We start from the raw sequence: 115,343 nt of genomic DNA, 5'->3' as shown, positions 1-115,343 counted from the left end.
TCTATTTGGTATATTTATCATACCTATAATGATAATGTCTATAATAGGAATATTGAGTATGAACAATGAAAATAATTCTAGGGACAGAACAAACATATTAATATTTGGAATTGATGGACTAGAGACATCTAATGGAAAAGGAACGAGAGCTGATTCTATTATGCTTTTCAGCGTTGATCATAATGGAGGTCATCCTGTTCTAATATCTATTCCAAGAGATACAAGAGTTATAATACCTGGAAGAAAATCTCTTGATAAAATTAATCATGCTCACGCATATGGAGAGACAGAATTACTAATAGATACAGTTGAAGAATTATTCAAAATGCCAATACATTATTACACAAAAATAAGCTATAAAGCCGTAGAAGAACTAGTAGATACATTAGGGGGAATAGAGCTGAATGTACCAATAGATATGAAATATAAAGATCCATATGCCAACCCGCCACTAGTCATTGATATTAACAAGGGAACACAAACACTTAAGGGTACTGAAGCCTTACATTTTCTGAGATTTAGAAGTGGATATCCTAATCAAGACTTGGGCAGAATAGCAGCCCAACAGCAATTTGTTAATGCATTGGTAGAAGAAATAATATCACCTACGAATTTACTCAGAGCACCAACTATAGCAAAAACCTTTTTAAACAACGTAGATACTAACATTTCCAAAGGAAATATACTTTATTTAGCATATAAAGGTTTTATATCAAAGCCTAATGAGCTATTAAGAGTAACCATACCTGGTTCTTCTAAAATGATTCATGGTATCTCTTATTATATCGTAGAGGATGAAGATATAGCTAATGTTAAGAAGCAGTACCTTAATCCATCTAAGGCATTAGCAACAAATATTAAAATAGAAGTGCTGAATGGATGCGGTGTTAATGGAGTTGCAGCTAGAGTTGCTGAAAAGCTAGAGGATCACAGCATAGCAGTCTCAGAAATAGGAAACTATGAAGTAAACAATTTACAGCAGTCATTTATAGAGTATGAGAGTAAGCATAAAAAAGATGCAAAAAAAATTAGCAAACTTTTAAGTATAAAAAAGTTAATAGAACGAGAGGATGAAGCAAGTACATCAAATATCACAATCATAATTGGAAGAGATTTGGAATTTTGATATTTCAACTAAAACCTGTTTCCAAGCTAGAAATTGACATATATTTTAAGAATATAAATATATTATAACGATGTATATTTATCTATTTAATTATTGTTATGCCTTTGACATAACAATATCTAGCTGGATATTAGGGGGGACACTATGGAAAATCTGAGTGTATTTATACTTTTTCTTTTAGGCGTTTATATTATTATTAAAGGTGGAGATTGGTTTGTTGAATCAGCCGTATGGGTAGCAAAAATAACAGGACTACCTAATGTAGTAATTGGTGCTACTATTGTAAGTGTAGCAACAACTCTACCTGAATTGGTAGTTTCTTCAATAGCCACGTATCAAGAGTACTATGATGTTGCAATAGGAAATATTGTGGGCTCAATAATTTGCAATTTAGGTCTAATCCTAGGGTTATCTGCCTTATTGTCTCCTATCAAAATTAATATTAATAAGTTTGCAATGAAGGGCTTTTTTATGCTTATCTGTGGAGTTGTGTTATTATTTTTAACAAAGGATAGAATCATAACACCATGGGAAGGAAACTTATTTATCCTATTATTTTTATTATACATTACAATGAATATCTTTGAATTTAGAAATAATGGGAAAAATAGTGTTGAAAAATATTTGTTAACTAAAAAAGATAGAAATAGCATCAAACTATATATTAGTAAATTTATATTGGGAGCCCTATTTATTACCATAGGAGCCAGACTGCTTGTAAATAATGGTGTCGCTATTGCTAAATATGTAGGGGTACCGGAGCAAGTAATAAGTTTAACATTAATTGCATTAGGGACGTCTTTACCTGAGCTCACAACAGCTATAACATCTGCTATAAAAGGTCATAAAGAAATATCTATAGGTAATATTTTAGGTGCCAATATTCTTAATATCGCTATGGTTCTTGGTGTATCCTCTAAGATCGGAGGAAAAGGAATTGTAATTAGTTATCAAAATATTATGTTAGGTGCGACTATTTACAATGTCCCTCAAGCTTTATACTTAGATATACCGGTAGCATTAGTAATGATGCTTATCCTTGTTTTAGGAGGATTATTTAAAAGAATAATAAGTCGAGGTATAGGGTTTAGTATATTTTTAATCTATGTAGTATATTTAGGAGTACTAGCAAAATTATTTATATGAATAAACTAAAATAAGGAGGAACTAAATGGAAAATACAATACTGACATCGGTTAATAAAATAGTAAAGTATATTGATGACAAATTAGGGCAGGATACAACCGTATTAGATCTAAAAAATGTATCTACATTATGTGACTATTTTGTTATCACTAGTGCATCTTCAGTAAGACAAACAAAAGCAATCGCTGATGAAATACAGGATAAGCTGAATTCTGAAGATATAAGCATTTTGCATAAAGAAGGGTATGACACAGGGACATGGATATTGTTGGATTATGGCGACCTTGTTATTCATGTGTTTCAAAAAGAAGAAAGAGAGTTCTACAATATTGAAGGAATCTGGAAGGATGCAACAATTTTAAATATTGACAAAATAATTGAAAACAATATATAATATACTATTATATATAAATTTTTATTTTTTAAGTAATTAAACTGCATTGTTTAATAATAGTTGAGGAGTAGTAAACGTCAATATGCTTTTTTAGAGAGTTGATGGTAGGTGTAAATCAACAAAGCATACCGTTGAACTTGCCTTATATTGATACTATACTATTGAGGATGGGATCCTTTAAAAACCAAAGAAGAGGACTTTCTGTCAATTAGGGTGGTACCGCGGATGTAGATCCGTCCCTAAGGAGACATGAAAGTTTTTGTTTTTTCAGAATAATTTTAAGACCAAACAAGGAGGAAAAAAGATATGACTGTTTATGATTTTAAAAAAATTGAAGCAAAATGGCAACAGCAGTGGATGGAAAAGGAGATATTTTCAGTATATGATGAAGATAAACCTAAATACTATGTTTTAGAAATGTTCCCATATCCTTCTGGGAAAATACATATGGGACATGTAAGAAATTATGCCATAGGAGATGTTGTAGCTAGATATAAAAAAATGAGAGGCTTTAATGTCCTACATCCAATGGGATGGGACGCTTTTGGGCTTCCAGCAGAAAATGCTGCTATCAAAAACAAAATAGATCCTGATATATGGACAGAGGAAAACATTAAAGATATGAAGGAGCAGCTAAATGCTTTAGGACTGAGTTACGATTGGAATCGTGAAGTAGCCACTTGTAATCAGGATTATTATAAATGGACTCAATGGATTTTTCTACAACTATATCATAAAGGCTTAGCTTATAAAAAAGAATCTAGAGTAAACTGGTGTCCTTCCTGTGAAACAGTACTTGCCAATGAACAAGTTATCAATGGAAAATGTGAAAGATGCGATAACAATGTAGGGAAAAAAATGTTGAACCAATGGTATTTTAAAATAACTGAATACGCAGAGAAACTTTTAGAAGATATAAAATTACTAGAAGGATGGCCAAATAAGGTAAAAATAATGCAGGAAAATTGGATAGGGAAAAGTACGGGAGCTGAGATTGATTTTCCTATTGAAGACTTCCCTCATACCTTGAAAGTTTTTACTACTCGACCAGATACAGTATACGGAGCCACATATATGGTAGTAGCACCTGAGCATCCCTACGTAGATGAATTAATCAAAGGGACAGAATACCAAGAACCTGTAAATAACTTTGTAAAAGAATTACAACATATGTCTGATATTGAGAGAACTTCAACTGATGCTGAAAAAGAGGGATTATTTATTGGGCGTTACTGTATTCACCCTTTAACAGGCAAAAAAATACCCATATATATTGCTAACTATGTCTTAGTGGATTATGGTACAGGGGCCATTATGGCGGTACCAGCACATGATCAAAGAGACTTAGACTTTGCTAATAAATACAATATTGAAGTGTTGCCAGTCATCAAGCCAGAAAATGAAAGCGTGGATTTTAAAGTTAGAACTGAAGCTTATGTTGAAGATGGTGTGATGATCAATTCAGGTGATTTTGATGGATTAGACTGTCATGAAGCTTTTAATAAAATATGTGATCTACTTGAGAAACATAAAAGTGGTAAGAAAACAGTCAGCTATCGCTTAAGAGATTGGCTATTGTCTAGACAAAGATACTGGGGAACTCCTATTCCGATAGTCTACTGTGATACCTGTGGAATCGTGCCAGTAAGAGAAGAAAATCTACCAGTAGTACTTCCATTAGATGTTGAGTTTACGGGAGCAGGTCTTTCTCCTTTAACCACCAGTGAGTCCTTTATTTATACAGATTGTCCCACTTGTGGTAAAAAAGCTAAAAGAGAAACCGATACAATGGATACTTTTGTTGACTCATCCTGGTATTTCTTAAGATATACTGACGTCAATAATGAGCAGTTACCCTTTGGAAAAGATTCGGTAAATTATTGGATGCAAGTTGATCAATATATTGGTGGAGTAGAGCATGCGATTCTACACCTATTATACTCTAGATTTTTTACCAAAGTGCTGAAGGATCTCAATTTTTTAGATGTAGATGAACCCTTTCAAAATTTACTGACACAAGGAATGGTCCTAAAAGATGGAGCTAAGATGTCTAAATCAAAAGGCAACACTGTCAGTCCTGAAGAAATCATTAATAAGTATGGAGCGGACACTGCAAGGTTATTTGTATTATTTGCTGCACCTCCAGAAAGAGATCTAGAGTGGAGTGATCAAGGAGTAGAAGGTTGTTCAAGATTTTTAAATCGTGTATGGCGCCTGGTTGAAGAAACGATAAACAATGATATGCTAAAGGAGGTACCTAAACCCCTTACCAAAGAGGATAAAGACCTTCAATATATGATCCATAAAACTATAAAAAGAGTTACAGAAGATATAGAAGGAAGATTTAACTTTAACACGGCTGTTAGTGGTATTATGGAGCTAGTAAATGATTTATATAAATACAAAGAAATTGGAAAAAATAACATTAATAATGCTTTATTAAAGCAAGGGATAGAATCAACAATCCTATTATTAGCACCTTTTGCTCCCCACTTTACTGAGGAGCTATGGGAAAAGATTGGGCATAAAGATAGCTTATATTCAGCAGCGTGGCCTAAATATGATGAGCGAGCTATTGTAAAAGAAGAAGATGAAATAGTAATACAGATCAATGGGAAAGTTAAAGAAAAAATAATGATACCTGCCAATACATCAAAGGAAGATATGGAAGCAATAGCAGTAGAAAATGATAAAATTAAGCAGTTTATTGAAGGCAAAGAGATAAAAAAAGTAATAGCGGTACCTAAAAAGCTTGTAAATATTGTTGTAAAGTAGTGTAAAAAAGGAGGGGGAGATTATGGATAAAAATTTACATCCTATTTTAAAAAGCATGCTTCCCATAGTGGAAGGGATATCAAAAACTTTTGGGAAAAATTGTGAAGTTGTTTTACACGAACTGAAGAATTCGAAAAAGTCTATTGTAGCAATCTATAATGGACATGTAACAGGCAGATCAATAGGCAGCACTATGCTAGATGTGGGAATCGAAGCTATTCGAAAAGGAAATGACGCCGATAACATACTAAATTATAGGAATAAGAGTTCAGATGGCAGAGTATTAAAATCATCTACTATGTTTATTCGAGATGAAAATGATGAAATAATAGGTTGTATATGTATCAATAATGACATTTCAGAGTTTGTAGTAGCACAAAAATCATTAGAGGAATATCTAAAAACAGAGACAAAAGAAGAAGTAAGCTTAGGAGACGTTCCAAATAATAATGTAAACGATGTTTTAATAAATATTGTATCAGAGACATTAGAAAATTTTGGAAAACCAGTTTCTTACATGAACAAAGAAGAAAAGGTAAACATAGTAAAAAGACTAGATGAACAAGGAGCTTTTCTAATCAAGGGGGCAATTGATTATGTTGCCAAAATTCTTTGTGTATCAAGATATACCATCTATAATTATCTTGACGAAATTAGAGTTAACGGATAAATAAATACTGCTTAGGAGGAATTTTTATGAAAAAGGTAATTAATACATCAAAGGCACCTGCAGCTATTGGTCCATATTCCCAAGCAATACAGGCAAATGATTTCTTGTTTATTTCTGGCCAAATACCTATGAATCCAGATACAATGGAAATTATAGAGGGTGATATCCAAGATCAAACAAAACAAGTACTAGAGAATCTAAAGGCTATTTTAGAAGAAGCAGGACTTGACTTTAATAATGTTGTAAAAACAACAGTATATATTAAGGATATGAATGACTTTGCTAGCATTAATGAAGTATATGCTACTTATTTTAGCCATCATAAGCCTGCTAGAGCTTGTATTGAAGTGGCAAGACTGCCAAAAGACGTTGGTGTAGAAATAGATGCAATTGCGGTTGCTGAATAATTTTTGAATTATATAAAAAAATAGTGGTATAGATATATGACCACTATTTTTTTGGTTTTTGAAAATGAATACTACATGATAGGAATTCATCTAATGTAGAGTAAGAAAAAAAGGAGGTAGTTGATGTGAAGGATTATAGCATGTTTGAAATTTTAGGACCTAATATGATTGGACCATCTAGTTCTCATACTGCAGGAGCATGCAGGTTGGGTAAAGTGGCTTATAAAATTGCAGAAGAAAGTATTAAAGAGGTTACTTTTTTACTACACGGATCCTTTGGAAAAACTTATAAAGGACATGGAACAGATAAAGCATTGTTAGGAGGAATATTAGGTTTTGACCCCGATGATGAAAGAATTTCTTCATCTTTTGAAATTGCAAAAAAGGAAGGAATAACTTATTCTTTTATTGAAAAAGATTTAGGAGAAGTTCATGCAAATACTGTTAAAATAATTATTAAGAAAAAAGACGGAAATACTATTGATATATTAGGTTCTTCTGTAGGAGGTGGAAATATAGTAGTAACAGAAATTAATGGGCTAGAGCTGGAATTCACAGGAGAGTATACAACATTAATCATTGCCCATATTGACAAACCTGGTATTATAGCTAAAGTTTCTGCAATCCTAGCTGAACATAACATAAATATCGCATTTATGAGAGTCTATAGACATGGTAAAGGACAAAAGGCATTTATGATTATAGAAACTGATGATCATATTAAAGAGGAAGTAATAGAAGACATAAAAAATGCAGAGAATGTTATTAACGGATATTTAGTCAGTATAAATAATTAAAAGGTTGGTGAAAAAAATGAATTTCACAAAAGGATATGAGTTATTAAAGCTATGTCAACAACATAATAAAAAAATTAGTAGGATTATGATAGAAAGAGAACAAAATATTGCAGGTGTAAATGAATCGGAGATAGTTAGTAAGATGAAAATAAGCTTAGATATTATGAAAGAATCAGTGGAGAAAGGATTAAGTGAAGATATTAAGTCTGTTAGTGGACTTATTGGAGGAGACGCTAAAAGAGTTAAGGAAAGAAGTGAAAATAAAGAATCAGTATGTGGCTTAACTATGAGCAAAGCAATAAGTCGAGCTATGGCTGCTTTAGAAGTAAATGCTGCTATGGGTAAGATTGTTGCTGCGCCAACAGCTGGCTCCTGTGGAATAATACCAGGAACATTTATCACTATGTCTGAAGTTTTTAATTTTAAGGATGATACCCTTATAGAAGGTTTAATGGCAGCTAGTGCTATAGGGATGCTTATTTCAAGAAATGCTACCGTTGCAGGGGCTGAGGGAGGTTGTCAGGCAGAAACAGGTGCAGCTGCAGCGATGGCAGCTGCAGGCATCGTAGAAATGATGGGAGGTTCACCAGAAATGTCTCTCCATGCCGCATCTATATGTATAAAAAATATTCTTGGATTAGTATGTGATCCTATTGCAGGTTTGGTTGAAGCGCCTTGTGAAAAGAGAAATGCTATTGGAGCAGCCAATGCATTAATTTCTGCTGAAATGGCATTAGCAGGGGTAAAAAGTATCATTCCATTTGATGAAGTTGTTGATACAATGTATCGGGTAGGAAAGTGTATGCCTGCTGAGCTTAGAGAAACAGCCTTAGGAGGCTTAGCAGCAACACCTACTGGTATAAGACTACAGCAGCAGATTTTTAAATAATAAAAAGAAATAGAGCTTAAAACTACTATTTCTTTTTATAGATATTGGTTTTTAATAAGTTTTTGTTGAAGGTATAGGAAGTGGAAGTTCCTCCCCAGTAAGTGCTTTTCTTTCTTCGTTTTTTTATTCTTAAAGAAATAATAAAAGCTTGCCATAAAAGGAATAAAATAATGAGTGTTAAAAATAAGTTGGAGGGTACTATCAATTTTCTCAACAACGGCTTAGTATCAATATTATTTTTTGCTACCAGCTGCACCTCACCGATTAGTTCCTCATCAACAGAGTAAACAATTTTACCTAAAGTATCTCCTGATAGTATTGGTGCTTCTAGATTTTCGTTGATGATAATTTCATCATTAATCTCAGAGATATTTATATCCCTAGAAATCACAACATCTAACTGATTACCTACATACAGGGGAACACTATCCTCTATACCATTCTTTAAGGGGATAGTGGTTATTAAATCATCATACTGAGATAATTGAACAAATTGATAGTTATTGTAGCCATAATCAATTAATGATCTTGAATCAGTATAGACATTTAATCCCTGCGCACCTAAAACCACAGAAATAAGCTGATGATCCTCCTTAGTAGCTGAGCTAATTAGACAGTTTTGTGCTGCAGGTGTATAACCTGTCTTCACACCATCAATAATGTCATATTGAATATTTGTGTAGGCACCATTATAAAGAATTTGATTTCCAGCGCCAGTACCCCATAAAAAACGATTAGTATTTCTAAAGTATCTTGTTTCAGGAGTAAACTCAGTAGGCTCAAAAATTAGCATAGTTGTGGTTACAATCTCTCTAAAAACATCGAAAGTCATAGCATGTCTTGTAATCATTGCTAAGTCATATGCAGTAGTAACATGGTTTTCATCAGGCAGTCCATGGGGATTAGTAAAATGGGTATTTAAAGCGCCTAGTTCTTTAGCTCTACTGTTCATTAATAAAGCAAAGTCCTCTACTGAGCCTGAAATATGAATAGCAAGCAGTTCTGCCGCATCATTAGCAGAACGAATCATTAATGACTGTAACAATTCCTCAACTGTAAAGGACTCACCTTCCAGTAAGTACATGCTAGAACCTATCACATAATTATTATCCGTTTTTGTAATAACTTCATCTAAATCAACATTTTCTAAAACCAATATAGCAGTCATAACCTTTGTAGTGCTAGCTGGATAGGTTATAGTATGGGCATTATGATCAAATAAAACCTTTCCAGTAATAGAATCTATTAAAACTGCATTAGGTGCTGATAGGGTAGGTGAGGCATAAACTACAATATTACTGACAGCTAGTATAATTAATACAAATATCATCGTGAAAATTGAATTTTTTTTTGTCATATATTTCACCAGCCTCTTATAAATATACAATTGTTCAACTTCTTTATTATAGCAGAAAAAGGGAGAAATTTTAAGGGAAATTTATAGAATATAAAGGAAATAAATGCAAATATATAGAACTAGAATAATTAGGTATAGCTACTCGAACACAAAAACACTAAAAATAGTTCAAGATATGTTTTATAGAAACATCCTATGATATATGGTTATGAGGGGAGAGATTAAAAGATGATGTTAAATTTGACGAAAAAGCAAAAACTGATTATTATTGTATTTATCATTAGTTTTTTAGCAGTCATTTCTTTTCGAAATCATCTCAAAGAAAAAAAGGAGATTTATATATTGAGTGAATCAAATCAAGATCAAGGGATACAATATGAAGACCATAAATTAGATATTCAAGAGTTTAAATCAACCATTATAGTACATATTGAAGGAGAAATCTTAAATCCAGGTATCTACCAATTGCAAAATGATGCAAGAGTATTTGATGTAGTAGAAAAAGCCGGCGGACTAAAAAATACAGCAGATAGGAAGATGATAAACCTAGCGAAAAAAGTTATTGATGAGGAATTCATTTACATACCTTCTTATGAAGACACTTATGATTCTATACAAATAAATACCCATATATTGCAACAAGACGATGGACGAATCAATATCAATCAAGCGGATAAAATACAATTAGAAACTTTACCGGGTATTGGAAGTGCTTTGGCTGAAAGAATAATTCAATACAGAAATGAAGTAGGAGCTTTTCAAAACATCGAAGAAATACAGAATGTTAGTGGAATTGGGGAAAAGAAATATAATGATATTAAAAGTATAATAAAAGTTAAATGATAGACAAAAGTCAAAAATACTAAAATTTTAATGAATAGATTAGATAGGGGGAAGGAATCGTGAACACTGAAAAAAGACTGACTGAATTAACAAAAAGTGGAGGATGAGCAGGGAAAATAGGACCTGATGTCCTGGCACAGGTGCTGTGCCATTTACCTAAGATGCAAAATGAAAATTTATTGGTTACATTAGATACTTCAGATGATGCTGCTATCTATCAATTAAATAAAGAAATGGCCCTTGTTCAAACACTAGATTTCTTTACTCCAGTTGTTGATGATCCTTATATTTATGGACAGATTGCAGCAGCAAATTCTCTAAGTGATGTTTATGCTATGGGTGGTGAGCCAATTACAGCAATGAATATTGTTTGCTTCCCTAGCTGTCTATCAAAAGAAATTTTAAAAGAAATACTAAAAGGTGGAGCGGATAAAATTATTGAATCAGGTGCAATATTGGTGGGAGGTCATACCGTAGAGGATGAAGAGCCGAAATATGGACTTTCTGTTACAGGTATCATACATCCAAGTAAAATTTGGACAAATAGTAATGCAAGAGTAGGAGATTACCTAATTTTAACAAAGCCTATTGGAACGGGTATACTAAATACTGCTATAAAAGCTGGCTTAGCTACTTCAAAAGAATATGACATAGCTATTAACACTATGAAAACACTAAATAAATATGCATTTGAAGCAGTAAAAAATTTAGATGTGTCTGCCTGCACTGATATTACAGGTTTTGGATTATTAGGTCATGCCTATGAAATGGCAAAGGGTAGTGATGTCTCCTTAGAGATTTTTAGTGAAAAAATACCTATGATTGAAGGAGCAGATGGATATGCCGAAATGGGGATAATACCTGCAGGGATGTATGCTAATAGAAATTATATAGAAGAGAAAATAAAAATTGAAAAACAAATAAAAGAAGTAACTATAGATTTATTATATGACCCTCAAACATCTGGAGGGCTGCTACTGGCAATTTCTCAAGATGATGTTGGGAAAGCTATGGATAATTTAAAAATGATTAATAAGAATGAATTTGCTATTGTAGGAAAGGTTATAGACAAAAGCCAGTATACAATTTTTATAAAATAATTAGCTTTAAAAAGCCAGGGAAACATTAGATTCCCTGGCTTTAATATAGACTAATATAAGATTATTTTATCTACCTAGTTTTTCTGTAAAAAACTCTTTAGTTAATTTAATTACAACACCACTTAATCCCAATAGACCTATTAAGTTTGGTACAGCCATTAAACCATTTAATGTATCAGCTATATCCCAAATAAGGTCTAAGCTTCCTACTGCACCAACTATGATTAATGGTAGCCATAAAATTCTATAAAACTTGTTAATGCCAGAACCTAAAATATGTTCTGCACATTTTTCTCCATAATACGCCCAGCTTAATATTGTAGAGAAAGCAAAGAATAAAATACCAATTGCAACAATAACTCCACCTGGACCAGGTAGACCTTTATTAAATGCAGAGGTTGTTAATGCAGCACCAGTTACCCCGCTGCTCCATACGCCTGTTGAGATAATGGCTAATGCTGTTAAAGTACAAATTACTATTGTATCTGCGAATACTTCAAATATTCCCCAAAGACCTTGTCTTACAGGATGATCTGTTCTTGCTGCCGCATGGGCAATAGGAGCACTACCTAAACCAGCTTCATTAGAGAATACACCACGAGCGACCCCGAAACGCATTGCTTGCATTACTACAGCTCCAGTAAATCCACCAACTGCAGAAGCTGGTGTAAAAGCATGCTTAAAGATTAATCCAAAAGCTGCTGGAATCTGCCCGATATGAGTAATTAATATGATTACAGCACCAATTATATAAAACACAGCCATAACTGGTACAATTCTTTCAGTTACAGAAGCGATACGCTTTAAACCACCAAGAATAACTGCACCAGCTGCTACTGCTAATGCAATTCCAGTAACTAATGGTGGGACATTGTACTCACCTAAAGCTGCAGCAACAGAGTTTGATTGAACCATATTTCCTATACCAAATGCTGCTAACGCACCAAATATAGAGAATATAACCGCTAACCATTTTAATCCAAGACCTTTTTCTATGTAGTACATAGGTCCACCAACAAAACTGCCTTCAGCATTCTTTTCACGATACTTTATCGCAAGTACAACTTCTGCGAATTTAGTCATCATACCAAAGAAAGCAGAAACCCACATCCAGAAAATTGCACCTGGTCCACCGATGGCGATAGCAGTTGCAACACCAGCGATATTACCAGTACCAATAGTAGCTGCCAATGCAGTAGCTAGTGCCTGGAATGGTGTGATATCTCCTTCTTGAGAATCCTCTGGCTTATCAAAAATTTTCATTAAGGTTTCCTTCATAGTAAATCCAAATTCTCTAATTTGAAGGAAATTTGTTTTAAAAGAGAAAAATACTCCAGTACCAACAAGAAGAATTAACATATAAGGACCCCAAACAAGACCATTAATTGTGCTATTAAGACTTTCGATTGTATTAACAAAACCCAACATAAAAAACCTCCTCTTTTATAAACTATTTTAGAAAAAAAGTAAAAAATAAAACATTTTTTTGCGCAACTACCACCCCCCCAAAATATAAATATATATTGGTGTGAAGCATTAATAAGGAAAACATAAATAGAAAGCATAAAACAGCCTACTTATATCCTCCTTAAACTTGATAAGCTTTATATTTAAAATATAGCCAATGAAAAAAATTTAATTCATCTAAAATAATAATAACACAATTTTTCCATATTGACAAAATAAATGATAGAAATCTTTAGATAATTTAAAATATTGTGCATTATTTAACAATCTTGATGTAATTAATGATAGTATAATATAATAATAAATATGTTATACTTTAATAAATTTCTATGTTAAGGAGAGCGTTTAATATGAATAAACAAGATATATTATGTAAGTTACCCTCAGTAGATGAACTTATAAATAATGAAAGAATAGTAGGTGTATTAAGGGAGACACCAAGAAATGTTGTAGTAAAATTTATTCGTAAATCCCTTGAATACAATAGAAATAAGATATTGAAAATGAAAGAAGATGAACTAAATCAATATCAATTTCAATTAGAATCATTTATAGATGACATTATAAGCAACAGCAAGGCTTTCTTAGAGATGAACCTTAAAGAAGTAATAAATGGAACTGGTGTTGTATTACATACAAACTTAGGTAGAGCACTGCTCAGTGATGAGATAAAAGAAAAGGTATGGGCTGTGGCTGCAGGTTATTCAAATCTAGAATTAAATATCGAAACTGGGAAAAGGGGTAGCAGATATAGCCATGTAATTGATATAATAAAATATTTAACTGGAGCAGAAGATGCTTTAGTTGTCAATAACAATGCTGCAGCTGTCCTATTAGTTCTAGGTACTATGGCTAAGGAGAAAGAAGTAGTAGTTTCTAGAGGCGAACTTGTAGAAATCGGGGGTTCCTTTCGGGTACCAGATGTAATGGAGCAAAGTGGCGCTAAATTAGTGGATGTAGGGACTACCAATAAAACCCATCTATGGGACTATGATAATGCCATTAGTGAGAATACAGCTGCTTTATTAAAAGTACATACTAGTAATTATAAAATATTAGGATTTACAGAGGAAGTGGGATTAAAGGACTTAGTAGCATTAGGTAGAAAAAATAATATACCGGTAATAGAGGATCTAGGAAGTGGGGTTTTAGTAGACTTACAAAAATTTGGATTAACCTACGAACCTACAGTGCAGGAAAGTGTAGCTCTTGGTGTGGATATCGTTACCTTCAGTGGAGATAAACTTTTAGGGGGTCCTCAGGCAGGTATCATCGTAGGGAACAAAAAGTGGATTGAAAGAATGAAAAAAAATCCATTCACTAGAGCCTTTAGAATTGATAAGCTTACTATGGCAGCATTAGAAGCAACCTTAAAATTGTATTTAGATGAAAAAGAAATGATCAATAGTATTCCAACTTTAAGAATGCTAACTGAACCTATAATATCAATAGCAGAAAGAGCTCAGCAATTGCATAATATTTTGATTGCTAGTGGGTTAAAGGTATCAATAGAAATAAAAGATGACTATTCTCAGGTGGGTGGAGGGTCTTTGCCATTAGAAAAATTACCTACAAAAGTAATAAAGATTAAACCTAAAACTATTTCTGCAGCAAAACTTGAAGAAAGCTTGAGGAACTACACTATCCCTATTATAACAAGGATTCAAGAGGATCAAATCATTATTGATTTACGAACAGTTAGAGAGAAAGACTTTTATAACATAAGTGATGCTTTAAACAAAATCTTAATGTAGTAAAGGAGAGACGAAATTGAAAAATATAGTTATTGGTACAGCTGGACATATTGATCATGGTAAAACTACATTGATAAAAGCTTTAACTGGGCGGGAAACAGATAGGTTGAAGGAAGAGAAGAAAAGGGGAATATCTATTGAACTAGGATTCACTTACTTTGATTTGCCTAGTGGTAAAAGAGCTGGCATTATAGATGTACCAGGACATGAAAAGTTTATAAGACATATGCTAGCAGGAGCAGGAGGAATGGATATTGTTATGCTGGTAATCGCAGCTGATGAAGGAGTAATGCCTCAAACCAAAGAGCATTTAGATATACTATCTTTATTAAAAATAGAAAAAGGGATTATCATAATAACAAAAGCCAACTTGGTAGAAAATGATTGGATTGAACTAGTTAAAGAAGATATTCGAGAGAAAGTAAAAGGTACTTTTTTGGAGAAAGTCGAAATTTTAGCTGTTGATTCCATTGATGGAACGGGTATAGAAGAGTTAATTGATCTTATTGATAAATTAACAGATGAAACAGATAGTAGAGACATAAATGCACCTGCTAGGATGCCAATAGACAGAGTATTTACAATAACAGGGTTTGGAACCGTGGTAACAGGGACTTTATTAGAAGGAAAAATATCAGTAGAAGATACATTAGAAATTTTGCCCCAAAATGTGAAAGTCCGAATTAGAAATATACAGGTTCATGGGAAATCAGTAGCTACAGCATTTGCTGGACAAAGGGTAGCCATTAATTTAGCTAATATAAAAACCGAAGATATTGAACGAGGCTATGTTTTAGCACAACTTAACTCTATGGAAACTACTATGATGATTGATGCTAGGTTCAAAATGTTGAATGAACTCTCTAGAAATCTTGAAAACAGAACAAGAGTTAGACTATATCATGGTTCAACAGAAATTTTTGCGCGAGTTGTATTACTAGAAAAAGAAGAATTAGCACCAGGTGAAAGTAGTTTTGTTCAATTTAGACTTGAGGAATCTATTGCTGTTAAAAAAGGTGATCATATTGTTGTAAGATTTTATTCTCCATTAGAAACAATTGGTGGAGCTATAGTAATCGACAGTAACCCTAAGAAAAATAAAAGATTTGATGATAATCTTATAAAAGAATTAGCTGTAAAGGAAAAAGGTGCTCCTGAAGATATTTTAGCAAAACTTATTGAAAGATATAGTCAAGATTTCCCAGATATTAACTTTTTAGCTAAATCTACAGCACAACAGGTAGGTGATATACATACTTTACTTCAGAAGCTAAAAGAGAAAGAAGTAATAATAGTATTAAACGATACCATTGTATTACATAGAAATTACTATGAGGGATTAAAAGAAAAAGCAATAGATTTGTTGCATAGTTATCATCAATCTAACTCATTAAGATTAGGCATGATAAAAGAAGAATTTAAATCTAGATTATTACCTAAGAATAGCGGTAAAATAGGAGATGCTTTTTTAGATGTATTAGTAAGAGATAGAAACATTAAAATACTAGGAAAGTATGTAGCGTTAAATGATTTTGAGATAACTTTTAATAAAACTCAGCTAGAGATTAAAAAAATAATAGAAAATGCATATTTAAAAGACCCTTTTATTACACCCAAAATTGAGGATGTAATTGCAAATGCAGCACATAAGAAACAAGATGTAGAACAAGTCATTGAAGCTCTATTAGGGAAAGAGTTAATTAGGATCAATTCAGATATTATCTTACATGAAAAATCATATATAAAGGCTAGGAACTTGATAATTGAGTACATTAATAAAAATGGAAGTATATCCTTGTCGGAATTTAGAGATTTATTATGTACTAGCAGAAAGTATGCTGTTGCATTAATAGAGCATTTTGATAATATTAGGTTAACTAAAAGAGTAGAAGATAAAAGAACTTTGGCGTAAGAGCTAAAGGACTAAACATTATCTTCTGCGTATCTACCTATTAAAGAATTACCATTTATAGTATTTGTTTATTTTTAAGAGATACCTTGCTATAAAAAAATATCTATGCTATAATACATTAGTCTGATTAAGATATTATTTTTATTCAGCAATGGGAGTAGATGGGTGCTGGTGTGCCCTCTGGTCTTCAAAACCAGCGCGAGGGGTTAGTAGCCTCTTGGGTGGGTTCGATTCCCACGTACTCCCGCCATTTTAGGAGATGGTTAGAATGAAGGATGACTTGTATACTTTACTTAAGAAAAAAGGTTATAAAATTACTAACCAAAGAAAAGCAATAATAAACGCTTTCCTTCATTCAGAAAAGCATTTATTAACTGCCGCAGAAGTACATAATACTGTAAAGATAAATAATGAAGATGTTAATTTTTCTACTATTTACAGAAATTTAGAAATGCTTTTAGAAATAGGTATATTAAACAGAGTGAATCTAGATAATGGTATAAATAGTTATGAATTAAATATAGATAGTCATCATCATCACTTAATATGTTTGAAATGTGGAGAGGCTGAGATGATTGCCTACTGTCCGATGGAAGAAATAAATAGCAACATAAGAAAATTATCAAAATTCACACCAATTGATCATAAACTAGAGATTTATGGACATTGTGATAAATGCAAATAATAAGCGTAGCCTTAAGGCTACGCTTATTATAAAATCTATAAACCTCTATTTTATTCTTTTGTAGCAGTTCTTTCTCTAAATAATAGACTTATACAATATACACCAGCAATACCTACTAGTGTATACACCGCGCGACTTAACAAGGAAGCTTGTCCACCAAATAAAGAAGCCACCAAGTCAAATTGGAATAAACCTATTAATCCCCAATTTAATGCACCTACAATAACTAGAATAAGAGCCAATCTGTCCATACTACCAACTCCTCATAAAAAATTAACTTAAATTACTTTTATAATTAATTTACTTCAATAACTAGTATGCTTTATAATAATTATAATCATACATTTTAGTTTGCAATCAATTAATCCATAAATTGGCAATTATAAAACAACCATAGTAATTATAAGGAATTAGACAAAGAGAGTTCTGTGCAAGTATAATTTTCTAATATTTGGATAAAATAATCCTCTAGATAGATTAAGGAGGTTATTTTATGTTTAGAAAAAGAAAAAGGTTTCCTTACAAAATTCTTTTCTTTATTATAGCTTGCAGTTTTATTATTACGGGTTTTTTAATTGGATATTATCGAACAACATCTCCTAGAGAACATGAAATACCATATACAGAACGATATAGTGAAAGAACTGAAATAAATTATGAGGCCATTACGGAGAATCAAGAGAATAACTTAGAAGCCAATGAAGAAGACGAAGGTGCTTATACAGATGAAGAAAGAGCTGTAACACAATATGAGGCTAGTATTCGAGAAGAAACAACGATTATATATAAAACACAATATACTATATGCCAAAATACACTAGAAGAAAGAATAAGCCCAATGAATGCTATGATTGGATTAACTCAGGAAGGATTACAGGAATACTTACAAAGAAATAATTTATTATTTCATGTGGAAAGCTTTTCTAATGAAGAGGTAGTATTATTCCAAAAGAAGAACGCAGTTTGTCCTATGCATTATGAGCAATACTTTGTAACACAGCAAGACGGATACATAACTATTTTTTATTTTGATGAAACTGGAGGTAGAAAAATTATAGAAAAAACTACAATATCTATTTCGGTTTTACCATATATAGATCAACAAAAATTAACACTAGGGATTTTTAGAAAAACGAAAGAAGAAGCCTATCAACTTTTGGAAGATTATAGTAGTTAAAAGATGAAAAATTATAGATATAAATAGATATAAATAGATATAACCATGTATCACTATGGCTATATCTATTTTAGTTTGTAGAGAAAATGTACTATATACATGCCAAATCATAGTTTATATAATTGGAAATATCGATTTTTACAAGATAATATGTTACACTATGAAATAATAGAGGCAAAATATTGGAGGAAAAAAAATGATTATTCTAGGAATTGACCCAGGAATTGCTATAATGGGTTATGGTATCATAGATTATACTGGAAATCATTTCCGAGTAATCACATATGGTGCTATTACCACTACAAATAGAAATACTACTGCTGAACGCTTAAAAACTATATATCAGAAATTAGATGAATTAATTCAAGAATATGCTCCAGAAGCAGTCGTTGTCGAGGAGTTATTTTTTAACACGAATGCAAAAACAGCTCTATTAGTTGGTCAAGCTAGAGGAGTGGCAGTTCTGGCTGCAGCTAATAATAATAAAGAATTATATGAGTATACACCTCTACAGGTAAAACAAGGTGTAGTAGGATATGGAAGAGCAGATAAAAAACAGGTTCAAATAATGATAAAAACAATATTAAACCTTGAAAAAATTCCAAAACCTGATGATGTAGCAGATGCTTTAGCAGTGGCAGTTTGTCATGCCCACTCTGGTAATTTTAAAGATCTATTTAAAATAAAATGAGATTTTATACAGAGGGATATTTTGCAATTGGATTGCAGCTTAAGTTACTTCAGTGTGTTGTGTTTAAGCTATCATGGGCATAAGAGGAGGATTTAGTAATACACAGAAGGACATAAAAAATTAGAAGATGGAGGGGTTCTTTTGTTTGAGTACATTAAGGGAAAAGTAAGTGATGTGATTATAGACAAGATTATTATAGAAGTTGGAGGTATAGGATATCGTATTTTTAGTAGTATTAATAGTGCAGCCAATATAAAACAAGGCGATAATGTAACTGTTTTCACACATTTTGTTTTAAAAGAGGATGAGATATCTTTATATGGATTTATCACAAGGAAGGAACTAGACATGTTTCAGAAATTAATATCTGTGTCTAAGGTTGGGCCAAAGGTAGCCATATCTATATTATCTACCTACTCACCAGAAAGCTTAGCAAACAATATTATGAACAACAATATTGCCAACATCTCAAAAGCACCAGGAGTAGGGAAAAAAACAGCAGAGAGAATCATTCTAGAATTAAAGGATAAAGTTAAACATTATGGTTTAGAGTTAGATTATGACAGTGGATTAGATTATTCTTCATCTAATGATGAAGTAGTAGATGCTTTGATATCTTTGGGATACCATAGACAGGAAGCTGAAAGAATACTTTCCTCTATTAAAGATAACAATCTAACTACTGAAGAGATGATAAAAGAAGCCTTGAAATTATTAATGAAATAGGTGTGGGGGTAGCAAGATGCTGATGGAAGATAATGAAAGAATTATTACAAGCAATATTCGAGAGGAAGACAATCAGATAGAAAATGGGTTGAGACCTAAGTACTTAAAGAATTATATTGGTCAAGATAAAATAAAAGAGAAGTTAAAGATTTTTATAGAAGCAGCCAGCGCAAGAAAAGAAGCTCTAGACCATGTGTTATTATATGGACCTCCTGGACTAGGTAAAACAACCTTATCCAATATCATAGCTAATGAGATGAACGTCAATATACGTATAACCTCTGGACCTGCCATAGAAAGACCAGGGGACTTAGCAGCTATATTAACCAATCTATCAGAGAATGATGTGCTTTTTATTGACGAAATTCATAGGCTTAACCGAAGTGTTGAAGAAATACTTTATCCAGCAATGGAGGATTTTGCCTTAGATATCATTATCGGAAAAGGTCCAAGTGCTAGATCGATCCGACTTGACTTAAGTAAATTCACTTTAATAGGCGCTACCACAAGAGCTGGTTTATTAACTTCGCCATTAAGAGATAGATTTGGTGTAATTTGCAAGCTTGATCTATATACTGTACAAGAATTAACAACGATTGTAAAAAGGTCAGCAACTATATTAGGTGTGCAAATCGAACAGGATGGAGCTATAGAAATAGCCTCCCGCTCTCGAGGAACCCCAAGGATAGCAAACCGTATATTAAAAAGAATAAGAGATTATGCTGAAGTTAGAGCTGATGGTAAAATAACAAAATCTGTAGCAAAAGATGCTTTGGCTTTGCTGGAAATAGATGACTTAGGGCTTGATCAAGTTGATAAAAGAGTTATAAAGACGATTATAGAGAATTTTAATGGAGGACCTGTAGGCATTGATACTTTAGCAGCCTCAACTGGAGAAGAAAAGAATACTATTGAAGATGTTTATGAACCCTATTTATTACAAATAGGATTCCTTAATCGTACTCCAAGAGGACGAATGGTATCAGAAAAAGCGTATAATCATTTCAATATTTTATATAAAAAGGAGTAGTAAATAGATGGAGTCGTTGGGTAGGATTTTACTATTTATGGGCTTGTTGCTTTCTTTAGGAGGAGCAATCATGATAATAGGCAGTAAATTTGGATTGGGAAAGTTACCAGGAGATATCTTTATGCAAAAAGGTAATTTCACATTCTATTTTCCAATAGCAACAAGTATTATTTTAAGCATTTTACTGACAGTGCTTTTAAATTTCTTCTTCAGAAGATAAATGGATTTTAATAGAGAACAACCTTCTTCTCTCGAAAAACTTTTTTACAATTCATTTACATTCTTTTTTTAAAAAGGAATAGCATAAGATTTGTCGAAATTGTTATTATTATGCTATATATTGACTAATGTGAGGTCTTAATCTAAAGGGGGAGCAGTCTATTATGAAAAAAACAAGGTTGTTTTTATTACTATATATTGTTATTACGATGACTCTTGTCAATTTACAAACAGGTCTAGCTTTTAATAAAACTCAGATTCCATTACATATTGAGATTGGATTATTTTATGAAGGAACTGCAAAGTCAACAGTACATTTAAAATCTATTAACGGATTTGAAATAGGAAAATTCTCGGGAGATCATTTTGATACTATACTTAATTTATATGAGCCAAAGGAAATTATTTTAAGAAAAGACAGTTACTATATTGGAACTGGCGGAAGTTTTCTTGAATATACAGGACCTATTTCTAATGGAATGACCAATATTAATTTACAAGGACCGTATCACGTACAAATAAGTAATGGGTTTAATAATCGACAAGATGCTGAACATTTAATAGACTCTCTTAGCTTTATGGAAGATAAAGCTTATTTAGTTTATGAAAATGGATGGAAGGTTTTTACAGGTTTATACACTGATCCAGAGGAAGCGGGAATAAAAGCTGCTGAAATTCAATCGATTAGTGGTGAAACAACAAAAATTATCACCCCGTCATTAACAAGAGTACAAGTGCTAGATTTATTTGGGAAACCAATATTTATGTTTGATTCAAATGAGGATATTTACTTTCGGGGATTTCAAGATAAAGCCAATAACACCATTGTAAATATAGATGGTAAGAACTATAGAGGAGCTGTTACGGCTAAAAGAATGAGTAATAGTGATATGTCTATAGTAAATAAGCTACTACTGGAAGAATATCTCTACGGCGTGGTACCGAGGGAAATGCCAGCATCATGGTCGATCGAAGCACTAAAAGCTCAGGCCGTAGTAGCTAGAGGTTATGCGGTATCAAATATCAACAGGTGGAGAAGTGTAGGGTTTGATTTATGCAATACTACAAGAAGCCAAGTGTATGGAGGTTATGACGATGAACATCCTAATAGTAATCGAGCAGTAAGTGATACTGCCTCAAGGGTGTTAACCCATAATGGCAAGCTTGTTAATGCTTTCTATCATGCTAATAGTGGTGGGCATACTGAAAACAGTGAAAACGTTTGGTCACAGCCAATACCTTATATTTTAGGGGTTTATGATGAGTTTTCTTTAAATGCACCAAATTCAACATGGACTGAAGTGCTTACAAAAAATGAAGTCAGAGATATGTTGGAAAAAAATAATGTTTTTGTGGGAGAGGTAAATAATATAAAAGTAACCTCTGTTTCTGAAAATGGAAGAGTATTAGAATTAACTATCTATGGTACTTCAGGAACAGAAGTTCTAATCAAAGAGAATAGTAGAAGAATTTTTGGTTTGCGAAGCACATGGTTTACTGTAGATGGTGCAGAGAATCCTACAAATGATCTTCATGATATTATGGTGAAAAACACCACAAATAATGTGAATAAGATTGAGCTTCACAATAAATCTATTATTTCTGCAAATGGAGTAACAAAAATTTCAAATCCCTCTAATATTAAAATCTATAATGGCAAAAACTATAGAAGTACAGAAACGATTTCTTCAAAGCCAGCGGACACTTTTGTATTTAGGGGAAAAGGTTTTGGTCATGGTTTAGGTATGAGCCAACATGGAGCAAGAAAAATGGCGGAGGAAGGGTATAATTATATAGAAATACTAAGCCATTATTATACAGGTGTAAAGGTGGAATAGCTATAAATGAAGACAAAAGATTTTGATTTTGAATTACCAGAAGAATTAATTGCTCAAATCCCTCTAGAAAAAAGAGATGAATCAAGATTAATGATACTGGATAAACAAACAGGAGAAATATGCCATAGTCATTTTTACGATATTGTTCATCATGTAAATGAAGGTGACTGTCTAGTATTAAACAATACTAGAGTCCTGCCAGCTAGACTGATTGGGGAAAAAGAGCTTACTGGAGGAAAAATAGAGTTTTTATTACTAAAAAGAATAGATATAGATACATGGGAAACACTGGTAAAGCCAGGGAAGAAAGCAAAAATAGGTAGTAGCTTTCAATTCGGCAATGGATTACTAAAAGCAGTAGTGTTAGATATTGGAGATGAAGGTAGTAGAATTATTAAATTCCTGTATCATGGAGTTTTTGAGGAGATTTTGGACCAACTAGGTGAAATGCCCTTACCTCCATATATAACTGCAGAGCTTAATGATAAGGAGCGCTATCAAACTGTCTACTCAACTGAAACAGGTTCAGCTGCTGCACCAACAGCTGGACTACATCTTACTGATGAATTGCTTCAAAAGATCTCAAGAAAAGGTGTGAAAATTGCCTATATTACCCTACACGTTGGTTTAGGAACATTTAGGCCAGTTAAAGTTGAAAGTATAGAAAAACATAAAATGCATGCCGAATACTATATGATTAATAAAGAAGCTGCTGAAACAATCAATGATACAAAGAAAAAAGGTGGCAAAATCATTGCAGTAGGTACAACCAGCTGTAGAACATTAGAATCTGCAGTGATGACTTCAGGAGAAATTATAGAGAGTAGCGGGTGGACAGATATTTTTATTTATCCAGGATATCAATTTAAAATGGTAGATAATCTTATTACAAATTTTCATTTACCAGAATCTACCCTTATTATGTTGGTAAGTACTTTAGCAGGAAAAGAAAATACATTAAAAGCATATGCAACTGCAGTTAAAGAAAAATATAGGTTTTTTAGCTTTGGAGATGCAATGTTTATCAAGTAGAAAGGCAGGAAAGTTTATGGCATTAACCTATGAACTAATAAAAGAATGCAAGCAAAGTGGTGCTAGATTAGGCAAGATACATACAAAACGTGGAGTGATAGAAACACCCATATTTATGCCAGTTGGTACGCAAGCAACTGTGAAAACTATGACCCCCGAAGAATTAATTGAGATAGAATCTCAAATTATACTAAGCAATACCTATCATCTATACTTAAGACCTGGCCATCATTTGATAGACCGGGCTGGAGGTCTACATAAATTTATGAACTGGAATAAACCTATTCTTACAGACAGTGGTGGTTTTCAAGTATTTAGTTTAGGAGATCTTAGAAAAATATCTGAAGAAGGAGTAGAGTTCAGATCCCATCTGGATGGCTCAAAGCATTTTATAAGTCCTGAAAAGGCTATTGAAATCCAAACTTCTTTAGGCTCTGATATTATGATGGTATTTGATGAATGTGCTCCTTATCCTGCTGATGAAACTTATGTAAAGAATTCATTAGAAAGAACCACCAGATGGGCCATAAGATGTAAAGAAGCCCATAAAAATTTTGAGAACCAAAGTCTATTTGGAATTATTCAAGGAGGAATGTATCCAAACTTGAGAAAACAAAGTGCTGAAGCTTTGATAGAACTAGACTTTCCGGGATATGCAGTAGGTGGACTAAGTGTAGGAGAACCAAAACCATTGATGTATGAAGTTTTAGAGCATACAACACCATTAATGCCTAAAAATAAGCCGAGATATCTAATGGGAGTAGGGAGTCCAGACTGTCTATTGGAAGGTGTAATTAGAGGAATAGATATGTTTGATTGTGTATTACCTACAAGAATAGCTAGAAATGGTACAGCTATGACTAGTCAAGGAAAAGTTGTTATCAAGAATGCAAAACATACTGAAGATTTTCAGGGATTAGATCCTGAATGCAGTTGTAATACATGCAAAAATTATTCTAAAGCATACTTAAGACATTTGTTTAAATCAAATGAAGTATTGGGACTTAGATTATTATCCTACCATAATTTATATTTTTTACTTCAATTAATGAAAAATATAAGAGAGGCAATTCATGAGGATAGATTATTAGACTATAGGGATAATTTTTTCGAGAAATATGGCTATAATGCATAGTAGGAAGTATTTGGGGGAAATTAACTGTATAAATTCTAAACATCATAAATAACTCACATCAATAAATTTATACAAAAAAAAAGGGAAATAGAGTATATTTGTTGAATAATTAAATCTAGTACTTAGAGAGGGGGAAAGATATGTTTCAACAATTTGGCGGTTTAATAATACCATTGGGATTTTTAGCCATTTTTTACTTTTTGATTATAAGACCTCAGCAAAAAAGAGAAAAGAAAACAAAGGATATGCGAAATAGTCTAAAAGTAGGAGATGAAATAGTAACAATCGGTGGTATCTACGGCAATATAATTAAGATTAAGGATGATATCATTACCATTGAAGTGGGAGCTGACAAAACAAAATTAACCATTGCTAAATGGGCTGTTGGCAATGTAGTGAGCGAAGAAAATTCAAAATAAAGTTTTTAGGAAAGCAGTGGATAATCCACTGCTTTATGTATTTTTTGAAGTTTTTTAGACCATCAGGGAATAAATACTGTCTACATGCATACTAATTAATTAAAAAGCTGTGGAGGTGTAGAGATGAAAAGTAGCATTGTCAGAAGTGGAAGCAATACTTTCAATATATGGATTTATGGAAAAGGATTAATTAGGGCTTATATAGTTTCACTGTTATTTTTCTTAATTAGTGCTATTATTATTACCTATACAAAACTTGGGGAAGGCGTAATCCCTATCCTAACATCCATTATAATGGTAGTAAGTATAGCCTATGCTGCAATTTATGTATCTGTGCATATTAAAAAGAGAGGATGGCTTCATGGCGCATTCATAGGATTGCTATATATACTATTTTTAATTATTCTGAGTAAAATTTTCATTACAGATTTTGTTATGGATAAGGTGATATACTATAGAATCTTAACCTGTACCGTAACGGGAGGCATTGGTGGTATGATAGGAATAAATATGAAATAATCTACTTTTTTTTCATTGAACATTATGATATAATTTTATCGGACATTATATAGGAAAGGAGCTTTTATTATGAAGCACATCAAAACCCTGACAGGGGCCAACCTGTCAAAGAGTGCAGCTAAAGGCGGTTGTGGCGAATGCCAAACCTCTTGTCAATCTGCCTGTAAAACCTCATGTACAGTAGCTAATCAACAATGTGAAAAACAATAAATACATAGAAGGAGAGCAGCAGTATTATGAAACTGCTGTTTTTTCTTGAACTCTATTATGGATGGAGTATTAGAAAGGAGTACTACAATAAATGATTCATAAATTTTCTCAAGGGAATATCTATATTGTAATAGATACAAATAGTGGTGCTGTACACATGGTTGATGCATTAACATATGATGTTTTAGACTATTATCCTGAAGAAACGAGAGAAAAAACTGTGGCCATATTGAAGGACAAGTATAGTTCATTAGAAATATTAGAATGTATGGATGAAATAGATAGTTTAATTAATAATAATTTATTATACTCTCAGGAAAACTATTTAGAGCATGAGGCTTTTAAAAATAGAACAACAGTTGTAAAGGCACTGTGTTTGCATATTGCCCATGACTGTAATATTAGGTGTAAATACTGCTTCGCATCACAAGGGAACTTTCAGGGGGAAAGAAGCTTAATGACTTCAGATGTTGGGAAAAAAGCAATTGATTTTTTACTTCTGAATTCTGGAAACAGAACAAACCTTGAAGTGGATTTTTTTGGTGGTGAACCATTAATGAATTTTAATGTCATCAAAGAAATTATAGATTATAGTAAGGAAAAGGAAAAAGCATATAATAAAAATATTAGATTTACAATTACCACCAACGGTGTTGCACTTAACAATACTATGATGGAGTATATAAATGAAAATATGTTCAATGTTGTGTTAAGTATAGATGGCAGAAAAGAGATAAATGATTTTATGCGGTATACTGTTAATGGAGAGGGCACTTATGATTTAATTGTACCTAAGCTAAAAGAAATGGCATCTTTAAGGAATCATGAAAATTATTATGTAAGAGGAACCTTTACTAGATACAATCTAGACTTTGCTCAAGATGTACTTCATCTAGCAGATTTAGGGTTTAAACATATTTCTGTAGAACCTGTAGTGGCAACTGATGAAAATGACTATGCTATTAAAGAAGAAGATCTGCCTAAGATATTTCAACAGTATGAGTATTTAGCAGAGGAATATATAAAAAGAAAAAATAGTGATAAGAATTTCAACTTTTTTCACTTTATGATTGACTTAAATCAAGGACCATGTGTGATTAAAAGGTTACTGGGCTGTGGTGCTGGAGCAGAATATCTAGCTGTTACTCCTGACGGGGAATTGTATCCCTGTCACCAATTTGTGGGTGACAAAAAATTCTCTTTAGGTGATATCCACCAGAAGACTTTAAATACATCTATTTATGAGAGCTTTTCCAATGCTCATGTCTATAATAAAGAAGCCTGTAACAACTGCTGGGCAAAATTTTATTGTAGCGGAGGATGTCATGCAAATGCATATAATTTTAATCAAAATATAAATATTCCTTATAAAGTTGGATGTGAAATGGAAAAAAAGCGTATTGAATGTGCTCTAATCATTCAAGCAAAACTCTTACAGGAGGAATAAATATGCTAAAATATTTAGAAGGTAAAAGGATAGAAATACATCCCAGTTGTTTTATTGCAGAAACTGCTGATATTATTGGTGATGTAAATATTGGAGAAAACTCTAGTATTTGGTACAAAACAGTATTAAGAGGAGATGACAATTATATTGAAATAGGGAAATATACAAATATTCAAGACAATTCAGTGGTACATATAAGTAAAGCTTATCCTACGATTATTGGGGATTATGTAACTGTAGGACATACTGCTATTATTCATGCTTGTACCATTGGAAATAATACGTTGATAGGAATGGGAGCCATTATTTTAGATGGAGCAGAAATCGGTAGTGAAACCATTATTGGTGCTGGCAGTTTAGTGCCACCTGGTAAGAAAATCCCTTCTGGTGTTTTAGCTATGGGTTCCCCAGTAAAAATCATAAGGGAATTAAGTGATGAAGAAAAAAAGACTTTAATAGAATCAGCTGAAGGATATGTAAAATATGGTCTACAGCATAAACCGAAATAACATGCCAAATATTAACTGAAGGTTGTGGTCAAAAAAGATAGTATAATAAAACAGAATGTCAATTTGTTGACGGGTTCATTAGAACCATATATAATTATACTTATGATATGAAGTAAACGTTGGGAGGAATAATAAGTGAAAGTAAAAAACGCAATACTATTTCTTGTAATAATAGCAATTGTTGGACTAGCAGCTTTTACTGCATTCGAAGGTCTAAGGGTTGGAGAGCTAACAATAAGACCTATTAGAGATGCTATAAAGCAGGGACTGGATATTAAAGGTGGGGTTTATGTAGTTTATGAGGCTGATACAGATGCCTCGGGGCAAGAACTTGATCAAATTATCAACCAAACCATAGAAGTATTTAGACGTAGAGTTGATGCAATGGGACTTACAGAACCCTATGTTGTTAGAGAAGGAGATAAAAGAATCAGAGTAGAATTACCAGGAGTAGAAAATGCCCAAGAAGCATTAGACATGATTGGAAGAACGGCTCAACTACAATTTATTACTACCGAAGGAGAAGTAGTTGTAACTGGTTCCAATGTTAGAAAGGCAGAAGCAACTTTTATTAGTGGAGAAGCTAATCCAGTGGTAGAATTAGAGTTTGATAGTGAAGGAACTAGAAACTTTGCAGAAGCTACTGGTAAACATATAGGAGAGCCAATTTTCATCATTTTAGATGACGAGATTATTTCTAGTCCTATGGTTAGAAATATGATTCCAAATGGCCAGGGCTTTATTAGTGGAGATTTTACAGTTGAGTCAGCTTCTCAATTAGCCGCCCTGATTAGAGGGGGAGCATTACCAGTAAATCTTAATGAAGTGGAAACCTCGACTATTACAGCTACCCTAGGAGTAAATGCTTTAGATAGAAGTATTGCTGCTGCAAAAATAGGTCTCTTTCTTGTATTGCTATTTATGTTGGTGTATTATAGAATTCCTGGACTAGTAGCAAATATAGCTTTAACTATTTATATTATATTAGTACTAACAATACTTGTCTTGTTAAATGCTACCTTAACCTTACCAGGTATTGCAGCTTTAATATTGTCTATTGGTATGGCTGTTGATGCCAATGTAATCATCTTTGAAAGATTAAAAGAAGAACTAAGAGTTGGTAAAACAGTAAGGTCAGCTATAGATTCTGGATTTAAGAGAGCCATTAGAGCAATCTTAGACTCAAATATTACTACCCTTATTGCAGGTGTTGTTTTGTATCAATTTGGTACGGGACCTATTAGGGGATTTGCAATAACCCTAATTATAGGAATCTTAGTAAGTATGTTTACTGCTATTGTTATCACTAAATTTTTATTGAAACTAATCGTAGGAATGAATATAACAAAAAACAACAAGTTGTTTGGAGCTTAAGGGGGTAATGAAATTGAAAATTATTGAAAAGAAAAAAATATGGTTTACTATATCAAGTGTCATTATTGCTTTAGGTCTTCTTTTAGCTATGATTAACGGTATAAATTTAGGAATAGATTTTACCGGAGGAGCCTTAATGGAGATTGAGCTACATCAACAAGTTGAAGTTTCAGAAATAAGAGAAATAACCAATCAATATGATCCTAACGCCAGTATTAATTTGTTAGGTCCAGAGAGAACCATTCTACAGATAAGAAGTACTGATGATTTTGATAGCAGCACTCGAGGAGAAATCTTTCAGCAGTTTAAAGAAAAATATAACCTTGAAGAAAATGAACCTTTGAGAGCACAGCAATTTGGACCAGCTATAGGGCGTGAAATACAAAATAGGGCTTTTCTATCAATGATTATTTCTGCTATAGGAATGCTAATCTATATAAGCTATAGATTTGAATTCAGATTTGGGATTGCTGCCATCGTAGCATTAATTCATGATATACTAATTGTACTTGCTGTATATTCGATTTTTAGAATACCAGTAAATAGCCCTTTTGTTGCAGCTATGCTGACAATACTAGGATATTCCATCAATGATACTATTGTTTTATTTGATAGAATTAGAGAAAATGTTAAATTTATTAAAAAATCAAATTATGAACAGGTAGCAAATGACAGTATTTCTCAGACGATTACTAGATCAATTAATACATCATTAACAACATTAATCACAATTATTGCCTTATATATACTAGGGGTAGAACAAATACAGGTATTCGCTCTACCATTGATAGCTGGAGTAATAAGTGGTACCTATTCCTCCATATTTATTGCAACGCCAGTTTGGGTAATGCTGAAGGAAAAGCAGCATAAGAAGTTTTATCATTAGCCCAGCCATGAATTAGAAGATGGATACTAGTATTTATTTTTGAAGGCAGAAACACAGATAACTTTTTACAATGTGGTAATAATACAAAACATAAGTATTATTACCATTTTTTTACTATGAATTATGAAACTCAGATTTAACAATACTTATTGTTGGAGTTGATTACATGAGTAGTATTGGGACAAAGTATAAAAACTTGAAACGTTATAAAAAAATCGGCGAGGTCTTAGTCAAATATGGGTTTACTTTTGCTGCTGAAAAACTTATTGAAAAGGGTTATATACCGAAATTTATTCTAAATATTAAACCATATAAAAAGCAGTTAACGGATGGAGAAAAGCTAAGAATGGCTTGTGAGGATCTAGGACCAACCTTTATTAAACTAGGTCAAATTATCAGCACAAGGAGAGATATCTTTCCTGAAGAGATTGTAAATCAATTATCAAAATTACAGGATGAAGTCAAGCCCTTTCCTTTTGAGGTGGCAAAAGAAGTATTTGAAAAAGAAATGAAAATAAATTTAGAAGACTCCTTCAAAAACTTTGAAAGAGTTCCTATGGCATCGGCATCTATTGGACAGGTTTATCAAGCAACATTGAAAACTGGAGAAAATGTTGTAGTAAAAATTCAAAGGCCTTATATAAAAGCAGTTATTGAACGAGACCTTGATATTCTTTATAATTTAGCCAGACTATTAGATGAACACATGGACAAAGAAAAGCCTTACAATCTTATGGAAATTGTTGATGAGTTTAGTTATGTAATTACTAGGGAACTGGACTATTCATTAGAGGGACGAAATGCCGAAAAGTTTTATTCGCATTTTAAAAATGACAAGGATATACATATACCAAAGGTCTATTGGGATTATACATCAAAAAAAGTATTAACCCTAGAAAGAATATACGGAGTAAAAATAATGGACATCAATAGTATCAAATCTCAAAAGTGGGATTTAGAAGAATTAGCTACTATTAGTGCTCATTGCTTTATGAAGCAGGTTTTTATCTATGGTTTCTTCCATGGTGATCCACATCCGGGGAATATTTTTGCCGTGGGACCTAAGAAAATATCCTTTATTGATTTTGGCATCGTCGGATATTTAGATAAAGGAACTATGTCCTTTATCTCTAGTCTTTTTACTGCAGCAACTAGAAGGGATGTTGAAAAAATAGTAAATATTTTAATGGAGATTGACGCAATTGGTTCTAAAACTAATATAAGAAGATTGAAGGAAGATATATCCTTTTTAATCAATTTATATTATAACATGCCATTAAATAAGTTGAACCTAGGAGAAGCACTGAAAAAAATCATGGAAACAGCTTACAGTAATAATGTTAAGCTACCATCCCAGTTTACTGTTTTATTAAAAGCCATTGTAACCTTTGAAGGAAGCGTTAAATACTTAAACCCTGAGTTTAGTTTATCTAATATAGCTAAGGATTTTGCTACAGAAATATACCTACATCGATTAAACCCTAAAAATCTAATTGGTGAATTAAAGGATTACTCCGAAGAAATTCTGTATGGGATAAAATACTTACCTAAGCAAATCAGGAATTTACTAAAAAAAGTTGAAAACAATGAAATAAAATTTCAATTAGAACAAATTGGCTTTGATAAATTACAAGATGAGTTAAACAGAATGACCAATAAGTTATCATTAAGCCTAATAAGCTCTGCCCTTATTGTAGGGTCTTCTTTAATCATACAAAACACAAGTGGACCAATGATGTGGGGCATCTCTGTTTTTGGTATCATAGGGTATGTATTGGCCAGCATACTAGGTGTAGGAATTATTATTTCTATACTATTAAGCAGTTTTAACAAAAAATGAACTACTACTATAATAGAATAAAGCAGGTGAAGTGATGTGGAGATTCAAAAAAAGAATTGGATATATAGAAAGAATAATGATGTTGACATAGAGCTATTAGCAAAGGAGTTACATATTACTAAAGCAACGGCTGGAATAATATTAAATAGAGGGTTCAAGGAAATAAATAGAGCAAAAGCTTTTTTGGACCCTAATTTAAATGAACTTCATGATCCTTTTCTATTAAAAGATATGAAAAAAGCTGTAGACAGGATAACACAGGCACAGAAGCTAAAAGAATCTATCTGGATTTATGGAGACTATGATGTAGATGGTGTTGCCAGTATTTCTATCATGAAAAAATACTTTGACTCTGTAAAATATCCAGTAGAGTTTTATATCCCTGATAGAATGGAAGAAGGATATGGAATCAATAAAAAGGCCATAAAAAAAATCAGTGATCAAGGAGGAAACTTAATAATTACTGTGGATTGTGGTATAACGTCAGTAGAAGAAGTAGATTATGCTAACAGTCTAGGAGTAGATATGATTATCACTGATCATCATCACTGTCATGATATTCTTCCTAGGGCTTTGGCTATAATCAATCCTAAACAAACTAAATGTGAATATCCATTTGACATGATATGTGGATGTGGCGTGGCATTAAAGCTTATACAAGCTTTAATGCCAAAAAAAGATTTTCTTAATAGCATCTCAAATTACTTAGATATTGTAGCCATAGCAACTATAGCAGATATTGTACCTTTAGTTGATGAAAATCGTATTTTTGTAAAAAACGGCCTTAAATATTTAGCCGACACTAGCAATATAGGTCTAAAAGCGCTTATTCGTCAATGTGGATTGCAAGGAAAAAAACTTAACACTAGTCATGTGGGATTTGGGCTAGCACCTAGAATTAACGCAACAGGCAGGATTGGGTCAGCAAATATGGCAGTGAATTTATTAACTACAAATGATTTACAAGAAGCAACAAAATTAGTTGAAATCTTAGACAAAGAAAACCACAATAGACAGCAAATTGAAAGACAAATATTAGATGAAGCAATAAAAATGATTGAGTCTAATAATAACTATCAACAAGAAAAAGTTTTAGTTTTATATAATGAAAATTGGCATCACGGTGTCATTGGAATTGTGGCTTCAAGAATTGTAGAAAAATACTACAAACCTACTATTATACTGGGGGTAGAAGAAGGTATAAGTAAAGGTTCAGGAAGAAGTATCCCTAGCTTTGACCTTTTTCAAGCATTAAGTCAATGTAAGGAGATGCTCATAAAATTTGGTGGACATCAACAAGCGGCGGGGTTGTCTTTATATACAGAGAACATAGAATTATTTCGTAAATACATGAATAATATAGCGGATAAAGCTTTGACAGAGGATGATTTAATACCTCAATTATCCTCTGATGGCTGTATTGCTTTAGAAGAAATAGAAGACAGTCTACTAGAAGAATTAGAAAAGTTAGAGCCTTTTGGTTTAGGAAACATGTCTCCTAGATTTATAAATTTCAACCTCAAACCTAAAGCTATGAAATCAGTAGGGCTAGAAGGAAAACATTTAAAAATGCAAGTAAAAGAAACAAATAAGGAATTTGATACTATTGGCTTTAACCTAGGGAAATATAACGATATTATATCAGGAAACGATGAAATAAGTATAATTTTCACCCCAGAATATAATATTTTTAACGGACAGAAAAAAATTCAGCTGAATGTGAAGGATTTGAAAGTATTGAAAAGTAATACGCTATCAAAATCTTTAATAGCTAAGGAATATTATAAAAACTTTTTTTTATTTCATTATCCAAACATCTCTTCAGAAAGTTTTTTAGATAGAATAGCTATCAAAAGGGTTAGCAATAAAAAAGAATTCATAGTAGAGGCTCTAGAAAACCAGAGAAACTTATTAATACTGGTGAATACATTACAACAGGCTAATGAATTAATGAAATTAACTGAAATCAGAGAAAAAACAATGGAAAAGGAATTTAGAATATTTTATAACGAAGCAGCAGATGATTGTAAAAGTAATGAAATACACATCGTTATTAATCCTAATATTGATAAAATACAATTTAAAATATATAATAGTATTATTGTATATGATATGTTCTTTAGAAAAATAGACTATGACTATTATTTATATAGAAATAATAATGAAAACACCACTTTTCTTTATAGTGACCAAGATGAAAAAGACAATATTGAGGTATTAAAAAATATAATTCCTACGAGAAAGATCTTAATAACTATTTATAAATCTCTAAAGAAGGAAAAAGATTTACTGAATTTCAATATGAATTTCTTTATGACAACACTTGAAGAGAATTTATTAACGAATATAAATGAAAAACATTTACAGTATGCACTTGAAATATTTCAAGAAGGAAAGCTTATAGACTATATTCTTGAGGAAGATAAATGCGAAATTGTACTTTTACCAGTAAACAAAAAAATTAATATAGAAGAACTTTGTAAATATAAGTACTATAATAATCTATATAATGAGTTTTTAGATCTAAAGAAAAAATGGTTATCCAGTATAAAAGGAGGAAGTATCCATGAATTTAGCTAATAAAATAAGAGAAATACAAGATTTTCCTAAGGAAGGGATTAATTTTAAAGACATTACAACCCTACTAAAGGACAAAGAAGCATTTAAGTATATGGTGGATGCATTATCAGAACAACTAAAAGGCTTAGATGTAGATATAGTTGCTGGTCCTGAATCTAGGGGGTTTTTAGTGGGAGCACCAGTTGCCTATAAGATTGGTGCTGGATTTGTTCCAGTAAGAAAGCCTAATAAACTACCAGGAGAAACACTACGTCATGAATATGAGTTAGAATATGGGATGGATGCTTTAGAAATCCATAAAGACGCAATAAAGCCTGGGCAAAAAGTAGCTATTGTAGATGACCTATTAGCAACTGGTGGAACTATGTTAGCTACGGCAAAACTGATAGAAGCATTGGGTGGAGAAGTTGTATCAATGAATTTTCTAATAGAACTTGTATTTTTAAACGGTAGAAATAAATTAGAACCTTATAATATAAAGACTTTAATTGCTTATGATGAATAACAGTTGTAAATATTACAATTAATCTACAGAAAATATAAAAATACAAGTATAAAAATCGAAGGAATGCTACTTAAGTGGGTGATATATTATGTTAGAAAACTTAATAACAATGATTGAAGAATATAATCCTCAATGTGATGTTGAGCTTATTATTAAAGCTTATAACTTTGCAGAAAATTCACATGCAGGACAATATAGAAAATCTGGAGAAAGATACTTTGTCCATCCAGTTGAAGTAGCAAAAACCCTTGTAGAGTTGCAAATGGACAGCACAACTATTGCAGCTGGCTTATTACATGATGTTATAGAAGATACAGGCTATGATTATAATAAGATAAAAGATGAATTTGGAGAAGAAATAGCTGAATTAGTTGAAGGTGTTACAAAACTAACGAGACTTTCCTTTGAATCGAAAGAAGAAAGACAAGCTGAGAATTTGCGCAAAATGTTTATTGCAATGGCTAAAGATATTCGAGTGATACTTATAAAACTAGCTGATAGATTACACAACATGAGAACACTAAAATATCAAACAGATGAAAAGAAAAAAGAAAAAGCATTAGAAACATTAGAGATTTTTGCACCAGTTGCTCACAGACTAGGGATTTCTAGGATAAAGTGGGAGCTAGAGGATTTATGTCTAAGATATATAGATCCAGAAGGATATTATGAACTAGTAGAAAAGGTAGCAAAAAAACGTAGAGATAGAGAAGAATTTATTAATGAAGTTATTAAGCAATTAAAAACCAATTTAGGTCAATTTAATATAGAAAATGAGATTTCAGGTAGACCTAAGCATTTTTACAGTATTTATCGTAAAATGACCTATCAGGGAAAATCCTTTGATGAGATTTTCGATTTCTTAGCGGTTAGAATTATAGTGGATACTGTTAAGGACTGTTATGGAGCATTAGGAGTAGTACATACTATGTGGAAACCAATTCCAGGAAGGTTTAAGGATTATGTAGCTATGCCTAAACCTAATATGTATCAATCATTACATACTACAGTGATTGGTCCCAAAGGTGATCCTTTTGAAATACAAATAAGAACTTGGGAAATGCATCAAATTGCAGAATATGGAATTGCAGCCCATTGGAGATATAAGGAAAATATAAATACTGATGAAGAAACAAATATAGACGATAAATTATCCTGGTTAAGACAAATGTTAGAGTGGGAGAAGGAAACCAAAGATCCAAAAGAATTTATGGAATCTTTAAAAATTGACTTGTTTACCAATGAAGTATTTGTGTTTACTCCTAAAGGGAAGGTAATAAATCTTCCTACAGGTTCAACTCCTATTGATTTTGCCTATAAAATACATTCAGATGTAGGGAACAAATGTGTTGGAGCTAAAGTAGATGGAAGAATTGTACCTATTGATTATAAATTGAAAAATGGAAATATAGTTGAGGTATTAACATCTAGTAATAGTAACGGCCCTAGTAGAGATTGGTTGAAAATTGTAAAAAGTTCTCAAGCAAAATCTAAAATCAAGCAATGGTTCAAAAAGGAAAGAAGAGAAGAAAATGTAAGTAGAGGTAGAGAAATACTTGAAAAAGAAGTAAGAAGACAAGGATTAAACCCCATTGAAGCTTTGCAAGTTAAGCTGTTGACAACTATCGCAAAAAAATTAAGTTTAAGCAATGAGGAAGATTTATATGCCACTATTGGTTATGGGGGTATAACCTTAGCACAAGTCATACCCAAAATTAAAGATAGTATTAAAAAAGATATTCCACAGATTCAAGATACAGTAGAAAAGGACATTTCCATTACCCATAGAAACAATGAACATAAAACTAAGTCAAAGCCAAGTCAAGGAGTAAATGTAAAAGGGATAGATAATATAATGGTACGTTTTTCTAGATGCTGTAATCCTGTTCCCGGTGATGAAATAGTTGGATATATTACAAGAGGAAGAGGGGTATCCATTCATAGAAAGGATTGCCCAAATCTATTAGATAATACTGAAACTACAGAAAGATTTATAGAAGTTGAATGGGACACCAGTAAGGCCATTTCTTTCCAAGCAGAGATACAGATAAAAGCTGCAGATCGCAAAGGATTATTATCAGAGCTAACGCATATTTTATCTGATGCAAAGGTTACTGTAAATGCATTAAATGCAAGAACCAACAAAGAAAAAATTGCTCTTTTGAATCTGGTATTAGAGGTAAACAGTATTGAAGAGTTAAATAAATTGATGGAAAAATTTAAAAAAGTAAAGGGCGTACTGGATGTATTTAGAGTAATAACATAAGTTAAGGAGGAAGGTATGAGAGCTGTAATTCAAAGGATTAGTGAAGGTAAAGTGGTTATTGACAACACAATCTCAGGAGAGATAAAAAAAGGTTTATTAGTGTTTTTAGGTGTTGGACATGATGATACATCGGAGGATGTTAAATATTTAGCTGAGAAAATTATGAATCTAAGAATTTTTGAAGATAAAAATGATAAAATGAACCTATCTGTAACTGATGTTGAAGGTAAACTATTAGTTGTATCTCAGTTCACTCTTATGGGAGATTGTAGGAAGGGAAGAAGACCAAGCTTTACTGATGCGGCAAAACCACTCCAAGCAGAAGATTTATACGAGGAATTTGTAAGTTTTTGCAGAAACACAGGAATAGAAGTGGCAACAGGCATATTTCAAGCTGACATGCAAGTGCATTCAATTAATGATGGTCCTGTAACAATGCTAATTGACAGCAAAAAATTATTTTAGTAGGAGGCTGAAAATGTTTTTAGAAAAAGTGATAGCTGGTGTATATGGAGCAAACTGTTATGTTATAGCAGATGAGAAAACTAATGAGGCAGCTGTTATTGATCCTGGTGGCGATGCTGATAAGATAATGGAAGTCCTTCAAAAAAATGAATTAGACCTAAGATATATACTATTGACTCATGGTCATGGTGATCACATTGGTGGTGTTCAAGAATTAAAAGAGAAAACAAATGCACCTGTTTACGTACATAAAGGAGATTTGAATTTATTACAGGACAAAAATAAGAACTATTCAGCATTAATGGGGGGACCTGTAATAGAAATGACAGCTGATAGTTTTCTAGAGGATGGAAGTGTTTTGACCTTAGGAGATTTAAAGCTTAAAATTATACACACCCCTGGACATACAAGAGGTGGTGTATGTATACACGTAAACAACAATGTATTTACTGGTGATACATTATTTGCTAACTCTATTGGCAGAACAGATTTAGTTGGAGGAGATTTTGATATTATTATCCAATCTATTAAAGAAAAACTATTTACTTTGGATGATGATAGTATTGTATTCCCTGGACATGGACCTGCTAGTAGTATAGGCATAGAAAAAACAACGAATCCATTTATTAAGTAGATAAGTATACTCCTAAAAAATGTAGGTAATAATAACCTAAAAAGATTTTTAGGAGGTTATTTTATGAAGAATACTGAAGATAATAACTATACTTTAAAGGACCTAAAACTCTTTGATATAGTTACAGAGGATTTTCTAGAGATGAATTATGCAGGATTGTCAGACCAAACGATTGCAAGAGAATTAGGAATTAGTGATACATATGTTAAACAAATCAAAGATGAGATGCAAAGAAACTATTAGTTGTAGGAGTACTCATGCCCATGGTAAAAGTTTTTATAGAAGGCCATCATTATGAATACGAGTTGAAAGAATTATTAAAGCTTTTTTATAAACAGGAAGATATTGAATTTTTAACTAATCAACCTGACATCACAATGCTAGAGAATACAAATGATGATATTATTATAAATAAGCTAGTTTTGAATAGAAATATTATTAAGGTAATATCAGAAGGAAGAATAGACGGTGAAAAAGCAAAAGTTGAAAAACAAGCTTTCTTTGATAAAAATCCTTTTGAAAATACTAAAAAGAAAAAGCAACTGATGAAAACTAGTATTTTTCAATTATTAAAAAGAAGCAAAGTAGTTAGTCTTCCCTGGGGAATCTTAACTGGCATAAGACCAACAAAAATAGTGCATGAATTGAGGGGGAGAGGGTTAGACTCAATTGAAATTATTACTATTTTAACTGAAGAGTACTTTATAGAAAAAGAAAAAGCACTACTTTTGGTGGAAGTAGCAGCTACTGAACATAAATACCTGTATCCAATAAACGAGGATAAAATAAGTATATATATTAGCATTCCATTTTGTCCCACCAGATGCAGCTATTGTTCCTTTCCATCAAATCCATTTAAGAGATATCAGGATAGCATTGATACATATATAGAAGCACTATGTAAGGAGATAGTTGCGTCAGCAGAGTTGCTTAATAAAACAAAGAAAAAAATTGAGACTATCTACATCGGTGGGGGAACCCCCACTACATTAAATCTTGAACAATTATCCAAATTAATAAAAACTATATTTATTAATTTTAATTTATCTGAGTTAAAAGAATTTACTGTTGAAGCAGGAAGACCTGATACGATAGACATAGCAAAGCTTGTTTTGTTGAAGAAAAATGGGGTAACTAGGATTAGCATTAATCCTCAGACAATGAATGATCAAACCTTAATAGAGATTGGTAGAAACCACACTACAGCTGAAACCATCGAGGCCTATAAGATTGCAAAAGATGTAGGATTTTATAGCATCAATATGGATATCATTATTGGGTTACCAGGAGAAAATGTAGATATGGTTCTTAATACTATGGAGCACATTACAAAATTAGCACCTAACAACCTTACAGTACATACCTTAGCAATAAAAAATGCATCAGAACTAAAGGAGCAACAGTATAAAAACAATAATGGTTCCAGAGATATTCATGAAATGTTGAAAGTAACTGAAAACCATGCAAGAAAAATGGGTTTAATTCCATATTATATGTACAGACAAAAACACATGGTTGGAAATTTAGAAAATATTGGATATGCAAAAGAGGGGTACGAATGCATTTACAACATACAAATTATGGAAGAGAAACAGACCATAGTTGCCATCGGAGCTGGAGCAGTATCAAAAATTGTGTTTCCTAAAGAAAATAGGTTAGAAAGAGTACCAAACGTGAAAAATTTGGAGCAATACATAGCTAGAGTGGATGAAATGATATTAAGAAAAAAACAACATTTGCAATAATAAATTGACAATAATTAGGAAAACATTTATAATGTTACAAATATGTTGTCCCCTTATATTGGGAATAGGGGGTTTTTTCATTTATGATAGCATTACCGAAAGAAAAGGAGGGAAAGTAATGTTAACGAAAACTCCAAGAGGAACACAGGATGTTTTACCTGCAGAGGTATATAAATGGCATTATGTAGAAAATACTGTTAGAGAGGTTGCTAAAAATTTCGGATTTACTGAAATAAGGACCCCAGTTTTTGAACACACAGAGCTTTTTGTAAGGGGGATAGGAGATACAACTGATGTTGTTGAAAAAGAAATGTATACCTTTGAAGATCGAAGTGGTAGAAGTATTACTCTGAAGCCAGAAGGGACGGCACCAGTAGTTAGATCTTTCATTGAACATAAACTTTATACTGAACCACAACCAACAAAGCTATTTTACATTATTCCAGTTTTTCGCTATGAAAAACCTCAAGCTGGAAGGTATAGAGAGCATCATCAATTTGGGGTGGAGGTATTTGGAGCTATAAATCCATCTGTTGATGCAGAAGTAATCAACCTTGCTATGACTATCTATAAAAAAATGGGAATAGAAAAGCTGGAACTACGTATTAATAATATCGGATGTCCAAAGTGTAGAAAAGATTATCACCAACAACTACAACAATATTTAAAAGATAGACTGGAGCATTTATGTACAACCTGTCAAAGTAGGTTTGAAAGAAATCCTATGAGAATCATTGACTGTAAATCTGATAAATGTCAAGAACAAATACAAGACGTACCATTGATGCTACATCATATTTGTAAAGAATGTGAGGATCATTTTGAAGGATTAAAGAGATATTTAAAGGCTTCTGAGATCGACTATATCGTTGATGCAAAAATCGTCAGAGGACTAGATTATTATACCAAAACTGCCTTTGAAATTATAACAGATGAGGCTGGGAAAAAAGGTACTCTATGCGGAGGTGGAAGATACGATAAACTAGTTGAGGACTGTGGAGGACCTACTACACCAGGAGTGGGCTTTGGTATGGGTTTAGAAAGAGCTATTCTTTCCTTAGATACACAGGGTATAGAGATACCAAAACCGAAGACATTTGATGTGTTTATTGTAACAATGGGAGAAGCAGCTAACCTTAAAGGCTTTGAAATATTAAATAAGTTGAGGGCTGTAGGCTTAAAAGCTGACCAAGATCATATGAATAGAAGTGTGAAGGCACAATTTAAGTATGCTGATAAAATGATGGCAGATTATAGTATCATTGTAGGAGAAGATGAACTTGCTAAAGGAATTGTCATATTAAAGAACATGACAAATGGAGAACAAGAAACAATAAGCATCCAGGAAATTGACAGTCTATTACTAGAAAGACTTAAGTAAATATTTATAATAAGGAGAGGGGAAAATGTCTTCCATGTTACTAAAGCGAACCCATATGTGTGGAACCTTAAACTCAGAAAATATAGACGAAACGGTTGTTTTAAACGGTTGGGTACAAAAGAGAAGAGATTTAGGGGGCTTGATTTTTGTAGATTTGAGAGACCGTTCTGGAATACTACAGATAGTATTTGATAAAGATATTTCTTTAGAAGCTTTTGAAAAAGCTGAGACAATTGGATCAGAATATGTGGTAGCTACAAGAGGAAAGGTTAGAAAAAGACAATCTATTAATCCAAACCTACCTACTGGAGAAATTGAAGTCTTTGCTGAAGAACTTCAAATTTTAAACGTTTCTGAAACACCTCCTATTTATATTAAAGATGATGATGATGTTTCAGAAGGTTTAAGATTAAAATATCGTTATTTAGATCTTCGTAAGCCTTCTATGCAGAGCAATTTAGTTTTTAGGTCTAAGGTATCCAATATTGTTAGAAACTTTTTGATGGAGGAAGGATTTATAGAAGTTGAAACTCCAATGCTAACAAAAACAACTCCAGAAGGTGCTAGAGATTATTTAGTTCCCAGTAGAGTGAATCCAGGTAAGTTTTTTGCATTACCGCAATCACCTCAGCTTTTCAAACAATTATTAATGGTTTCTGGAATGGAAAAATATTTTCAGATAGTAAAATGTTTTCGTGATGAGGATCTTAGAGCTGACCGGCAACCAGAATTTACTCAAATTGATTGTGAAATGTCCTTTGTTGATATTGATGATATTATGAAAGTAAATGAAAGACTATTACAAAGGATTTTTAAAGATGCGCTTAATATAGAAATGAAGCTGCCAATAAAGAAAATCAGCTATAAAGAAGCTATGGAACGCTATGGATCTGATAAGCCTGATATACGCTTCGGTTTTGAATTAGTGGATGTATCTGGTATTGTAAAGAATTCTAGCTTTAAGGTATTTTCTTCAACAGTAGAAAATAAAGGATTTGTTAAGGCCATAAACATTGAGGGCTATGAAGATGCCTTCAGTAGAAAAGACATTACCAGTTTAGAAGAAGTTGCAAAAACCTATGGTGCTAAAGGATTAGCGTGGATGAAAATAACCAAGGATGGTATTACATCTCCGATAGCGAAATTCTTCGATGAAGAAGAATTAAAAAATCTTTTAGAAATCACCAATGGAAAAACAGGAGACTTACTACTTTTTGTTGCTGACAAGCTGGATGTTGTCACCAATGCATTAGGACATTTAAGACTAGAAATAGCAAAAAGATTAAAATTACTAAATCCAAATGAGTATAGTCTATTATGGGTAACAGAGTTTCCATTGTTAGAATATGACGAAGAGGACAATAGATATGTTGCAAAACATCATCCATTTACAGCTCCTGTGGATGAAGATATTGCGTTATTAGATACGGCTCCAGAGAAGGTGAGAGCCAAAGCCTACGATATCGTACTTAATGGTCACGAAATTGGAGGAGGAAGTATAAGAATCTTTTCATCACAGCTACAGCAAAAAATGTTTCAAGTACTAGGCTTTAGCGAAGAAGAAGCTTGGGAAAAGTTCGGGTTTTTATTAGAGGCTTTTCAATACGGCACACCTCCCCATGGTGGGATTGCCTATGGTTTAGATAGATTAGTAATGCTTTTAACACAAGAGGAAAATATACGGCAGGTCATCGCATTTCCTAAAACTCAGAATGCGACATGTCCTTTAACAAATGCACCTTCACTTGCTGATTATAAACAATTGAAAGAACTAAATATTGCAGTAATAGAAGAATCCTAATTAAAAAACCCCTATTATCTATAGGTACTTATATACTCATAGTAAATAGGGGTTTTAAAAAAAGTTAGTAATAATTTCAAAAGCTAAGATTATTTTTATAATAGAATAAACATATTTTATATACTAAAAGAGCATAATAAAATAGTCAGAGTAAGATGAATAGAAAACTGCTATTGACTTAATTTAATCATGACATTAGGAGTAATAGAAGGAATACAAAATAGATAAGGATAAATTGATTAATTGAAATATTTACATAATTATGCTATCATGGTATTAAATACCTACTGTGTGCGTGAATTCGATCACGTTTTGAGCCAACACAATTACATTGGGAATTCTAGTTTATTTATGGATTAAATGCCTTAACACATTAAGGACTTAAGAAGTAAATAGCAGGATACCCACCTGCTATAGCAGGTTTCAAAACAATCGGATCACGGCATGGTGGGTAAATGTTAAATATCAGCACAAGAATTTATTCCTAGTTTAAGGAATTTTTTTTATTTAAATTGGAAGTTGACATAAAAACATTTATTCTATATGATAGAAACTAGTTTAAAATACTTTATTCAGCACATTAGGAGGAGCAAAATGGCATTACATTCATTTTCAAGATCTGAACTTTTGATTGGGACAGAAGCATTAAATAAACTTAAAAATAGCACTGTTGCAATTTTTGGCGTAGGCGGTGTAGGTACTTTTGCTGCAGAAGCTTTAGCTAGAACAGCTATTGGAAAGTTTATTTTAGTAGATGATGACGATATTTGTTTGACAAATATCAATAGACAAATTCATGCAACTCGTTCAACGATTGGAAAGTCCAAAGTAGAAATGATGAAGGTAAGAATTCTTGATATAAATCCAAAAGCAGAAATAGTTTGTTATAAAGAGCTATATAATAGCCAAAGTGCTGATAAGCTTTTATCTGAAGAGTATGATTATGTTGTGGATGCCATTGACATGGTGACCGCAAAAATTGATATGATTGTAAGATGTAAAGCAAAGAATATACCAATTATTAGCAGCATGGGAGCAGGTAATAAGCTAGACCCAACAAAATTTGTTGTGGATGATATTTATAATACCTCCATTTGTCCATTAGCAAAAGTAATACGCAAAGAATTAAGGAAAAGGAATATTCAGGATTTAAAAGTAGTATACTCAAAAGAAAAACCTATTACACCTTTAGTTATCGAAAGTGATTGTAAAACTGATTGTATATGTCCCAATAAGGATCGTACCTGCACCGTTAGACATCAAATTCCAGGAAGTATAGGATTTGTACCCTCTGCAGTAGGATTAATAATAGCCTCTGTAGTTGTTAGAGATCTTATTAATTGGGAATATATTCAATAGACCCTTTTAATTAGGAGAGGAGGTAGTATGATGAGACAATGTGGTGTTGTAACAGAAACCAATAATAAAACAGCTAAAGTAATAATACAAAGACATTCCAGCTGTGGAAGCTGTAACGCTTGTAAAATGGGACAAGAGAATATGAAGATTGAAATAGATGCTATTAATGAGATAAATGCTAAAGTAGGACAAAGAGTAGAGGTAGATATGGAGGGCCGAAATGTTTTAACTGCTGCATTTATTATATATGTCATTCCTTTAGCAGCATTAATAGTGGGTATTCTAGTAAGTAGTGCTATTCTGCCTAATATAGGCATTGAAAATAACACAGAGATATATATTGCATTAATAGGATTTGTATTTATGGCACTAAGCTTCATAGGAATTAGAAAAAGAGAAAATAGGTTAAGAGAAAATAAAAAATTTGTGCCAATAATCACAGAAATAGCTGTTAATCAAGAAAAGATCTAATCGTTGCCTTAGATCTTTTTTCTTTGTTTTCTATAAGAATTTAGAGATAATACTATTGTTAAAGCTCCAGCAATAGAAATAGCAATTAATAGGGATTCACTACCATAACTTATAGCTAGGTCATAATCTCTTTCTAAAATAGAAAGCATTGTATAATATAAACCAAATCCAGGTACCAAAGGTACAATACCAGGAATAATATAGACTGTTAAAGGACGCTTTTCTAAAATGGCAAACACTTCTCCTATTAAAGCAATGATCAGGGAAGCTATAAATGTCGCCATAACAATAGAATCAAAATAATAGTTAAATAAGGTGAAAACAGTCCAACCTAGCGCGCCTCCAAATCCAGATTTAATCAAAGATGTCTTAGGAACATTAAAAAGAATTGCAAAACCAATAGTGCAAATAAAGGCAAATATGAAATTATTTATATACATCATATTAAGTTCCCTCCTGTAAAATACATCCAAAGCTTTAGAACAAAGCCCACACCAAAAGCAATGGAGGTAGCGATAATTAAAGCTTCAGCAGCTCTTGCTAATCCAGAAACTAAATCCCCTGCTATAGAGTCTCTTACAGCATTTGTCATAGCCACCCCGGGTACCATAACCATAATTGCACCTATTATTACTTTATCAATATTGATACCAGGATGCAAAGAAGATAAAAGGATGGCCATAGTCGCTGCTACCACTCCGCCAGAGGTGTTAGTAAGAAACGGTGGAAACTCTATACTATTTAGATATTTCAATGTATAGGTAACAAAAATACTAGTAATAAATGCACTAAGAAATTCTAAAAAATTAGCACCAAATAATAGTGCAAAAAATGCACTTGCTAAACCACCAAATGTTGCGTGGATATAATGAGGATAAGGTAATAAAAGATCTATTCTCTTTAATGCATTTATTCCATCTTGAATAGAAATATCATTCTCCACGAATTCTCTAGAAAAGTTATTTACTTCAGCGACCTTGTTGAGATTTATACTGCGTGTTTTAATACGTTTAATATAAGAAAGTATTTCTTCTTGGTTATTTCCTTTATTATCTACAGAAATAAAGATACCTGTTGGAGTTACATAAACATCAACATAAGAGAAGCCCTTGGATTTACATAATCTAATTATCGTATCCTCTACCCGGTAGGTCTCCGCTCCATTCTTTAACATTATTTCACCTGCATAGAGGGCTAAAACCAACGTTTTTTTCCTATTGATATTATTCACAATATCACCTCTAACTAATTAATATATCAATTATATATTAACCAATATCATAATATCAATGAAAAATACTTAAAATATTATAAATGGGATATGATAATAGTAGGTATTAAAGTCTATTTACTATAATGAGTTGCAATAATCTGCAAATAAACCTATAATATTACTAGAACTATACATCAATGAAAGGAGAAGGATGAATGAATTTTGATATACTAAAGAAATTAGATCCAAAAATATATGAAGTAACCATGAAGGAAAAGAATAGACAAGAAGGTAATATTGAGTTAATCGCTTCAGAAAATTTTGTATCTATAGGTATTATGGAGGCTATGGGGAGTTACCTGACCAATAAATATGCTGAAGGATATCCCAGTAGGAGATATTATGGAGGCTGTCAAGAGGTTGATATAGCAGAAGACTTAGCAAGAGAGCGCTTAAAAGAATTGTTTAATGCAGAGCATGCCAATGTACAACCTCATTCTGGATCAAATGCCAATCTAGGCGTATATTTTGCTGTTCTAAAACCAGGAGACAAGGTATTAGGTATGAATCTATCTCATGGAGGTCATCTAACCCATGGAAGTCCAGTAAATATTTCTGGTGTTTATTATAATTTTATTGAATATGGTGTAGATCAACATACACAGATGATTGATTATGAAGAAGTAAGAAGAATAGCAAATGAAGAGAAGCCTAAGCTTATTGTAGCAGGGGCAAGTGCTTATCCTAGAAAGATAGATTTTAAAAGATTCAAAGAAATAGCTGATGAGATAGGGGCATATTTAATGGTTGATATGGCTCATATTGCTGGTCTAATAGCTGCAGGGTTACATGAGAATCCTTGTGATTATGCAGATTTTGTTACTACAACTACCCATAAAACTCTAAGGGGGCCTAGAGGTGGAGCAATACTTTGCAAAGAAAAGTATGCTAAACTCATAGATAAAGCCATATTTCCAGGGATACAGGGTGGACCATTGATGCATGTAATAGCAGCCAAAGCTGTTGCCTTTAAAGAAGCACTAAGCTCTGAATTTAAGATATACCAACAACAGGTAGTAAATAATGCAATAAAGCTAGGAGAAGAATTACATAAAAAAGGCTTCGATTTAATATCAGGTGGTACAGATACACATTTACTATTAATCGATTTGAGAAATAAAAACATTACTGGTAAGGATGCTGAGAGACTATTAGATGAAGTAGGTGTAACTGTTAATAAAAATACTATACCCTACGACCCAGAAAGTCCTTTCGTAACTAGTGGTATCAGAATAGGAACACCAGCCGTAACCTCTAGAGGCATGAAGGAAGAAGAAATGGTGAAAATCGCAGATATTATTGATACTATTATTAATGATCCAAAGAAAATAATAGAAGCATCTAATATGGTAAAGGATATTTGCAGTCAATTTAAGCTATATCAAGAATAATTAAATAATAATTGTTAAGGCTCATGCCTTCATCTATGATTTATTGAAGAAAAGAGGAATTATTAAAATGAATAATTCCTTTTTTTTATTGATTTGGGAACCTAGAGATTCCTACTAAAAATTGATATAATTAAAACATAAGAAGCTTCATAATATGGGAGAGGATAAAATGATTACCAAGAGAACACTAATGGTAATACTGCAAAAAATATTGCACTCTATCGATGAAGGCATACATGTTATTAATAATGAAGGTATTACTATTTTGTATAATGAAGCAATGGCAGAGTTAGAAGGTATGGCAATGGAGGAAGTGATGGGGAAAAATCTATTAGATGTTTTTCCTTGTTTAACAGAAGAAACAAGTACATTATTAAAAGTACTTAAAACAGATTACCCTATTTATAACGAATGTCAAGTTTATTTAAATAATCAAAGAAAAGAAATAAACACAATCAATACCACAATACCATTATATTATGAAAATGAAAAAATAGGTGCCTTAGAAATAGCAAAAAACATTACAAAAATTAAGCGCTTATCGGATGAAATATTTAGGCTGCAACAAGCCCTAATAAAACCTGAGGTGAAGGAAAGTAAAATTAGGAGATATACTTTTGAAGACTTAGTTGGAAAAAGTCCTTTATTTGCAAAGGCAATACAATTAGCTAGAAGGACTGCTATTTCTTCTTCTAATATTTTAGTTTATGGGGAAACAGGAACAGGAAAAGAATTGTTTGCACAAAGCATACATTATCATAGTGATAGAAGCACAAAACCTTTTATTGCACAAAATTGTGCTGCTTTACCTGAAAGCTTATTAGAAGGTATATTATTTGGAACAACAAAGGGAAGCTTTACTGGTGCTATAGATAGACCTGGGTTATTTGAACAAGCATCTGGTGGCACTATTTTGCTAGATGAAATAAATTCTATGGGGCTGCAGCTTCAGGCTAAATTGTTAAGAGTACTCCAAGAAAGCAATATTAGAAGAATTGGTGGCCTAAAGGATATACCAATAAACGTTAGAGTAATTGCTACAACAAATGAAAAACCAGAGGAATTATTAGAGAAAGGTATTCTTAGGAAGGATTTATATTATAGATTAAAAGTTGTTAGCATTAACATTCCAAGTCTTCGAGAAAGAAGAGAAGATATAGGATTACTGACAGATTATTTCATTAGTAAATTTAATAAAAAGCTTAATAAAGAAGTATGGATGATATCTGAAGAAGTAAAAAGAGATTTTATAAACTATGAATGGCCAGGTAATGTGAGAGAACTAGAAAACTTAATCGAAAGCGCTATGAACTTTATTCAGGATGAACATATTTTAGTTAAAGAATTCTTTCCTGAATACATTATAAAAAATGATGAAGATAATTATAATGACTATAGAAATCCTTGGATAGAAAACCAAGAGGAGAAGTCTTTACCTTTAAAGCTACAAGATATCGAGGAACACTATATTAGGCAAGTGATGACAGTTTTTAAAGGAAATATTACACAAGCTGCAAATAAATTGGGAATCAAAAGACAAACTCTGCAACATAAACTTAAGAAATACAGCTACAAAGAATAAAAAAACGCAAAATATTTTGCTGCATACAGCAAAATATTTTGCGTTTTTTTTATTATATTAATAAAGTTTCTTTTATACCTTATAAAAGTGTGAATAACTATGTATATTGACTCCAAGGATACTTATTCTTTATTATAAAAGGTTAAAGGATTAAATATGGGTATACTTATATTAGTACCAATATAATGACTGTATAATTATAAATTAAAAAACATTTACTGTAGCATTCATTATTGGCAATTAATTTGCAGTATTAAAAATTAATAGCAAAATCAAAAATAATGGAGGGATTCATATGGACAATATCAAAGTATTAATATGGGGATTTGGTGCAATGGGTAGCGGAATGGCAGAAATGCTACTTAAGAAAAAGGGAGTAGAAATAGTAGGAGTATGTGACAGAAATGCTGATAGAAAAGGAAAAGACATGTTTGAGGTACTAGAAATTGACAGAGGAGAACGTCAACCAGTTATTATCACAGATAAGATTGAAGAGTTAGTTAAGGATAAAGCTATTGATGTTGTATTAATAGCAACTGATTCTTTTACTAAAGGCACTTTTGAGAAAATAAAATACATTGTAGAAAACAAAATCAATGTAATATCAACTGCTGAAGAAATGGCTTATCCACAAGCTCAAGAGCCAGAACTAGCGCAGGAAATGGATCGACTGGCAAAGGAAAATAAAGTTAGTATTCTAGGAACAGGGATTAATCCGGGCTTTGTACTTGATTTATTAATATTGGCATTAACAGGCACCTGTGAAGAAGTAGATTACATTAAAGCTGCTAGAATTAACGACTTGTCTCCTTTTGGTAAGGCAGTAATGGAGGAGCAAGGAGTAGGTTTAACGGTAGAAGAATTTGAAGAAGGAGTAAAGACAGGTAAGGTTGCTGGTCATGTAGGTTTTCCAGAATCAATTGGCATGGTAGCAGATGGAATTGGCTGGAAAATAGATAAAATTGAAGAAACAAGAGAACCAATTACAACAAATTTTGAAAGAATAACAAAGTATGCTAAGGTTGAAGCAGGAAATGTGGCTGGATGTCGTCAATGTGGCTATGGATATGTAAATGGAGAACTAAAAATTGATATGGAGCATCCTCAACAGGTACTTCCAGAAACTGAAGGAGTAGATACAGGAGATTATATTTGGATTAAAGGAACACCAGATATAAACATGCAGATTAAGCCAGAAATCCCAGGTGGCATTGGAACAATAGCTATGTGTGTAAATATGATTCCTCATGTAATCAATGCGTTACCTGGATTAAAAACAATGTTGGATTTGCCAGTACCAAGAGCAATTATGGGTGATATGAGAGAATTAGTACAAAGGTAGGGGATATAATGAAGGTTGAAAAAAACACATGGGTAAAGATTCATGATATTGTATTAACACCTAATGAAAGAGCACCACAAGTTCCCGCAGATACAAAGAAAGTTCCACTAGAGCTATGGACAAAAGGTTTTTTACTAAAGGATGGCATAGTGGGTGAAACAGTAGAAATATCAACAATAACAGGTAGAATAGTAGCAGGCACTTTGGTAGAAGTTCATCCTTATTATGATCATGATTTTGGCAAATCTTTTCCCGAACTTCTCGAAATAGGAATTCAATTAAAAGAAATCCTATGGGGAGGTGAAGAAAATGAATAAAGACCGAAGCTATGAAGCTGTAATGGCAAGAAAAAGTGAAATAATGAAGAGGGCAGTAGGAATCGATTATGCAGCATTTGAATCTGGAAGTATTGCATTTGATTACGAAAGAATGATGCAAGAAACTGGATACAGCCTACAGGAAATGCAAAAAATCCAAGGCGAAACTGGTGTAGGTAATACACCATTGCTGGAACTAAATAATATATCAGCTTTGGCTAGAAAATTCTCTCCAGAAGGCAAAGGAGCTAGAATATTTATTAAAGATGAAGCCACAAATCCTTCAGGAAGTTTTAAAGCTCGGAGGGCAGCTAATGCAGTATATCATGCTAAAAAATTAGGTTATAAAGGTGTCGTTGCAGCAACAAGCGGCAACTATGGAGCTGCTGTAGCTAGTCAAGCAGCAATGCATGGGTTAAAATGCATTATTCTTCAGGAATGCTATGATAGTACAGGGAAAGGACAACCAGAAATAATTGAAAAAGCTAGAAAATGCGAAGCTTTTGGGGCAGAGGTTGTGCAACTTACAGTAGGTCCTGAGTTATTCTATACTTTCCTTAAGATTTTAGAGGAAACAGGTTATTTTAATGCATCCCTTTATACGCCTTTTGGAATTGCTGGAGTAGAAACCTTGGGATATGAACTGTCTATGCAGTTTAGAGAAAGAGAAGGTAAGGATCCAGATGTAGTTGTATGTACCAATGCAGGTGGAGGGAACTTAACAGGAACCGCCAGAGGCTTAAGAAAAGCTGGAGCTGAAAATGTAAAAATTGTTGCAGCAAGTGTCAATCTAAAAGGACTTCATATGGCTAGTGACGGCCATTTTAATAAGAAATCCTTTACTACTGGGCATACTGGATTTGGCATGCCCTTTGCAACTTGGCCGGATCGATCAGATGTCCCCCGTTCAGCTGCTAGACCACTAAGATATATGGATCAATATGTTCTTGTAAACCAAGGAGAGGTCTTCTATATGACAGAGGCATTAGCTCAATTAGAGGGTCTAGAAAGGGGGCCTGCTGGGAACACTTCTCTAGCGGCAGCTTTTGCCCTAGCACAGGAATTGAATACAGATGAGATTATTGTAGTTCAAGAAACAGAATATACAGGTGCAGGGAAACATATCCTGCCACAACTGTCTTTTGCTAGAGATAATGGTATTAATATATTCTTTGGAAATCCAGATGAAGAAATACAAGGTGAAAATATTATTCTACCATCTCATCCTTCCTTAGTTAAAGCAAGAAATGTAGATTTAAATAAGCTAAGAGCTTCCTATATTAAAAATTGCATAGAAATTTCTGGAGCAAAGCAAATTACAAAGGAAGATCTAGCTTTTATCATTATGGATTGTAAATCATCAGAGAAATTTGCAGAAAAAGTTTTAGAGGAATTAAAGATTGAGATTGTTTAAAAAATTTGGAGGTGACGTCAATGAAAAGAGCCGATGATTTTCAGCAACGGCGACAACATTTAAAAAATCTTAAAGATGAAGATTTAGATAAGAGATTCTGGGAGCTAGCGGGCAAAATTGTGGATCCTATGATTGATCTAGCTCAAAATAATACAACACCATCTATCGAAAGGTCAGTTTTATTAAGAATGGGTTTCTCCAGCTTAGAAGCTAAAACTATCGTAGAAGGCGTTATTGATAGAGGCCTAATGGGTAAAGGGGCAGGCCATGTAGTATATAAATTAGCAAAAACAAAAGAAATGTCTATTAGAGAAGCAGGATTGGAATTAATAGAAGGTAGATCATGGGATGAAGTGCTTACAATCTTTAAAGGAGGTGTAAAGTAATGACCTTGAAGCCGAATGAAAAGCTAGATATAAAAAATATACTGAAGGATTTAGACAAATATAGGCCAAAGCGAAGAGGATGGACTTGGCGTAATAAGGAAGAGAATCTGCAGATGGGTCCTTTTACATTTAAAGATGCTTCTAGACCATTAGGAAATAGTACACCTCTACCCTCAGCAAAGTATTTTAATAACATTGATCCTCAGCCAGATGCAGTAATAACAACGGAAATAGCTTCAGGTAGATTTGAAGATGATATCCGCAGGATGAGAATGGCAGCTTGGCATGGTGCAGATCATATTATGGTTATTAGGACTGCTGGACAAAGTCATTTTGATGGTTTAATTGAAGGCACACCTCAGGGTATAGGAGGGATTCCTATAACTAGAAAACAGGTGAGAGCTCAAAGAAAAGCTTTGGATTTTATTGAAGAAGAAGTAGGAAGACCTATTAATTATCATTCTTATATTAGTGGGGTTGCAGGTCCAGAAATTGCTGTTATGTTTGCAGAAGAGGGAGTAAATGGCGCTCACCAAGATCCTCAATACAATGTACTCTATAGAAATATAAATATGATTCGTTCTTTTGTAGACGCAGCTGAAGCTAAGAAAACCATGGTATGGGCAGATATTGCACAAATAGATGGTGCTCATAATGCTAATGCAACAGCTAGAGAAGCTTGGAAGGTGATGCCAGAACTAATGGTGCAGCATGCATTAAACTCTATATATTCTGTAAAGGTTGGAATGAAAAAGGAAAACATATGTTTATCTACTGTTCCTCCAACAGCTCCGCCAGCTCCTTGTTTAACATTGGATTTACCTTATGCTGTAGCATTGAGGGAACTTTTTACTGAATATAAAATGAGAGCACAAATGAATACAAAATATATGGAATCTTCTACTAGAGAAGCTACTGTAACCCATGTGTTAAATCTATTGATTTCTAGACTTACTAGAGCAGATATTCAATCTACTATTACACCAGATGAAGGTAGAAATGTACCTTGGCATATCTATAATATCGAAGCATGTGATACAGCTAAACAAGCATTGGTAGGCCTAGACGGCTTAATGGATATGATAGAGCTAAAGAAAGAAGGAGAATTAAGAGACAAGGTTAGAGAGCTAAAGGAAAGAGCTGTCTTATTTATGGAGGAAGTACTGGAAGTAGGAGGATATTTTAAAGCTGTAGAGGATGGATTCTTTGTTGATTCAGGATACTACCCTGAAAGAAACGGGGATGGAATAGCAAGAAAGATAGATGGAGGTATTGGAGTAGGGACAGTTTATGAGAGAGATGAAGATTATTTTGCTCCAGTAACAGCTCATTTTGGCTACAACAATGTAGCACAATATGACTCAAAAGCAATAAATGATCCAGCAAACCTTATCGATGGATCTACCTTGGAAAAACCAGAAAAAATAGTGTACATTGATGAGTTGGATGAAACTGATAATGTAAACATAAGACTTGAAGAAACAGAGGATTTGAGATCATCCACCAAAGTAAAACCAGAAGTAGAATGGCTTGGAGATGGATACATTATGCTCAATCTATTCCTACCGCTTCCTAAGCGTGTTGCAGAATTCGCTTCTCTTGAAATGGCAAAAAAAATGGGACTAGAGGATGTAGAAGTAATCCATAAAGAAGAGATGCATCCAGCTGAAGGTACTAGGATTGAAATGAAAGGAAAACTTGCCTTTACTATTGATACAAAGGATTTAGTTATTCCTCCTGAGCCAGAAATTATGTCAGATGATGAAATAAGAGAAGAAATTGAAAATCAGCCTATGAAAATTGTCGCTGGTACTGTTGGAGAGGATGAGCATTCGGTTGGATTGAGAGAAATTATCGATATAAAGCATGGTGGCATAGAGAAATACGGTATTGAATGCCATTATTTAGGGACTTCAGTAGCCATAGAAAAATTAGTGGATGCAGCGATAGAATTGAATGCTGATGCTATATTAGCCTCTACGATTATTAGTCATGACGATATTCATTATAAAAATATGAAACGAATGCATGAACTATGTGTGGAAAAAGGAATACGAGATAAAATTATGATTCTTTGTGGAGGTACTCAGGTTAGTCCTGAGCTAGCAACGAAACAAGGGATAGATGCAGGTTTTGGTAGAGGTACCCAAGGTATTCATGTAGCTACCTTCCTTGTAAAGAGAAGAAGTGAAATAAAAAATGAGAATTGATGTTCTAGTTGCAGAAATAGGAAGTACAACGACTGTGGTTAATGCTTTTCAAAACATTCACACCCCCTGTCCTAAATTTATTGGACAGGGGCAATTCCCTACGACAGTTTTGGAGGGTGATGTCAACATAGGTCTACAAGGTGCCGTGGAGGATTTAAGAAAGCATCTAAATACTGACACCATTGAGTACAACGAAATGTTAGCCACCAGCAGTGCTGCTGGCGGCCTAAAAATGACTGTACATGGACTGGTTTATGACATGACTGTTAGAGCAGCTAAAGAAGCAGCTCTTGGAGCAGGTGCTATTATTCATAATATAACTGCCGGAAAATTAAGAAGGACAGATATAAAAAAAATAATGGAGATTAAACCCAATATTATCTTAATTGCTGGCGGTGTAGATTACGGTGAAAGAGATACTGCTATTTATAATGCAGAAAAAATAGTAGAATTAGATTTAGATATTCCTATAGTCTATGCAGGAAACATAGAAAACCAAGAGGAAATTAAAGAGATCTTTCTTAATACAGATAAAAAATTGTATATGATTGAAAATGTATATCCTAAAATTGATCAATTAAATATTGAGCCTACTCGTAAAGTGATTCAAGATGTCTTTGAGGAACATATTATTCATGCTGCCGGCATGACAAAAGTAAAAGATATGGTAAATGGACCTATTATACCAACCCCAGGTGCAGTCATGGAAGCTTCCAAACTTTTAAAGGAAGCTTTAGGGGATTTGATTACCTTTGATGTAGGAGGGGCTACAACAGATCTACACTCTGTCACAGAAGGCAGTGAAGAAATTAATCGCATTTTAATAAGCCCTGAGCCTATAGCCAAAAGAACTGTTGAGGGGGATTTAGGGGTATTTGTCAATATGTTAAACATAGTAGAAATAATTGGAAAAGAAAAGCTGTATAAAGAAATGGAATTAAATATAGATAAAATAGTAGAAACTTATTCACCCATCCCAAAAACTTCAGAAGAAATAGCATTTGTAGAAAGACTGACATTAGAGGCAGTAATGGTAGCTTTAGAACGACATGCTGGAAAACTAAGATACCTCTATGGTCCAGGTGGTAAAACCACTGTTGCTGAAGGAAAGGATTTATCTAACGTAAAGTATATTGTAGGTACTGGAGGAGCTTTGACAAGGCTACCTAATGGGAAGGATATTTTAAAAAAAGCTATCAATAAAAATAAAGAAAATATGTTGTTACCAACCGAAGAAGCTGAGATTATAATAGACAATTATTATATTATGGCATCCTTAGGAGTCTTGGCCAAGCGATACCCAGAAGCTGCTCTTAGCTTAATGCAGCAAAGTATGGGAATAAGTCAGAGGGAGGATTAAATGAACCCAAGAATTGAAATAAATTATAATAAATTAAAACATAACACCAATAGAATGGTAAGTAAATATAAAGAATATGATATTCATGTAGCAGCAGTTACTAAGGGATTTTGTGCTATGCCAGAAGTTGCTGAAGCAATTTATGATGGCGGCGTAAAATATTTTGCAGATTCTAGAGTAGAAAATCTAATCAAACTTAAAGATTTTCCTATAGAAAAAATACTATTAAGACTACCCATGATTAGTCAAGCAGGGGAGGTAATAAAACACGTAGATATCAGCTTAAACTCAGAGATAGGAACTATCAAGGTTCTTAATGAATATGCCTCTAAGTTTGATAAGCTCCATAAAATCGTATTGATGATGGATCTTGGTGATTTAAGAGAAGGATATTTTGATGAAAAAGAGCTAACTTCAGTTTGTAAAGAATTAAAAACACTAAAGAATATTAAAGTAATAGGGATAGGTACTAATTTAACATGTTTTGGAGGGGTTATTCCTGATGAGAAAAACCTCGGCAGGTTAGTAGAATTAGGACATTATATTGAAGAATTCTTAGGGACGGAACTAGAAATTATTAGTGGTGGTAATTCCAGCAGTGTGTATTTATTAGAGCAAGGCAAATTAGTAAAAGGAATCAATCAACTTCGGTTAGGTGAGGCTATCTTATTAGGAACAGAAAGTGCATATGGAGATAAGATAACTGAAAATTATCAGGATGTTTTTACCTTAGTAGCAGAAATTGTTGAAATCAAAGAAAAACCTTCAGTGCCAATAGGAGAAATCGGCAGAGATGCATTTGGTAACGTTCCGGTATTTGTAGATAAAGGCTTTAGAAAAAGAGCTATTCTGGCAATTGGAAAACAGGATTTTGGTACCCATGAAATAAAACCAGTTGAAAAAGGACTAGACATACTAGGCAGCAGCAGCGATCACCTTATTGTGGATATAACAGATTATGATAGAATGTTAAACATAGGAGATGAATTAAGTTTTCATGTTAGCTATGGTGCTATGCTGGCACTCATGACTAGTGAATATGTTTATAAAAAAATAATAAAATAATTATTAGAGATTGCAATCTGTCACTGAAGGTGGCAGGTTGCAATCTCTTTTGTATGAATAAATATAATTATAAAGAGTATATAGATTGTGCTGATTATGGTGAGTACCATAGGTAAAGAAAACAATATTTTGAACCCCTGAATGAAAGGGGGTTTTTATGTAGGCTAAATAATTGCTACAACTAATAACATAAGGTATAGCATCTGAACATGTTGTTTAGAAGATGTTACCTCTTCTTTTAAAAGTAAATTTTCCTCCTCCAGTTTTGCAATTTGATTATTAAGGGTTTCAATCTCATGCTTTAATGTATCTACTTGGTGCAAATCATCTCTTAGCATTTCAAACTTACTAATATTATCTTCCAAAGAAAGTATTTGATTCTTTGAAGTTATGATTTCGCTTTCTTTGTTTTGAAGCTCTTTTTGGATATTGCTAAATTGATGCTCGTATCCGTCTAATGCAGCTAATAATCTATCCTTTTCTTCTGTTAGGAATTTATTTTCTTTTTCTAGTGCCTGCAAATCTATTACGGAAGTACTTTTCTTTTCCTTAGGTATAAAGTTATTATTTGTTTTTTCATATTTCATCATATTTTTCACCTCCGAAACCTAAAAACTGGATTTTAGGATACAAACTACCAAACAAATAGTTGCAATGAATTGAATTTTCAATACTGTCAGTGTTAGATCTATATCCATATAGTTTGAAGCCAATTCCCTGGCTCTCATGTCTCAATGTAGGCATAGACCAACTTTCTCCTTCATCAATAGAATAACAGGAATACAATTTATTCATTTGCGTCCACACGCACCATAATATATTCTTATAATTAATAAGTATAGGAAAAGAACAATTAAGCTTTTCAGAAAGAGATAATACAGTAGTGGTTTCTTTTAGCTTGTTTTTATGAGAACACATATATTTTACAATTAACCCTTTCTCATCATGTTCACTCCAAGAGATATGAAAATCAGCATCATTAATGAATAGGCCATAGAGATAGACCTTATCTATTGGAGAATGAGTGATTTGAATAGATTTTTCCCACTTAGAATTAATCTTGTCATAAGTATTTAGGAATAATTGACTATAGTTTTCTTCTATTGAAGTATATAAAAGATAAAGATTTTCCTTTCCATCAAATATATGAAATGGATTCATGTATTTATCATAAGTAGCATTAATACTAAGTATTTCTTTGAATTTATCTCCATCTTGAATTAAATGAACTAAATCACATATATTCTTCTTTTTCTTAGATTGTAGATAATAAAAGAAGTGTATATCTTGATCAAACCTTTTTATCACTGGATAATAAACTATAAAATTATCGGGAGAATAGTCTTTGATTATTTCATGCATCCACTGATCATTCGATAGGAAATGATAATATAATGCCCCTTTTTTTGTATAAGTTAATATATGAATTTTATCCATGGGATCAATCTCTATGGAAAAGCTATTCACTTTTTCTTGAGAAACAATACTTTTTTCTGCCCACCTTCTACTTTCATCAGTTGTGATATACTCAAGCTGTTGTTTTTCATTCAAATAAAAATTGTATATTTGATTTTTTGAGGTTATAACAATAAACTCATAACCAGTCACAAAACCCACATAATCACATCCTAATACTATTTATTAGTAAAATATATGCTAATGAATAATAAAAATTACATATAATTAGAACCAGGGAAGTAATGGGTGCATACTTTACAATAGGAAAACTAAGATATTTATTCATAAAAAAAGCTGAATAATTAGCACCTAAACCAGGGGATTAACATATTTTACAGTAAGGGAAGTAATTTAAGTGTTAAAGCTATATTAAAAAAAGGAGTTGAGTTTAATGAAGGATAGAAATAATCCAAACCTTGAAGCAGCACAAATAGAAGAACCATGTTGTATAGCAGATACTGGATGTGTGTTTGATGGAGATTTAAGTAATGTAGTAGGTGAGTGTATTTTTATTGATAAAGTATATGATTCGGTGACCTTTAATCTACCAGGATTGCAACCTGCTTCAAAAGTACCTCTTGGTGCCCTGCCAACAACAAGGTGCGGCCCAAAATCTAAGATCACAAGAGTACTAGATATACGGGCTAGAAAATTCTTTAATCCTAAAAACATTAATGATCGTAGAAATCTAGAGATTACACCAAAAACAACACTATCAGGTGCAGAATTCGTGCTAGATGGCAAAGGTTGTCCTGTTACCGTGCCTGGTCCCGCAGGTATATTACAGTATTTAATTTATACAGATACCAATGAATGTGATGAAGTAGGTTTGGGAACACCAATTTTCGGTTCTCAAGAGATTGCAATTAGAGGTAATGTATTTGTAGCAGTAGATGTAGAATATATAGACGCACAAGGAGTAACAAGAGTAGCTACCCTTAAGACACTAGTTCCAGTGAATCAAACTCTAACAAACTTCTTTGAATTATGTATGCCATCTGTATTTGATTCTGCCTTCTTACCACAATTCACAGAGTTCTGCAATGTTTCATTTGTTGCTAGATTAGCTACTCAAAGCTTGCAAAGAGACATTATTTTTAACCCTACAACAGGAGAAATATTTGCAAACTTATTAATAGCGATAGCTGTTACCTGTGAAAAGAAAATAAAAGTTCCTGTTCAGCTTTGTGTATTAAGCACAGGCTTCTGCGAACAAGAGCCAAGAACTAGACCAATAATAGAAGACTTCCCACCACTATTCCCGCCACAAATAACTGAACAATTTATACCTCATCCTCCGAAGCCATGCCCACCACATAGACCAAGATATGAAACTTATGAGGCTGAGTCGTTAACAGAGGAGTAAAAAAAGTTAAAATAGCGAAAAAATCTGATGTCATATGACATCAGATTTTTTTTGCGGTTTCATTGGAAAAATACTATAAATCGATTATAATAGTATCAAGACTTCATAAAGGAGTGAAAACGATGAAAAAACTTGATTTTAGAAGTGATACTGTCACCATGCCTACAGCAAAAATGCTTGAAAGAATGGTACAAGCAGAGCTAGGAGATGATGTATATGGAGATGATAGTACTGTAAATAAATTAGAGGCATTAGCGGCTGAATTATTAGGAAAAGAAGCTGGCTTGTTCGTCCCTACTGGAACAATGGGTAATCTATTGGCTATTATGAGTCATACAACACCTGGACAGGAAATCATATTAGAGGAGAATTGTCATATTTATTTATATGAAGTTGCAGGTATAGCTAGAGTAGCAGGAGTGCAAGCAAAGCCTATTAAAGGTATCGATGGGGTTATGTCACCAAAAGATTTAGAAAATGCTATAAGGAAAGAAAATATTCATTTTCCTGAAACTGGGTTGATTTGTCTAGAGAACACCCATAACATGGCGGGTGGGATGGTGGTTCCACTAGAGAATATGGAAAGCATATATGCTTTGGCTAAGCATAAAAATATACCTTTGCATCTTGATGGGGCAAGAATCTTTAATGCATCAAGATATTTAAATAAAGATGTAAAAGAAATTGCACGATTTACAGATTCTGTTATGTTCTGTTTCTCAAAAGGATTGGGATCTCCTATAGGAAGTATGCTTGTGGGGACAAAGGATTTTATTAAAAAAGCGAGGAAACTTAGAAAGATGCTAGGGGGCGGCATGAGACAAGTTGGGGTTATTGCAGCAGCAGGAATCTTAGCTTTGGAGGAAATGCCTAAGGTGTTGGATATAGATCATACAAACGCAAAGCTCTTAGCAAAAGGATTAAATAAATTAGCAGGTATAAATATAGATATAGAAAAAATTCATACCAATATAGTAAATGTAGATTTTTCAAATACCGGACTATCAACAAATCAATTAATACCAAAACTCCAAGAAAGAGGACTTTTATCTAATCCACGAAATAATGATGTAATAAGATTCGTTACCCATAAAGATGTTAGCAGTGATGATGTGAAGGAAGCAATAGAAATGATAAAAGAAACTATAAACCAAGGATGATGCTGAATGGATTTATTTGATTTAACTAAAGAAAAGACATTAAGTAATACAGCACCTCTAGCTGATAGAATGAGGCCCCGGACTTTAGAAGATATTTTGGGACAAAGTGATATTTTAGGACCTGAAAAATTTCTTCATAGGTGTATAAAAGCAAATAGAATTCCATCCATAATCTTATTTGGACCTCCTGGGACAGGAAAAACAACAATTGCTAAGGTGATCGCCAATGAGGTAAAAACAGAATTTTTTCAATTAAATGCTGTTACTTCAGGGGTCAAGGAAATACGAGAGGTTGTTGAAAAAGCTAATCAACTCTTGGGGATGTATGGGAAAAATAGTATCCTTTTTATTGATGAAATTCATCGTTTCTCAAAGAATCAACAAGATGCATTACTACCACATGTAGAAAAAGGATTATTAACACTAATTGGGGCAACTACTGAAAACCCATACTTTGAAGTAAATAAAGCGCTATTGTCTAGAACAACAGTTCTCAAGCTAGAGTTACTAGCAAAAGAAGACATTATTTCAATTATGAAAAAAACTATTCAAGACAAAGGAAAGGGTTTAGGCAAATTTAATTTAGAAATCTCTCAGCAGGCTCTTAACCATATAGCTCAGGTTGCTGGAGGAGATGCTAGAAGAGCATTGAACGCTTTAGAAATAGCTGCATTAAGCACACCAATGATGGATGATGGGAAAATTGTAATTGATTTACATACGGCAGAAGAATCTATACAAAAAAGAACAGTGCAGTACGACAAGAATGGGGATCAGCACTACGATGTAATTTCTGCCTTTATTAAAAGTATTAGAGGCAGTGATCCTGATGCTGCACTGCACTATTTAGCAAAAATGCTTTATGCAGGAGAGGATCCAGAATTTATTGCAAGACGTCTTATTATTTCCGCATCTGAGGATATTGGAAATGCTGATCCTAATGCATTAACTATTGCTGTTGCAGCCCATGAAACATATAAAATTATTGGAATGCCAGAGGGAAAAATTGCATTAGCACAAGCTGCTGCCTATTTAGCTACTGCACCAAAAAGTAATGCTTCTTATATTGCCATCGATAAAGCATTATTAGACATAGAGAATTATATGACAACTGTACCTAATCATTTGAAGGATAGTCATTATAAAAATGCCAAGGATCTTGGACATGGAGTAAACTATTTATATCCTCATGATTATGATAATAATTATGTAGAGCAGCAATATATGCCAGATCAGCTGTTAGATAAAATATATTATCAGCCTACAGAAAACGGGTACGAAAAGAAAATCAAGAAATATTGTCCAAAGTATAATAAAGAATGATTGAAATAAGTATAATGACCTCGAATTAGGGGTCATATTCTTTTTCTTAAAACAATATTGTTGTGAAATCTTCTATCTGGCTCTTTCGATAGGTAACAGGTCAAAGTACCACTCATATATTATTAATATAAAAGCTCTGCCAAAGATAAATGTTGATATTGTATTAGAACGCATATTATTACAGGTGATGTCATCCTGTGCATAGGGAATGCCTACATCACAGATTAGAAAAATAGTGTCTTGGAGGAGGAGATTTTTTTGAAAAATATGCCAGAAGAAGAAAGCTACTATATCGCAGTCTTTGAATCTAAAAATCATGCATTGCAAACATATCAACACTTAGAAGGATTAAACCTTCAACAATTTCAAATAATTGCTACACCTTGTAAAATAAAAGCTGGCTGCAGTTATTCCATTAGATTTGATGCATTAGAAGATTTAGATGTTTTAATAAGAGAAACAAAAAGAGTTCATAAAAAAATAGCCAGTGTTTATTATGTAGAAAGAACTAATAGAATTAGATCCTTTAAAAAAATAAAAATTATCTAAAAAAGTTTATTATTCGATTAACAAAGCTGTCATTTTCATGACAATAATCCATTACTTCTTCATATATGTTAGAAAACTCTTCAGCAAATTCATCCATCCTTGTTTGTATTTGAGAAAATTTCACTTTTATATGATCTAAATCTGTTTCTATATCTAATTTTTCATCATGAAGCTCAGCTAGCTGAGTTTCTATTTTTTTAAGCTGTGCAAAAAGTTTATTAGATGAATAATCTGCAGGATCTACTGAATCCTTTATTGAGTTTTTATAGTTATCATTTTCTACTCTTAAAGATTTTTTTACCCCCTGTACTTTTTCTAATTCTAATATTAATCTACCAATATGAACTTCTATATTCATAAAAAGGGTGGAGAGATCAGTATCATCCTTTGCTACTATTCTACAGCTATTTTCTTTTGATTCATCAGACATTAATAAAGTTTGCTGGTCATCGGCAGTATTATGATGATTGCTATCATTACTTTTATAGTTTTTTTCTGAATCCAAGTCTAATTCTTCTCTTGAGTCAAGTACTCTTTTATTGTTAGAAGCATTCAAAAGAGAAAGAGGCTTATTTATATGGATATTATCATTAGGCTGTGGATATAACTTTGTACCAAATAAACGAATTGATTCATCGATCTCACCATATGCATGCAAAATTTTATAATGATTTTTTTCTATTTCATAATTCGTTGAATATTTGATAAGCATTGGCTCTGTTACTCTATAATATTTTGATTGATTTACAACAGACCAGCTTGAACCATAATTATCAGAGATCATTTCACTTATTGTATTATTCTGTTTACTATATATTTTAATTAAATTTCCTTCTTGCAAAAGAATAGGTGACAAATGATTATCATTTTTGTTAGATAAAGTTTTGGGACTAGACCATGTAGATTTTTGATTGATTATGTTTTTTTTATTTTTATATTTTACTGTAAAGTTATTTTTTTCAATAATACACCAGACTAAATGAAGATTATTTTTCTTATCAATAAGCATAAAAGGATGGGTGTGATCCTCTTGTGGATTAGTGATTAGTTCAGTGTTGCTCCATTTCTTATTTAAAAAATTGAATTTACTATAATAAAGCTGATGATTATTTTTATAAAACACCTTAAATATCATATAAAGATTATTGACGCTATCAGCATCGATCTTAAATGGACTAGGATACTTACCGGGAAGATAGGAAGTAATGGTTGATTTATGAAATTTTTTATTATTCCAATAGATATGCTCTATAGAAGATACCATAGGATTAAGTAAATTGGTTTTTAAACAAAAAATATGTATATTATTATTTTGTATCAATAACGATAAATATCTATAAATATTAGACCTCATATCAAGCTCTGTAAGTAGCTTATAATCCCAGCTATCATCTAAACCAATGCAATATTGTAATTTACCTACTCTAGTGATGCAAATTAAATGAATGACATTGATAAAACTAATAGCTACAGAAAAATCTATTACAGTTTCATTTATAAGAATTTCATTTTTAATTAAAAAATTGTCTTCATTAATAAGCTGATAGCAAATCTTTTTATCATGGTTTAAAAAAAAATGATAAGATATATTTTCTTGAGTTTTTATAACATAACTTTGTGGAAAAGTTTCCTGCATATCCTTCACTTCCTTTTTATTTCAAACTGATATTACCATATTTTTACTTAATTCATACTATGACATGTACAATAAATTTATGCAGCTTAAGGAAATTTAGCGTTATTGCTTTTCAGCAAAATCAAAGTAATATTCATTTGTCTCCTCAGATTAAGGGAAATGTAGTATCAAAATAACAATATTTTTGTTATAGAGATTATTTCCTGTGTCAATATAGAGATACATGCATACCTTAAACTAGGAAAGGTAGATGGACATGGGTGAAATAATCAAAGCCATCATGGGGAGCTGTAACAAATAATAATCGATTCCCTTAATTAAGGAGAGATAAATAATGAAATACTTTAAACTTGATAAATATAGGGTAACCACAAAACCCATAGGAAAGGGTTGTCACGGAACTGTATACCGCGGCTATGATACAGTTAAGAAAAAGACAGTAGCTATAAAAGTAACATCAAGATTAAATAGCGCTTATCGAGAAGTCAAGGTTATGAAAAAATATGGGCAATCTAAATATTTACCAGTGCTATATGATTTTTATATAAAGAATAATAAAGCTTATATTGTTATGGAATATATTAGAGGGAAAAAACTAGGAGGACATTTCAATGGTCATGGGAAAATATATGAAGATAAAGATAGTATTGAAATACTTATCCAGATACTGAAGGGCCTTCATCAACTTCATAAAAGTGAATATTATCATTGGGATACTAAACCAGAAAATATAATGATGATTAACAACAAAAAAATAAGAATCAAAATAATTGATTTTAATATGGCAGGTACAATTAAAGATAAGGAATCAATACAAAAAGATATATGGCATGCTGCTATGATGTATATATACCTTATGCATGGAACTGTACCAGAAGAAATAGAAAAGGTAAAATTTAAAGACCCAAAATTAAAATCAGTTATCTTAAAAACCTTCAACAAAAATAATGAGGATAGATTTCATTCTGCTAAAGAATTTATTGATGCATTAGCACCCTTTGTCTAGCCCATCTCTATTTAAGAAAAAAGAGCCATCCCGTGATGACTCTTTTTATAGTAAGATTAGAAGCATTGCTCTGGTGGTAATGGAGGGCAAACTCCTGGCAGTGTAACACATGGTGCAGGCACACAGAAACCATAGCTAGGAACTAATAATTGTACTCTAAGGATAGTCTTAATTACTAAGCAGACTTGAATTTCACAAGAAATTGTATATTCAGCATCTCCGGCTTCTTCTTCGAAGTCATTTATATTTGTAACAACACAGTTACAGAATAACAAAGTACTTTCGCTACAATCTGGATCAACACCTTCGGGAGCACAAAGAGTTACTGTTTTAATAAAGGTAAAAACTCTATTTATCTCATTAGGCTCTCCATTTGTTGCTTCAGGATTAGTAAGAGTAACTGGTACACTTATTGACAGTGTTATTGTAAAAAAACCATCTCCTACAGCTGTACGATTGATTTCTGTACATGTAATTTCTGCTCCTTCCGTTAAACCACATAAAACTGCATCTCCTAGTTCAAGTCCTGTTCCAAATTCAAATTCATCAGTAAATAAGTCTCTGCTAATAGTATCCACTTGGAAACAGCTGTCATATACCTTGTCTACAACGATACATTCAATACGGTCAGGTGGCGGACACTGTGGAAGTCCTGTTCTTGGGTTGATAGGACATTGACCAGGTTGAACTGGTGATGGTGCAGGTGGAGTAAAACCAGGTTGATTAGAAACTTCAGCTTGAGCTTGCTCTTTATTAACTTCTGACATATTTTATCTTCCTCCTTTATATTTTCTGCAATAAAGTTAAACAGATTTTAACTTCTAATATATTCTATTAATCAGCACATCTAAGTGTTACAAGTTGAGTGATATATTAAACTTTTTGTTTTAAAGCCTCCGGCCTTAACATTTTTTTCAGAAACGGTTAATATATCTGTAGCCTAGCCTTGATATCTGATAAACAATATCCTCTAAACTAGTCTGATGCTGATTATAGCTTACGGATATTTTTTTCTCTTGAAATGCACCTATATCTTTTACACCCTCAATACTTCTCAATACTACTGCTATACTTTCATAATCCTCCTTAGTTTTGAGATTTAAAATTGTCATGGAGAGCGTGATGACTGCGTTAGTAGCAAGATTCTCCTGATATTCTTTTAGTAAGGCATCATACTTTGGTGGAACTGAAGGGTGAAACATATTTTTCTGTTGTTTTTCAGCCACTTCTTTAAACTGGCATTTATATTGACTCATACAAATCCTCCTTACATAGATCACGATATACAGGCAGCCTACCTGCGGTCTTTATTAGCACATCAGCCACCTTTTTTTCGAGACTGATATTGATAAACTTCTTTTTTTTGTGGGTTTTGATTATAGCCTAATCCACTAATGATATAGTCTATAGCATGTGAACTAAGGATTGATGGAGAATAATTGATTGTAAGAATAGCTTTATTAGTAAAGGGCGCTATACTATGGATGCCTTTGTATCTTTTCAATGTATCAACAATGATATTATAATCCTCTGTTGTCAGCATATCCTTAACTAGCAATCGTATTGTCACACTGCTCTGTTTTTCTAATTGTCGGATTTTATTATGAATAGACAAATAACATACCTCCTTACACAATCCTGCTATTTAAAACCGAATATATAATCATTATTTCTCTTAAAAATTAAACCCTTTATTTCAAATCGATACTCCATAAAGGAAGGACTAATCTTTTTTTCATAATAGCTTATAATTACTTTTTTATTAGCAGGAACAACTTCGATTTTTAATACATAGGGGCCGACAGCATCGTATATTTTTCTTTTGATAGGATCTTCATCAGCACTATCGATGACATAGATTATCTGTTGTACATTTCCTAGCTGAAATTTTTCATTTCTTGCATCAATATACATCCTTTGCTTTGGCTTCAAAGCTTCTTCACCTCTTCCTATTTTGATGTATATACTTTCAGTATATTAAAACCTATAATCAATAGTTACACACTAAAAGATGTTTTTGTGTTTTAAAGAAGATGATGTGAAAGACAGCATTAAGAGAATAGAGAATAGGAGAATACCAGATTTATCCTTTGCAATCAAACATTATGTAAACTATAATAGTTATAGTGAGATATTAAGACTATTAATTTCTAAAGGAGGAAGAACATTGAAGAATATATTGAAAAAGACATCTATATTCCTATTAGTAGGTTTATTTCTTATTCAGAGCACCACATTGGCGCATGCATCGTGGGGAGCTCAAAGATTATTGCAGCAGCAAAGTCAATCAACTACTACAGTTCAACCTACAAATACACAGCCTCAGCAACAACAAAATTCACCTTCAAATACCCCTTCAAATACCCCAATTCAATCCAATAACCAATCTACATCTGATTTGATTCGCAGCTTGCGTACGAATCAATCCACTTCACTAAATAATCATGTCCCTGAAAACAATAACATCCATAATACTAACAATAACGTCAACAATTCAGCACCAGTAACAACACAGCCTACTATACCATCAAATGTTCAAAATAATATGTCTAGCATGGAAAGTATGATGCTGGATTTGGTAAATAAGGAAAGAAGCAAAAGAGGCCTTGCTCCACTACAATGGCATAATAAACTTGCAGGGGTTGCTAAACTAAAAACACAGGATATAATTCAAAACAATTATTTTGCTCATAATTCACCAACCTATGGGTCATTTTTTCAAATGATCAGCAACGAGGGTATTTCTTATAGACAAGCTGGAGAGAATCTTGCCAAGGCAAGGGATGTCCAAAGAGCCCATATGTTATTAATGGCAAGTGAAGGCCACAGAAATAACATTTTAAGTCCATCATTTACCCATATTGGATTAGGCATTTCTACAGATCAATATGGTATTGTTGTAACACAGCTATTTATACAATAAATTCTTAGATTATTGAGGATACATTCAAATATATATTTTGCAGTAAATACTCTACATCGTAGGGGCTGGTCTCTGTGCCAACCCGGGTAGGATTACAGAAAAAGGATCTCTTATGATACAAATCACAAGAGATCCTTTCTCTGTAACTGGTTAAGGATTAAAATAAAGATAGTAAATATAAGGCTCTGACTGAAACTTCCCAATAAAGCCACCTTTAATAAAATCCTCCATCAGTAAACACAATTCTGTTTCTCAAGCATATGATATAGAAGAATACTATTTAAAGGTGGGAAAGTCATGGGCAGTATAATATGGAATAAACAAAGTATTTTAGAATTCAATGATGCTGATATAGGCTTGTTAATAGAGATTTTCAATGCAGAGGATATTAAACATAGTATAGATGGTGAAAATATCATTTTGTTTCCTTCGTTATTGGATAAGACTATCATATTAAAGCCTTTAACTCAGCAAAGCGAATTAAAGACATTAATTAAATCACTTGAAAGCTCACTCCACTATGAAGGAGCAACAGTAATAAGTGATGAAAGTCTTACTGATAAAACTACATTAGAGCACCTTGATGCTCAAATGATTATAACATTTTCATCTGTAGCACAGCAAACGGACCTTACAGTATATCTGCCATTTAACATTCAAAGTACAAGCATTTCTGTATCAAAGAACATACTTAAGCAATTAAATTTTTTAGAGAATAAAGTTAGCTTTAAAATGGCGGATACCTGGAATAAATTATGGGGCACCAAATACTGGACTTATATATTCGGTAATTCTACACCAACCTTGGTTTTAGAAATTTCAAAGTCTACATTATCAGAAAAATTTATAATTAGCTTTGGAGATATTTTAATAAGAAGTATCATTGATGAACTGGGTTACAAGCCATCTAATATAGAGAAAGATCATACTCTAAAGTTTTTAGATAAACTAAAAGAAAGAAATCACTGTAGGGAGTTACTACCTAAGGAGCAAGAAGAAACAGAGAAAATTGTTTCTAAATTAGAATGCTGTGAAAGCGAACTAGATTCTTTGAAGGAATCTTATAAAGAAGCAGTAGAAAAGCTTCAAAATATAAAGGAAGAGTCACCAACAAAATCAATTCAGCAACAAGATCCAATTAAGTCGACAGATGAAAACAATAAAGCTAATGATAAAAGGGGTAGAAGAAAAAAGTCTGCAGGTAAATCAAAAAAAATATACGTACCATTAACAGTGAAACAGGATTCAACTCAAGAATATATACATCAGCACTTACCCTTTATCAAGAAATATTCAGGGCAAGGTCCTGTGCATCAGTTTATAAGACCAACACCTTATAGTTCAAATATTGTATTACCACCAAATTTCATCCCAAAATACAGAGCTATAAAGGAGAGAAAGGATCATAAAAGGCAAGAAAAATCTCGAAATAGAAAGAAGGCAGATACCACAAATAATACAAATAATACAAATAAAACACATAATACACATCATAAAAATAATATAAATAGCAGAATTGATATAAATAGTAAAATTGATACACAGATTAGCGATAATGAAAGAGAAGTAAATAACATCTATAATCTAATGTATCCAAAATAGAAAACCATAAAGCTCATAAAGTAGTTACAAAAAAAGGCTAGACCAAGGCTGATAATGATGAGGGGGAAATTTATGTGCGCAATTAAAATAGATAAAGATATAGAGCAAGATTCAATTCATATAAAGGAACTTGATTTGAAAAAAAATAATATTAAATCAGAAAAAATTATACTACATTTTGGATCTTTACAAAAAGAACTAAAAATCAAGGTAGACAATCAATTACAAGCATCAAATATCAAAGTTCCCCACATGGTTACGGAAGAAATATACATTCCCCCTGTACTTTATGAATCTTACTTTCGAGATAATCACCTGTATCTAGGGCCTGTAATTGGTTACCTTACCGCCTATAATTGTAGATTCCAGAGTCATATGAAACTATATTTTACAAAATATAGTATAATTAAAGGACTTATATATATTTTTCAAGAAAAGGGAATTAATAGAAATAATCAAACCATAAAGGGCTACTATTATAACGATGAAACCAAGTCATTTGTTGAAGGTGTTTTTCCTTATCCGGGAGCAGTTTATGTCAGAAAGCATATAAGCAGGGGAGTATTTGAAGATTTTAATAAACATATTGGCAATAAAATTTTTAACTACCCCTTTAATGTAGATAAACTGACTCTATGGAAAATCTTATCTAGAGTACCTGAATTGATGCATCATTTGCCTGAAACAGAAGTATATACAAATATAAAAAATTTACTTGACATAATGGAGATAAATGATGAAGTCTATTTAAAGCCCTTTAATAAATCTAGAGGAAGAGGAATTTTTCATTTAAAAAAATTCAAGAATTGGTATATACTTAAGGATGAATTTAGTCATTCTATTCCTCTGAAAACCAAAGCCAATTTAGAAAAAGCTTTAAAGAAAAAGTTATGCAAAGATACAAAATACTTAATTCAAAAAGCAATTCCCTTACAATATGGAAGAAATAAAGCAGACTTTAGGATATATATTCAAAAAAATCGTTCTAAAACATGGGTATTCTCAGGAATGGAGACAAAAATCGCAAAGGCTGGAAGCATCATTTCCAACTCAAGAAACAGGGCCAAAATAATTCCTGGTGAAATAGCACTAAAAGAAATTTTCTCTTTAAATGATGATAAAGTAGATGCTTTAATGACTGAAGCAGCTGAACTTTGCATTAAAGCCTTAAAAATCATAGAAAACCATAACTATCATATCGGAGACACTGCCATTGACTTAATCATAGATAAAAATCTCAAGATTTGGATTCTAGAAATTCAATTAAATTATGCTGCATTGAAAAAAGCCAATAGAACAGAAGATGAAAAACAAGTATTGCCGAAGATACTTTCTACTCCTTTTGAGTATGCCAAGGCATTGGCAGAATTTTGATAGAATTAATATAAAAATAGTAGGAGCACTTCTTATCAGGTGCTCCCATTCTTTTTGTCTTATATTTTTATGACTATTTCTTACTTCTTTTGTTTCTTGATCTGTTTCCAATTAGTCTATTAGCATCTTCATACTTTTTGATAGATAGTTTATCATTTACAAGCTTACACTGTTTACAGGCAGGCAAGGCATTTGACTCTATAAACCATAGGTTACCATGTTTATCGATACCGATGTCAATGCCAGTAATTTTTAAAGGAAGCTTATGACCTAAGATACTAGCGATTTGATGGGCAAAATCAATTATTTCTCGGAAAATTGTCATTGAATTTTGTTTTTGATCATATTGCTGCAGGATATCATGTAACAAATAATCTTTAGCTCCCTTAGCTACATTTGTCACAATAGCATCTTGTGAATTAGCTACTTTAGCGGAAGTTAAGGTAACTCGCCAAATGTTGTTAACTTTTTGCAACACAATTCTCATATCGAAGGAACACTCTTGGTAAGTTGCTAAATCGATTCCTTGCTGAATAATGTACTGCTTTGGTCTAGTCATTATTTGCTCTAATTCTAATGCAAGGTGGCGTTTATCTACTTTTTTGTAGGTGGTTTCAAATGAGATGATGTATTCATTTTTATTAGCTGCCTTTACCCGGATGATGCCATTTCCTCGACTCTTATTATAAGGCTTAATATATATAGTTGAATATAGATCCATCATATTCATAAGAGTTTTCCTGTCATACCATTTAGTATGAGGGATATGCTTAGATACCATAGGATCTTTCATTAAAATTTCATATTGCGTCATTTTGCATCGTAAATCCATTTCTTCACCCCTCATCTTTAAAATCTTCACATTCAATTTTCAATGATGTAATGAATAATAATTAAATGGCTTATGCTTGCTAGGAGGAGAAGTAATAATATCAATAAAGGTTTTGTCGATTTTTTTGATTTCCATCATAATTTTACTTACTTCTTTGATATAGGCAGCATAGATAATTTGTGATGCTTGAGGCATTTTTTTTCGATTGCATAGCTCATATTCCATTTCATTAAAAACTCTAAAGCCACTAAAATGGTAACAGATTAACGGATATTTGTTAAAAAATATACCATCATCCTTCATATAAACACTTGAAGCTTTTTTCATATCCCATATGTTCCATGGCCCAGGATTTATTCCCTTATGGTTAGATACTTTAATATTTGAGCATATTTTGTTGAAAAAATTCAAATATTTTTGATCACCCCATCTATTTTTCTCGTTTATATCATAGCACCATTCCAAGCATTGTTTGTGCCACCAGTTTAAGCATTTCTTTCCTAAAACATCCCTTTTAAAACCGATTAAACCTGCTGAATATTGGCCTACCTTCTTAATCCATTTGGGGCCAATAGGTAATTGTGTTAAGTATACAGATTTCCCGCCCCAATCCTTATATAGAGCTTTTATATCTCTATAAAAGAATAAATCAGAGTCAAGATATAGAACGGAACAAAGGTTGTAATTATTGCTTAAGATATAAGAGATAAAGGGAGCTTTTAAAGTCCAACAAAACTCATGAATCTTTCTTTGCTCCTTAGCTTTTTTAACTTTTATATTCTTGATATTATCTAAGCTTACTAGGGTAGCTTTTTCTAAATTCATTTTGCTGAGAAGTTCATAGGCTATATCATCAACACAGAGAATCCAAAGATGAAATTTAGAATGACCGTTCTTCAATGAATTGTATAAAGCTAACGCTTGCACTAGATAATCTTTAGTGGTTAAAGTACATAGCTGATAGCGATTTCTGTAGATGTCTTCGTTAATTTTCAGATTAAAATAATTTCTTATAAGCTTGTTTTTAGGCCGGTCCTCTTTATAAAAATTATTAGCTACACTGTTAATTTGCTTTACTATATCTCTAGTAGCATATATATAAGGCAAATAAATCTCTTTTATCACATCATCTGATAAACTTAATCCATAGCTGCATAGATCAAACTCAGTACCATCATAATATTTAAAGCCATAGGCGTGATAGAAGATTAGTTTTTCACCATTAACATAAATAGCATCACCCTTTTTCTTTATCTTACACCTTTGAACAATATAAGGGTTAAGGTTAACCCCAATATTTTTTATAATACCTACTCTTTGAAATTTTTTGTGCCAATTATTTATATACAATTGATCACTCCACAGACCATTTTCACGTTTATCATAACACCATTCAATTAATTTTTTTCTTAACCATTCAAGACTATTAAAGCTATACTTATCCCTTTTAAAGCCCATAAAACCTGTATTATAGATTCCAGTGATATAATTGCGCTGCCTATGTCCCTTTCTCCATCTTTCTTTAGTTAACATGATAGAGTATTGATCTCCCCATTCATCGAATATGGGCTGAGGATCAGAATAAAAAATGGTATCTCCATCTAGCCATACAATATGCTCTAATGCTTTAAACTTGTTTAACAAATAAAGCATAACAGAGGCTTTTGAAGTCCAAATATACTCTTTATCATTACGAGTTTTTTTTACCTTTAGTAAGTCTTTATCCTCTTGTTCAATATCAGATAAAGCTATGGCAGTTGCTTTCTCTAAATTCATTTTTTTAATAAGTTCCTTCACTTCATCATGCAAACAGATTATAAAAAAGTGAAAATTTTTATCATATTTTAAAAGAGAATTGTACAATAATATACCTCTATAAATATAATCTTTACTAAAGGTCGAACAGTAATAATGCTTCATAGTAATACTCCCTCCTAGTGAAATACGGCGAAATTTTCATCTAATACAGTATATGTGAAATATAGATAGTTGTTCGTTTAGGAATATAACTGAAAAACAAAAGAAGCTATAAATAGCAATAAACATCATAGAAAAGCTATCTATAGCTTTCAGAAAAAACCATCAAAGAATTTCTGATATATAGGTATCAGTATCTGCTGGACTGTATTCCTTTGATGATATAGCAAGGATAATTAATTGATTAGGACCTTCATTTTTAAAGGCATGTATTGTGAAAGGAGGTACCTTTAATATAATGTTATCATCAGCTGTAATATAGAATTCTTCACTAATATCTTGGTGAAAGCCCTTTAAAGCTATTTTTGCTCTTCCGCCGATAACAGTAAAATATTCAAAGCTTTTTTTATGATAATGATTACCTCTAACACTATTAGGATTAGAATATAGTAAATATACCTCCCCAAGTTCATCACTATTCTGCAGTTGGCTTTTCATAACGATTTTTTTCAGCATTCCTCTTTGATCTTCATAGGGATCAATGCTGATGAATTCCCAAAATTTATCCATAGAGTCCACTTCTTTCCTAGGATTATTTATAGGCTAAGCTAAACCTATACCCATATACACTACGCCAGCAGCCTCAAAAGCTTTTTTATCTAGTACTCTACGACCATCTAATACTATAGGCGTTTTCATCAATTTGTTGAAAGCTTCTGGTGGAATAGCTGCAAATTCAGGCCATGAAGTTACTAAAATCGCAACATCAGCACTTTTTAATGCTGTTACATAATCTGGGGTGTAGGATACTGATTTCTTATCCTCTGGAATAACTTTTTTCATACTCTCAATAGCAATTGGATCTACACCATGAATTAGAGCACCTTTTTCTAACAAGCTATTGATTATAGCAATAGCTGGCGATTCTCGAATATCATCTGTATCAGGTTTAAAAGCAAGACCAAGAATGACGATTTTTTTACCCTTTAATGATATCAGTTTTTCTTCCAATCTTTTTATCAGTCTTAAGGGCTGTTCCTTATTAATTTTAATGGTTGCATCAATAATCTGTGGTTGATAGCCTAACCCTTTACTATAGGAAATTAAGGCCTTTACATCCTTAGGAAAACAGCTTCCTCCAAAGCCGCAGCCTGCTTTTAAATAATTATTCATTCCTGGATTGACTAGCTGCTTATCAATCCTAGGATTAAAACGTTTATCGAGGGTAACGTATTCCATTACTTCTTTAACATCTATATTCTTGGTTTTTTCACATAGGGCTGCAATTTCATTTGAAAAAGAAATTAAAGTGGCAAGGAGGGCGTTGGAGGTATATTTTATCATTTCGGCTGTTCTTAAATTTACATGAAGGATAGGAGCATTGAAAAAGTCTTTATAAATATTCTTCATCGTTTCAAAGCTGCGATGATCATGGGCACCAATTACAATTCTGTCGGGATACATAAAATCCTCCACAGCCTTTCCTTCCCTTAAAAACTCAGGGTTCATGGCAAGGCCAATTTCACCTATCATTTTATCCGATGCCTTTTCTAGTAGATTTTTCACTATAGTATCACTCGTTGCTGGTACGACAGTGCTTTTTACACAAACAACATGATAGCAATTTTTATTCTTTAATACTGATCCTATCTCCCAAACAGATTTTTCAATATAGCTTAAATCTATTTCATCATTATTAGCAGGTGTGCCTACGGCAATGATAGAAACTTCTGAGTTTAAAACTGAGTGTTCTAAATTAGTTGTAGCAATTAGATTTCCTGATGAGACTGCTTTAATTAAAAGTTCCTCCAACCCAGGTTCATAAATAGGGGAGACCATAGCATTAATTTTATCGACTACTTCTTGTTTTTTATCAATACAGATAACCTTATGCCCCTTAGAAGCCAAGCATATTCCTGTAACCAGCCCCACATAACCTGTACCGATGATAGAGATTTTCATAGAATCCTCCTCCTTATAAACCATAATTCTTTTGATACCATTTAATAGACCTTAATAAACCTTCCTCTAAACCTACCTTAGGATCATAATTTAATAAGGATTTGGCCTTAGTTAAATCAGGACATCTTCTTTGAGGGTTATCGGTAAGATAATCAGCTTCATTACTTTTCTTATATTCAATCTCAACACCACCTACCATCTGAGCAATTAATTTTGCTAAATCTATCATACTAATCTCTCTTTCATCATTTCCTATATTAAAGGCTTCTCCATGATGATCTGAAAGAAGGATGGCCATAAACCCAGCTAGAGCATCTCTTACATAACAAAAACTTCTTGTGGGCAATCCATCACTAAACAGTGAAATCTTTTTTGTATATAGTGCATCGCTGCAGAAATCTGGTATTACTCTTTTGTCATCCAATTTTAGTCCAGGACCATATATATTAAAGGGTCTGACGATTTTAACAGGCAAATGATATTGTCGATAATAGTTTACTGCCAAGGTTTCACCAAGTCTTTTGGATTCATCATAGCAAGCACGAGGTCCAGTACAGGATACATTACCGTTATAATTCTCTGGAGTAGGAATGTTTTCTTTAGTAGGGCCTCCATAAATTTCACTTGTGGAGAAGGATAAAAAGCTTTTAATATTTTTAATTCTACCTAAGTCTAATAAATTTTTTAATCCCAACACATTAGCTTCAATAGTTTCAATAGGATACTTTCGATAAAAGGTTGGGGACGCAATACTTGCCGCATGAACGATATAATCTATATCACAAGACACTTCAATTGTTTTTACAATATCAGCGTTGATAATTTCAATATGCTTATTGTGTTCTAAATGCTTAATTCTTTGAGGTATGCCTGAAAGATAATTTTCTATACAAATAACTTTACATGGACTATAGAATACATTATTATTACAGTAGTTCAACAAATCAAGAAAGTAGCTGCCAAGAAATCCGGCACCGCCACTGATCAGCCATGTGCTTCCCTCAATTAATCTTAAAGTGTGCTTCATTTCATTATAAACAGCCTCAACGTCTTCTATAATAATAGAATTGATTTTTGTCATAGAATTCCTCCCCATTTTACTTATATTTTTTCTTGTTTTGCTCATACCATTGTATTGTTCTATCTAAGCCTTCATCAAAATCTATTTTAGGTTTCCAACCTAATATTTTTCGTATTTTATTTACATCAGGATGGGGCTTCCATACTTCTCCCGATCTATAGGGTATGGCACCATAATTTGGTTTCTTAACGGCATTCATTTTTTCATACACTTTATCTACATAGTATTTCAATGGGTGAATTTCGCCAGTGCCTATATTGAATATTTCGTTTTTAACAGTTTCATTTTTTGCAGCTAAGATAAAGCCGTCAAGGATGTTTTCAATATAGGAATAATCTCTATATTGCTCACAACCAGTTAAGTTAACATCTTCATTGCGCAAAATGGATAAGATGATATGAGGAAAAAACTTATGACTGCCTTCGTTTTCACCAAAAACTCCAAAAGCCCTCAAAGTAACAATATCCAAATTGTTTTCTCTGGAAACTTGGTGTGCCAGCATGGTAGCAGCTGCTTTGGTGCTGCCATATATGTTAAAGGGTTCTAAATATGCATCTTCTTTAATGATTTCTTGTTTATTTCCATATTCCATACATGTACCAATATTTAAAATTTTTTTACAACCTATAGAAATTAAGGAATTTATAAGATTCATTATACCTATGATATTGGTATTAGCTGCAGTAAGATAATCTTTTTGCCGTGCATCAACACCATAAGCTGCCATATTAAAGACATAATCAGGCTTTATTGTTCTGACGGATTTATCTATTTTTTCTGCATCTCTTGAATCCGAAGGATAAATGATAATATCCTTAAGTAACTCTTCAATCCTCCATAGATCAGAAGTTTCTCGTACAATGATATATACTTGAGCATTTTCCTCAAGCATTCGTCTAACTAGATGGGAGCCTATAAATCCACTAGCTCCAGTAATTAAGACTCTTTTATTGATAAATGTACTATCCACAGCATGCACCTCCTTTGATCTACCACTTAAACCATTGACTATTGCTATTATTCCATTCCTTATTAGCCAGTTGTAAGTCTTTGATTGTATCAATGCCCTGCCAAAATCCTTCGTGCTGATAAACTGCTAATTGATGATCCTGTACTAAATTTCTCAAGGGTTCATTCTCAAATATGGTTTCATCACCAGTGATATAATCAAAAATTTCCTTTTTAAGAATAAAAAAGCCTCCATTTATCCAACCGTCCTGTAAAGGTTTTTCTAGAAAACTGGTGGCAATACCATCCTTTATATCAATAATTCCATAGGAGGATCTATTTTTTACCCCAGTAACAGTTGCAAATTTTCCTTTTTCTCGATGAAATTTTATTAGACCATCTAAATTTATATCAGCAACACCATCACCGTAGGTTAACATGAATTCATCCTCATCTATATATTTTTGTATCCTTTTGATTCTCCCACCAGTCATAGTATTTAGTCCAGTATCAACAAAGGTAATATTCAACTGATCAAGTTGATTAAAAAATTTAATCTCTTTTATGTTATTTCTTATGCTTAGCTCAAAGTCATGATCCTTCCAATCAAAATTCATGAAATACTCTTTTATAGCTTCACCGTTATATCCCAAACAAAGAATAAAATCATGGATGCCATGATGCATATATACTTCCATGATGTGCCATAGTATTGGTTTATTACCAATTTTAGCCAAGGGTTTACAAGTGAAGCTAGAATCCCCACTCATTCTTAAACCTTTGCCGCCGCACAAAATAACGGCTTTCATAGATATCACCTCCAAAATTTACTCTCACTTTATAATATGATAGATGGCTTTTTTTGCTAATGACAAATAAATGAATCTATAGGGAAAACAACACTGTTGTGAAAAAGCCTTTTATATTTATAGGAAAATAAAACTTTGAGAAAGCGTTGTAGACCCTCTTTTAAATAGATGGTTGTATGAAAATCAACGGGTTTAGTGATGGATAATTGTAACAATATTTTTGCATGCACATATACTGATAGTGATAGATAATATTTGTATTTTAAGGAGGAGGGATGATATGGAAAACAACTTTAAAGACGATACTCATCTCCAAAAGTTTGAGGCAGTCAGTATTATAGCTGATAAAGTGTATGCTCACTGCAAACAAAAGGAATGCTTTGAAGCAGCAAAAGCAGCCCTGCCGTCAGAAGGACAATTTGAAATTATTGATATAGATTTTCAACAGGGAGAAATTATAGAGGGTACATTACTGATTACATCAATACATAACAGACCTAATTTTAGTCGAGTAAGATTTTCAACTAAAATAACTTTTAATGTAAGAGTTAAAAATATTGATACAGGCAGGATGATTGATATAGAAGGAAGCTTACCAAATATCTCAAATGATATTGTTTTATATATACCAAAAACAAGGAAAGAATTTAAATTCAAAATTGATATTGAAACAGCTTCTCAGACTCTATCAGAACCACAGGCAAGAGAAGGGTTTGTAATATTTTCAGTTGGAGTACTTATGATTGTGAGGGTAGTGGGGAGGGTACAACTATTAATCCCTGGATTTGGATTTTGTCCAGAGCCACCAGATCATGAAGAGTTTAAAGAAAAAGATGCTCATGAAGAATTTAGCTTAACACCATTCTCAAGCTTTTTTCCAGAGCAATTTAAATTAGATGATAAGGTACTATAAAAATGTAAAACTCCATCTCTTTTTACGTATAAAATTCAGTAGTTGTTAGATTTTGTATTGGTTACAACAGTAGAAGGCTATGACTTTTTAAATCAGGGAACTTGATTATATATAATAACCTACGAACCTATATATTTGAAGTAGCATAATATATAATAAATTAGGTTCTTGATAATTAAGAAATCTTATAATTCAAAACTAGCATAGAGAGAAGGAGGAAACTTATAGGATGAAACATCAATCAATAAATTGCAAATCAACATATGGAAAATCACCTGTAAAGGACATAGCAACTATGATTATTCAATTGCGGCAGGAAAAAAAAACTCAACTGGAGAGAAAAAATGAAAAAGGCCTTCGCCTTCAAGACAGTAAAGAACAAAAATATAATAAACTATTAGATATAGGGTATGAAACTGATACAGAGGAAGAACAAATAACAAACAAAAAAGGAGATTATGAAGAGAAGAAGATCATGGATGAGGACCACAGGATAGAAATAGAAGAAAGCGATAAGAAGTATAAAGCCCAACAAGAAAACGAAGGAATAAATGAAAAGAGTACTGAAGAAAATGATGAAAAACAAGAAAATGATGGGGCTAATATACAAGAAGATGAAAAAAATACAGAGGAGGGTATGCTAAAGGAGAATGCAATCGCTATAGGTAATTTACTGGAACAAGATAACCCCTTCGACATCATGGAAAAGCTCTATAATATATCTAAGACTAGGAAATAATAAAAACCATAAGACTAAATAGAACAAAATTAAAGGAAATCCTTTATGAAACAAAGATTTCCTTTAATTTTAGTGGCTATGTCAGCAATATATAACTGCCTAAGCCAGTTTTTATAGCCAATAAGAAATTATAAACGTCTTCAAATTGTGGATAAGTTATAATCTACGTAATTGGTTTCAACAAAGTCATCCTTTAAATCTTCTAAAGAAAGACTTTTTTCTTTTACACTATCAAATAATGTTTTATTTATTTTGTAATAAACATTTGTGTATAATGTCTATTTTCAATTCCTATTCCGATGTGAGTGAAGTTTGGGTTCATTATATTATTTCTATGACCTTCAGAATTCATGAAGGCGTTATGAGCACCTCTAACACTAGAATTAATCGCTATATTTTCTGCAGCAGCTCTATACTGGATACCAAAGTTTCTCATCATATCAAACGGTGAACCATAGGTTGGTGAAGTATGTGAAAAGTAGTTGTTATCTTGCATATCCTTAGATTTTACTCTTGCTACATAAGATAAATCAACATCTATTGCTAAAGGCCTTAGGCCTGCTTGACTTCTTGCCTGATTAACATATTCCACCATTTCAATTTCTGCTGCAGTTAAAGCATGTCTAGCATTTGATGTGTTTTCTGTAGGCGGTGTAGGCTGTGGCTGTACTGGTGTAGGTTCTGGTTGAACTGGTGTAGGTTCTGGTTGAACTGGAGCAGGTTCTGGTTGAACTGGAGCAGGTTCTGGTTGAACAGGTTGCTCTACTACTGGAGTCTCTTCCTGAGTAGGGTTTGATGGCACATTATTATCTGGTGTAGTATTAATTAGCCTATAATTAAAATTGTAGTTTTGTGGTGTTTGTTGAAATCTAGTAATATTAAATCTAAAACCATTATTAAAAGTAGTAGTAGTTGTAATATTATAAGATGTCCTTATCTGTACATTATTAATGCTTACGTTTCCTGTACTAGCACTAGCTACTACAACAGTTGAGAATAATAAAGCTGTTGTAAGAACTGGTACCACTATTTTCTTTAATGTTTTCTGTTTATTCATTTCCATCTCTCCTTTATATTATGTTAACCTTGTTAACTATAATACAGGAGTAACGAGATAATATCAAATATTTCTCCTAATTATTAACAATGTAATATATGGAATACTCATATAATAGTAGATGACAAAATAAGGATGCATTAATGAAGTGAAATTAACATATTGTAAATAAATAGATATTCAATAGAGAGGAAGGTGAAAACCTGACTATTTAGAAACAGAGATTGATATCAATTGAAGGTCAGGGGAAAAATGAAAGTTTGTATTTTGGGAGGTACTGGCGGCTTAGGACATGAATTAAATATGACTATAGAAGCGGATGAAGTTATATCTTTTGGTAAAGATAACTTTGATATTATAGATGTAGACAAATCTTATAATACTTTAAAAAGTATAAGACCAGGTATTATTATTCATGCTGCAGGCTTCACTGACGTGGATGAGTGTGAAACCAAAAAAAAAATTGCCTTTGAAGTAAATGCTGAAGGTACAAAGAATATAGCGGTTATTGCAGAAACCTTGAAAAGTAAACTAATATATATTAGTACTGAATATGTTTTTGATGGAACAAAACAAGATGGATATCATGAAATGGATCTACCAAATCCAATAAATATTTACGGAAAGTCTAAATATCAAGGAGAGTTAGAAGTGCAAAAAAACATGGAAGAATACTTTATTGTCAGAACATCTTGTTTGTTTGGAAGTAAAAATAAGAACTTTATTAAATCAATTATTAATTTAAGTAATAATAATACATTAATAAAAGTGGTAGAAGATCAAAAAATTTGTCCCACTTATGGCAAAGACTTAGGGGAGGCAATCAATAGCTTAATTAAACAAGAGGAGTATGGCTTATATCACTTAGTAAATTCAAGCTATGCTACATGGTATGAATTAGCTCAAGAAATTTTAAGAATTAAGAAAATTAGTGCCAAGATACTTCCAGTTCCTTCAAGAGCAATACAGAGAAAAGCTATAAGACCGAAAAATTCCATATTAAATAATAATTCCAGTATTAAACTAAGACCATGGAATGAAGCTTTAAAAGAGTATTTAGATAGGTAAACCGCCTATCTTTTTTTTATGTAATAATTTAGAAATTAAACTACATTATTATTCATTCAATTGCTGGTTAAATTTATTAGTATTTATTAAATAGTATTCAGACTCAACAAAAACTTCTATAATAGATCTATCTATTACGATATCTAGATGCTGTAAAATTGCAATAGTATGCTGAATTGTTAATCTCTTTTGCTCAGTATCAGCAAGATCAGGTGAAGTTTGCTTAATATATAATATAACTCTATTAATAATTATTAGTATTTTATCTATATCAGTCTTAGTAATAGCCCTATTCAGTATTGGCGCAACAACATAGATAAATATAGCTGTAAGTGTTATTATTAGTAAAAAAAGAATTAAATCCAACATAAAGAAATTCACCTCTCTAGATGTATTAATAATATATTATATGAGAAATTATAATGATTGTTACAAAATAAACTTTTTACAAAATGGAATCTTGACAAATTTACTTGGGTATACTATAATTAAAAAAGAATTCCAATCATTTTACTTGGAATTAAAGGAGGGTGAACTTTTGAAACTTTCTACTAAAGGAAGATATGGATTAAAAGCCATGTTTGATTTAACTATACATTATGGAGATGGGCCCATCGCATTAAAGAGTATTGCCGAAAGACAAGAAATATCAGATCATTACTTAGAACAGTTAATAGCTATATTAAGAAAGGCGGGCTTGGTTAAAAGCGTAAGAGGTGCTCAGGGTGGTTATATGTTAGCTGCTGAGCCTAAAAATATTACAGTTGGAGATATTATTCGAACATTGGAAGGACCTTTAGCACCTTCTGATTGTGTAATGGAGGATGATCCTAAAAGCTGTGAAAAAGCAAATTATTGTGTTACAAAAGTAGTGTGGGAAAAGATTAGAGATAGTATGAATAATGTCATAGATTCTATTACACTAGGAGATATGCTAGAGGATTACAATAAGATAAAAAACAAAGAAAACTATATGTTTTATATATAAAAATCTTAATATGAATGATCATTATTAAACACTAAGGAGAGGATTACATGAAGGTGTATCTAGATTACGCTGCCACAACACCAGTAAAAAAAGAAGTACTAGAAGAAATGCTGCCATATTTTAATCAACATTATGGTAATCCATCTAGTATTCACTCTTTTGGTAGAGAAAGTAAAAAAGTAATTGATTTAGCAAGAGATAGAATAGCTAAAACTTTAGCAGCTAAATCAGATGAAATATTTTTTACTGGTGGTGGCTCAGAAGCTGATAACTGGGCTATTAAAGGAGTGGCATATGCTTTAAAAAGTAAAGGGAATCATATTATAACATCTAAAATAGAACATCATGCGGTATTACATACCTGCCAACAATTAGAAAAAGAAGGGTTTGAAATAACTTATTTGGATGTAGATCATCATGGATTAATAAACTTAGAAGATTTACGAAGGGCTATAAGGAATAATACCATTCTTATTACTATTATGTATGCCAACAATGAGATAGGTACAGTACAGCCAATCAAAGCTATAGCTGATATTGCAAAAGAAAACTCAATTCTTTTACACACAGACGCAGTACAAGCATACGGAAGCTTTAAAATTAATCCAGAAATATTGGGCATAGATTTATTATCTATATCAGCCCATAAGATTTATGGGCCTAAAGGTGTGGGAGCATTATATATAAAAAAAGGCACAAAAATACATCCACTTTTACATGGGGGAGCCCAAGAAAAGAGACGCCGGGCAGGTACAGAAAATCTCCCAGGGATTGTTGGATTTGGAAAAGCAGCTGAAATTGCCTATAATAATATAGAAGAACATACTGAGAAATTAATCAATTATAGAGATCAACTCATTAACAAGCTTATGGGGAAAATACCTTATACGAGGCTAAACGGACATCCGACTAAAAGATTACCAGGAAATGTTAACATATCTTTCGAGTTTATTGAAGGTGAATCATTATTGCTAAGTTTAGATATGGTTGGTATTGCTGGTTCTAGTGGTTCTGCCTGTACATCCGGTTCATTAGATCCTTCCCATGTACTGATGGGCATAGGGCTTTCTCATGAAATTGCTCATGGATCCTTAAGACTATCACTAGGAGATTTAACAACACAAGAAGAAATAGATTATGTAATTCAGCATCTACCGCCAATTGTAGAACGTTTGAGACAAATGTCGCCATTATATGAAAAAGTAAAGGGGGAAGCAAAAAGTGTATAGCGATAAAGTAATGGATCATTTCATGAATCCCAGAAATGTAGGAGAAATAGAAAATCCTGATGCTGTTGGACAGGTGGGCAATCCCAAATGTGGGGATATTATGAAAATGTATCTAAGAATAGAAAACGATGTAATTACAGATGTAAAATTTAAAACCTTTGGATGTGGTTCCGCAATAGCTACCTCAAGTATGGCTACAGAAATAATAAAAGGTAAAACCATTAAAGAAGCATTAAGGTTAACAAATAGTGCAGTGGCAGATGCTTTAGATGGACTGCCGCCAGTAAAGATGCACTGTTCTGTTTTAGCTGAGCAGGCTGTAAAATCTGCTATTTATGATTATGCAACAAAAAATGACTTATACTTCGAAGAATTAGAAGGATTTGACCCAAATGAAGAGCATGATCATCATGATCATGGAGATGATCACTGTTAATAACATAACTTGTGAGGATTCTCATTAAGACTGATGAAATAATTAATAAAACCTAGACTGAAGAAAATCTTGTGACACACAAGGTGGAAAAAACCCAGTGCCCGCAGTGTATATGTAAATACGCAAGGGTGCTGGGTTTTACAAGTAACAAAGTAGATGGAGGTGGATACTTTGCAAAAAAACAATAGAGTCCTTTTAGGAATGAGTGGAGGAGTAGATAGTTCTGTAGCCGCTTACTTACTTAAACAACAAGGCTATGAAGTCATTGGAGTAACCATGCAAATTTGGCAGAATGCTGAGGAAAATGAAAATTCCGATGGTGGTTGTTGCTCTTTATCAGCAGTAGAAGATGCAAGAAGAGTAGCAAATTCATTAGATATCCCTTTTTATGTAATGAACTTTAAAGAAATTTTTAAGGAAAAAGTAATTGATTATTTTATAGATGAATATTTAAACGGAAGAACGCCTAATCCATGTATTGCCTGTAACAAACATATTAAATTTGAAGCCTTTTTGAAAAAAGCTCATGAGCTAGGTTGTTATTATGTAGCTACTGGTCACTATGCTAAAATAGAATTTGATGAGACAATCAAAAGATATCTACTAAAGAAATCTGTTACTGAAGAAAAAGATCAAACCTATGCATTATATAACATGAACCAATTACAGCTCAAGCATACACTAATGCCATTAGGATATTATAATAAAGATGAGATAAGAAGAATTGCAGAAAAATTAGACTTACCTGTAGCAGCAAAGCCTGATAGTCAAGAGATATGTTTTGTACCGGATAACAATTACGGAGATTTCATCAAAGCAAATAGTAGGCGAAAAATCTCTGAAGGAAATTTCGTTGATAAAGAAGGGAACTATTTAGGTAAACATAAAGGCATCATCTATTATACGGTAGGACAACGAAAAGGTTTGGGAATCGCCTTAGGGAAACCTGTATTTGTAACAGATATTTTAGTGGATAGTAACCAGGTAGTTTTAGGAGACAAAAATGATGTATTAGGAAGGGAATTGTTAGCTGATGAAGTTAATTTCATACCTTTTGCAGGTTTAGAGGATAGAAAAAAGGTATTGGTTAAAATTCGCTATAATGCCAAAGCGGAGGCCGCAACAATTTATGCAGAAAATCAAAATATTGTAAGAATAGTTTTTGATAAACCTCTAAGAGCTATAACACCTGGACAATCAGTAGTATTTTACAACAAAGATACTGTTATAGGTGGAGGAGTTATAGTGAAACAGATAAAATAACTACGTAATAACATCAGTTACGTAGTTTTTTTTAGAAGAAATTATAGTAAACAATGACTTATAAGTTAGGTATTGGTTACATTATTTATCTAAGTTAGAACAAAAATAAAATAAGACTTAATAAGTCTATGGATTGTCATAATGAAGCATACACAAATGAGGGATTATTATGATTAAAAGAAGTGAATTAATAGGCTTAGGCATTTCAAATGAGAAAAGCATACTACAGAATCATTATATAAAAGATATAATCTATGGAAAAAAGAAATTGAAGGTTTTAGGATTAATAGTTGGAGTATATGGATTCTCTAATAAACACCATAAGGTTATACCATATCATAAAATAAGAAATATTTCAGATGAAGGTATAAAGATTTTATCTGAAAAAGATATGATTACACCACATCAAATTCCAGAAATAGAAGAAGCATTGCAAAGACCAGTAAAAGTAATAGATTTTTCCATTTATGATTATGAAAACAATTTAATAGGCATTATAAAAGATACAATAATTGAAATAAAAAGCGGCAAAGTACTAGCCTTAGTTATTAGCGAAGGTGTATTAGATGATATAATAAAAGGGTATTCTGTTTTACCTATAGATTATAGCTCTCAATTTCATGAAGATCATTTGAGGGTGAATAAAGAAATGATAAAATCTATTTCACCTCAAGGTGGGGGTTTGCAAAAATTACTTGGTATAGATAAATTAAACTAGCAAAAAATATTATTGAGATACATTTATTTTATCCCGCTACTCTTTCAAAATTGAAAGGAGTGATGTCATGAAGAAAGAAACAATGGTTGGATTAATAACAGGTAGTCTACTAGGGGCAACAGTAGGAATGTATGCAGTTTCTAATATGAGTCCAAAAGAGCAGAAAAAAATGATGAAACGTGGAAGAAAAATGATAACAACAGCCGCTCATATGATGAGTGGAATGAATATGTTTTGATATAAAAGCAGCTATTAAGCTGCTTTTATATCATGTTTAAAGATAATTCTCTAATATAATCAAGGTGATGCTTATAGTTCTTGAGTTCTTGAGTTTTTAAATATTTATTTTTATGATAGGATGATAATGAGTATAATATAAATATACATAGAGAATTATTGGGGGATAGGATAATGGAAAACAATGCAATTGAGACTATTACGAGAAATATTCGTTCCATGGCAGAAGGAGCAGGATTTTCAGACTTTATTACTTTTTTAATTCAGCTTGTACTTTTATTATTACTTGGTTTTATGGTATATTATCTGATTCATATTGGCAATCAATATGTAGAGAAAAAAAACATAATTAATGTAGGGAAAAGACAAATATTAAAATTTACTTTTGTATTTTTAATACTGTTAGTTATTGTTTTTATGTTTAAAATACGAGGTTTATTATTACAAATATTAGGTCCTTTCATTATTGCTATAGTTATAGCCTACATATTAAATCCATTAGTACATTATCTAAGTAAAAAAGGGATCAAACGATTATGGGGTGTACTCATTGTTTATTTAACCATCTTTACTGTTTTCTTAATTCTTACTCTAACAATAATCCCCAAAATAACAGAAGAAGTAAAGAGACTTATGGAGGTAATGCCTAAATACAGTAATGATACCTATGATTATTTGCACGATCTATATTTGAAGTATAATAGAAATATTGAAAACCTCCCAACAGAGTTTGAAGGTATAAAAGATTTATTACAACTAAATATTCAAAGAATAGAAGGGTTAATTTTTGGTGCGTTAACCTCCATTACGAATATTTTTCTAAATATTTTTTCAAAGGTTATTGGGTTGATACTTATTCCTATTTTGTCCTTCTATTTTTTAAAGGATGCTGAAAAATTCAAGAGGAGCATAATGTTTTTACTTCCTAAGAAATCAAGAAATCATGTGATTAAAATAGCTAAGGATATAGATGAAGTATTAGGAAGCTTTATTAGAGGACAATTGACAGTAGCTGCATTTGTGGGTATTCTAACCACAATTTCAATGTTAGTACTAAAGGTTGAATTTGCTATTTTGGTAGGAATTATAGCAGGAATAGCCAATATTATTCCTTATTTCGGTCCTGTAATAGGAATCATTCCAGGGGTTATTTTTGCTCTTATGGATGGCCCAATAAAAGCATTTTGGGTTATCATTGTCTTTACCATCATACAACAAATAGAAAGTGGTATTATTGCCCCCAAAATAGTAGGGAAAAGTGTAGGGATTCACCCAGTATTTATAATCTTAGTCCTATTAATCGGTGGAAGATTTTTTGGTATTATAGGACTATTAATAGCTGTGCCCACAGCTGCAATTATAAAGGTATTAGGAAAACATTTAGTAAGTTACATAGCTAGATATTAGTTAACTATATAAATATGGTTATATATTGACAAAAAATAGGTTATTCTATATAATGCTAGTAAAAATAATAATTAAAAGGCTATGAAGAGAAGGAGTAATATACCTTGAGTCTGATAGAGAGGAGGTTCTTGGCTGGAAAACCTCTAGATAAAGTATATGAAGCAGTCTCGGAGCTATAATTTTGAAATAGTACAACTAGAGTAGAAATTATCGGTTGACCCGTTATCTTTTGGTTTTTCCTCTGAGGGACCGTTTAACACGGTAATTAGGGTGGTACCGCGAGAATACTCTCGTCCCTACAATAGTTTATGTAAGGATGGGAGTTTTTGTGTTTCACAATAAATGAGGAGGTATGACATGGAAAAAAAAGGATTGAATGAGATTAGGAAGATGTTTTTGGATTATTTTCACTTAAAGGGACATTTGGTAAGACCCAGTTTTCCACTGGTGCCTCAAAATGATAAAAGTCTATTATTGATCAATGCAGGAATGGCGCCATTAAAGTCCTATTTTTCAGGTGTAGAGGTTCCTCCCAGCAAAAGAATGGCAACCTCTCAAAAATGTATTCGAACAGGAGACATAGAGAATGTTGGTAGAACAGCAAGACATGCTACTTTTTTTGAAATGCTAGGTAATTTTTCTTTTGGAGACTATTTTAAAGAGGAATCTATTCTTTGGGCATGGGAATTTGTTACAGAGCATCTAAAAATGCCTGTAGATAAACTATGGGCATCCATATATTTAGAAGATGATGAAGCCTTTGAGATATGGAAAGAGAAGGTGGGCCTACCTGAAGAGAAAATAGTACGATTAGGGAAAGAAGATAATTTTTGGGAGATTGGACTAGGCCCCTGTGGACCCTGTTCAGAGATCTACTATGATCGTGGAGAAAAATATGGGTGTGCGAATGAAGCTTGTAAGCCTGGGTGCGATTGTGACCGATATATTGAATTCTGGAACCTTGTATTCACTCAGTTTGATAAGGATGAGGAAGGAAATTACAATCTACTACCAAATCCTAATATTGATACAGGTATGGGACTAGAAAGAGTTGCTTGCATAATGCAAGATGTAGATTCTATTTTTGAAATAGATACAATGAAGTATATATTAGATAATGTATGTACAATTACCAATAAAAAATATAATGAAGGAGATCAACAAAATATATCCCTTCGTGTGATTACTGATCATATAAGAGCAGTTACCTTTATGGTAAGCGATGGAATTCTTCCCAGTAATGAGGGTAGAGGCTATGTACTTAGAAGATTATTGAGAAGAGCTGCTCGACATGGAAAAACTTTAGGAGTAGAGAAGAGCTTCTTATATTTGCTTGTAGATACCATTATAAAAGTATTTGGAGAAACCTACACAGAATTAGAGGAAAAGCAAGACTATATCAAAAGAGTAATTCAAGTGGAGGAAGAGCGTTTTCAAGAAACAATCCATCAAGGCCTAGATATATTAAATCAATACATAGTAGAGCTAGAAACAGCAGAAAAAGATACATTACAGGGTCAGAATGCTTTTAAGTTATACGACACTTATGGGTTTCCTATTGACTTAACAAAAGAGATACTAGAAGAGAAGGGATTGAAGATTGACATCCAAGGCTTTGAGGAAGAAATGAGTCAGCAAAGACAAAGGGCAAGACAGGCAAGAAGTGGAGAAGATGTTGTAGGTTGGAAGGAAGATGTTTTTACAAAACTGAACAAAGAAATTGAAACAGAATTCAAAGGATATGAGAATTTAAAGGCAACTGGAAAAATACTAGCAATTGTTAAAGATAATGAGATTGTCAATGAAGCAGGAGTAGAAGAAGAAGCAATTGTGATTTTAGATGAAACCACTTTTTATAGTGAGGGTGGAGGTCAAGTAGGTGACGTAGGTAAAGTTTATAATGAAATTTTTGAAGGTAATATATTAGATACAAAGAAAGGGATAAACAATAGAGTTCATCATATTGTAAAAATTACTAAAGGCACCTTAGTTGTGGGAGATACTGTTACAGTAGAAGTGGATGAAAATGTCAGAAAAAATACTGCAAGAAATCATTCTGCAACCCATATACTACATAAGGCTTTAAAAGAAATAATAGGACAACATGTTCAACAGGCTGGATCTTTGGTAACACCTGAAAGATTAAGATTTGATTTTACTCACTTTGAAGGTTTAACTCTTGAAGAGATAGCCAAGATTGAAGAAAAGGTTAATCAACAAATATGGAATGCTGCACAAATAATAGTAATGGAAACCACTCCTAAAGAAGCGAAGGCTATGGGGGCAGAAGCTTTATTTGGAGAAAAGTATGGAGAAACTGTAAGAGTTGTAAAGATTGGAGACTATAGTACAGAATTATGCGGTGGAACACATTTGAAAAACAGTAGCGAAATAAGCATGTTCCTCATTGTTAGTGAAGGAGGCATTGCATCAGGAGTTAGAAGGATAGAGGCTCTTACAGGCATAGAAGCCTATAAATATGTAAAGAACCAACAAGGTGTATTGGAAAAAGCAGGAGAGCTTTTAAAAACCCCTACCAACAATATTATTAATCGATTAGAAACATTTATTAGTGAAAGCAAAGAAAAGGAAAGAGAAATAAGTAAATTAAAAGCTAAACTAGCCACAGGTAACGTTGATGAAATAGTTGCAAAGGCTAAAACTATTAATGGTACTAAAGTTATCATTGAGAAGGTGGAAGTAGAAGGTATGGAGGATTTAAGAAAAGTAGGGGATACACTCAAAGAAAAGATACAATCTGGCGTTATTCTTCTAGCCTCAGTCTCAGACGGAAAAGTAAATTTTGTTGCAACAGTTACAAAGGACATTGTAAATAAAGGTGTTCATGCAGGGAGTCTTGTGAAAGAAGCTGCTAAAATCACCGGCGGCGGCGGTGGTGGTAGACCCGATATGGCACAGGCTGGTGGGAAAAATTCAGAAAAAATCCAGGAAGCATTAGAAAAAGTAGAATCACTACTAAATAATCAATTAAATGGATAAAATAATAGAGCATGGATTTCCATGCTCTTTATTTTGGATTCACTACATTTATTAAAAATAATTGGAGGTTAGGCTATAATATGGTAAAATATTATTATAAAGAAGGAAAGGGGAATGAATATGGGGGATAAATTAAATTTAACCATGAAATTCGATCTAGATAAGGACAAGGAAAAACAAGCTAAGGCTGTTATTATAGAAGTATACAAAGCATTAGAAGAGAAGGGCTATAACCCAATTAACCAGTTTATCGGTTACATATTATCAGGAGATCCTACCTATATAACAAACCACAATAATGCTAGAAGTATAATAAGAAAAATAGAAAGAGATGAACTATTGGAGGAATTATTAAAAGCTTACTTAAAAAATAATAGGAGCGAATAAATTTGAAAATAAGCAAAAAAAACTGTATTATGGCAATTACAGCTTTTTTCATCTGTATACATATAAGTAATAGCTTTGCCTATAAAGTAAACGATGGCTTAGAAAAAAAAGTGATTATGCTTATAATGAATCGTGTAGATTTTTATGATTTATATAGCATGCCTCAAATAAGAATAATGATAGATAATGGCAGCATTGCTTTGATGAACACAAGGGCTGCAGGTGCAAATAATGAATTCAAATCATATGCTACAATAGGTTGGGGGACAAGAGCAGAGGCTGCTCAAAACACCTCAACCTTTTTTAATATCGAAGATAACAGCCTAGCTACCTATGAAAGAAGAGTGGGGGATAGTCCTCCAGAAACAGGGGTAATAAATACGAATATTAATAGCTTGATTCAACAGAACTTTAGAGGTGAGTACGGGGCGACACCAGGGGCATTAGGTGAGATATTAAGAAATAATGGCTATAAAACAGCTGTTTTTGGTAATAGTGATATGGAAAATAGCAAGCTTACAGCTGCTGGACTTATAGCGATGGACAATAAGGGTTATATCGATTATGGGAATGTTGAAGATACGCTAATTGAGGTAGCTAGCCATAGCCCATTTGGTATAAAAACAAATTATGATCTTTTACTAAATACACTGAAAGATATATATGCTAAAAGCAATTTTATTGTTATAGAAACTGGAGACACAAACCGGTTAGATAGATATAAAGAAAACTTAAATACTACTATGTATCAAAAACATAAAAAAGAGGTATTACAAAACATAGATTACTTTGTAAAAGCAATGATGGAATATATAGATATAGACAATACTTTAGTGATAATAGCCACCCCTTACCCTTCAGATGCTGCTGCATTAAAAGGAGAACGATTAACTCCGATAATTATCTATAATGGAGGCTTAGATAGGGGATTATTATGGTCTAGCACTACAAGGCGTACAGGGATTATAGGAAATGTAGATATAGCACCCACAATATTATCCTATTTTCAGTTAACCCCCCTTAATATGATTGGTAGAAAAATGATAAGTGTTGAAAGTAAAGATTCTATGGAAGTGATACATCAGCTAAATAAAAGAGTAGTTAATACATCAGTTCAAAGATACAGAGTTCTATATAGCTTTGCTGTCTTTCAAATGTTAGCCTCTGCATTAGCTCTATTAACAATAATATTTAGAAAAAGAATACCATCAAAAATATACACACCCATATCTTTGGTGTTAATCAGCACAATAATTGCGCCTTTTACTTTGTTGATATTACCAGTTTTTGGGGTGTTAAATATCACCTTAAATTATATTTTGTTAATAAGCATAACAGGATTGCTGGTCATTCTATTACACTTAATAGGTAAGAAGGCACCATTAAATATAATCTTGTATAGTACTTTATTAATTACTGTAGGTCTTATGCTGGATATAGTATTAGGGCAAAGTCTTATACAAAACTCATTATTAGGCTATGATCCTATCATTGGAGCAAGATATTATGGCATAGGGAATGAATATATGGGTGTCTTGATAGGCTCAACCTTAATCTTGTTAACAGCTTTAATGGAGAAGTACAGTTTTCATAAGTATTGTATTATACTTCTATTTCTAGGTTCTATTATTGTGATAGCTTTTCCAACTCTAGGAGCAAATGTAGGTGGAGGAATTACTGCGACTTTTACATATCTTTTCACTTCCATTAGACTTTTTGGAAAGAAAATAACCTTTAAAAAAATATTTTATATATTGTTGCTTGTACTAGTTATAGTGGGTATAATGTCAGTGATCGACTTTTTTTTCCTGCAATATAGAAGTCATTTAGCAGTTGCAATAGAACAAATTTTAACAAAAGGTCCAATCGTTATTTATGAAATTATTACAAGAAAGATAGCAATGAATATCCGAGTGATGGGAGTAACGGTTTGGAGTAGAGTTTTATTAAGCGGTATGCTGATTTTAGGGATACTATTTTATAGACCTGTAGGGGTGATAAAAAGCATTGCATCTAAGTATCCTTTCATAGCAATAGGTTGGAGCGGAATTATAGTAAGCTGCATTGTATCCTTCGCCGTCAATGATTCAGGAGTGGTGGCGGCAGCTACTACCATCATGTTCTTAACCACCTCCATATTATATTTTATTATGGATGCTATTTATATAGAAAAATAGATGCAATACTAAAACAAAAAGTTAAGATAGGATGAGAATTTTGGAAAAAAACAAATTAGGGAATACTTCCTTACTGGTATCAAAGTTATGCTTTGGTAGTCTTACTATGGGGCCATTACAGGCTAACAAATCTCCTAAAGAAGGTGCAAAACTGCTTCTACATAGCTTTGAAAAAGGCGTAAACTTTATTGATACTGCTGAATTGTATGAAACCTACCCCCACATAAGCGAGGCACTTAAAAGCTGGAAAAGAGATGAAATAGTTATTGCAACAAAATCTTATGCGTATTCAAAAAAGACTGCTGAAGATAGTCTTAGGAAAGCTTTAAAGGAAATGAATACTGATTATATAGATATCTTCTTATTGCATGAGCAAGAAAGTCAACATACACTAAGGGGTCATCAAGAAGCATTAGAATATTTCTTAGCTATGAAGGAAAAAGGTTTTATCAAAGCTATAGGCATTTCTACACATACGATTGCTGCTGTAGAAGCATCTTTAGCTATGAAGGAAATCGAAATATTACATCCTATTGTCAATAAAGAAGGCCTTGGGATTCAGGACGGTACCATAGAAGAGATGATAAAGCTATTGATAAAAGGTTATAATCTAGGAAAAGGTATTTATGGTATGAAGCCTCTAGGTGGAGGAAATCTACTAAAAAGCTTTAACGCATGTTTTGAATTTGTATTAGGGCTTTCATGTCTCCATTCTATAGCTGTAGGGATGCAAACGGTAGAAGAAATTGACGCTAATATAAGTATTTTTGAAGGAAAAGGGATAGAAGCGGAGCTACTAACGAAAATAGAAAACATAAATAGACAGCTTAAAATAGACTTTTGGTGTGAAGTATGTGGAAATTGCATGAGAGCCTGTAGTCACGGTGCCTTAGAGATTATTAATAACAAATTAATAATAAAACAAGAAAAATGTGTATTATGTGGTTATTGTTCAAAATGCTGTCCTCATTTTTGTATCAAGGTAATTTAGGAGGAATATAAATGACTCGGATTATGGCATTAGATGTAGGAGACAAGCGAATAGGCGTAGCGTTAAGCGATTTAATGGGATGGACAGCACAAGGGTTAGAAACCCTTACCAGGACAAATATAAAAAAAGACTTACAGAGATTAGAAGAAATAATTAGAGCAAATAATGTAAACAAAATAGTAGTGGGATTACCTAAAAATATGAATGGTACCTTAGGACCACAAAGTGAGAAAGTAATAGTGTTTGCTGAAAGGTTAGAAAAACGTACAAATATTGAAATTGTTTATTGGGATGAAAGACTTTCTACAGTATCGGCTGAAAGGTCTTTAATAGAGGCTGATGTTAGCAGGAAAAAAAGAAAAACAGTGATTGATAAAGTAGCATCTACCTATATTCTACAGAACTATCTTGATAGTATAAATAAATAAAAAGGTGTTTTTTCCCAAAGTTTAGTATATAATACATTTATGTACTTAAAATCTATAAATAGGAGGGATTATTATGCAAGAAAATGAAAATATTATAACACTAGTAGATGAAGAAGGACAAGAACAGGATTTTGAGGTCATGATGACTTTAGATGTAGAAGAGAAGGAATATGCTATTCTGTTACCTGTAGACGCTGGAGAAGAAGAAGATGCATACATCTTTAAGGTAATAAACGAAGGTAACGATGAATACACACTAGTGGCGATTGAAGATGATGAAGAATATGAAAATGTAGTGGCAGCTTATGAAGCGATTGTAGATGAAGAAGAGATACAATAATCTAAGAAATAGATGGACTGCTTAATAGGTCCATCTATTTTTTTTATTAATAGAAAAACTTGAAATTAATGCACCAAAAAAGCTAGCTGATCCTAAAAATGTAAAAATATAACTACTTAGGCGAGTGTCCATTCCTCTTAAACCAACACCAGATTTAAAAACAATTGGAGGAAGTGCTAACAAACGGTCAAAGCCTAAGAAAAAATATAATAATGCAATGACAGCAACAGGGAATATTATGGTACCACCAGTAGAAAATAAGGGGTTTAGAAAGCGTCTATAATTTTTGATGCCCTTAATGTAGCCTATGATAGCTCCTAAAACAGAAAAAATTGGATAGATATAGGCAGGATGGAGAATAGATTGTATTTCTGGTAAAAACTCAAGAGCTAAAATAGAAAGTGTCATTCCTAGGATAAAACCTAAGAAAAGTCCGTGAATCATATTTAAAAAGAGATAATAATTATTTTTCACAATAGGTACCCCCTAAAATAATAAATATTTTCTAAGACAAATAAGAAATATATCTATAAATATGGAAATAATATTATATAGCTTTAGTATAACTAAAGAAGGTGAAAATTATGAAAATAAATATTGAAGGTAATAAAATAATAGGAATTTTTCTACGTCGAGTAAATAGGTTTATTGCAGAAGTTAACATCAATAATCAATTAGAGATAGCACACGTAGCTAATACTGGTAGAATGAAGGAGCTGTTAACCACTGGAGCAAAGGTGATTTTAAGAGAAATAAATGAGCCTCATAGAAAGACGAAGTATGACCTGCTCATGGTATATAAGGAGGATATACTAGTTTCTATTGATTCAAAGCTACCTAATTCCCTCTTGCAGAGAGCTTTTATAGAAAAGGCCGTTCCATATTTTGAAGATTTTAATCATGTTAAAAGAGAAGTCACTTTTGGAAATAGCAAATTTGACTTCTCTCTCTCAAATGAAAAGGAATCAGCATTGATCGAAGCCAAGTGTGTAACCCTAGTTAAGGAAAATAAAATAGCATCTTTTCCTGACGCACCCACTGAGCGTGGAAGAAGGCATATTTTAGAGCTTATAGAAGCTAAAAAACAGGGTTTTAGAGCAGCGGTTTTTTTTATTGTGCAGAGAGCTGACTCAAGACTATTTACCCCTAACGAGGAAATGGACAAAGCCTTTGCTGAAGCAGTAGCATTAGCAAAAACAGAAGGTGTTGAGTTTTATGGTTATAGTTGCGATGTTACTATAGATTCAATAGCATTAAAGGAGAGGTTAAAAATAATTTTTTAATGAAATGAAGGTGTATTAGAAGGGTGAAATAGAGAAGAATCTCATAGAAACTCTACTTCACCTAATTAAAAAGTTCTCGCCTATCCTAAGTAAGTGTAGAGGGAAGAGCTTTATACTTTTAAAAAAAAATCACAACAAATAATAATTAGAAAAGATTGACAAAAAATAATAAATAGATTATACTATTACTTGAAAAGTATTATTATTTGAGAAATGAAGGTGGTATTGTGGAGAATGTAGTAGAACTGATGAAAGAAAAATTAAAAGAAAAAGGATACAAGCTTACCCCTCAAAGAAGAGCTACACTAGATGTTATTATTGATAGTCAAGGTAAACACTTAAATACTGAAGAAATATATGATTTAGTAAAAGAAAAATGTCCAGAAATTGGTTTAGCAACTGTATATAGAACATTACAATTACTAGATGAAATGGAAGTAATTTTAAAAATAAATCTTGATGATGGCTGCAGTAGATATGAATTTAATACTCATGAAGATGACCATCAACATCACCATTTGATTTGTCAAAATTGTGGCAGCATAACAGAAGTAGAAATTGACTTATTAGAACAATTAGAGGAAGAAATCGAAAAAAATCATGATTTTCATATAAAAGATCATAAAGTTAAATTTTTCGGCATTTGTTCTAAATGTAAATAGTCTTGCGGATTTCTGCAAGGCTTTATCTATGTTTATTTTTTAAATTAACTTTTAAAAGTAAAACCTTTAGGTTAAAATACATATATCTATTATTTATTTGATTAAAGAGTAGTGTATAATAGTAATTTTAATATATGTTTGTTGTGGGAAAAAATAAGTATCAATGTACGGATGCAAGTAATAATACAAAAATTTATGTAGAAATAAAAGGAGTGATTATTTTTGGGTAGAAAACCAACAAAAATTAGAGTAGTACCATTAGGTGGTCTAAAGGAAATTGGCAAAAATATGACGGTTATTGAATATCGAGATGAAATGATTATCGTAGATTGTGGCTTAAGTTTTCCAGAGGACGAAATGTTAGGAATAGATATTGTTATTCCTGATATCACATATATCGAGAAGAATAAAGATAAAATTAAGGCTATCGTACTAACCCATGGTCATGAAGATCATATAGGGGCGCTACCTTATGTACTAAAGAAGATAAATGTACCCGTATATGGAACACGACTTACTTTAGGATTAGTAGAAGTAAAACTGAAGGAACATAAGCTTACAGATGTTCACCTGCAGAGAGTAGATGCTGGCACAACAATTCAATTAGGTCCTTTTGAAGTTGAGTATATAAAGAGCAGTCATAGTATTCCAGATGCATGCGCAATAGCTATACACACATCATTAGGTGTGATTTTACACACAGGAGACTTTAAAATTGATTATACACCAATTGATGAAGAAATGATTGATTTGCAAAGAATTGCAGAACTAGGCAAAAAAGGTATATTATTGATGTTAGCAGATAGCACCAATGTTGAACGTCCAGGAACCACTATGTCAGAAAAAAATGTTGGTATAACTTTTGAGAATATATTTGGAGGAACAAAAAGTAGAATCATTGTTGCAACCTTTGCATCTAATGTTCATAGAATACAACAAATAGTTAATGCAGCATATAAACATAATAGAAAGATTGTTATATCGGGAAGAAGTATGGTAAATGTATCCTCTGTAGCTCAAGAGCTTGGTGCATTGACGGTACCTGAAGGATTGATTATAGATGTAAATGATATAGATAAATACGATGATCATGAGATAGTAATCATTACTACAGGCAGCCAAGGAGAAGCTATGGCAGGTTTATCAAGAATGGCAACCTCTGACCATAGGAAATTAGATATACGTGCAGGAGATACGGTGGTGATTTCCGCAACGCCTATTCCAGGTAATGAAAAAACAGTAAGTAGAGTGATTAATCAATTATTTGAAAAAGGTGCAGATGTAATTTACGAAAGCTTAGCTGAAGTACATGTTTCAGGACATGCTTGTCAAGAAGAATTGAAGCTAATGCATCGTCTAGCAAATCCAAAGTATTTTATACCGGTTCACGGAGAATATAGACATTTGAAACAGCATGCAAAATTAGCAGAAAATCTAGGAATGCCAAAAGAAAATATCTTTACTATACAGAATGGTAATGTTGTTGAAATTACAAAGGACTATGCTAAGTTAGCCGGCAATGTTCCTTCTGGTCATGTATTAGTAGACGGTTTAGGTGTAGGAGACGTTGGAAATATTGTTTTAAGAGACCGAAAGCATTTAGCTGAGGATGGACTAATGGTTGTCGTTGTTACATTAACAAAGGAAAATGGAAAAATTGCAGCTGGCCCAGATATTATTTCTCGTGGATTTGTTTATGTAAGAGAATCTGAAGATTTGATAGTAGAAGCTAAGCAGGTGGTTAAAAGTGCATTAGATATGTGCGAACAGCAAAACACAAGAGAATGGTCAGTTTTAAAAAGCTCTATTAGAGATGTACTAAAGGATTTCCTATATACAAAAACAAAACGTAGACCAATGATTTTACCAGTGATAATGGAAGTATAAGATAAGCTGAAACTCACCTACTTACTTTAAGAATGGTGAGTTTCAATATATACCGTATTAAAACAAAAAAGATAGATATTAGAATCTTGAATAGCTGAAAGGTGGGACATATATTGAATATTTTACTTTATCTAGTCATCCTATTATTAGGAGCATATATTGGTTACAAAAATCTATTAAATGATTTTTTGTCAAAAAATATAGGAGATATTCAAAACTATGCTTTATTTTTATTACTGTTTATTATGGGAATAAATATAGGAGTAGATGATAATGTTATAAAATACTTTGGTGTAATAGGATATCAATCAGTTGTACTTGCAGTTTTCTCAATTATATTTAGCATCCTAATGGTAAAACTTGTAGCAAAGACGATAACAACAGAGGAAGAAGGGGTAGAAAATGACGGGTAGAATCATCCTTTCAGTTGCATTAGGTATTATTATCGGCATTTTTGTATTTCCCCAAGCTGCTGAAGCCTATATGGGTATAATGATAGACATTGGACTATGTTTATTACTATTTTTTGTAGGAATTGATATAGGAAAGCAAGGTAATATCTTAAAAAAAATAAAGAAAATGGGTTTTAAAGTATTATTAGTACCATTGATGGTTGCAATAGGAAGTATTAGTGGTGCAATTCTAGGGGGTTTACTTCTTGGACTACCTATAAATGAAGCAGGTGCAATTGGAGCCGGTTTTGGCTGGTATTCCTTATCGGCCATTGAATTGTCAAAGCATAGTGCAGAGCTAGGAGCATTAGCTTTTATCACTAATATTTCTAGAGAAGTTATTGCACTTATTAGTATACCTTTCATTGCAAAATATATTGGTAGATTGGAAGCAATTGCACCAGCAGGGGCTACAGCAATGGATACGACATTACCAGTTATCTCAAGATCTACTGATGGAAATATAGCTGTTATTGCCTTTATAACTGGCGTAGCACTTTCTTCATTAGTTCCAATTCTTGTACCCACCCTTATGATTATATTAAAATAGAAAACATAAAAAAGTACTAAATTATAGCTAGAAATAAGTTTAACGCATACAAATATAATGATGTCTATAATAGTCATGATTAAATGATAGGAGGTATACAATGAATGTTTATGATGATGCTCATCAGTTGGCAAATTCATTAAAAGGAAGCAACCAATACCAAGACTATAAAAAATTGGAAAAGAGAGTGAAGGAAAACCCACAAAACAAAACCATGATTGAAGATTTTAGAAAGCGCCAAATAGAGATTCAAGGTCTTCAAATGATGGGGCAGGAGGTTGAGGAAAGTAAAATGAAAGAATTGCAGAATCTCCATAATACATTAATGCAAAATCCGCTAATAGCAGAATTTATCCATGCAGAGTATAAATTAACACAGATGATGGGAGATATATATAAAATTCTAGGAGATGCATTAGAACTAGATATTGATGGTTTATAATAATAGAAATAAGACAAGTTACAAGGTGGTTTTTTATAGCTGCCTTGTAAATTTTTTCTATTCATAATATAATAAAATTTGATAAATTGGGACATGCTCTATAGGAGTTATGGGAAAGAATATAAGAAAACAGAATAATAATGGATACACATTAATACTTGGTATTACCACGTATTAATTTATTTATGAGGGAGATGTACTGAGTGAACTATATTATTGAAGAATCTGTGGAAGAATATATTCGAAAATTATTGCCCCAACAACAAGAACTATTAAATGAAATAGAAAGTTATGCAACACAAAACCATGTTCCCATTATACAAAAAGAAGTAGCAGCATTACTAAAAATATTGACAAAGGCTTCAAAAAGTAAAAAGATATTAGAAATAGGAACCGCCATTGGGTATTCAAGTATAATATTATGTCAATCAGCTGGCGAAGGCGGGTTTGTTACTACTATTGAAAGAGATGAAGAACGAGTACAACGGGCAAGATTAAATATTGAAAAGGCTAATCTGAGCCATCATATTCGAATAATTGAGGGTGAGGCTCAAGATGTATTAAATTTTTTAGATGCTAAATATGATTTGATATTTCTTGATGGTGCAAAGGGACACTATAAAGAAATGTTGCAAGACTGTATTAACCTTTTAGAGGTTGGTGGTTTGTTAGTTTCTGATAATATTTTGTTTAAAGGTATGGTTGTAAATGATAATTTAGTTATCAAAAGAAAAAGAACCATTGTCAATAGAATGAGGGAATATTTACAATACATATGTAACCATCCACAATTGGATACTTCAATTATACCAATAGGAGATGGCTTGGCTATAAGCTATAAAACGAAACTAAATTCATAGGGATATTACTTCATCTCAATACTGGTTACATTAACTTCAAAGCAATATACCTAAGAATAGAAAGTTGGAGGAATTAACATGCAAAAAGTTGAACTATTAGCTCCTGCAGGAGACTTGGAACGCCTTAAAATTGCAGTAATATATGGCGCAGATGCTGTTTATGTAGGAGGACAAATATTTGGTCTAAGGGCAGCTGCAAAAAATTTCACCCTAGAAAGTTTAAGAGAAGGGGTAGAATTTGCCCATAGTAGAGGTGCAAAAGTTTATATTACCACCAATATTATTCCTCATAATGAAGACATGGAACAACTACCAAATTATTTAAAAGAAATAGAAAAAATTGGAGTGGACGCAGTTATTATATCCGATCCAGGAACCTTCTCGTTGGTTCAAGAAACTGTGCCTAATATGGAAATACATATAAGTACGCAAGCTAATAATACCAATTTTAGAACTGTAAACTTCTGGCACAAACTAGGAGCAAAAAGAGTAGTAATGGCAAGAGAACTTTCCTTTGAAGAAATAAAGGAAATTAGAGATAATACACCTACAGACTTAGAGCTAGAAGCTTTTATACATGGAGCAATGTGCATTTCCTACTCGGGAAGATGCTTATTAAGTAATTATATGACTGGTCGAGATGCTAATCGAGGAGAATGTGCTCAGCCTTGTCGATGGAATTATCATTTAGTTGAAGAAAAGCGACCGGGGGAATATATGCCGATTTATGAAGATGAAAGAGGTACATATTTTATGAATGCAAAAGATCTATGTATGATTGAATATATACCTCAAATCATTGAGTCAGGCATTTATAGTTTGAAAATTGAAGGAAGAATGAAAACAACATTTTATGTAGCAACTGTTGTGAGAGCTTATAGAATGGCAATTGATAGCTACTACAGCAATCCGGAGAAATGGATATGCACAACAGATTTGTTACAGGAAATAAAGAAAGCCAGTCATCGAGATTATACAACAGGATTCTATTTGAATAAACCTGATGAAAAAGCACATATCTATGGCGAACAATCCTATGTTAGAGGGTATAGCTTTATAGGAATTGTTAAAGATTATGACGAGGAAACTCAAATAGCTACTGTTCAACAAAGAAACCGTTTTTACGCTGGAGATACTATAGAAATCATTGGGCCACAAGAAAAAGTCTTAAAAATAACTATTGAAAAAATGTGGGATGAAGAGGATAATGAAATAGAAGTAGCGCCTCACCCAAAGCAAATTGTTAAGTTTAAAATTGAGGAAAAAGTTGCACCATATTATATTCTTAGAAAAGAAAGGGATGAAGAAGAAAGTGAATAGGCCGATTCTCATTGGTATAAGCGGGGGGACGGGATCGGGGAAAAGTACAGTTGCCAGAGCTATCTTTAAAAGTCAACCAGAGAAAAATATTGCTATCATTCAGCAGGATTCTTATTACAAGAATCAGTCACATTTGACCTTTGAAGAAAGAATTAAAACCAACTACGACCATCCTTTAGCCTTTGATACAGAACTGTTAATAAATCATTTAAAAGCACTGTTAAATAATAGACCGATATTAAAGCCAATATATGATTTTGAAAAACATACAAGAAAAAATGAGACAGAAGCTCTTGAGCCTAAAGATATCATTATATTAGAAGGTATTATGATATTGGATGATCCTATCTTAAGAGGAATGCTAGATATAAAGATATTTGTAGATACTGACGCTGATGTAAGAATTATACGAAGAATTGTTAGAGATATTAATGAAAGAGGGAGAACATTAGAATCTGTTATAGAGCAATATTTAACTACTGTAAGACCTGCACACCTTCAATTTGTTGAACCAAATAAAAAGTATGCAGATATTATTATTCCTGAAGGAGGATTTAACCAAGTTGCCATAGACATTATGGTAGCAAAAATTCAATCTATTGTTGATAGAAAGAAGTAATAAAAACGAAAGGTTTAATCTCCTGTATAATTGGTGATAATAAAAAAAAAATACAGGAGTTTTTTATGAGAAAATCAAAAGAGAAAAACCAACAGCCGGTTTACATAAAAAGATTATTGTTTATTGGATTAATTTCTACACTGCTAATTGTTTTCTTGGTGGGGAGATTATTTTACATACAAATTCTACAGCATGATTTTTTTGTGATGGAGGTTAATAGGCAGAGACAAATATCTATTCCAACTGATAGTGGCAGAGGTATTCTCTTTGACCGGAATCACATACCGTTAACTGATAGACAGGAAAAAAAAATAGCCGTTGTATTTCCACAGCTATTTTTTATTAATGATGAAAATATAAGGTTTTTATCTGAAATAACCCAAAAAAAAGAAGAAGAATTAGTAAATAGAATCCATCATTCCAGTTCTCCAATTGAAATGCCGATAACTCAAGATATAGATTACAAGGATAGCAGAGCATTAGCAATAAGAGGTTTGTTTATAATAGGTAAAAAACAACGGTATGAAGACTATCCTCTTTTGAGTCATACTTTAGGATATATTAATCAAATAGATAAAAAAGGAATGGCAGGTCTTGAAAAGACATTAGATGCTATCATAATGGGAAATCCTACTCAGAGTCTAACTGCAACCTTGGATGGTAGGAAAAGATTTCTACCAGGAGAGGGCTATTCTGTTATCAATACAGAAACAAAACAAAAAGATATAAGATTAACTATTGATTATTCAATACAGAAAGTAGCCGAAGAAGTAATGGATCAGCACAATAGGAATGGGGCAGTCGTTATTTCTAATGTAACAACTGGAGAAATATTAGGACTTGTAAGTAGACCCAATTATAATCCTAACACCATAGCGGATCACATAAAAAGTAGTGGAGATGAACTATACAATAAAGCGATACAGATGACTTTTCCGCCAGGCTCTATTTTTAAAATAGTAGTTGCAGCAGCAGCAATTGAAAATAATATAATTAACGATGATAATGTATTTCATTGTGCAGGTGTTGAAAAAATAGGCAATGTGGAAATAAACTGTAATGCTCATAGTCAGGAAGAAAATGAAGAAATATCATTCCAAGAAGCTTTTGCTAAATCCTGCAATTCTACATTTATCCAGTTAGGACAAAAAATAGGTGCAAAAAATATTATCGAGATGGCAGAAGAATTAGGGCTGGGTAGCAGGGTTGACATTGGATTGTCAGAGGAAGAAAAGGGAAACTTACCGCAGGGTAACAATTTATTAGGACCTGCTATTGGAAATATCTCCATTGGTCAAGGAGATATAGAAGTGACGCCTTTACAAATCAATCAAATGACACAAATTATAGCGAATAAAGGTGTAAAAATACCGTTAAATTTATTGATTGAAATCCTAGTAGATTCTGATACCCTTGATACCTTTGATAGAAAAGAAGCTTCAAGAGTATTATCACAAAAAACATCTATAGAATTACAAAAACTAATGGAATCTGTTATGACGGAGGGAACAGGAAAAAACATAAAAGAGCTAGCGACTGTAACTGCTGGAAAAACTGGATCAGCCCAGGGCTCCAGTAGAGGAAATGCAGTTCTTCATGCTTGGTTCACTGGCTACTACCCTATAGAAAATCCTAAATATAGTATAACTATACTGGTACAAGAAGGCGGCACAGGTGGTGAAGTAGCAGTTCCTATTTTCAAAGAAATAATAGAAGGTATCATGGACATAGATTACTAGATTGAGCCATAATGAAGCACACCCCAAATGTTAGACAAGAAATCTAATATTTGGAGGTGTGCTTTTTATTGTAGCAAAATATACTTATGAACAACGTATGAAAGAAATGAAAAAGAAACAATGCTGACAGCCCTAAATTACTTAGGTACATGCACATATGCATCCTCCTAAACATATTATTTATAGTGACCTATTATATAGGTTTTTAAGGGGGATGATAAAAATGTGGTTTTTCTTAGCAGAAGTATTATCTGGTATAGTAAAACCTTTCATATTTGGCGTATCCTATGTATCTAGTAATATCTCTTTCCCTCAGCCACTAACACATGAGGAGGAGATGAAATATCTAGAATTATATGAACAAGGAGATGAAGAGGCTAGAAATATATTAGTCGAAAGAAATCTAAGACTAGTAGCTCATATTGTAAAAAAATATGGTAACATAGGCTCTGATGTAGATGATCTTATTTCTATAGGGACCATTGGTTTAATTAAAGGAATAACAACATTTAATAGAAATAAAGGAACGAGATTAGCCACTTATGCAGCCCGTTGCATAGAAAATGAAATATTGATGACGATACGAGCTAATAAAAAGATTAAAACAGAAGTATCTTTACAAGATCCTATAGGTGTAGATAGGGAAGGCAATGAGATTTCTTTGATAGACATATTGGGAACAGAACCGGATGAAGTACTGAACGAAGTTGAGCTAAAGATGCAAATAAGAAAGCTTTACAAAAAAATGGCTAATGTGCTAAAAAAGAGAGAACTATTGGTGTTGGAGCTAAGATATGGCATATGTAATGGCGGAAGTAAAACTCAGAGGGAAATAGCAAAAATGTTAGGTATTTCGAGATCCTACGTATCTAGAATAGAAAAGCGTGCAATTAAAAAATTATATAAAGCCTTTGAAATAAAAGATAATTAGCAATTTTCATGAATATCTAGATGCTCATATCATCTGGATATTTTTATTAGCATTTAATAGAAATAATAAAAAAACACCTTGTCGAACAAGAGTGAAAAAACCTTTTAAATGTTGAAATCATGCTATTTCCTAGGAAATTCAATATAAACTATTGGAAATAAATTATTGAATTTATAAAACAGAAATTATTGCCAATAAAATTATGTTATAATTATTATAATTATAAAATTTAAATAATACTAAGGTAGGGAAAATTATGAATAACAGTAAACCTTTTAATAACATAAGGACATGTAAAAGGTGTAAAGACATAATTCATGAAAAGGCTTTACATAATTACTGCCCTAAATGCTATAAAAAAATAGAAGAAGTATTTGATAGGATTCGAGAATATTTAAAAGAATATCCTGGAGCAACTGCTTATGAGATGGAACAAAGATTAGGCATACCTGTTTATGTCGTAAACAATTTTGTTAGGGATGGTAGACTAATTGAATTACCTAATGAATTCTTAAACATTGATTGCTTGAGATGTGGGTGTCTATTATTATCAGCTCACCATAAGTATTGTCCAAAATGCGAAGTGCAGATTCACAAAGAACTAGAAAAAGCAAAAGAATCTTTAGCAGTCTATGATAAAAACCAGGATGCTTTAGGGAAGATGCGTTTTCGAACTTATACTAAGAAATAAAAATTATTATAAAAACTATGAATTGGTTTAAATCCTGTAAATTTTCAAATAATAAGAAAAAATACATATAAAAAAGAGGTGATTAATATGAAACTTTTAACCCCTGATTTGTATATTGAATCAATACTGCACTTAGACTTAGATAAACTTAAGAATAGAAATATCAAAGGTTTAATTATTGATATTGATAATACATTGGTGGCATGGGATATAAAATATGCTAGCGAAAAAACAATAGATTGGTTATTAAAATTAAGAAAAGAAGGCTTTGAAGTTTGTTTAGTTTCTAATAACACAGAGGATCGAGTAGTTACATTTAACGAAGAGCTTAAGCTGCCTGCCATTCATAGAGCAACCAAACCTAGAAGAGGACCTTTTAAAAAGGCTATGAAAATCATGAAGACTGAGATTCATAATACAGCCGTTATAGGAGATCAAATATTTACAGATGTACTAGGAGGAAATAGAATGGGTCTCCTTACAGTTTTAGTAGTACCTATTGAAAGTAAGGAGTTTTGGTGGACAACCTTTGTCAGAAAAATAGAAAGACATGTGTTAAGGGTGGTGTTAAAAGATCATAAGGGGGATTAATGAAATGAAAGAAATTGATGGTAAAACAAAAGCCATATGCCTTTTGGGTGATCCTGTAGAGCATAGCTTATCTCCTCTTATCCACAATTATGGTTTTGAAAAAGAAGGTTTAAACTATGTCTACATTAACCATAGAATAGGTGAAAAGGATTTATCCACGGCCGTGGAGGGATTAAGAGTTTTAGGATATATAGGTTGCAATGTAACCTTTCCACATAAAATTGCAATTATGCAGTATTTAGATCAGTTGTCACCAGAGGTGAACCTTATAGGAGCTGTTAATACTGTAAAAAATGAAAAGGGTCGTTTAATTGGTTATAATACGGATGGAAAAGGTTATATTAAAGGATTAGAAAGAAAAGGTATCCAACTGGCTGGGAAAAGAATTACTATACTAGGGGCTGGTGGAGCGGCAAAAAGCATTGCGGTGGCACTTAGGATGGAATATGATTGTGAAATTACCATCTGTAATAGACGAAGGGATAAATCTATTGAAATAATCGACGTATTAGAGAAAATCGATAAAGCCTCTATCGAAAAAAATCAAGCAATTGCACCAGAGGACTTAGCTACCTACCCAATAGATATCTTGATTAATTGCACCCCAGTTGGAATGGTTCCAAATACGAAGGATGTACCTTTTCAAGAGCATCTAAACCTCCATAAGGATATGGTGGTAAGTGATATTATCTACCATCCCTTTGAAACTCAGCTTCTAAAAGAAGCATTAAAGGTAGGAGCTACTATTCATCATGGATTAGACATGCTAATAGATCAAGGAATTTTAGCATTTGAGATCTGGACGAGACAAAAACTCTCATTTGAAACAATAAAAGAATTACTACAAAAAAAGCTATATTCTGACTAAGAGATTATAGTTTTTTTTTATTTCTACATTTTATTCATTTTTCCTTAATGAATTGACAAAAGAACAAAAAATCCTATATAATAGAGACAACAAAGCTAGAATAATAAACAGTCCTAGAACAAAAGACCTACGGATATATTTGGACGCCTTAAGCCGTAGGGATGTAGTGGCGTAACCGGCTAACAATATAAAATAATGTTGTTAGTTTTTTTTAACTATTTTCAGTAAATACACTAGCAAAATCTATAAACTTCAACTATATTACCAATAAAAAAATATCAATGATTTCCTAACAAGTTCATTTAAATCCTCTCTACATATCAATATCGATATAAATCTCATAATTCGGAGTGTTGCAAAAAGAGTTTCTTGATAGTGATAGCATAGATTGAAAAGCAATTAATAGGAATAAGGAGAAAAATACTATGAGCAATAAAGTTCAAAAGCTAGGAGATTTATTGGTAAGCTCAAATTATATCAGTCATCAACAACTTCAAGAAGCTTTAAGACTTCAAAAAGATACAGGAGAAAAATTAGGAGAGATCCTGATAAGACAAAAAATTATTACTGAAAAGCAAATCATTGAAGTCTTAGAATTTCAATTGGGAATTCCACATGTTGTACTAGACAATTATTATATTGAACCAGAAATACCAAGACTGATTAGTGAAAAGCTTGCTAGAAGACATAGTTTAATTCCTATAAAAAAAGAAAGAGGAAAATTAGTTGTAGCTATGGTAGATCCTCTAAATATTTTTGCTTTAGATGACATTAGGATATCTACAGGTTATGATGTAGAAGCTGTTATAGCAACTGAAAATGATGTAATAACAGCTATTGGTATTTATTATGAAAAAGAAAATACAGAACAAGCATTGGAAGAATTCCAAGAGAATTTTAGTGCTCAGGCTATTGAAGACTTAGATGAAGAGATACTAGCTCAGATTAACAATGCTCCCGTGGTAAAATTGGTTAATTCTATTATTAGACAAGCTATTAAACTAAACGCTAGTGATATTCATATAGAACCTGGGGAAAGGCATCTTCGAATACGATTCAGAGTAGATGGGGATTTACAAGAAATTATGACGATAGCAAAAACCAGTCATTCTGCTGTCGTAACTAGAATAAAGATTACGGCAAAAATGAATATTGCTGAAAAAAGGCTACCACAGGACGGTAGGGTAGAAACTGGTGTGGATGGTAGAGATATAGATATGCGTATATCTGTTCTACCTACAGTCTATGGAGAAAAGATTGTTATTCGTCTATTAGATAGAAGTGGTGTAATATTATCGAAAAATGAGCTGGGCTTTATTGAAGAAAATCTACATACTTTTGAAAAAATTATTCAAAATCCACATGGTATTATTTTAGTAACAGGTCCAACTGGCAGTGGTAAAACCACTACACTTTATGCAGTATTAAAGGATCTGAATAGAACTGACAAAAATATTATTACAGTAGAAGACCCAGTAGAATATAGATTGGAAGGCATTAATCAATCTCAAGTTAATGTAAAAGCAGGTCTTACCTTTGCCAATGGCCTAAGAGCAATTTTGAGACAGGATCCTGATATCGTTATGATTGGAGAAATACGAGATTCAGAAACTGCTCAAATTGCTATTCGTGCTGCCATTACCGGCCATCTAGTATTAAGCACACTACATACTAATGATACCACCGCTACGGTGACCCGATTAGTAGATATGGGGATAGAACCTTATCTGATTTCCAGTTCACTTGTAGGCGTTGTGGCTCAGAGATTAGTAAAAATGATTTGTAAAAATTGCAGAGTCTCCTACATAGGGAATTCTAATGAGCAGCAAATATTAAATATACAGCATCCTCCAACTCTTTATAAAGGGGAAGGCTGTAACTTCTGTAATCATACTGGTTATAAAGGCAGAACACCTATACATGAAATATTGCCTATTAGCCAACGAATTAAATCCAGTATTGATTTGCGTCAAAGCTCTGAGACGATTAAAAAAATCGCCATTGAAGAAGGAATGATTACCCTAAAACAAAATGCGGTTGATCTAGTAAAAAGAGGTATTACCACGATAGACGAACTTATTAAGGTTACCTATAGTTTGGACTAGGAGGAAAGGGAATGGAGATTAATACTTTATTAAAAACGGCGCTAGATTCTAATGCCTCTGACCTACATATTACCGTATCAGTACCACCTATTATCCGTGTTAACGGGCGATTGTTAAGAATAGGAGAAAAACAATTAACAACTACAGATACGGAAATGTTGATGAAACAGATCCTGCTACCTGAGCAGCAAAGGCTGCTAGAGGAAAGGGGCGAACTAGATGTTTCCTATTCAACACCTGGGTTAGGGCGATTCAGAGTCAACATCTATAAGCAAAGAGGAAGCATTTGTATCGCTATTAGGGTGGTATACAGTAAAATACCTTCCATAGAGGAACTTGGTTTACCTCCAATTATGAAGGATTTATCACGAAAAAACCGAGGGTTGATATTGGTAACAGGGCCAACTGGCAGTGGTAAATCCACTACTTTAGCTTCTATGATTAACCTCATTAATTCTGAGAGAAAGTGTCATATTTTAACACTAGAGGATCCTATAGAATACCTACATACCCATGACAAAAGCATTATTAATCAAAGAGAGATTGGTGCTGATACAGATAGTTTTGCCAATGGCTTAAGGGCTGCCCTAAGACAGGATCCTGATGTTATATTCGTGGGAGAAATGCGAGACTTAGAAACGATAAGTATAGCTATTACAGCAGCAGAAACGGGACATTTGGTCTTATCCACTCTACATACATTAGGAGCTGCTAAAACTATAGACAGAATTATTGACGTGTATCCACCCCATCAGCAACAACAAATAAGAGTACAGCTTGCAGCAGTGATAGAAGGAATTATCTCTCAACAATTAATGGTGAAGATGGATCATAGTGGTAGAGTTGGCGCCTTTGAAGTAATGGTATCTACTAATGCCATTAAAAATCTTATAAGAGAGGGAAAAACTCACCAAATCCAAACCGGTATCCAAACTGGAGCTAAATCAGGCATGCAAACAATGGATCATGCAGTACTAGATCTATACAGACAATCAGTTATTTCTAAAGATACTGCTATGAACCATGCATTAGATTTAGATTTTATGAGAAAACAATTGATGCTATAGTGTAACTCCATTTGAGGGAAATGAGGTGAGGGTATGCCAATATATCAGTACAAAGCTGTAAACATCGGTGGTGAAAATATAGAAGGCTCTTACACAGCAAAAAATAAAAATGAAGTGATTATGATGTTGAAACAGAATAATAACTATCCTGTCTCCATTCAAGAGAAGGAAAGCAAGAGTGTCCTTGATCTAAAGCCCTTGAGTCGTGTTAAGACAAAGGATATCGCAATTTTTTGTCGTCAATTTTATGCCATGCTGAATTCTGGAGTACCCATTATAAGCTGTTTAGATATTTTGCGCCAGCAAGTAGAAAACAAAAAGCTAAAGCAGGTTATAGCAGAGGTATATGAAGAGGTTCAAAAAGGTCAAACCTTTTCAGAAGCATTGAAAAACCATCCTTCAATTTTTCCTCAGTTAATGGTTTACATGATAGCAGCAGGAGAAACTAGTGGTAGTCTTGATATCATTATGGATAGATTGGCAGTTCATTATGAAAAAGAAAACCGTATCAATAATAAAATAAAGAGTGCTATGGTTTATCCTAGTATACTGACATTTGTTTCTATTGCAGTGGTAATATTTCTACTTACCTTTGTAATGCCTACTTTCTTAGGAATGTTTGAAGGAAGTGGTGTAGCTCTACCCCTACCAACGAGGATATTGTTAATCATCAGTAACGGATTGAAGCAATTTTGGCATGTTTTATTGTTTATAGTAATACTGTCAGGTTATGGATTAAGGCGTTATATCAACTCTATAGATGGAAGGTACAACTTTGACAGGTTAAAGTTAAGACTTCCGATGATTAAGATACTTAACCAAAAGATAATTACTGCAAGATTTTCTAGAACCCTATCTACATTGTTGGGAAGCGGGATACCATTGCTACAATCTTTAGAAAATGTTGCAAATGCAGTAGGAAACACCTATGCAGCACAGGGTATTATGGAGGCTAGAGAAGATGTTAAGAAAGGTGTAGACATCGCTACCCCCATAAGAAAAACGGGACTTTTTCCGCCAATGCTAGACAACATGATTAATATCGGGGAGGAATCAGGGACACTAGAAGAAATCCTAGACAAAACAGCCAATTTCTATGACGATGAAGTGGATCTTGCCATTCAAAAGATGACTACCCTCCTAGAGCCCATCATGATTGTAATAATGGCAGTAATAATCGGATTCATTGTTATTGCTATGATACTGCCTATGTTTGATATGTTACACACTGTACACTAATGGGTAAGGGCACAAATAAACCTTGACTATTGATATAGTTCATTAATTACAAAATCTTAGGGAGGTGAATACAGAAAAACCATAAGACAAGACCAAAAGCAATCTTTGTATAGTTTAATATGAATAAAAAAAGGGAGGACAAAAGAAATGATACAATTTTTTACTAAGAGATTAAAGAATAGAAAAGGATTTACGTTAATTGAGTTGGTTGTTGTAATTGGAATTTTGGGTGCTTTGGCGTTGATAGCTGTTCCTAGGTTGGGTTCATTTAGAGATGATGCTGAGGATACTGCAAATCTAGCTACAGCTCGAACAATACTAAGTGCAGCAACTATTGCTGAAGCCAACTATGGTAGTGGGTTTACAGAAGATGAATTAAACGAATATTTGAATGACGATGTTTCATTAGCGACAAGTGCTCCTACAGGTTCAACAACTGGCTGGACTCTTGTTAGACCTGATACTGACGGAAGCACTATGACTGTTTACAAGGGTACTGAGTTAATAGACATACCTTAAGAAATGTAAAGAGATGCTTTGCAAGGGACAGGGGACGGTTCTTTGTCCCTTTAATGAAATGATTGAGTATTCTATAAATACTGAGTGGAATTATAAAGCGAGTTAAGGACTCAATCTAGTATTAAGAGGCTTCCATTTTAGCAAAAAACAAGCAAAGTATCCAACAATTAAGCACATTGAAACATAAGAATTAGGCTTCTTTAAAATGGCCTTTAGGCATAATCTCTAAATTTTTCAGGGATCATGCCTTTTAGATTACATTGAAGTTTATTG

The 115,343-nt window shown here is 32.7% G+C and carries 113 protein-coding genes, 1 tRNA gene, 1 other RNA gene and 2 other annotated features (1 of these 117 running past the window's edge); of the genes, 93 read left to right on the top strand and 22 right to left on the bottom strand.

What is annotated here, in order from left to right; translation table 11 throughout:
• The 8 genes from BMX10_RS02355 to sdaAA form a co-directional block, all read left to right on the top strand.
• Positions 1-1,126, top strand: the 3' portion of a protein-coding gene (locus BMX10_RS02355) for an LCP family protein (RefSeq protein ID WP_090438687.1). The gene continues 20 nt to the left of window position 1, outside the view; the window shows 1,126 of its 1,146 coding nt (coding positions 21-1,146); its start codon lies off the left edge, out of view; it ends in the stop codon at positions 1,124-1,126.
• Between the two features lie 144 nt (positions 1,127-1,270).
• A complete protein-coding gene (locus BMX10_RS02350) occupies positions 1,271-2,272 on the top strand; it encodes a calcium/sodium antiporter (protein ID WP_090438684.1) in 1,002 nt (333 codons plus the stop codon).
• 25 nt (positions 2,273-2,297) lie between these two features.
• Positions 2,298-2,666 carry a ribosome silencing factor gene (gene rsfS / locus BMX10_RS02345; protein ID WP_090438682.1) on the top strand — a complete coding sequence of 123 codons (369 nt, stop codon included), beginning with the start codon at positions 2,298-2,300 and terminating at the stop codon, positions 2,664-2,666.
• A gap of 53 nt (positions 2,667-2,719) precedes the next feature.
• Positions 2,720-2,910 (top strand) — a binding site (T-box leader).
• A 62-nt stretch (positions 2,911-2,972) separates the two neighbouring features.
• Positions 2,973-5,441, top strand: a complete 2,469-nt coding sequence (gene leuS / locus BMX10_RS02340) for a leucine--tRNA ligase (RefSeq protein ID WP_090438679.1) — start codon at positions 2,973-2,975, stop codon at positions 5,439-5,441.
• Positions 5,442-5,463: 22 nt separating this feature from the next.
• The gene (locus BMX10_RS02335; protein WP_090438676.1) at positions 5,464-6,111 is read left to right on the top strand and encodes a helix-turn-helix transcriptional regulator; all 648 of its coding nucleotides are present in this window, start codon (positions 5,464-5,466) and stop codon (positions 6,109-6,111) included.
• A gap of 26 nt (positions 6,112-6,137) precedes the next feature.
• Positions 6,138-6,518, top strand: a complete 381-nt coding sequence (locus tag BMX10_RS02330) for a RidA family protein (RefSeq protein WP_090438672.1) — start codon at positions 6,138-6,140, stop codon at positions 6,516-6,518.
• Positions 6,519-6,643: 125 nt separating this feature from the next.
• Positions 6,644-7,315: an L-serine ammonia-lyase, iron-sulfur-dependent subunit beta gene (sdaAB, locus tag BMX10_RS02325; RefSeq protein WP_090438669.1), complete on the top strand. Its 672-nt coding sequence runs from the start codon at positions 6,644-6,646 to the stop codon at positions 7,313-7,315.
• A 16-nt stretch (positions 7,316-7,331) separates the two neighbouring features.
• Positions 7,332-8,204, top strand: a complete 873-nt coding sequence (gene sdaAA / locus BMX10_RS02320) for an L-serine ammonia-lyase, iron-sulfur-dependent, subunit alpha (protein WP_090438666.1) — start codon at positions 7,332-7,334, stop codon at positions 8,202-8,204.
• A 25-nt stretch (positions 8,205-8,229) separates the two neighbouring features.
• Here the strand turns inward: sdaAA and BMX10_RS02315 are convergent, their stop codons facing one another.
• On the bottom strand, positions 8,230-9,561 hold the full coding sequence (locus BMX10_RS02315) for a D-alanyl-D-alanine carboxypeptidase family protein (protein ID WP_090438663.1): 1,332 nt from the start codon (positions 9,559-9,561) through the stop codon (positions 8,230-8,232).
• Between the two features lie 228 nt (positions 9,562-9,789).
• On the opposite strand from BMX10_RS02315, the gene BMX10_RS02310 reads away from it, so the two are divergent.
• Complete coding sequence (locus BMX10_RS02310; protein ID WP_090438660.1) at positions 9,790-10,404, top strand: helix-hairpin-helix domain-containing protein; 615 nt, start codon at positions 9,790-9,792, stop codon at positions 10,402-10,404.
• A 56-nt stretch (positions 10,405-10,460) separates the two neighbouring features.
• Positions 10,461-11,504, top strand: a complete 1,044-nt coding sequence (gene selD, locus BMX10_RS02305; RefSeq protein WP_408633558.1) for a selenide, water dikinase SelD — start codon at positions 10,461-10,463, stop codon at positions 11,502-11,504.
• Positions 11,505-11,570: 66 nt separating this feature from the next.
• Here selD and BMX10_RS02300 read toward each other — a convergent pair whose 3' ends face one another.
• The gene (locus BMX10_RS02300; protein ID WP_090438654.1) at positions 11,571-12,932 is read right to left on the bottom strand and encodes an alanine/glycine:cation symporter family protein; all 1,362 of its coding nucleotides are present in this window, start codon (positions 12,930-12,932) and stop codon (positions 11,571-11,573) included.
• A 389-nt stretch (positions 12,933-13,321) separates the two neighbouring features.
• Between BMX10_RS02300 and selA the strand changes: the two genes are divergently transcribed.
• From selA to BMX10_RS02280, 4 genes are all read left to right on the top strand, one after another.
• Positions 13,322-14,725, top strand: a complete 1,404-nt coding sequence (gene selA, locus BMX10_RS02295; protein WP_090438651.1) for an L-seryl-tRNA(Sec) selenium transferase — start codon at positions 13,322-13,324, stop codon at positions 14,723-14,725.
• Between the two features lie 16 nt (positions 14,726-14,741).
• Positions 14,742-16,637, top strand: coding sequence for a selenocysteine-specific translation elongation factor (gene selB / locus BMX10_RS02290; RefSeq protein WP_090438648.1), 1,896 nt, complete (start codon positions 14,742-14,744; stop codon positions 16,635-16,637).
• Between the two features lie 153 nt (positions 16,638-16,790).
• Positions 16,791-16,887 (top strand) — tRNA-Sec (locus BMX10_RS02285).
• Between the two features lie 18 nt (positions 16,888-16,905).
• Positions 16,906-17,322, top strand: coding sequence for a Fur family transcriptional regulator (locus BMX10_RS02280; RefSeq protein ID WP_170834639.1), 417 nt, complete (start codon positions 16,906-16,908; stop codon positions 17,320-17,322).
• 50 nt (positions 17,323-17,372) lie between these two features.
• Here the strand turns inward: BMX10_RS02280 and BMX10_RS02275 are convergent, their stop codons facing one another.
• Positions 17,373-17,573 (bottom strand): DUF378 domain-containing protein, encoded by a 201-nt coding sequence (locus BMX10_RS02275; RefSeq protein WP_090438643.1) that lies wholly within the window; start codon positions 17,571-17,573, stop codon positions 17,373-17,375.
• A gap of 242 nt (positions 17,574-17,815) precedes the next feature.
• Between BMX10_RS02275 and BMX10_RS02270 the strand changes: the two genes are divergently transcribed.
• The 28 genes from BMX10_RS02270 to BMX10_RS02140 all read left to right on the top strand — a co-directional run bounded on the left by BMX10_RS02270 (position 17,816) and on the right by BMX10_RS02140 (position 45,581).
• Positions 17,816-18,499, top strand: a complete 684-nt coding sequence (locus BMX10_RS02270) for a BofC C-terminal domain-containing protein (RefSeq protein WP_090438640.1) — start codon at positions 17,816-17,818, stop codon at positions 18,497-18,499.
• Between the two features lie 196 nt (positions 18,500-18,695).
• A complete protein-coding gene (ruvC, locus tag BMX10_RS02265) occupies positions 18,696-19,190 on the top strand; it encodes a crossover junction endodeoxyribonuclease RuvC (RefSeq protein WP_090438637.1) in 495 nt (164 codons plus the stop codon).
• Between the two features lie 141 nt (positions 19,191-19,331).
• Positions 19,332-19,916: a Holliday junction branch migration protein RuvA gene (gene ruvA, locus BMX10_RS02260; RefSeq protein ID WP_090438633.1), complete on the top strand. Its 585-nt coding sequence runs from the start codon at positions 19,332-19,334 to the stop codon at positions 19,914-19,916.
• 16 nt (positions 19,917-19,932) lie between these two features.
• Positions 19,933-20,946, top strand: coding sequence for a Holliday junction branch migration DNA helicase RuvB (gene ruvB / locus BMX10_RS02255; RefSeq protein WP_090438629.1), 1,014 nt, complete (start codon positions 19,933-19,935; stop codon positions 20,944-20,946).
• A 7-nt stretch (positions 20,947-20,953) separates the two neighbouring features.
• The gene (locus BMX10_RS02250; protein ID WP_090438626.1) at positions 20,954-21,166 is read left to right on the top strand and encodes a DUF2905 domain-containing protein; all 213 of its coding nucleotides are present in this window, start codon (positions 20,954-20,956) and stop codon (positions 21,164-21,166) included.
• A gap of 163 nt (positions 21,167-21,329) precedes the next feature.
• Positions 21,330-23,003 carry a SpoIID/LytB domain-containing protein gene (locus tag BMX10_RS02245; RefSeq protein WP_090438624.1) on the top strand — a complete coding sequence of 558 codons (1,674 nt, stop codon included), beginning with the start codon at positions 21,330-21,332 and terminating at the stop codon, positions 23,001-23,003.
• A 6-nt stretch (positions 23,004-23,009) separates the two neighbouring features.
• Positions 23,010-24,035, top strand: coding sequence for a tRNA preQ1(34) S-adenosylmethionine ribosyltransferase-isomerase QueA (gene queA / locus BMX10_RS02240; RefSeq protein WP_090438621.1), 1,026 nt, complete (start codon positions 23,010-23,012; stop codon positions 24,033-24,035).
• A 16-nt stretch (positions 24,036-24,051) separates the two neighbouring features.
• A complete protein-coding gene (tgt, locus tag BMX10_RS02235; protein WP_090438960.1) occupies positions 24,052-25,170 on the top strand; it encodes a tRNA guanosine(34) transglycosylase Tgt in 1,119 nt (372 codons plus the stop codon).
• 140 nt (positions 25,171-25,310) lie between these two features.
• Complete coding sequence (gene yajC / locus BMX10_RS02230; protein WP_090438618.1) at positions 25,311-25,589, top strand: preprotein translocase subunit YajC; 279 nt, start codon at positions 25,311-25,313, stop codon at positions 25,587-25,589.
• Positions 25,590-25,712: 123 nt separating this feature from the next.
• Positions 25,713-26,108, top strand: a complete 396-nt coding sequence (locus BMX10_RS02225) for a TIGR04086 family membrane protein (RefSeq protein WP_090438615.1) — start codon at positions 25,713-25,715, stop codon at positions 26,106-26,108.
• A 69-nt stretch (positions 26,109-26,177) separates the two neighbouring features.
• Positions 26,178-26,318: a six-cysteine ranthipeptide SCIFF gene (scfA, locus tag BMX10_RS02220; RefSeq protein WP_090438612.1), complete on the top strand. Its 141-nt coding sequence runs from the start codon at positions 26,178-26,180 to the stop codon at positions 26,316-26,318.
• 91 nt (positions 26,319-26,409) lie between these two features.
• Positions 26,410-27,765, top strand: coding sequence for a thioether cross-link-forming SCIFF peptide maturase (gene scfB / locus BMX10_RS02215; RefSeq protein WP_090438609.1), 1,356 nt, complete (start codon positions 26,410-26,412; stop codon positions 27,763-27,765).
• Between the two features lie 2 nt (positions 27,766-27,767).
• Positions 27,768-28,274: a gamma carbonic anhydrase family protein gene (locus BMX10_RS02210; RefSeq protein ID WP_090438606.1), complete on the top strand. Its 507-nt coding sequence runs from the start codon at positions 27,768-27,770 to the stop codon at positions 28,272-28,274.
• Between the two features lie 135 nt (positions 28,275-28,409).
• The gene (gene secD, locus BMX10_RS17890) at positions 28,410-29,648 is read left to right on the top strand and encodes a protein translocase subunit SecD (protein WP_170834638.1); all 1,239 of its coding nucleotides are present in this window, start codon (positions 28,410-28,412) and stop codon (positions 29,646-29,648) included.
• A 7-nt stretch (positions 29,649-29,655) separates the two neighbouring features.
• Positions 29,656-30,534 carry a protein translocase subunit SecF gene (gene secF, locus BMX10_RS17885; protein ID WP_244272603.1) on the top strand — a complete coding sequence of 293 codons (879 nt, stop codon included), beginning with the start codon at positions 29,656-29,658 and terminating at the stop codon, positions 30,532-30,534.
• A 166-nt stretch (positions 30,535-30,700) separates the two neighbouring features.
• Positions 30,701-32,374, top strand: coding sequence for an ABC1 kinase family protein (locus BMX10_RS02200; protein ID WP_090438600.1), 1,674 nt, complete (start codon positions 30,701-30,703; stop codon positions 32,372-32,374).
• A gap of 36 nt (positions 32,375-32,410) precedes the next feature.
• Positions 32,411-34,954 carry a single-stranded-DNA-specific exonuclease RecJ gene (gene recJ / locus BMX10_RS02195; RefSeq protein ID WP_090438597.1) on the top strand — a complete coding sequence of 848 codons (2,544 nt, stop codon included), beginning with the start codon at positions 32,411-32,413 and terminating at the stop codon, positions 34,952-34,954.
• On the top strand, positions 34,941-35,459 hold the full coding sequence (locus BMX10_RS02190; protein ID WP_090438594.1) for an adenine phosphoribosyltransferase: 519 nt from the start codon (positions 34,941-34,943) through the stop codon (positions 35,457-35,459). Before recJ ends, BMX10_RS02190 begins: the two co-directional genes overlap by 14 nt.
• Positions 35,460-35,547: 88 nt before the next feature.
• Positions 35,548-37,725: a RelA/SpoT family protein gene (locus BMX10_RS02185; protein ID WP_090438592.1), complete on the top strand. Its 2,178-nt coding sequence runs from the start codon at positions 35,548-35,550 to the stop codon at positions 37,723-37,725.
• Positions 37,726-37,740: 15 nt separating this feature from the next.
• A complete protein-coding gene (gene dtd / locus BMX10_RS02180; protein ID WP_090438589.1) occupies positions 37,741-38,190 on the top strand; it encodes a D-aminoacyl-tRNA deacylase in 450 nt (149 codons plus the stop codon).
• Between the two features lie 13 nt (positions 38,191-38,203).
• A complete protein-coding gene (locus BMX10_RS02175; RefSeq protein ID WP_090438586.1) occupies positions 38,204-38,824 on the top strand; it encodes an MBL fold metallo-hydrolase in 621 nt (206 codons plus the stop codon).
• A gap of 63 nt (positions 38,825-38,887) precedes the next feature.
• On the top strand, positions 38,888-39,067 hold the full coding sequence (locus BMX10_RS02170) for a hypothetical protein (RefSeq protein ID WP_090438583.1): 180 nt from the start codon (positions 38,888-38,890) through the stop codon (positions 39,065-39,067).
• 20 nt (positions 39,068-39,087) lie between these two features.
• On the top strand, positions 39,088-40,569 hold the full coding sequence (gene hemZ / locus BMX10_RS02165; RefSeq protein WP_090438580.1) for a coproporphyrinogen dehydrogenase HemZ: 1,482 nt from the start codon (positions 39,088-39,090) through the stop codon (positions 40,567-40,569).
• A gap of 118 nt (positions 40,570-40,687) precedes the next feature.
• Complete coding sequence (gene hisS / locus BMX10_RS02160; RefSeq protein ID WP_090438577.1) at positions 40,688-41,950, top strand: histidine--tRNA ligase; 1,263 nt, start codon at positions 40,688-40,690, stop codon at positions 41,948-41,950.
• 25 nt (positions 41,951-41,975) lie between these two features.
• Positions 41,976-43,751 carry an aspartate--tRNA ligase gene (gene aspS / locus BMX10_RS02155; protein ID WP_090438574.1) on the top strand — a complete coding sequence of 592 codons (1,776 nt, stop codon included), beginning with the start codon at positions 41,976-41,978 and terminating at the stop codon, positions 43,749-43,751.
• Positions 43,752-44,029: 278 nt separating this feature from the next.
• Positions 44,030-44,209: non-coding RNA, 6S RNA (ssrS, locus tag BMX10_RS02150), on the top strand.
• A 136-nt stretch (positions 44,210-44,345) separates the two neighbouring features.
• Positions 44,346-45,110 (top strand): tRNA threonylcarbamoyladenosine dehydratase, encoded by a 765-nt coding sequence (locus tag BMX10_RS02145; protein WP_090438571.1) that lies wholly within the window; start codon positions 44,346-44,348, stop codon positions 45,108-45,110.
• Positions 45,111-45,140: 30 nt separating this feature from the next.
• Positions 45,141-45,581: a SoxR reducing system RseC family protein gene (locus tag BMX10_RS02140; protein ID WP_090438568.1), complete on the top strand. Its 441-nt coding sequence runs from the start codon at positions 45,141-45,143 to the stop codon at positions 45,579-45,581.
• A gap of 8 nt (positions 45,582-45,589) precedes the next feature.
• Here BMX10_RS02140 and BMX10_RS02135 read toward each other — a convergent pair whose 3' ends face one another.
• On the bottom strand, positions 45,590-46,024 hold the full coding sequence (locus tag BMX10_RS02135) for a threonine/serine exporter family protein (protein ID WP_090438565.1): 435 nt from the start codon (positions 46,022-46,024) through the stop codon (positions 45,590-45,592).
• A complete protein-coding gene (locus BMX10_RS02130; RefSeq protein WP_090438562.1) occupies positions 46,021-46,812 on the bottom strand; it encodes a threonine/serine exporter family protein in 792 nt (263 codons plus the stop codon). Before BMX10_RS02130 ends, BMX10_RS02135 begins: the two co-directional genes overlap by 4 nt.
• A gap of 197 nt (positions 46,813-47,009) precedes the next feature.
• Here BMX10_RS02130 and BMX10_RS02125 point away from each other — a divergent pair, with 197 nt between their 5' ends.
• The 9 genes from BMX10_RS02125 (at position 47,010) to orr (ending at position 57,921) form a co-directional block, all read left to right on the top strand.
• Positions 47,010-48,245, top strand: coding sequence for a serine hydroxymethyltransferase (locus tag BMX10_RS02125; protein WP_090438559.1), 1,236 nt, complete (start codon positions 47,010-47,012; stop codon positions 48,243-48,245).
• 169 nt (positions 48,246-48,414) lie between these two features.
• Complete coding sequence (locus BMX10_RS02120; protein ID WP_090438957.1) at positions 48,415-49,827, top strand: sigma-54 interaction domain-containing protein; 1,413 nt, start codon at positions 48,415-48,417, stop codon at positions 49,825-49,827.
• Between the two features lie 295 nt (positions 49,828-50,122).
• Positions 50,123-51,169: a 2,4-diaminopentanoate dehydrogenase gene (gene ord / locus BMX10_RS02115; RefSeq protein ID WP_090438556.1), complete on the top strand. Its 1,047-nt coding sequence runs from the start codon at positions 50,123-50,125 to the stop codon at positions 51,167-51,169.
• Between the two features lie 8 nt (positions 51,170-51,177).
• Entirely contained in the window at positions 51,178-51,486 is a 309-nt protein-coding gene (gene ortA, locus BMX10_RS02110) for a 2-amino-4-oxopentanoate thiolase subunit OrtA (RefSeq protein WP_090438553.1), read from the top strand.
• Positions 51,479-52,900, top strand: coding sequence for a 2-amino-4-oxopentanoate thiolase subunit OrtB (gene ortB / locus BMX10_RS02105; RefSeq protein WP_090438550.1), 1,422 nt, complete (start codon positions 51,479-51,481; stop codon positions 52,898-52,900). Before ortA ends, ortB begins: the two co-directional genes overlap by 8 nt.
• Before the next feature lie 20 nt (positions 52,901-52,920).
• Entirely contained in the window at positions 52,921-53,286 is a 366-nt protein-coding gene (locus BMX10_RS02100; RefSeq protein WP_090438547.1) for an ornithine aminomutase subunit alpha, read from the top strand.
• Entirely contained in the window at positions 53,286-55,496 is a 2,211-nt protein-coding gene (gene oraE / locus BMX10_RS02095; RefSeq protein ID WP_090438545.1) for a D-ornithine 4,5-aminomutase subunit OraE, read from the top strand. Before BMX10_RS02100 ends, oraE begins: the two co-directional genes overlap by 1 nt.
• Complete coding sequence (locus BMX10_RS02090) at positions 55,486-56,856, top strand: GlmL-related ornithine degradation protein (protein WP_090438542.1); 1,371 nt, start codon at positions 55,486-55,488, stop codon at positions 56,854-56,856. The genes oraE and BMX10_RS02090 overlap by 11 nt, the downstream gene beginning before the upstream one ends.
• Positions 56,857-57,921 (top strand): ornithine racemase Orr, encoded by a 1,065-nt coding sequence (orr, locus tag BMX10_RS02085; protein ID WP_090438539.1) that lies wholly within the window; start codon positions 56,857-56,859, stop codon positions 57,919-57,921.
• 164 nt (positions 57,922-58,085) lie between these two features.
• On the opposite strand, the gene BMX10_RS02080 is transcribed toward orr, so the two are convergent.
• On the bottom strand, positions 58,086-58,511 hold the full coding sequence (locus BMX10_RS02080) for a hypothetical protein (RefSeq protein ID WP_090438536.1): 426 nt from the start codon (positions 58,509-58,511) through the stop codon (positions 58,086-58,088).
• Complete coding sequence (locus tag BMX10_RS02075) at positions 58,498-59,538, bottom strand: hypothetical protein (RefSeq protein WP_090438532.1); 1,041 nt, start codon at positions 59,536-59,538, stop codon at positions 58,498-58,500. Before BMX10_RS02075 ends, BMX10_RS02080 begins: the two co-directional genes overlap by 14 nt.
• A 232-nt stretch (positions 59,539-59,770) precedes the next feature.
• Here BMX10_RS02075 and BMX10_RS02070 point away from each other — a divergent pair, with 232 nt between their 5' ends.
• The 4 genes from BMX10_RS02070 (at position 59,771) to BMX10_RS02055 (ending at position 63,777) form a co-directional block, all read left to right on the top strand.
• Positions 59,771-60,745, top strand: a complete 975-nt coding sequence (locus tag BMX10_RS02070) for a hypothetical protein (protein ID WP_090438529.1) — start codon at positions 59,771-59,773, stop codon at positions 60,743-60,745.
• Positions 60,746-60,867: 122 nt separating this feature from the next.
• Positions 60,868-61,905 carry a low-specificity L-threonine aldolase gene (gene ltaE, locus BMX10_RS02065; RefSeq protein ID WP_090438525.1) on the top strand — a complete coding sequence of 346 codons (1,038 nt, stop codon included), beginning with the start codon at positions 60,868-60,870 and terminating at the stop codon, positions 61,903-61,905.
• A 6-nt stretch (positions 61,906-61,911) separates the two neighbouring features.
• On the top strand, positions 61,912-63,228 hold the full coding sequence (locus tag BMX10_RS02060) for a replication-associated recombination protein A (RefSeq protein WP_090438522.1): 1,317 nt from the start codon (positions 61,912-61,914) through the stop codon (positions 63,226-63,228).
• Between the two features lie 267 nt (positions 63,229-63,495).
• Positions 63,496-63,777, top strand: coding sequence for a putative Se/S carrier protein (locus BMX10_RS02055; RefSeq protein ID WP_244272617.1), 282 nt, complete (start codon positions 63,496-63,498; stop codon positions 63,775-63,777).
• Here the strand turns inward: BMX10_RS02055 and BMX10_RS02050 are convergent.
• Positions 63,770-65,413 carry a hypothetical protein gene (locus BMX10_RS02050; RefSeq protein ID WP_090438516.1) on the bottom strand — a complete coding sequence of 548 codons (1,644 nt, stop codon included), beginning with the start codon at positions 65,411-65,413 and terminating at the stop codon, positions 63,770-63,772. The two genes, BMX10_RS02055 and BMX10_RS02050, sit on opposite strands and share 8 nt — an antisense overlap.
• A 334-nt stretch (positions 65,414-65,747) precedes the next feature.
• Here BMX10_RS02050 and BMX10_RS02045 point away from each other — a divergent pair, with 334 nt between their 5' ends.
• Positions 65,748-66,419, top strand: a complete 672-nt coding sequence (locus tag BMX10_RS02045; protein ID WP_090438513.1) for a protein kinase domain-containing protein — start codon at positions 65,748-65,750, stop codon at positions 66,417-66,419.
• 56 nt (positions 66,420-66,475) lie between these two features.
• Here the strand turns inward: BMX10_RS02045 and BMX10_RS02040 are convergent, their stop codons facing one another.
• The 4 genes from BMX10_RS02040 to BMX10_RS02025 form a co-directional block, all read right to left on the bottom strand.
• Entirely contained in the window at positions 66,476-67,186 is a 711-nt protein-coding gene (locus tag BMX10_RS02040; RefSeq protein ID WP_244272602.1) for a hypothetical protein, read from the bottom strand.
• A 147-nt stretch (positions 67,187-67,333) separates the two neighbouring features.
• Complete coding sequence (locus BMX10_RS02035) at positions 67,334-67,675, bottom strand: heavy-metal-associated domain-containing protein (RefSeq protein WP_090438510.1); 342 nt, start codon at positions 67,673-67,675, stop codon at positions 67,334-67,336.
• 62 nt (positions 67,676-67,737) lie between these two features.
• Complete coding sequence (locus tag BMX10_RS02030) at positions 67,738-68,034, bottom strand: hypothetical protein (protein ID WP_090438507.1); 297 nt, start codon at positions 68,032-68,034, stop codon at positions 67,738-67,740.
• A gap of 26 nt (positions 68,035-68,060) precedes the next feature.
• Entirely contained in the window at positions 68,061-68,351 is a 291-nt protein-coding gene (locus tag BMX10_RS02025) for a hypothetical protein (protein WP_090438504.1), read from the bottom strand.
• A gap of 235 nt (positions 68,352-68,586) precedes the next feature.
• Here BMX10_RS02025 and BMX10_RS02020 point away from each other — a divergent pair, with 235 nt between their 5' ends.
• From BMX10_RS02020 to BMX10_RS02015, 3 genes are all read left to right on the top strand, one after another.
• Complete coding sequence (locus BMX10_RS02020; RefSeq protein ID WP_170834636.1) at positions 68,587-69,342, top strand: CAP domain-containing protein; 756 nt, start codon at positions 68,587-68,589, stop codon at positions 69,340-69,342.
• A 297-nt stretch (positions 69,343-69,639) separates the two neighbouring features.
• Positions 69,640-70,944, top strand: a complete 1,305-nt coding sequence (locus tag BMX10_RS17710) for a hypothetical protein (protein ID WP_139176363.1) — start codon at positions 69,640-69,642, stop codon at positions 70,942-70,944.
• A 72-nt stretch (positions 70,945-71,016) separates the two neighbouring features.
• Complete coding sequence (locus BMX10_RS02015) at positions 71,017-72,318, top strand: YheC/YheD family endospore coat-associated protein (RefSeq protein ID WP_170834635.1); 1,302 nt, start codon at positions 71,017-71,019, stop codon at positions 72,316-72,318.
• Between the two features lie 73 nt (positions 72,319-72,391).
• Here the strand turns inward: BMX10_RS02015 and BMX10_RS02010 are convergent, their stop codons facing one another.
• From BMX10_RS02010 to rfbF, 7 genes are all read right to left on the bottom strand, one after another.
• A complete protein-coding gene (locus BMX10_RS02010; RefSeq protein WP_170834634.1) occupies positions 72,392-73,150 on the bottom strand; it encodes a YheC/YheD family protein in 759 nt (252 codons plus the stop codon).
• Between the two features lie 39 nt (positions 73,151-73,189).
• Positions 73,190-75,070 (bottom strand): glycosyltransferase, encoded by a 1,881-nt coding sequence (locus BMX10_RS02005; RefSeq protein WP_090438492.1) that lies wholly within the window; start codon positions 75,068-75,070, stop codon positions 73,190-73,192.
• Between the two features lie 162 nt (positions 75,071-75,232).
• A complete protein-coding gene (locus tag BMX10_RS02000) occupies positions 75,233-75,637 on the bottom strand; it encodes a polysaccharide biosynthesis C-terminal domain-containing protein (RefSeq protein WP_090438489.1) in 405 nt (134 codons plus the stop codon).
• 33 nt (positions 75,638-75,670) lie between these two features.
• The gene (locus BMX10_RS01995; RefSeq protein WP_090438487.1) at positions 75,671-77,029 is read right to left on the bottom strand and encodes a UDP-glucose dehydrogenase family protein; all 1,359 of its coding nucleotides are present in this window, start codon (positions 77,027-77,029) and stop codon (positions 75,671-75,673) included.
• A 13-nt stretch (positions 77,030-77,042) separates the two neighbouring features.
• A complete protein-coding gene (locus BMX10_RS01990) occupies positions 77,043-78,110 on the bottom strand; it encodes an NAD-dependent epimerase/dehydratase family protein (RefSeq protein WP_090438485.1) in 1,068 nt (355 codons plus the stop codon).
• Between the two features lie 16 nt (positions 78,111-78,126).
• Positions 78,127-79,080 (bottom strand): NAD-dependent epimerase/dehydratase family protein, encoded by a 954-nt coding sequence (locus tag BMX10_RS01985; RefSeq protein ID WP_090438482.1) that lies wholly within the window; start codon positions 79,078-79,080, stop codon positions 78,127-78,129.
• Between the two features lie 19 nt (positions 79,081-79,099).
• Positions 79,100-79,867 (bottom strand): glucose-1-phosphate cytidylyltransferase, encoded by a 768-nt coding sequence (rfbF, locus tag BMX10_RS01980; protein WP_090438479.1) that lies wholly within the window; start codon positions 79,865-79,867, stop codon positions 79,100-79,102.
• Between the two features lie 280 nt (positions 79,868-80,147).
• Between rfbF and BMX10_RS01975 the strand changes: the two genes are divergently transcribed.
• On the top strand, positions 80,148-80,780 hold the full coding sequence (locus tag BMX10_RS01975; protein WP_090438476.1) for a hypothetical protein: 633 nt from the start codon (positions 80,148-80,150) through the stop codon (positions 80,778-80,780).
• A gap of 229 nt (positions 80,781-81,009) precedes the next feature.
• Positions 81,010-81,519 (top strand): hypothetical protein, encoded by a 510-nt coding sequence (locus BMX10_RS01970; RefSeq protein ID WP_090438473.1) that lies wholly within the window; start codon positions 81,010-81,012, stop codon positions 81,517-81,519.
• Between the two features lie 247 nt (positions 81,520-81,766).
• Here the strand turns inward: BMX10_RS01970 and BMX10_RS01965 are convergent, their stop codons facing one another.
• The gene (locus BMX10_RS01965; protein ID WP_090438470.1) at positions 81,767-82,576 is read right to left on the bottom strand and encodes a CAP domain-containing protein; all 810 of its coding nucleotides are present in this window, start codon (positions 82,574-82,576) and stop codon (positions 81,767-81,769) included.
• Between the two features lie 252 nt (positions 82,577-82,828).
• Between BMX10_RS01965 and rfbD the strand changes: the two genes are divergently transcribed.
• The gene (gene rfbD / locus BMX10_RS01960; protein WP_090438467.1) at positions 82,829-83,644 is read left to right on the top strand and encodes a dTDP-4-dehydrorhamnose reductase; all 816 of its coding nucleotides are present in this window, start codon (positions 82,829-82,831) and stop codon (positions 83,642-83,644) included.
• 48 nt (positions 83,645-83,692) lie between these two features.
• On the opposite strand, the gene BMX10_RS01955 is transcribed toward rfbD, so the two are convergent.
• Entirely contained in the window at positions 83,693-84,013 is a 321-nt protein-coding gene (locus BMX10_RS01955; RefSeq protein WP_090438463.1) for a hypothetical protein, read from the bottom strand.
• 169 nt (positions 84,014-84,182) lie between these two features.
• Here BMX10_RS01955 and BMX10_RS01950 point away from each other — a divergent pair, with 169 nt between their 5' ends.
• From BMX10_RS01950 to BMX10_RS01895, 13 genes are all read left to right on the top strand, one after another.
• Positions 84,183-84,632: an RrF2 family transcriptional regulator gene (locus BMX10_RS01950; RefSeq protein ID WP_090438460.1), complete on the top strand. Its 450-nt coding sequence runs from the start codon at positions 84,183-84,185 to the stop codon at positions 84,630-84,632.
• 47 nt (positions 84,633-84,679) lie between these two features.
• A complete protein-coding gene (gene nifS / locus BMX10_RS01945) occupies positions 84,680-85,861 on the top strand; it encodes a cysteine desulfurase NifS (RefSeq protein ID WP_090438457.1) in 1,182 nt (393 codons plus the stop codon).
• Between the two features lie 10 nt (positions 85,862-85,871).
• Positions 85,872-86,297 (top strand): Fe-S cluster assembly scaffold protein NifU, encoded by a 426-nt coding sequence (gene nifU / locus BMX10_RS01940; RefSeq protein ID WP_170834650.1) that lies wholly within the window; start codon positions 85,872-85,874, stop codon positions 86,295-86,297.
• A 156-nt stretch (positions 86,298-86,453) separates the two neighbouring features.
• Complete coding sequence (mnmA, locus tag BMX10_RS01935; RefSeq protein WP_090438452.1) at positions 86,454-87,560, top strand: tRNA 2-thiouridine(34) synthase MnmA; 1,107 nt, start codon at positions 86,454-86,456, stop codon at positions 87,558-87,560.
• A gap of 169 nt (positions 87,561-87,729) precedes the next feature.
• Positions 87,730-88,278: a PRC-barrel domain-containing protein gene (locus tag BMX10_RS01930; protein WP_090438449.1), complete on the top strand. Its 549-nt coding sequence runs from the start codon at positions 87,730-87,732 to the stop codon at positions 88,276-88,278.
• A 67-nt stretch (positions 88,279-88,345) separates the two neighbouring features.
• On the top strand, positions 88,346-88,516 hold the full coding sequence (locus BMX10_RS17880) for a hypothetical protein (protein ID WP_170834633.1): 171 nt from the start codon (positions 88,346-88,348) through the stop codon (positions 88,514-88,516).
• A 173-nt stretch (positions 88,517-88,689) separates the two neighbouring features.
• Entirely contained in the window at positions 88,690-89,922 is a 1,233-nt protein-coding gene (locus BMX10_RS01925) for an AI-2E family transporter (protein WP_090438446.1), read from the top strand.
• A 72-nt stretch (positions 89,923-89,994) separates the two neighbouring features.
• Positions 89,995-90,223, top strand: a binding site (T-box leader).
• 56 nt (positions 90,224-90,279) lie between these two features.
• A complete protein-coding gene (gene alaS, locus BMX10_RS01920; RefSeq protein WP_090438442.1) occupies positions 90,280-92,922 on the top strand; it encodes an alanine--tRNA ligase in 2,643 nt (880 codons plus the stop codon).
• Between the two features lie 120 nt (positions 92,923-93,042).
• Positions 93,043-93,309: an IreB family regulatory phosphoprotein gene (locus tag BMX10_RS01915; RefSeq protein WP_090438439.1), complete on the top strand. Its 267-nt coding sequence runs from the start codon at positions 93,043-93,045 to the stop codon at positions 93,307-93,309.
• A 2-nt stretch (positions 93,310-93,311) separates the two neighbouring features.
• Positions 93,312-95,486: an alkaline phosphatase family protein gene (locus BMX10_RS01910; RefSeq protein ID WP_244272601.1), complete on the top strand. Its 2,175-nt coding sequence runs from the start codon at positions 93,312-93,314 to the stop codon at positions 95,484-95,486.
• Positions 95,487-95,526: 40 nt separating this feature from the next.
• The gene (locus BMX10_RS01905) at positions 95,527-96,477 is read left to right on the top strand and encodes an aldo/keto reductase (RefSeq protein WP_090438436.1); all 951 of its coding nucleotides are present in this window, start codon (positions 95,527-95,529) and stop codon (positions 96,475-96,477) included.
• Between the two features lie 11 nt (positions 96,478-96,488).
• Entirely contained in the window at positions 96,489-96,905 is a 417-nt protein-coding gene (gene ruvX / locus BMX10_RS01900) for a Holliday junction resolvase RuvX (RefSeq protein ID WP_090438433.1), read from the top strand.
• Between the two features lie 73 nt (positions 96,906-96,978).
• The gene (locus tag BMX10_RS01895) at positions 96,979-97,245 is read left to right on the top strand and encodes a DUF1292 domain-containing protein (RefSeq protein WP_090438430.1); all 267 of its coding nucleotides are present in this window, start codon (positions 96,979-96,981) and stop codon (positions 97,243-97,245) included.
• 21 nt (positions 97,246-97,266) lie between these two features.
• On the opposite strand, the gene BMX10_RS01890 is transcribed toward BMX10_RS01895, so the two are convergent.
• Positions 97,267-97,719, bottom strand: coding sequence for a hypothetical protein (locus tag BMX10_RS01890; RefSeq protein WP_090438428.1), 453 nt, complete (start codon positions 97,717-97,719; stop codon positions 97,267-97,269).
• Between the two features lie 110 nt (positions 97,720-97,829).
• On the opposite strand from BMX10_RS01890, the gene sfsA reads away from it, so the two are divergent.
• From sfsA to BMX10_RS01800, 18 genes are all read left to right on the top strand, one after another.
• On the top strand, positions 97,830-98,528 hold the full coding sequence (sfsA, locus tag BMX10_RS01885; protein ID WP_090438425.1) for a DNA/RNA nuclease SfsA: 699 nt from the start codon (positions 97,830-97,832) through the stop codon (positions 98,526-98,528).
• Positions 98,529-98,755: 227 nt separating this feature from the next.
• Entirely contained in the window at positions 98,756-99,190 is a 435-nt protein-coding gene (locus BMX10_RS01880; RefSeq protein WP_170834632.1) for a Fur family transcriptional regulator, read from the top strand.
• Between the two features lie 222 nt (positions 99,191-99,412).
• Positions 99,413-101,077 carry a ribonuclease J gene (locus BMX10_RS01875; protein ID WP_090438422.1) on the top strand — a complete coding sequence of 555 codons (1,665 nt, stop codon included), beginning with the start codon at positions 99,413-99,415 and terminating at the stop codon, positions 101,075-101,077.
• Between the two features lie 113 nt (positions 101,078-101,190).
• Positions 101,191-101,490 (top strand): LysO family transporter, encoded by a 300-nt coding sequence (locus tag BMX10_RS01870; protein WP_090438419.1) that lies wholly within the window; start codon positions 101,191-101,193, stop codon positions 101,488-101,490.
• Positions 101,480-102,079: a LysO family transporter gene (locus BMX10_RS01865; RefSeq protein WP_090438415.1), complete on the top strand. Its 600-nt coding sequence runs from the start codon at positions 101,480-101,482 to the stop codon at positions 102,077-102,079. The genes BMX10_RS01870 and BMX10_RS01865 overlap by 11 nt, the downstream gene beginning before the upstream one ends.
• A 100-nt stretch (positions 102,080-102,179) precedes the next feature.
• Entirely contained in the window at positions 102,180-102,521 is a 342-nt protein-coding gene (locus BMX10_RS01860) for a YlbF/YmcA family competence regulator (RefSeq protein ID WP_090438412.1), read from the top strand.
• A 203-nt stretch (positions 102,522-102,724) separates the two neighbouring features.
• On the top strand, positions 102,725-103,381 hold the full coding sequence (locus tag BMX10_RS01855) for an O-methyltransferase (protein ID WP_090438408.1): 657 nt from the start codon (positions 102,725-102,727) through the stop codon (positions 103,379-103,381).
• A 78-nt stretch (positions 103,382-103,459) separates the two neighbouring features.
• Entirely contained in the window at positions 103,460-104,701 is a 1,242-nt protein-coding gene (locus BMX10_RS01850) for a peptidase U32 family protein (protein ID WP_090438405.1), read from the top strand.
• Complete coding sequence (gene udk, locus BMX10_RS01845) at positions 104,694-105,320, top strand: uridine kinase (RefSeq protein ID WP_244272600.1); 627 nt, start codon at positions 104,694-104,696, stop codon at positions 105,318-105,320. Before BMX10_RS01850 ends, udk begins: the two co-directional genes overlap by 8 nt.
• A gap of 65 nt (positions 105,321-105,385) precedes the next feature.
• Entirely contained in the window at positions 105,386-107,059 is a 1,674-nt protein-coding gene (locus tag BMX10_RS01840) for a peptidoglycan D,D-transpeptidase FtsI family protein (RefSeq protein ID WP_090438403.1), read from the top strand.
• Positions 107,060-107,273: 214 nt separating this feature from the next.
• Positions 107,274-107,990 carry an RNA polymerase sporulation sigma factor SigK gene (gene sigK / locus BMX10_RS01835; protein ID WP_330387773.1) on the top strand — a complete coding sequence of 239 codons (717 nt, stop codon included), beginning with the start codon at positions 107,274-107,276 and terminating at the stop codon, positions 107,988-107,990.
• Positions 107,991-108,246: 256 nt separating this feature from the next.
• Positions 108,247-108,681 carry a hypothetical protein gene (locus BMX10_RS01830; RefSeq protein ID WP_090438397.1) on the top strand — a complete coding sequence of 145 codons (435 nt, stop codon included), beginning with the start codon at positions 108,247-108,249 and terminating at the stop codon, positions 108,679-108,681.
• A 78-nt stretch (positions 108,682-108,759) separates the two neighbouring features.
• Positions 108,760-109,272, top strand: coding sequence for a YqeG family HAD IIIA-type phosphatase (locus tag BMX10_RS01825; protein WP_280140724.1), 513 nt, complete (start codon positions 108,760-108,762; stop codon positions 109,270-109,272).
• 4 nt (positions 109,273-109,276) lie between these two features.
• Positions 109,277-110,140, top strand: a complete 864-nt coding sequence (gene aroE / locus BMX10_RS01820) for a shikimate dehydrogenase (protein ID WP_090438391.1) — start codon at positions 109,277-109,279, stop codon at positions 110,138-110,140.
• Between the two features lie 425 nt (positions 110,141-110,565).
• The gene (locus BMX10_RS01815; protein ID WP_090438388.1) at positions 110,566-112,245 is read left to right on the top strand and encodes a GspE/PulE family protein; all 1,680 of its coding nucleotides are present in this window, start codon (positions 110,566-110,568) and stop codon (positions 112,243-112,245) included.
• Positions 112,246-112,256: 11 nt separating this feature from the next.
• Positions 112,257-113,312: a type IV pilus twitching motility protein PilT gene (locus tag BMX10_RS01810; protein ID WP_090438385.1), complete on the top strand. Its 1,056-nt coding sequence runs from the start codon at positions 112,257-112,259 to the stop codon at positions 113,310-113,312.
• 33 nt (positions 113,313-113,345) lie between these two features.
• Complete coding sequence (locus BMX10_RS01805; protein ID WP_090438383.1) at positions 113,346-114,551, top strand: type II secretion system F family protein; 1,206 nt, start codon at positions 113,346-113,348, stop codon at positions 114,549-114,551.
• Positions 114,552-114,698: 147 nt separating this feature from the next.
• Positions 114,699-115,070, top strand: a complete 372-nt coding sequence (locus BMX10_RS01800) for a competence type IV pilus major pilin ComGC (protein ID WP_090438380.1) — start codon at positions 114,699-114,701, stop codon at positions 115,068-115,070.
• The last annotated feature ends 273 nt before the right edge of the window (positions 115,071-115,343 follow it).

It is taken from the genome of Natronincola peptidivorans (assembly GCF_900111615.1).
Taxonomy (GTDB): domain Bacteria; phylum Bacillota; class Clostridia; order Peptostreptococcales; family Natronincolaceae; genus Natronincola_A; species Natronincola_A peptidivorans.
Note: the sequence above shows the minus strand (reverse complement) of the source record. Positions and strands in the feature narration are given on the sequence as shown.

Coding starts and splice junctions, on each gene's coding strand:
- BMX10_RS02350 (WP_090438684.1), top strand. CDS start 1,271: ATGGAAAATCTGAGTGTATTTATACTTTTTCTTTTAGGCGTTTATATT.
- rsfS (WP_090438682.1), top strand. CDS start 2,298: ATGGAAAATACAATACTGACATCGGTTAATAAAATAGTAAAGTATATT.
- leuS (WP_090438679.1), top strand. CDS start 2,973: ATGACTGTTTATGATTTTAAAAAAATTGAAGCAAAATGGCAACAGCAG.
- BMX10_RS02335 (WP_090438676.1), top strand. CDS start 5,464: ATGGATAAAAATTTACATCCTATTTTAAAAAGCATGCTTCCCATAGTG.
- BMX10_RS02330 (WP_090438672.1), top strand. CDS start 6,138: ATGAAAAAGGTAATTAATACATCAAAGGCACCTGCAGCTATTGGTCCA.
- sdaAA (WP_090438666.1), top strand. CDS start 7,332: ATGAATTTCACAAAAGGATATGAGTTATTAAAGCTATGTCAACAACAT.
- BMX10_RS02315 (WP_090438663.1), bottom strand. CDS start 9,561: ATGACAAAAAAAAATTCAATTTTCACGATGATATTTGTATTAATTATA.
- BMX10_RS02310 (WP_090438660.1), top strand. CDS start 9,790: ATGATGTTAAATTTGACGAAAAAGCAAAAACTGATTATTATTGTATTT.
- BMX10_RS02300 (WP_090438654.1), bottom strand. CDS start 12,932: ATGTTGGGTTTTGTTAATACAATCGAAAGTCTTAATAGCACAATTAAT.
- selA (WP_090438651.1), top strand. CDS start 13,322: ATGAATAAACAAGATATATTATGTAAGTTACCCTCAGTAGATGAACTT.
- BMX10_RS02280 (WP_170834639.1), top strand. CDS start 16,906: ATGAAGGATGACTTGTATACTTTACTTAAGAAAAAAGGTTATAAAATT.
- BMX10_RS02275 (WP_090438643.1), bottom strand. CDS start 17,573: ATGGACAGATTGGCTCTTATTCTAGTTATTGTAGGTGCATTAAATTGG.
- BMX10_RS02270 (WP_090438640.1), top strand. CDS start 17,816: ATGTTTAGAAAAAGAAAAAGGTTTCCTTACAAAATTCTTTTCTTTATT.
- ruvC (WP_090438637.1), top strand. CDS start 18,696: ATGATTATTCTAGGAATTGACCCAGGAATTGCTATAATGGGTTATGGT.
- ruvB (WP_090438629.1), top strand. CDS start 19,933: ATGCTGATGGAAGATAATGAAAGAATTATTACAAGCAATATTCGAGAG.
- BMX10_RS02250 (WP_090438626.1), top strand. CDS start 20,954: ATGGAGTCGTTGGGTAGGATTTTACTATTTATGGGCTTGTTGCTTTCT.
- BMX10_RS02245 (WP_090438624.1), top strand. CDS start 21,330: ATGAAAAAAACAAGGTTGTTTTTATTACTATATATTGTTATTACGATG.
- queA (WP_090438621.1), top strand. CDS start 23,010: ATGAAGACAAAAGATTTTGATTTTGAATTACCAGAAGAATTAATTGCT.
- tgt (WP_090438960.1), top strand. CDS start 24,052: ATGGCATTAACCTATGAACTAATAAAAGAATGCAAGCAAAGTGGTGCT.
- yajC (WP_090438618.1), top strand. CDS start 25,311: ATGTTTCAACAATTTGGCGGTTTAATAATACCATTGGGATTTTTAGCC.
- BMX10_RS02225 (WP_090438615.1), top strand. CDS start 25,713: ATGAAAAGTAGCATTGTCAGAAGTGGAAGCAATACTTTCAATATATGG.
- scfA (WP_090438612.1), top strand. CDS start 26,178: ATGAAGCACATCAAAACCCTGACAGGGGCCAACCTGTCAAAGAGTGCA.
- scfB (WP_090438609.1), top strand. CDS start 26,410: ATGATTCATAAATTTTCTCAAGGGAATATCTATATTGTAATAGATACA.
- BMX10_RS02210 (WP_090438606.1), top strand. CDS start 27,768: ATGCTAAAATATTTAGAAGGTAAAAGGATAGAAATACATCCCAGTTGT.
- secF (WP_244272603.1), top strand. CDS start 29,656: ATGAAATTGAAAATTATTGAAAAGAAAAAAATATGGTTTACTATATCA.
- BMX10_RS02200 (WP_090438600.1), top strand. CDS start 30,701: ATGAGTAGTATTGGGACAAAGTATAAAAACTTGAAACGTTATAAAAAA.
- BMX10_RS02190 (WP_090438594.1), top strand. CDS start 34,941: ATGAATTTAGCTAATAAAATAAGAGAAATACAAGATTTTCCTAAGGAA.
- BMX10_RS02185 (WP_090438592.1), top strand. CDS start 35,548: ATGTTAGAAAACTTAATAACAATGATTGAAGAATATAATCCTCAATGT.
- dtd (WP_090438589.1), top strand. CDS start 37,741: ATGAGAGCTGTAATTCAAAGGATTAGTGAAGGTAAAGTGGTTATTGAC.
- BMX10_RS02175 (WP_090438586.1), top strand. CDS start 38,204: ATGTTTTTAGAAAAAGTGATAGCTGGTGTATATGGAGCAAACTGTTAT.
- BMX10_RS02170 (WP_090438583.1), top strand. CDS start 38,888: ATGAAGAATACTGAAGATAATAACTATACTTTAAAGGACCTAAAACTC.
- hemZ (WP_090438580.1), top strand. CDS start 39,088: ATGGTAAAAGTTTTTATAGAAGGCCATCATTATGAATACGAGTTGAAA.
- hisS (WP_090438577.1), top strand. CDS start 40,688: ATGTTAACGAAAACTCCAAGAGGAACACAGGATGTTTTACCTGCAGAG.
- aspS (WP_090438574.1), top strand. CDS start 41,976: ATGTCTTCCATGTTACTAAAGCGAACCCATATGTGTGGAACCTTAAAC.
- BMX10_RS02145 (WP_090438571.1), top strand. CDS start 44,346: ATGGCATTACATTCATTTTCAAGATCTGAACTTTTGATTGGGACAGAA.
- BMX10_RS02140 (WP_090438568.1), top strand. CDS start 45,141: ATGAGACAATGTGGTGTTGTAACAGAAACCAATAATAAAACAGCTAAA.
- BMX10_RS02135 (WP_090438565.1), bottom strand. CDS start 46,024: ATGATGTATATAAATAATTTCATATTTGCCTTTATTTGCACTATTGGT.
- BMX10_RS02125 (WP_090438559.1), top strand. CDS start 47,010: ATGAATTTTGATATACTAAAGAAATTAGATCCAAAAATATATGAAGTA.
- BMX10_RS02120 (WP_090438957.1), top strand. CDS start 48,415: ATGATTACCAAGAGAACACTAATGGTAATACTGCAAAAAATATTGCAC.
- ord (WP_090438556.1), top strand. CDS start 50,123: ATGGACAATATCAAAGTATTAATATGGGGATTTGGTGCAATGGGTAGC.
- ortA (WP_090438553.1), top strand. CDS start 51,178: ATGAAGGTTGAAAAAAACACATGGGTAAAGATTCATGATATTGTATTA.
- ortB (WP_090438550.1), top strand. CDS start 51,479: ATGAATAAAGACCGAAGCTATGAAGCTGTAATGGCAAGAAAAAGTGAA.
- BMX10_RS02100 (WP_090438547.1), top strand. CDS start 52,921: ATGAAAAGAGCCGATGATTTTCAGCAACGGCGACAACATTTAAAAAAT.
- oraE (WP_090438545.1), top strand. CDS start 53,286: ATGACCTTGAAGCCGAATGAAAAGCTAGATATAAAAAATATACTGAAG.
- BMX10_RS02090 (WP_090438542.1), top strand. CDS start 55,486: ATGAGAATTGATGTTCTAGTTGCAGAAATAGGAAGTACAACGACTGTG.
- orr (WP_090438539.1), top strand. CDS start 56,857: ATGAACCCAAGAATTGAAATAAATTATAATAAATTAAAACATAACACC.
- BMX10_RS02080 (WP_090438536.1), bottom strand. CDS start 58,511: ATGATGAAATATGAAAAAACAAATAATAACTTTATACCTAAGGAAAAG.
- BMX10_RS02070 (WP_090438529.1), top strand. CDS start 59,771: ATGAAGGATAGAAATAATCCAAACCTTGAAGCAGCACAAATAGAAGAA.
- ltaE (WP_090438525.1), top strand. CDS start 60,868: ATGAAAAAACTTGATTTTAGAAGTGATACTGTCACCATGCCTACAGCA.
- BMX10_RS02060 (WP_090438522.1), top strand. CDS start 61,912: ATGGATTTATTTGATTTAACTAAAGAAAAGACATTAAGTAATACAGCA.
- BMX10_RS02055 (WP_244272617.1), top strand. CDS start 63,496: ATGCCAGAAGAAGAAAGCTACTATATCGCAGTCTTTGAATCTAAAAAT.
- BMX10_RS02050 (WP_090438516.1), bottom strand. CDS start 65,413: ATGCAGGAAACTTTTCCACAAAGTTATGTTATAAAAACTCAAGAAAAT.
- BMX10_RS02045 (WP_090438513.1), top strand. CDS start 65,748: ATGAAATACTTTAAACTTGATAAATATAGGGTAACCACAAAACCCATA.
- BMX10_RS02040 (WP_244272602.1), bottom strand. CDS start 67,186: ATGTCAGAAGTTAATAAAGAGCAAGCTCAAGCTGAAGTTTCTAATCAA.
- BMX10_RS02035 (WP_090438510.1), bottom strand. CDS start 67,675: ATGAGTCAATATAAATGCCAGTTTAAAGAAGTGGCTGAAAAACAACAG.
- BMX10_RS17710 (WP_139176363.1), top strand. CDS start 69,640: ATGGGCAGTATAATATGGAATAAACAAAGTATTTTAGAATTCAATGAT.
- BMX10_RS02015 (WP_170834635.1), top strand. CDS start 71,017: ATGTGCGCAATTAAAATAGATAAAGATATAGAGCAAGATTCAATTCAT.
- BMX10_RS02010 (WP_170834634.1), bottom strand. CDS start 73,150: ATGGATTTACGATGCAAAATGACGCAATATGAAATTTTAATGAAAGAT.
- BMX10_RS02005 (WP_090438492.1), bottom strand. CDS start 75,070: ATGAAGCATTATTACTGTTCGACCTTTAGTAAAGATTATATTTATAGA.
- BMX10_RS02000 (WP_090438489.1), bottom strand. CDS start 75,637: ATGGATAAATTTTGGGAATTCATCAGCATTGATCCCTATGAAGATCAA.
- BMX10_RS01995 (WP_090438487.1), bottom strand. CDS start 77,029: ATGAAAATCTCTATCATCGGTACAGGTTATGTGGGGCTGGTTACAGGA.
- BMX10_RS01990 (WP_090438485.1), bottom strand. CDS start 78,110: ATGACAAAAATCAATTCTATTATTATAGAAGACGTTGAGGCTGTTTAT.
- rfbF (WP_090438479.1), bottom strand. CDS start 79,867: ATGAAAGCCGTTATTTTGTGCGGCGGCAAAGGTTTAAGAATGAGTGGG.
- BMX10_RS01975 (WP_090438476.1), top strand. CDS start 80,148: ATGGAAAACAACTTTAAAGACGATACTCATCTCCAAAAGTTTGAGGCA.
- BMX10_RS01970 (WP_090438473.1), top strand. CDS start 81,010: ATGAAACATCAATCAATAAATTGCAAATCAACATATGGAAAATCACCT.
- BMX10_RS01965 (WP_090438470.1), bottom strand. CDS start 82,576: ATGAATAAACAGAAAACATTAAAGAAAATAGTGGTACCAGTTCTTACA.
- rfbD (WP_090438467.1), top strand. CDS start 82,829: ATGAAAGTTTGTATTTTGGGAGGTACTGGCGGCTTAGGACATGAATTA.
- BMX10_RS01955 (WP_090438463.1), bottom strand. CDS start 84,013: ATGTTGGATTTAATTCTTTTTTTACTAATAATAACACTTACAGCTATA.
- nifS (WP_090438457.1), top strand. CDS start 84,680: ATGAAGGTGTATCTAGATTACGCTGCCACAACACCAGTAAAAAAAGAA.
- nifU (WP_170834650.1), top strand. CDS start 85,872: ATGGATCATTTCATGAATCCCAGAAATGTAGGAGAAATAGAAAATCCT.
- mnmA (WP_090438452.1), top strand. CDS start 86,454: ATGGAGGTGGATACTTTGCAAAAAAACAATAGAGTCCTTTTAGGAATG.
- BMX10_RS01930 (WP_090438449.1), top strand. CDS start 87,730: ATGATTAAAAGAAGTGAATTAATAGGCTTAGGCATTTCAAATGAGAAA.
- BMX10_RS17880 (WP_170834633.1), top strand. CDS start 88,346: ATGAAGAAAGAAACAATGGTTGGATTAATAACAGGTAGTCTACTAGGG.
- BMX10_RS01925 (WP_090438446.1), top strand. CDS start 88,690: ATGGAAAACAATGCAATTGAGACTATTACGAGAAATATTCGTTCCATG.
- alaS (WP_090438442.1), top strand. CDS start 90,280: ATGGAAAAAAAAGGATTGAATGAGATTAGGAAGATGTTTTTGGATTAT.
- BMX10_RS01915 (WP_090438439.1), top strand. CDS start 93,043: ATGGGGGATAAATTAAATTTAACCATGAAATTCGATCTAGATAAGGAC.
- ruvX (WP_090438433.1), top strand. CDS start 96,489: ATGACTCGGATTATGGCATTAGATGTAGGAGACAAGCGAATAGGCGTA.
- BMX10_RS01895 (WP_090438430.1), top strand. CDS start 96,979: ATGCAAGAAAATGAAAATATTATAACACTAGTAGATGAAGAAGGACAA.
- sfsA (WP_090438425.1), top strand. CDS start 97,830: ATGAAAATAAATATTGAAGGTAATAAAATAATAGGAATTTTTCTACGT.
- BMX10_RS01865 (WP_090438415.1), top strand. CDS start 101,480: ATGACGGGTAGAATCATCCTTTCAGTTGCATTAGGTATTATTATCGGC.
- BMX10_RS01860 (WP_090438412.1), top strand. CDS start 102,180: ATGAATGTTTATGATGATGCTCATCAGTTGGCAAATTCATTAAAAGGA.
- BMX10_RS01850 (WP_090438405.1), top strand. CDS start 103,460: ATGCAAAAAGTTGAACTATTAGCTCCTGCAGGAGACTTGGAACGCCTT.
- BMX10_RS01840 (WP_090438403.1), top strand. CDS start 105,386: ATGAGAAAATCAAAAGAGAAAAACCAACAGCCGGTTTACATAAAAAGA.
- sigK (WP_330387773.1), top strand. CDS start 107,274: ATGATAAAAATGTGGTTTTTCTTAGCAGAAGTATTATCTGGTATAGTA.
- BMX10_RS01830 (WP_090438397.1), top strand. CDS start 108,247: ATGAATAACAGTAAACCTTTTAATAACATAAGGACATGTAAAAGGTGT.
- aroE (WP_090438391.1), top strand. CDS start 109,277: ATGAAAGAAATTGATGGTAAAACAAAAGCCATATGCCTTTTGGGTGAT.
- BMX10_RS01815 (WP_090438388.1), top strand. CDS start 110,566: ATGAGCAATAAAGTTCAAAAGCTAGGAGATTTATTGGTAAGCTCAAAT.
- BMX10_RS01810 (WP_090438385.1), top strand. CDS start 112,257: ATGGAGATTAATACTTTATTAAAAACGGCGCTAGATTCTAATGCCTCT.
- BMX10_RS01805 (WP_090438383.1), top strand. CDS start 113,346: ATGCCAATATATCAGTACAAAGCTGTAAACATCGGTGGTGAAAATATA.
- BMX10_RS01800 (WP_090438380.1), top strand. CDS start 114,699: ATGATACAATTTTTTACTAAGAGATTAAAGAATAGAAAAGGATTTACG.